Annotated in this window: 93 protein-coding genes, 2 tRNA genes and 1 riboswitch (1 of these 96 cut by a window edge); of the genes, 49 read left to right on the top strand and 46 right to left on the bottom strand. The window is 43.9% G+C overall.

The window, feature by feature from the left end:
• Positions 1 to 302: 302 nt before the first annotated feature.
• The 4 genes from R7P64_RS06380 to R7P64_RS06365 all read right to left on the bottom strand — a co-directional run bounded on the left by R7P64_RS06380 (position 303) and on the right by R7P64_RS06365 (position 4,480).
• Positions 303 to 1,067 carry a transcriptional regulator gene (locus R7P64_RS06380; RefSeq protein ID WP_318123268.1) on the bottom strand — a complete coding sequence of 255 codons (765 nt, stop codon included), beginning with the start codon at positions 1,065 to 1,067 and terminating at the stop codon, positions 303 to 305.
• A 30-nt stretch (positions 1,068 to 1,097) separates the two neighbouring features.
• A complete protein-coding gene (locus R7P64_RS06375; RefSeq protein ID WP_005377862.1) occupies positions 1,098 to 1,772 on the bottom strand; it encodes a GntR family transcriptional regulator in 675 nt (224 codons plus the stop codon).
• Positions 1,773 to 1,924: 152 nt separating this feature from the next.
• The gene (locus R7P64_RS06370) at positions 1,925 to 3,457 is read right to left on the bottom strand and encodes an aldehyde dehydrogenase (NADP(+)) (RefSeq protein ID WP_318123312.1); all 1,533 of its coding nucleotides are present in this window, start codon (positions 3,455 to 3,457) and stop codon (positions 1,925 to 1,927) included.
• 21 nt (positions 3,458 to 3,478) lie between these two features.
• Positions 3,479 to 4,480, bottom strand: a complete 1,002-nt coding sequence (locus R7P64_RS06365) for a 4-hydroxyproline epimerase (RefSeq protein WP_318123267.1) — start codon at positions 4,478 to 4,480, stop codon at positions 3,479 to 3,481.
• 109 nt (positions 4,481 to 4,589) lie between these two features.
• Here R7P64_RS06365 and R7P64_RS06360 point away from each other — a divergent pair, with 109 nt between their 5' ends.
• The 7 genes from R7P64_RS06360 to R7P64_RS06330 all read left to right on the top strand — a co-directional run bounded on the left by R7P64_RS06360 (position 4,590) and on the right by R7P64_RS06330 (position 12,400).
• Positions 4,590 to 5,846, top strand: coding sequence for an FAD-dependent oxidoreductase (locus R7P64_RS06360; protein WP_318123266.1), 1,257 nt, complete (start codon positions 4,590 to 4,592; stop codon positions 5,844 to 5,846).
• Positions 5,847 to 5,970: 124 nt separating this feature from the next.
• Positions 5,971 to 7,044: a polyamine ABC transporter substrate-binding protein gene (locus tag R7P64_RS06355; protein ID WP_017633955.1), complete on the top strand. Its 1,074-nt coding sequence runs from the start codon at positions 5,971 to 5,973 to the stop codon at positions 7,042 to 7,044.
• An 87-nt stretch (positions 7,045 to 7,131) separates the two neighbouring features.
• The gene (locus R7P64_RS06350) at positions 7,132 to 8,106 is read left to right on the top strand and encodes an ornithine cyclodeaminase family protein (RefSeq protein WP_213973378.1); all 975 of its coding nucleotides are present in this window, start codon (positions 7,132 to 7,134) and stop codon (positions 8,104 to 8,106) included.
• Positions 8,107 to 8,162: 56 nt separating this feature from the next.
• Entirely contained in the window at positions 8,163 to 9,077 is a 915-nt protein-coding gene (locus R7P64_RS06345; RefSeq protein WP_213973379.1) for a dihydrodipicolinate synthase family protein, read from the top strand.
• Positions 9,078 to 9,150: 73 nt separating this feature from the next.
• The gene (locus R7P64_RS06340; RefSeq protein ID WP_213973380.1) at positions 9,151 to 10,272 is read left to right on the top strand and encodes an ABC transporter ATP-binding protein; all 1,122 of its coding nucleotides are present in this window, start codon (positions 9,151 to 9,153) and stop codon (positions 10,270 to 10,272) included.
• Positions 10,269 to 11,549, top strand: a complete 1,281-nt coding sequence (locus R7P64_RS06335) for an ABC transporter permease (protein WP_047100695.1) — start codon at positions 10,269 to 10,271, stop codon at positions 11,547 to 11,549. Before R7P64_RS06340 ends, R7P64_RS06335 begins: the two co-directional genes overlap by 4 nt.
• Before the next feature lie 2 nt (positions 11,550 to 11,551).
• Positions 11,552 to 12,400: an ABC transporter permease gene (locus R7P64_RS06330; protein WP_054576453.1), complete on the top strand. Its 849-nt coding sequence runs from the start codon at positions 11,552 to 11,554 to the stop codon at positions 12,398 to 12,400.
• A gap of 120 nt (positions 12,401 to 12,520) precedes the next feature.
• Here the strand turns inward: R7P64_RS06330 and R7P64_RS06325 are convergent, their stop codons facing one another.
• Positions 12,521 to 12,955, bottom strand: coding sequence for a hypothetical protein (locus tag R7P64_RS06325; protein WP_005389745.1), 435 nt, complete (start codon positions 12,953 to 12,955; stop codon positions 12,521 to 12,523).
• A gap of 302 nt (positions 12,956 to 13,257) precedes the next feature.
• Between R7P64_RS06325 and R7P64_RS06320 the strand changes: the two genes are divergently transcribed.
• Positions 13,258 to 15,702, top strand: a complete 2,445-nt coding sequence (locus tag R7P64_RS06320) for a collagenase (RefSeq protein ID WP_213973381.1) — start codon at positions 13,258 to 13,260, stop codon at positions 15,700 to 15,702.
• Positions 15,703 to 15,864: 162 nt separating this feature from the next.
• Here the strand turns inward: R7P64_RS06320 and R7P64_RS06315 are convergent, their stop codons facing one another.
• From R7P64_RS06315 to R7P64_RS06285, 7 genes are all read right to left on the bottom strand, one after another.
• The gene (locus R7P64_RS06315; protein ID WP_318123265.1) at positions 15,865 to 17,661 is read right to left on the bottom strand and encodes an aminopeptidase P family protein; all 1,797 of its coding nucleotides are present in this window, start codon (positions 17,659 to 17,661) and stop codon (positions 15,865 to 15,867) included.
• Complete coding sequence (locus R7P64_RS06310) at positions 17,661 to 18,653, bottom strand: ABC transporter ATP-binding protein (RefSeq protein ID WP_005388959.1); 993 nt, start codon at positions 18,651 to 18,653, stop codon at positions 17,661 to 17,663. Before R7P64_RS06310 ends, R7P64_RS06315 begins: the two co-directional genes overlap by 1 nt.
• A gap of 9 nt (positions 18,654 to 18,662) precedes the next feature.
• Entirely contained in the window at positions 18,663 to 19,646 is a 984-nt protein-coding gene (locus R7P64_RS06305) for an oligopeptide/dipeptide ABC transporter ATP-binding protein (protein WP_318123264.1), read from the bottom strand.
• Between the two features lie 10 nt (positions 19,647 to 19,656).
• A complete protein-coding gene (locus R7P64_RS06300) occupies positions 19,657 to 20,589 on the bottom strand; it encodes an ABC transporter permease subunit (protein WP_005377839.1) in 933 nt (310 codons plus the stop codon).
• 9 nt (positions 20,590 to 20,598) lie between these two features.
• Positions 20,599 to 21,519, bottom strand: coding sequence for an oligopeptide ABC transporter permease OppB (gene oppB / locus R7P64_RS06295; RefSeq protein ID WP_005377838.1), 921 nt, complete (start codon positions 21,517 to 21,519; stop codon positions 20,599 to 20,601).
• A 145-nt stretch (positions 21,520 to 21,664) separates the two neighbouring features.
• A complete protein-coding gene (locus tag R7P64_RS06290; protein WP_318123263.1) occupies positions 21,665 to 23,275 on the bottom strand; it encodes a peptide ABC transporter substrate-binding protein in 1,611 nt (536 codons plus the stop codon).
• 264 nt (positions 23,276 to 23,539) lie between these two features.
• A complete protein-coding gene (locus R7P64_RS06285) occupies positions 23,540 to 24,646 on the bottom strand; it encodes a M20/M25/M40 family metallo-hydrolase (protein WP_017820903.1) in 1,107 nt (368 codons plus the stop codon).
• A gap of 538 nt (positions 24,647 to 25,184) precedes the next feature.
• Here R7P64_RS06285 and hppD point away from each other — a divergent pair.
• From hppD to R7P64_RS06245, 8 genes are all read left to right on the top strand, one after another.
• Positions 25,185 to 26,258: a 4-hydroxyphenylpyruvate dioxygenase gene (gene hppD, locus R7P64_RS06280; protein WP_005377835.1), complete on the top strand. Its 1,074-nt coding sequence runs from the start codon at positions 25,185 to 25,187 to the stop codon at positions 26,256 to 26,258.
• The gene (locus R7P64_RS06275; protein ID WP_017633969.1) at positions 26,251 to 27,381 is read left to right on the top strand and encodes a homogentisate 1,2-dioxygenase; all 1,131 of its coding nucleotides are present in this window, start codon (positions 26,251 to 26,253) and stop codon (positions 27,379 to 27,381) included. Before hppD ends, R7P64_RS06275 begins: the two co-directional genes overlap by 8 nt.
• A gap of 9 nt (positions 27,382 to 27,390) precedes the next feature.
• A complete protein-coding gene (locus tag R7P64_RS06270) occupies positions 27,391 to 28,428 on the top strand; it encodes a fumarylacetoacetate hydrolase family protein (protein ID WP_047100685.1) in 1,038 nt (345 codons plus the stop codon).
• Between the two features lie 21 nt (positions 28,429 to 28,449).
• Positions 28,450 to 29,118: a maleylacetoacetate isomerase gene (maiA, locus tag R7P64_RS06265; RefSeq protein ID WP_005377832.1), complete on the top strand. Its 669-nt coding sequence runs from the start codon at positions 28,450 to 28,452 to the stop codon at positions 29,116 to 29,118.
• A gap of 195 nt (positions 29,119 to 29,313) precedes the next feature.
• A complete protein-coding gene (locus tag R7P64_RS06260) occupies positions 29,314 to 29,973 on the top strand; it encodes a DUF2726 domain-containing protein (protein WP_005377831.1) in 660 nt (219 codons plus the stop codon).
• Between the two features lie 119 nt (positions 29,974 to 30,092).
• Positions 30,093 to 30,431 (top strand): hypothetical protein, encoded by a 339-nt coding sequence (locus R7P64_RS06255; RefSeq protein WP_005377830.1) that lies wholly within the window; start codon positions 30,093 to 30,095, stop codon positions 30,429 to 30,431.
• 179 nt (positions 30,432 to 30,610) lie between these two features.
• Positions 30,611 to 30,687, top strand: a tRNA-Val gene (locus tag R7P64_RS06250).
• Between the two features lie 32 nt (positions 30,688 to 30,719).
• Positions 30,720 to 30,796, top strand: a tRNA-Val gene (locus R7P64_RS06245).
• A 259-nt stretch (positions 30,797 to 31,055) separates the two neighbouring features.
• Here R7P64_RS06245 and R7P64_RS06240 read toward each other — a convergent pair.
• The 15 genes from R7P64_RS06240 to R7P64_RS06170 form a co-directional block, all read right to left on the bottom strand.
• Positions 31,056 to 31,286, bottom strand: coding sequence for a hypothetical protein (locus R7P64_RS06240; protein WP_017820907.1), 231 nt, complete (start codon positions 31,284 to 31,286; stop codon positions 31,056 to 31,058).
• A gap of 129 nt (positions 31,287 to 31,415) precedes the next feature.
• Positions 31,416 to 32,054: a DJ-1/PfpI family protein gene (locus tag R7P64_RS06235; protein WP_054574092.1), complete on the bottom strand. Its 639-nt coding sequence runs from the start codon at positions 32,052 to 32,054 to the stop codon at positions 31,416 to 31,418.
• A 165-nt stretch (positions 32,055 to 32,219) separates the two neighbouring features.
• A complete protein-coding gene (locus R7P64_RS06230) occupies positions 32,220 to 32,618 on the bottom strand; it encodes a VOC family protein (protein ID WP_017820909.1) in 399 nt (132 codons plus the stop codon).
• 205 nt (positions 32,619 to 32,823) lie between these two features.
• Positions 32,824 to 33,396, bottom strand: coding sequence for a hypothetical protein (locus R7P64_RS06225; protein WP_250155507.1), 573 nt, complete (start codon positions 33,394 to 33,396; stop codon positions 32,824 to 32,826).
• Positions 33,397 to 33,588: 192 nt separating this feature from the next.
• The gene (locus R7P64_RS06220; protein ID WP_005377826.1) at positions 33,589 to 34,038 is read right to left on the bottom strand and encodes a nuclear transport factor 2 family protein; all 450 of its coding nucleotides are present in this window, start codon (positions 34,036 to 34,038) and stop codon (positions 33,589 to 33,591) included.
• Positions 34,039 to 34,201: 163 nt separating this feature from the next.
• On the bottom strand, positions 34,202 to 34,591 hold the full coding sequence (locus tag R7P64_RS06215; RefSeq protein WP_065274430.1) for a lysozyme inhibitor LprI family protein: 390 nt from the start codon (positions 34,589 to 34,591) through the stop codon (positions 34,202 to 34,204).
• Positions 34,592 to 34,995: 404 nt separating this feature from the next.
• Entirely contained in the window at positions 34,996 to 35,247 is a 252-nt protein-coding gene (locus R7P64_RS06210; protein WP_005377824.1) for a TIGR03643 family protein, read from the bottom strand.
• 98 nt (positions 35,248 to 35,345) lie between these two features.
• A complete protein-coding gene (locus R7P64_RS06205) occupies positions 35,346 to 35,846 on the bottom strand; it encodes a GNAT family N-acetyltransferase (protein ID WP_213973385.1) in 501 nt (166 codons plus the stop codon).
• Positions 35,847 to 35,996: 150 nt separating this feature from the next.
• The gene (locus tag R7P64_RS06200) at positions 35,997 to 36,377 is read right to left on the bottom strand and encodes a hypothetical protein (RefSeq protein WP_213973386.1); all 381 of its coding nucleotides are present in this window, start codon (positions 36,375 to 36,377) and stop codon (positions 35,997 to 35,999) included.
• 153 nt (positions 36,378 to 36,530) lie between these two features.
• Positions 36,531 to 36,935 carry a DUF1801 domain-containing protein gene (locus R7P64_RS06195; RefSeq protein ID WP_017633973.1) on the bottom strand — a complete coding sequence of 135 codons (405 nt, stop codon included), beginning with the start codon at positions 36,933 to 36,935 and terminating at the stop codon, positions 36,531 to 36,533.
• A 141-nt stretch (positions 36,936 to 37,076) separates the two neighbouring features.
• The gene (locus R7P64_RS06190; RefSeq protein WP_005377819.1) at positions 37,077 to 37,409 is read right to left on the bottom strand and encodes a YnfA family protein; all 333 of its coding nucleotides are present in this window, start codon (positions 37,407 to 37,409) and stop codon (positions 37,077 to 37,079) included.
• A gap of 64 nt (positions 37,410 to 37,473) precedes the next feature.
• Positions 37,474 to 37,941, bottom strand: a complete 468-nt coding sequence (locus R7P64_RS06185; protein WP_005385757.1) for an Sbal_3080 family lipoprotein — start codon at positions 37,939 to 37,941, stop codon at positions 37,474 to 37,476.
• A gap of 416 nt (positions 37,942 to 38,357) precedes the next feature.
• Positions 38,358 to 39,041: a DUF4336 domain-containing protein gene (locus R7P64_RS06180; protein ID WP_064368205.1), complete on the bottom strand. Its 684-nt coding sequence runs from the start codon at positions 39,039 to 39,041 to the stop codon at positions 38,358 to 38,360.
• 249 nt (positions 39,042 to 39,290) lie between these two features.
• Positions 39,291 to 40,766: a Na+/H+ antiporter NhaC family protein gene (locus tag R7P64_RS06175; RefSeq protein WP_005377816.1), complete on the bottom strand. Its 1,476-nt coding sequence runs from the start codon at positions 40,764 to 40,766 to the stop codon at positions 39,291 to 39,293.
• 18 nt (positions 40,767 to 40,784) lie between these two features.
• Entirely contained in the window at positions 40,785 to 42,128 is a 1,344-nt protein-coding gene (locus R7P64_RS06170) for a glutamine synthetase family protein (protein ID WP_213885344.1), read from the bottom strand.
• A 340-nt stretch (positions 42,129 to 42,468) separates the two neighbouring features.
• Here R7P64_RS06170 and R7P64_RS06165 point away from each other — a divergent pair, with 340 nt between their 5' ends.
• The 9 genes from R7P64_RS06165 to R7P64_RS06125 all read left to right on the top strand — a co-directional run bounded on the left by R7P64_RS06165 (position 42,469) and on the right by R7P64_RS06125 (position 53,215).
• Positions 42,469 to 43,215 (top strand): gamma-glutamyl-gamma-aminobutyrate hydrolase family protein, encoded by a 747-nt coding sequence (locus tag R7P64_RS06165; RefSeq protein ID WP_017633975.1) that lies wholly within the window; start codon positions 42,469 to 42,471, stop codon positions 43,213 to 43,215.
• A gap of 18 nt (positions 43,216 to 43,233) precedes the next feature.
• Entirely contained in the window at positions 43,234 to 43,791 is a 558-nt protein-coding gene (gene puuR / locus R7P64_RS06160) for an HTH-type transcriptional regulator PuuR (RefSeq protein ID WP_005377813.1), read from the top strand.
• A gap of 35 nt (positions 43,792 to 43,826) precedes the next feature.
• Positions 43,827 to 45,311 carry an aldehyde dehydrogenase gene (locus tag R7P64_RS06155; RefSeq protein WP_318118533.1) on the top strand — a complete coding sequence of 495 codons (1,485 nt, stop codon included), beginning with the start codon at positions 43,827 to 43,829 and terminating at the stop codon, positions 45,309 to 45,311.
• 37 nt (positions 45,312 to 45,348) lie between these two features.
• Positions 45,349 to 46,626 carry an NAD(P)/FAD-dependent oxidoreductase gene (locus R7P64_RS06150; protein ID WP_005385750.1) on the top strand — a complete coding sequence of 426 codons (1,278 nt, stop codon included), beginning with the start codon at positions 45,349 to 45,351 and terminating at the stop codon, positions 46,624 to 46,626.
• Between the two features lie 17 nt (positions 46,627 to 46,643).
• Positions 46,644 to 47,510 carry an N-carbamoylputrescine amidase gene (gene aguB, locus R7P64_RS06145; RefSeq protein ID WP_213973388.1) on the top strand — a complete coding sequence of 289 codons (867 nt, stop codon included), beginning with the start codon at positions 46,644 to 46,646 and terminating at the stop codon, positions 47,508 to 47,510.
• Positions 47,511 to 47,522: 12 nt separating this feature from the next.
• A complete protein-coding gene (aguA, locus tag R7P64_RS06140) occupies positions 47,523 to 48,605 on the top strand; it encodes an agmatine deiminase (protein WP_213905923.1) in 1,083 nt (360 codons plus the stop codon).
• A 54-nt stretch (positions 48,606 to 48,659) separates the two neighbouring features.
• Positions 48,660 to 50,087, top strand: coding sequence for an NAD-dependent succinate-semialdehyde dehydrogenase (locus R7P64_RS06135; RefSeq protein ID WP_213973389.1), 1,428 nt, complete (start codon positions 48,660 to 48,662; stop codon positions 50,085 to 50,087).
• A 14-nt stretch (positions 50,088 to 50,101) separates the two neighbouring features.
• On the top strand, positions 50,102 to 51,373 hold the full coding sequence (gabT, locus tag R7P64_RS06130; RefSeq protein ID WP_054730169.1) for a 4-aminobutyrate--2-oxoglutarate transaminase: 1,272 nt from the start codon (positions 50,102 to 50,104) through the stop codon (positions 51,371 to 51,373).
• 345 nt (positions 51,374 to 51,718) lie between these two features.
• Positions 51,719 to 53,215: an EAL domain-containing protein gene (locus R7P64_RS06125; RefSeq protein ID WP_318123262.1), complete on the top strand. Its 1,497-nt coding sequence runs from the start codon at positions 51,719 to 51,721 to the stop codon at positions 53,213 to 53,215.
• 132 nt (positions 53,216 to 53,347) lie between these two features.
• Here R7P64_RS06125 and R7P64_RS06120 read toward each other — a convergent pair whose 3' ends face one another.
• The gene (locus R7P64_RS06120; RefSeq protein ID WP_318123260.1) at positions 53,348 to 54,235 is read right to left on the bottom strand and encodes a DMT family transporter; all 888 of its coding nucleotides are present in this window, start codon (positions 54,233 to 54,235) and stop codon (positions 53,348 to 53,350) included.
• Between the two features lie 110 nt (positions 54,236 to 54,345).
• On the opposite strand from R7P64_RS06120, the gene R7P64_RS06115 reads away from it, so the two are divergent.
• From R7P64_RS06115 to R7P64_RS06100, 4 genes are all read left to right on the top strand, one after another.
• Positions 54,346 to 54,828, top strand: coding sequence for a MarR family winged helix-turn-helix transcriptional regulator (locus R7P64_RS06115; protein WP_017633984.1), 483 nt, complete (start codon positions 54,346 to 54,348; stop codon positions 54,826 to 54,828).
• A gap of 23 nt (positions 54,829 to 54,851) precedes the next feature.
• Positions 54,852 to 55,205 carry an MmcQ/YjbR family DNA-binding protein gene (locus tag R7P64_RS06110; protein WP_017633985.1) on the top strand — a complete coding sequence of 118 codons (354 nt, stop codon included), beginning with the start codon at positions 54,852 to 54,854 and terminating at the stop codon, positions 55,203 to 55,205.
• Positions 55,206 to 55,324: 119 nt separating this feature from the next.
• Positions 55,325 to 55,759: a DUF962 domain-containing protein gene (locus tag R7P64_RS06105; protein ID WP_005377800.1), complete on the top strand. Its 435-nt coding sequence runs from the start codon at positions 55,325 to 55,327 to the stop codon at positions 55,757 to 55,759.
• 202 nt (positions 55,760 to 55,961) lie between these two features.
• Entirely contained in the window at positions 55,962 to 56,273 is a 312-nt protein-coding gene (locus R7P64_RS06100; RefSeq protein WP_318118531.1) for a hypothetical protein, read from the top strand.
• 146 nt (positions 56,274 to 56,419) lie between these two features.
• On the opposite strand, the gene R7P64_RS06095 is transcribed toward R7P64_RS06100, so the two are convergent.
• The 7 genes from R7P64_RS06095 to metA all read right to left on the bottom strand — a co-directional run bounded on the left by R7P64_RS06095 (position 56,420) and on the right by metA (position 66,531).
• Positions 56,420 to 57,511, bottom strand: a complete 1,092-nt coding sequence (locus R7P64_RS06095; RefSeq protein WP_213961181.1) for a sulfate ABC transporter permease — start codon at positions 57,509 to 57,511, stop codon at positions 56,420 to 56,422.
• A 1-nt stretch (position 57,512) separates the two neighbouring features.
• Positions 57,513 to 57,989, bottom strand: a complete 477-nt coding sequence (locus tag R7P64_RS06090) for a hypothetical protein (protein ID WP_017633987.1) — start codon at positions 57,987 to 57,989, stop codon at positions 57,513 to 57,515.
• A gap of 9 nt (positions 57,990 to 57,998) precedes the next feature.
• On the bottom strand, positions 57,999 to 61,175 hold the full coding sequence (locus R7P64_RS06085) for a response regulator (RefSeq protein ID WP_213961182.1): 3,177 nt from the start codon (positions 61,173 to 61,175) through the stop codon (positions 57,999 to 58,001).
• A gap of 156 nt (positions 61,176 to 61,331) precedes the next feature.
• On the bottom strand, positions 61,332 to 63,488 hold the full coding sequence (locus tag R7P64_RS06080) for a GGDEF domain-containing phosphodiesterase (protein ID WP_213973391.1): 2,157 nt from the start codon (positions 63,486 to 63,488) through the stop codon (positions 61,332 to 61,334).
• Complete coding sequence (locus R7P64_RS06075; protein ID WP_017633990.1) at positions 63,488 to 64,417, bottom strand: phosphate/phosphite/phosphonate ABC transporter substrate-binding protein; 930 nt, start codon at positions 64,415 to 64,417, stop codon at positions 63,488 to 63,490. Before R7P64_RS06075 ends, R7P64_RS06080 begins: the two co-directional genes overlap by 1 nt.
• 267 nt (positions 64,418 to 64,684) lie before the next feature.
• Positions 64,685 to 65,410 (bottom strand): type IV pilus biogenesis/stability protein PilW, encoded by a 726-nt coding sequence (gene pilW / locus R7P64_RS06070; protein WP_017820928.1) that lies wholly within the window; start codon positions 65,408 to 65,410, stop codon positions 64,685 to 64,687.
• Between the two features lie 179 nt (positions 65,411 to 65,589).
• Complete coding sequence (metA, locus tag R7P64_RS06065; protein ID WP_005377792.1) at positions 65,590 to 66,531, bottom strand: homoserine O-acetyltransferase MetA; 942 nt, start codon at positions 66,529 to 66,531, stop codon at positions 65,590 to 65,592.
• A gap of 340 nt (positions 66,532 to 66,871) precedes the next feature.
• Between metA and R7P64_RS06060 the strand changes: the two genes are divergently transcribed.
• From R7P64_RS06060 to R7P64_RS06050, 3 genes are all read left to right on the top strand, one after another.
• A complete protein-coding gene (locus R7P64_RS06060; RefSeq protein ID WP_005377791.1) occupies positions 66,872 to 67,258 on the top strand; it encodes a DUF6559 family protein in 387 nt (128 codons plus the stop codon).
• A gap of 123 nt (positions 67,259 to 67,381) precedes the next feature.
• The gene (locus tag R7P64_RS06055) at positions 67,382 to 67,717 is read left to right on the top strand and encodes a DMT family transporter (RefSeq protein ID WP_069593657.1); all 336 of its coding nucleotides are present in this window, start codon (positions 67,382 to 67,384) and stop codon (positions 67,715 to 67,717) included.
• Positions 67,718 to 68,137: 420 nt separating this feature from the next.
• Positions 68,138 to 69,088 (top strand): LpxL/LpxP family Kdo(2)-lipid IV(A) lauroyl/palmitoleoyl acyltransferase, encoded by a 951-nt coding sequence (locus tag R7P64_RS06050; RefSeq protein WP_053303308.1) that lies wholly within the window; start codon positions 68,138 to 68,140, stop codon positions 69,086 to 69,088.
• A 70-nt stretch (positions 69,089 to 69,158) separates the two neighbouring features.
• On the opposite strand, the gene R7P64_RS06045 is transcribed toward R7P64_RS06050, so the two are convergent.
• Complete coding sequence (locus R7P64_RS06045) at positions 69,159 to 70,631, bottom strand: carboxypeptidase M32 (protein ID WP_005377788.1); 1,473 nt, start codon at positions 70,629 to 70,631, stop codon at positions 69,159 to 69,161.
• A gap of 223 nt (positions 70,632 to 70,854) precedes the next feature.
• Between R7P64_RS06045 and R7P64_RS06040 the strand changes: the two genes are divergently transcribed.
• The gene (locus tag R7P64_RS06040; protein ID WP_017820932.1) at positions 70,855 to 71,490 is read left to right on the top strand and encodes a LysE family translocator; all 636 of its coding nucleotides are present in this window, start codon (positions 70,855 to 70,857) and stop codon (positions 71,488 to 71,490) included.
• Positions 71,490 to 72,056, top strand: coding sequence for a threonine transporter RhtB (locus R7P64_RS06035; RefSeq protein WP_258657691.1), 567 nt, complete (start codon positions 71,490 to 71,492; stop codon positions 72,054 to 72,056). The genes R7P64_RS06040 and R7P64_RS06035 overlap by 1 nt, the downstream gene beginning before the upstream one ends.
• Before the next feature lie 118 nt (positions 72,057 to 72,174).
• Here the strand turns inward: R7P64_RS06035 and R7P64_RS06030 are convergent, their stop codons facing one another.
• On the bottom strand, positions 72,175 to 73,551 hold the full coding sequence (locus R7P64_RS06030) for an alanine/glycine:cation symporter family protein (RefSeq protein WP_005377785.1): 1,377 nt from the start codon (positions 73,549 to 73,551) through the stop codon (positions 72,175 to 72,177).
• Positions 73,552 to 73,673: 122 nt separating this feature from the next.
• Positions 73,674 to 73,773, bottom strand: a riboswitch (glycine riboswitch).
• 527 nt (positions 73,774 to 74,300) lie between these two features.
• Between R7P64_RS06030 and R7P64_RS06025 the strand changes: the two genes are divergently transcribed.
• Together R7P64_RS06025 and R7P64_RS06020 are read left to right on the top strand one after the other, a co-directional pair.
• Entirely contained in the window at positions 74,301 to 74,459 is a 159-nt protein-coding gene (locus tag R7P64_RS06025; RefSeq protein ID WP_005377784.1) for a hypothetical protein, read from the top strand.
• 31 nt (positions 74,460 to 74,490) lie between these two features.
• On the top strand, positions 74,491 to 75,225 hold the full coding sequence (locus R7P64_RS06020) for a chromosome segregation ATPase (RefSeq protein ID WP_017820934.1): 735 nt from the start codon (positions 74,491 to 74,493) through the stop codon (positions 75,223 to 75,225).
• Between the two features lie 89 nt (positions 75,226 to 75,314).
• Here the strand turns inward: R7P64_RS06020 and R7P64_RS06015 are convergent, their stop codons facing one another.
• The 6 genes from R7P64_RS06015 to proV form a co-directional block, all read right to left on the bottom strand.
• Complete coding sequence (locus R7P64_RS06015; RefSeq protein ID WP_005377782.1) at positions 75,315 to 75,698, bottom strand: hypothetical protein; 384 nt, start codon at positions 75,696 to 75,698, stop codon at positions 75,315 to 75,317.
• A gap of 99 nt (positions 75,699 to 75,797) precedes the next feature.
• The gene (locus R7P64_RS06010; RefSeq protein ID WP_005377781.1) at positions 75,798 to 76,163 is read right to left on the bottom strand and encodes a VOC family protein; all 366 of its coding nucleotides are present in this window, start codon (positions 76,161 to 76,163) and stop codon (positions 75,798 to 75,800) included.
• Positions 76,164 to 76,309: 146 nt separating this feature from the next.
• Complete coding sequence (locus R7P64_RS06005; protein WP_318123258.1) at positions 76,310 to 78,259, bottom strand: LTA synthase family protein; 1,950 nt, start codon at positions 78,257 to 78,259, stop codon at positions 76,310 to 76,312.
• Between the two features lie 194 nt (positions 78,260 to 78,453).
• Positions 78,454 to 79,461: a glycine betaine/L-proline ABC transporter substrate-binding protein ProX gene (gene proX / locus R7P64_RS06000; protein ID WP_318123256.1), complete on the bottom strand. Its 1,008-nt coding sequence runs from the start codon at positions 79,459 to 79,461 to the stop codon at positions 78,454 to 78,456.
• Positions 79,454 to 80,539 carry a glycine betaine/L-proline ABC transporter permease ProW gene (proW, locus tag R7P64_RS05995; RefSeq protein WP_005377778.1) on the bottom strand — a complete coding sequence of 362 codons (1,086 nt, stop codon included), beginning with the start codon at positions 80,537 to 80,539 and terminating at the stop codon, positions 79,454 to 79,456. The genes proX and proW overlap by 8 nt, the downstream gene beginning before the upstream one ends.
• A gap of 4 nt (positions 80,540 to 80,543) precedes the next feature.
• On the bottom strand, positions 80,544 to 81,731 hold the full coding sequence (gene proV / locus R7P64_RS05990) for a glycine betaine/L-proline ABC transporter ATP-binding protein ProV (protein ID WP_017633996.1): 1,188 nt from the start codon (positions 81,729 to 81,731) through the stop codon (positions 80,544 to 80,546).
• Positions 81,732 to 82,169: 438 nt separating this feature from the next.
• On the opposite strand from proV, the gene R7P64_RS05985 reads away from it, so the two are divergent.
• The 7 genes from R7P64_RS05985 (at position 82,170) to R7P64_RS05955 (ending at position 90,704) form a co-directional block, all read left to right on the top strand.
• Positions 82,170 to 84,050: a DUF294 nucleotidyltransferase-like domain-containing protein gene (locus tag R7P64_RS05985; protein WP_005377775.1), complete on the top strand. Its 1,881-nt coding sequence runs from the start codon at positions 82,170 to 82,172 to the stop codon at positions 84,048 to 84,050.
• Positions 84,050 to 84,796: a 3'-5' exonuclease gene (locus R7P64_RS05980; protein WP_104975280.1), complete on the top strand. Its 747-nt coding sequence runs from the start codon at positions 84,050 to 84,052 to the stop codon at positions 84,794 to 84,796. Before R7P64_RS05985 ends, R7P64_RS05980 begins: the two co-directional genes overlap by 1 nt.
• A gap of 192 nt (positions 84,797 to 84,988) precedes the next feature.
• Positions 84,989 to 86,647: a BCCT family transporter gene (locus tag R7P64_RS05975; protein ID WP_170893819.1), complete on the top strand. Its 1,659-nt coding sequence runs from the start codon at positions 84,989 to 84,991 to the stop codon at positions 86,645 to 86,647.
• Positions 86,648 to 86,961: 314 nt separating this feature from the next.
• Positions 86,962 to 87,495, top strand: a complete 534-nt coding sequence (gene ectA, locus R7P64_RS05970; protein ID WP_005393379.1) for a diaminobutyrate acetyltransferase — start codon at positions 86,962 to 86,964, stop codon at positions 87,493 to 87,495.
• 34 nt (positions 87,496 to 87,529) lie between these two features.
• Positions 87,530 to 88,795, top strand: coding sequence for a diaminobutyrate--2-oxoglutarate transaminase (gene ectB / locus R7P64_RS05965; RefSeq protein WP_017820939.1), 1,266 nt, complete (start codon positions 87,530 to 87,532; stop codon positions 88,793 to 88,795).
• Between the two features lie 14 nt (positions 88,796 to 88,809).
• Positions 88,810 to 89,196, top strand: coding sequence for an ectoine synthase (locus tag R7P64_RS05960; protein WP_005377769.1), 387 nt, complete (start codon positions 88,810 to 88,812; stop codon positions 89,194 to 89,196).
• An 86-nt stretch (positions 89,197 to 89,282) separates the two neighbouring features.
• Positions 89,283 to 90,704 (top strand): aspartate kinase, encoded by a 1,422-nt coding sequence (locus R7P64_RS05955; protein WP_005377768.1) that lies wholly within the window; start codon positions 89,283 to 89,285, stop codon positions 90,702 to 90,704.
• A gap of 146 nt (positions 90,705 to 90,850) precedes the next feature.
• Here the strand turns inward: R7P64_RS05955 and R7P64_RS05950 are convergent, their stop codons facing one another.
• Positions 90,851 to 92,416, bottom strand: a complete 1,566-nt coding sequence (locus tag R7P64_RS05950; protein WP_005377767.1) for an arylsulfatase — start codon at positions 92,414 to 92,416, stop codon at positions 90,851 to 90,853.
• A gap of 389 nt (positions 92,417 to 92,805) precedes the next feature.
• On the opposite strand from R7P64_RS05950, the gene R7P64_RS05945 reads away from it, so the two are divergent.
• Positions 92,806 to 95,136, top strand: coding sequence for a tetratricopeptide repeat protein (locus tag R7P64_RS05945; protein WP_318123255.1), 2,331 nt, complete (start codon positions 92,806 to 92,808; stop codon positions 95,134 to 95,136).
• 45 nt (positions 95,137 to 95,181) lie between these two features.
• On the opposite strand, the gene R7P64_RS05940 is transcribed toward R7P64_RS05945, so the two are convergent.
• On the bottom strand, positions 95,182 to 95,910 hold the full coding sequence (locus tag R7P64_RS05940; RefSeq protein WP_395210269.1) for a formylglycine-generating enzyme family protein: 729 nt from the start codon (positions 95,908 to 95,910) through the stop codon (positions 95,182 to 95,184).
• Positions 95,911 to 96,148: 238 nt separating this feature from the next.
• Here R7P64_RS05940 and R7P64_RS05935 point away from each other — a divergent pair, with 238 nt between their 5' ends.
• The 3 genes from R7P64_RS05935 to R7P64_RS05925 all read left to right on the top strand — a co-directional run bounded on the left by R7P64_RS05935 (position 96,149) and on the right by R7P64_RS05925 (position 99,786).
• Positions 96,149 to 97,474 (top strand): anaerobic sulfatase maturase, encoded by a 1,326-nt coding sequence (locus tag R7P64_RS05935; protein ID WP_017821945.1) that lies wholly within the window; start codon positions 96,149 to 96,151, stop codon positions 97,472 to 97,474.
• 53 nt (positions 97,475 to 97,527) lie between these two features.
• Entirely contained in the window at positions 97,528 to 98,625 is a 1,098-nt protein-coding gene (locus R7P64_RS05930) for a hypothetical protein (protein ID WP_213973395.1), read from the top strand.
• Between the two features lie 162 nt (positions 98,626 to 98,787).
• Positions 98,788 to 99,786, top strand: a complete 999-nt coding sequence (locus R7P64_RS05925; protein WP_005385672.1) for an HAD family hydrolase — start codon at positions 98,788 to 98,790, stop codon at positions 99,784 to 99,786.
• Between the two features lie 107 nt (positions 99,787 to 99,893).
• Here R7P64_RS05925 and R7P64_RS05920 read toward each other — a convergent pair whose 3' ends face one another.
• Positions 99,894 to 101,411: an arylsulfatase gene (locus R7P64_RS05920; RefSeq protein WP_005377761.1), complete on the bottom strand. Its 1,518-nt coding sequence runs from the start codon at positions 101,409 to 101,411 to the stop codon at positions 99,894 to 99,896.
• Between the two features lie 247 nt (positions 101,412 to 101,658).
• On the opposite strand from R7P64_RS05920, the gene R7P64_RS05915 reads away from it, so the two are divergent.
• Together R7P64_RS05915 and R7P64_RS05910 are read left to right on the top strand one after the other, a co-directional pair.
• Positions 101,659 to 103,095 (top strand): arylsulfatase, encoded by a 1,437-nt coding sequence (locus R7P64_RS05915; RefSeq protein ID WP_318118526.1) that lies wholly within the window; start codon positions 101,659 to 101,661, stop codon positions 103,093 to 103,095.
• Positions 103,096 to 103,247: 152 nt separating this feature from the next.
• On the top strand, positions 103,248 to 115,343 hold the 5' portion of the coding sequence (locus tag R7P64_RS05910) for an Ig-like domain-containing protein (protein ID WP_318123254.1). It continues 45 nt past the right edge of the window; the window shows 12,096 of its 12,141 coding nt (coding positions 1–12,096); it begins with the start codon at positions 103,248 to 103,250; its stop codon lies beyond the right edge, outside the window.

The following is a 115,343-nucleotide window of genomic DNA, read 5'->3' as shown; positions in this document are numbered from 1 at the left end:
TAGGTGAATGTATTAATTTAATTTGTTCGTCTGCAAATTTATAGTTAAATAGTGTGAGGTAAATAACGTAAAAAAGTTGTCTTTTATACTTAAGCTAAATTAGTCATTACTTAAGTTTTCTGTCTATTTCAAAAGAGCTAACAAGACAATTAATAAGTGTGAAATTAAGACAAGTTCTTAGTTGACTAAGCGATGCTTGCTAAATAAAAATCAGAATTAGATTCAGGAAACGATTTGAATCAATAGTTTGGTAGGGATATATGATGTTATCTGGGGTTTGTTTGATTTATTTGTCTGATGCTTTAACTTAATTTAGTGAGTTGAGCGACGTGCTTTAATAGGCTTCCGTCAATGTTAGGTAAATCATCAGCGAAAAATATCTGAGCACCAGGAGTGCAACGCATTAATATATTTGTTAGTTCACCTTCATTGTTGGAAGTGTTAACTGCGTTAAGTTTCGCTAATTTATTACAAAGCTCGTCCTCTATTTGCACTTTCTGCTCTTCGGTGAGCCTAATGCGACCTATACATACGCCTGGGTTGATATCATGAGAAAGCGAATCTTGTTGAAATCGCTCTTTGAATAAGGTGTCTAATGCCGTACCTTCTTCCATAATAAATCGACGACCAGAACGGTAAAACAAGCCGTCTCCGAAGTTTTCGACATATCCTAGAATTTCCGCGATACGCAAATAGAATCGTAAGCTTGTATCAGAAAGTCCGTAAGTTTGGGCTATCTCTTGCGGTTTAATATCACGAGAAGTCAGCATATAAATAAAATCAAGTAAATAAGGATGCTCAACGAAAAGGGCGCTCTCTTCATCTGTTAGCATTTGCTCGTTTTGGTGCTGAAGCTCGTTGGCTAAGGTTGCGAGTTCGATGAGATCGGTATTCAGGTAGTTCAGATAAATAAGTACTTTATCCAAACCTAAAGCTGGATTATGTAGGTGGCGTTTAATACTAGATAAAGGGATGCCACTTTTCTCTGACAAGGAATTGTAGCAAAGCCCTTCTTCTTTAATCTTTTGTCGTAGCGCTGCAAGTAAAAACTTTGGTTCAACATTCATCCTTGAATATCACCTTATTCGTTATTCCGTTTACTGGCTGATATTTTGCCTTTCAAGCAGCAGGTTTCGAATCGCTGTGCCCGCTTCTAGAATGTGCTTTTTCAGTAGATACTTGGCGCCTTCGATATCGCGATTTTGGCACATTTCAAACAAGCTTAAGTGCTCTTCTTCTGCCTTTTTAATGCCTGTAGTAAACAATAGCTGCATGCGTATGTATCGGTCACACTTTGTGTTCAGGTTGTAAATGACGTCCATAGTTTCAGGCATGTTGGCTGGCGCATATAGGGCTTTGTGGAACTCGTAGTTGTAGTTGCTCCATTCTTCTACTTCGTCGCCACTGTTCACTACTGACTCGAAACGTTCGCGAACTTCGCGCGCGCGTTCAAGGTCAGCGTCTGTCATATTTTGAATCGCGCGCTCTAAAATGTGGCATTCCACGACAGCGCGCAGTTCAAATAGCTCATTGATTTTCTCTGGAGATAGCTCAGTGACCGTCGCACCTTTGTGAGGTTCAAAGCTAACGAGTCCTTGTGCTTCCAATTGAACTAACGCTTCACGCACAGGAATTCGGCTAACATTAAACTCTTTTGCTAACGCATCTTGACGTAAAGGTTGACCAGTTTTTAACTCGCCCTTCAAGATCTGAGTTCGAATTGCTTCCTCAACGAGCTGAGTGCGCGTTTTAAAAACAGGTTTCTGTGACATTGAAGTCTCCCGTGAAATTAATATTGTATCCAATCCATTTTACTTTAGTAGTTTATTATTTTTCTGGCACAAACCAACTAGGAAAGAAGGTTTTGAGAAGTAGAGTGAAATAAAAGGCATCAGTTGATGCCTTTTTGAGCCATTTGGTGGGCTTATTGGGACACACTGCCATCTATGGCGCGTTGAATACCCAGTGGGTTCGACGCTTTTAATGAATCCGGCAATAAAGATTCTGGCAAAGCTTGATAAGCGACCGGACGCAACCAACGATGAATAGCCTCCGCACCGACAGATGTTGAGGCAGAATTGGTTGAAGCCGGATATGGTCCACCATGAACCATAGCGTAACCAACCTCGACGCCAGTTGGCCAACCGTTGAATACAATTCGTCCGGCGATTTCTTCCAAACTTGGAAGCAGTTGCTTGGCTTGTTCTTCGTCTTCAGCGGTAGCGTGAAGGGTTACGGTGAGCGATCCAGTCAGTGAATCACTCAGTTTCAACATGTCATCGAAATCTTCACAGATTACGATTAACGATTGAGGACCAAATATTTCTTCCTCCCATTGCGGGTTTTCACGCCAGTTTTTACTGTCCGTCACGAACAGTGCTGGTGAGACATTGGTCGTTTCTGCTTGTTCAGAACGAGTGACGTTAATACCTGTTTCGGAAGCTCGCTTATCCACTTCGGATTCATACGTTTCTCGGATTCCTTGCGTTAGCAAAGTGGCCGTTGATTGTTGTCGAATTAACCCTTGAGCGGTTTCGATAAAGGCTTGCGTTTCTGGGCTATTCAAGACAAATACAACGCCTGGTTTTGTACAAAATTGTCCACAGCCCAAAGTCATAGAAGCCACAAACTCTTCAGCCAATGAGGCGTTTGCTCGTATGGCTGAAGGGAGAATAAATGTTGGGTTAATCGCCCCTAGTTCACCATAGAAGGGGATTGGCTCTGGTCTTTGCTGAGCTAGATTGAACAGCGCACGGCCACCACCGACGGAGCCTGTAAACCCAACCCCTTTAATTTTTGGATGGGTAACGAGTGCTTGGCCAAGTGCACGTTTGTTACCTTGCAATAGCGTGAAGATGGCTTGCGGTAAGCACTCTTTCTCAAGTGCAGCCTCAATACACTCAGCAACAAGTTGACTGGTGCCAGGGTGGGCGGTATGGCCTTTTACAATCACAGGGCAGCCAGCAGCCAGTGCCGAAGCCGTATCACCACCTGCAGTAGAAAATGCGAGCGGAAAATTAGACGCACCAAACACGGCGACAGGGCCAATTGCGATTTGCTGACGACGAATATCTGGTTTTGGCAGTGGTTGGCGGTCTGGGTTTGGCGTATCGAAGATTGCTTGATAGTGATTACCCGAGCTCACAACCTCGGCAAATAGTCGTAATTGGTTGGCGGTACGTCCTATTTCACCGCTTAAACGTGCTTCGGGAAGGGCAGTTTCTAAATGAGCACGAGCAACGATTTCTTCACTCTTCTTTTCCAATTCAGAGGCGATAGAGCAAAGTAAGCTCGCTCGCTTTGCATTACTTAGTTGGCGAAACTCACGCGCAACGTTTTGGGCGGCTGAGGCGGCTTGATTAACTTCTTGCTCTCCATGTACCGGAAACGCAATAGGTAGAGGCTCACCAGTAAAGGCGTTGACTGCGTAAAAAGTGGTTGGTTCTTGTGGGTTCATCATTCTTCCTTACTATCCTTATTACTTCACTTCAAATCCGTACGCATATGGGTCTTCATCGTCTACCCATATCGTGTTGTGACCGTATACTTGTGCCCATCCTTCAATGCTTGGCAAAATAGCGGCTTTGCCATTCACTTCGGTAATGCCTTCTATACGTCCTTGAAATAGGCTGCCGATGATACTTTCGTGAACAAAGTCTTCCCCTTGATTGAGTTTGCCTCTTGCATGCCATTGCGCCATACGTGCACTTGTTCCCGTACCACATGGCGAACGATCCAACGCTTTGTCGCCGTAAAACACAGCATTTCGGGCGGTGGCGTTTTCTTGAGTGGGCTCTCCGGTCCATAGCACGTGAGAAACACCGCACACTGTTGGATCTTCTGGATGTACGCACTCAACCGCTCGAGATACCGCTTCGCGAACTTTTGGTGAAAGCATCAAAATTTCATCTGGAGAGTAGTGTTCAAGTCCGGCGTAGTTTTCTTGAGGATCGACGATTACGTAATAGTTTCCGCCATAAGCAACATCGACAGTGAGCTCACCTAAGCCCTCTATGTTCACGGTTACGTCTTGGTGGGCAAGGTAAGCTGGTACGTTAAATATCTTCACCGACGTGACCTTGTCACCTTTTGTTTGGTAGTGCACTTCGATTTGTCCTGCTGGGACATCAAGTATCAAACGACCTTCTTTTTGGGGAGTGATAAGGCGATTTTCGATAGCGGTGGTGACGGTTCCAATGGTGCCGTGGCCACACATTGGTAAGCAGCCACTGGTTTCAATAAACAGAATTGAAGCGTCTGCGTTATCGCTGCAAGGAGGCAAGACAACGGACCCCGACATCATTGAGTGTCCGCGAGGCTCAAACATGAGTGCCTGACGAATCCAATCATAATGCTCAAGAAAGTATTGGCGCTTTTCGCTCATGGTATTGCCTTCGAGTGGAGGCACACCGCCTGCGACCAGCCTAACTGGGTTGCCGCAGGTGTGGGCATCAATACAGAAAAAAGTTCCTTGTCTCATTTTTCGCTCCTTGCTGAAAAAATGGTTGAATTAAACACTATTGATGTTAACGTAATGTAAAATATATTGTATACAATATACGTTTTCAAGTGTGACTCGGAGCATATTTATGTTGGTCAAGGATGAAACCAAAAAGGAAAGGATCGCTGTGATAGGTGCGGGGATTATTGGCTTATCAATTGGCTTGAAATTGCAGCAGCAAGGTTATCAAGTCACGATTTTTGATCCCAATGGCGTGGGGAATGGATGCTCTAAGGGAAATGCAGGCCATATCGCGACTGAGCAAATCTTCCCTCTTGCAACGCCAGCGCTGCTTCCACAATTACCTAAAATGCTGCTAGATCCCAAAAGTCCGGTTTCGATCCGTTGGCAAGATATTCCAAACACAATCGGGTGGATGATTCGTTTTCTATTACAAACCAAGCCATCAGCCGCGGAGCGGGCAAAAAACGCGATTAAGAGTCTTAACGAGCGGTCAGTGGCAAGTTGGCGTGGCGTGCTTGATTCAATCGGAAAAGCGCATCTAATAAAAATGAATGGTTCATTGCTCACTTTTGAAAACGAGAAACTGTTTCAGAATTATCAAAGTACGCTTAACTCACTGGCTAAAAACGGTGTGACGCATCAAGTTTGGACACAAGAGGCGATTCGAGAGCGGATACCTGATCTCAGCCATAAGGTTCGTATCGGAGTCTTTTTTCCCGAAACCGGTCATACGCTAGACCCTTATCAGCTCTGTGCTGAGCTAAGTGAAGCTTTTGAAGTTCTTGGCGGTAAGGTTTTACAAAAAGGTGTATCTGCGTTGGCGAAAAATGGCGATGTGCTGGTTGAGTCTCAAACACATTCATTTGACCGAATCATTGTTGCCGCTGGTGTACATTCTAAGCCTTTGATACGGCAACTAACCGGAGTCAAAGTGCCTATTCAAGCCGAGCGTGGTTATCACCTAATGGTGGATGACAAGCGTGATGTACTGCCATTTCCTATTAGCTCTGCCGATAGAAAATTCATCATGACTCCGATGTCTGGTGGGCTACGCTTGGCAGGCACTGTTGAGTATGCCGATGTAGAATCACCACCCAATATGAAACGTTCAGAAATGCTTTTTCAGTTAGGTGATGAGATGTTTGAATCGAGGTTACATCCACTCAAGCAAGGAGAAAAGTGGATGGGGAATCGGCCTTCAACAGTCGACTCGTTACCGGTTATTGATAGCATTTGGGATGGAAATGTATTACTGGCATTTGGCCACCAACACCTTGGATTAACTCAAGCGGCGATTACGGCAGAGCTCCTTTTAGAGCTTATCGAAGGAAAGCCGACATCGATTGATCTATCACCTTTTTCATTACAACGATTCGCCTGAAAAAATTTAATATTAAATATTGTATAAAATATATTAAATGCTAATGTTAACTTAATTTTAACAAAAATGGTGTCCAACAGCCGTACTCGGATGCCTCCAGAAAAACAACCAAAAGGAGTAAAACATGTCACGAATGACCAAAGCACCATTGGCGCTGTTGATTTCAGGAATGCTGTTGGGGACCTCTGCTTATGCTGAAGACAAATTGACGGTCGTATCTTGGGGTGGTGCATTCACCAAGAGCCAAGTGGAGGCATATCACAAGCCTTTCATTAAAAAAACAGGTGTCGAGATCGTATCCGAGGATTTCAGCGGCGGATTAGCCGAAATTAAAGCGCAGGTGGAAGCGAACAATGTGCGCTGGGATTTGGTTTCTCTCGACAAGCCGGACATTGTTCGTGGTTGCGCCGAAGGGTTACTAGAACCAGTGAGCCCAAGTATTTTGCCTCCGGGCGCAGATGGAACACCAGCACAAGAGGATTTCATTGATGGTGCGATTCACGAATGCGCAATCAATACCATCGTTGTGTCCACAGTATTAGCGGTGAACGAAGACGCGTTTAAAGGTAAGGCTTTGCCTAGCAAGTTGACCGATCTTTTTGACCTAAAAACTTTTCCAGGTCGACGTGCATTGCAAAAACAACCTCAGGGCAATCTTGAGTGGGCACTATTGGCTGATGGTGTAAAGCCAGAAGAGGTCTACAGCCTGCTCGAAACCGAAGCGGGGCGTGAGCGTGCTTTTGCTAAGTTGGATACGATCAAATCAGAAGTGCTGTGGTGGACAACAGGTGCCCAGCCACCTCAAATGCTTGCAGACAAAGAAGTGGTGATCGCCTCGGCGTTTAACGGCCGAATTCACAATGCCCGTAAAGATGAAGGTCAACCATTTCGGATTATATGGGACCGTCAAATGGGTTACATGAATGGATGGGCGATACCTAAAGGGAGTGAGAACACAAAGCTTGCATTGGACTTCATTGCTTTTTCTTCAGGAACAAAACCATTAGCTGATCAAGCTAAGTACGTTGCCTATGGGCCTACGCGTAAGTCGTCTTCGGCGGAGGTGAACCCAGACATTTTAGCGAACCTTCCTACCGCACCTCAAAACTTCCAAACGGCCTTCCTGATTAACGATGAATGGTGGTCAGACTACGCGGATGAACTCAATGAAGAGTTCAACACCTGGCTGCTTAACTAGGCGTTAATTTTTGTGTGGGGCCGAGTTTTCATCCATAAGCGAGGTTCCGTACTTTTCCTCAACTGTATTTATGTTTTCGGAGAAATGATGAAAGTCATCGAAGCACAGCAAGTCGCGCAATGTTTAACAATGAAGTCTCTTATTGAAACGATGCGTGAAATGTACTCGCGGCCAGCAACAATACCTCAACGCCGAGTCATGCCCTTAGAAGAGGGAGAATACGAGGCGTTTGCGCTACTTCCAGCTTGGAACCGGGAGTTGATTGCGGTGAAAGCCTTTACGTATTTCCCGCATAATCCCGAGCAAGGCAAAGATACGCTTGCATCTAAGCTGCTTGTTTTCAGACGAAACGATGGTGAGCCGCTCGCACTCGTGGACGGTAAAGTTTTAACGTTTTGGCGCACCGCCGCAGCTTCTGCGTTGGCAGCGGACTATTTGGCGCGTCCCGATGCTGATCGTCTGTTGATCTGCGGAACGGGCAATCTTGCGCCTTATTTTGCGTGGGCATACGCTGCGGTTCGCCCACTTAAGCAGGTTTATATTTGGGGGCGTAACTCAGACAAAGCCGAGGCGACGGTAGATGCCATTGTGTCATCTTCAGAGTATCAGTCGCTTCCTGATGAGCGTCGGTTCCGTGTTTCAGTCGTAGAAAATGTGGACCACGTTATCAAACACGTTGACATCATCAGCTGTATTACTGCATCAGCAGAGCCTTTGTTTAATGGCGCAGACGTGCAGCCGGGCACCCATATTGATTTGGTCGGTAATCATGACTTGGACAAGCGTGAATGCGACTCTAAAGCAGTGCAACGCGCACAGGTGTATGTTGATAGCCGTATTAATGTATTAGCCGAAGCGGGCGATCTTCTCATTCCAATTCAAGAGGGCGTATTCACGTCAGACGATATCAAAGGGGAATTACCGCAGCTTTGCGCCCAACAAATCTCAGGACGTCAAAACGATGAGGTCATTACTTTATACAAATCAGTTGGCAGTGCTTTGGCTGATTTGGCCGCTGTAAAGGCGGTGTTGTTAGAAAATGGCATAGATAGCCATGTCTGAGCATTTTCGCTCGTTCATTTAAATTGCATACAATATACATATAAGGAAAGTAGTTCATGAAAATTGATTGGAAAGGTGTTTATCCGGCGGTCAGTACGCAATTTCGTCAAGATCAGTCAATTGACTTAGACGCAACGCAAACCGTTATAGACAACCAGATTAAAGATGGTGTGAATGGCATTATCTGCTTGGGTACTGTCGGTGAGAACTGCGCGTTGTACCCGGAGGAGAAACGCCAGGTTTTGCAAGCGGCAAAAGAAGTCGTAAATGGCCGTGTGCCTTTGATTGCTGGTACAGCAGAGCCTATTACCACAGCAGCTGTTGATTACATGCAGGATGCGTACAAAATTGGTATCGATGGTTGTATGGTGATGCCTGCCATGGTTTACCGCACGTCTGAGAGCGAAACGTTCGAATATTACCGCACGCTAGCAGAAGCAACGCCAGAAATGCCAATCATGATTTACAACAACCCGGTTGCTTATGGTGTCGATGTAAACCTCGATATCATGGCGAAACTGGCTGAGTTTGAAAGTATTGTAGCTATCAAAGAGTCGACCACTGATACTCGTCGTATCACCGAGCTTTACAATAAATTTGATGACCGCTTTACCGTGTTCAGTGGTGTTGATGACATCGCTCTTGAATCATTGATGCTAGGTGCGACCGGCTGGATTTCTGGTTTAACCAACGCATTCCCAGAAGAGTCCGTTGCGATTTATAAACTGGCAAGCCAAGGTCGTTATGCTGAAGCGTTAGAGATCTACCGTTGGTTCTTACCCCTACTGCGTTTAGACACCATTCCTACGCTGGTTCAGTGCATAAAATTGGCCGAGCAAGTCTGCGGACGTGGCTCTGAACAAGTTCGTGCGCCACGCCAACTCTTACAAGGTGAAGAGCGTCAACAAGTCATTCAAATGGTTGAACATGCGTTAGAAACCCGCTTAGACCTATCCAAATACAATCTGTAATTGTGCTGTTTAGTAGAGCGTTAACTGACGCTCTACTCATTCGTAATATTCAAAAAATGAGAAGAGGGAAGTCATGAGCACGGAAAACAAGGACTATGTCAGCTTTCAACACGTTAAGAAAACCTACGATGGCACGAATTTGGTGGTGAAAGACTTCAACTTAGATATTACTCCTGGAGAGTTCGTTACTATGTTGGGGCCGTCAGGATCGGGCAAGACCACTTGCTTGATGATGCTAGCAGGCTTTGAAACTGCGACCGGTGGAGACATTTATATCGATGGCGTTCCTGTCAATCATCTCGCGCCGCACAAGCGCGATATTGGTATGGTGTTTCAAAACTATGCGTTGTTTCCACATATGACCATTGCTGAGAATCTTGCGTTTCCTTTAAAGGTGCGAAAACTCGACAGTGACACGATTCAAAGCAAAGTTCAGAGTGTATTAGAAATTGTCGAGCTTGAGCATGTTGCGACTCGATACCCGAAGCAGTTATCAGGTGGTCAACAACAGCGTGTTGCGTTAGCGCGAGCATTAGTGTTTGAGCCTAAACTCGTGTTGATGGATGAACCACTAGGCGCGTTAGATAAGCAGCTGCGCGAGCAAATGCAGATGGAAATTAAACATTTGCATGAAAAGCTTGGCATTACCATTTTGTATGTGACGCACGATCAAGACGAAGCTCTCACTATGTCCGACCGTATTGCGGTTTTTAATCACGGCGAAGTGCAACAACTCGCGACACCAACCGAGCTTTATGAATCTCCGAGTAATACGTTTGTTGCGCAGTTTATCGGAGAAAACAACCAACTCTCAGGTTTAGTCAAAGAGTGGAACGGAAAGTATTGCCAAGTGCTCGTTGGGAAAGAGTTATTTACTGCGAAACCTGTCAGAGTCTCTGAGCAAGGGCAGAGAACAACACTTTCCATTCGACCAGAAAAGATTGTTATTCAACCAGAGAAAGCGTCTTGTGAGAACCAAGTCTCGGGCGTCCTACGAGAATTGATTTATCACGGTGATCATTATCGTCTGGTCGTCGAAGTAGAGAGCGTTGGTCACTTCATCGTTAAAGTACCTAACGATAATCGTAAACACTTGCAGTTAACGCCTGGCTCAATTTGTCGTATTGGTTGGCAAAGTGACGATTGCCATGCTCTTGATGGGACACAAACTCAAAGTAGCGAGGTAGCAGCATGAGTCGAGAGCTAACCGCATTAGATTCTGTATTGGAAATCGAACGCCAAGTTCATGAGCAAGAAACCAATTTGAAAGCGCAGTTGCAAAAGGCCGAGCGCCGAAAAAAGCTTCGCTCCATTATGCTCACAACGCCATTGGTGTGTTTTATTCTGCTTACGTTTGCTTTTCCTATCCTCGACATGCTTTATCGAAGCGTGGATAACCGAGAAATATCCCTGTCACTACCACAAACTATTCAAGCCTTAGAAAGTTGGGATTATCAAGGTCAGCCTCATCAAGAAGTCATTGAGGCATTCTCTGTTGAAGTACTTGCGCTTTATCAAAGCAAAGAGCTGCCGAAAATAGCCAACCGGATGAATATTGAAGAGTCTGGTATGCGCAGTTTACTCATGAAAACCGGCAGAAAGTTGTCTCGTTTGACGTCGCTGCCGAGCTCGGTGACACAGTTGGCTAAGCTGGATAAGCGATGGACTAATCCTAAATATTGGGCGGCGTTTAAGAATCTTAGTGGCGCATTAACATTCAGTCATTATCTTGCAGCGCTAGACTTGCAAGTGAATGAGTTTGGAGACATTGAGCCCCAACCAGAAAAACGCCAAATATACGTCGACCTTTTCTTTAAAACTTTTTGGATGTCTATTTCAATCACCTTAATTTGTTTGGTGATGGCGTACCCCGTTGCTTACCTGCTTGCCAATTTACCTGATAAGCGCGCGAACTTACTTTTAATTATTGTGCTGCTGCCATTTTGGACATCATTGTTAGTCAGAACCACGTCTTGGATTGTTCTGCTGCAAAACCAAGGGGTCATTAATGATCTCCTTATTTGGTCGGGTTTTACTTCTGAGCGAATTCAGATGATTCACAATACCTTCGGAACGGTGGTGTCTATGGTGCACATTCTGTTGCCTTTTATGATCCTGCCTCTGTATAGCGTAATGAAAGGAATTAGCCCAACTTATTTCCGTGCCGCTCGTTCTCTAGGCGCGACGCCTTTCATTGCGTTCATCAAAGTTTATATGCCGCTTACGTTACCGGGGATAGGTGCGGGGGCTTTGCTTACTTTCATTCTTTCTATTGGTTTCTACATTACACCCGCTTTGGTTGGTGGAAGAAGCGGACAGATGATCTCCAATATGATTGCCTATCATATGCAGACATCACTGAACTGGGGGATGGCTGGCGCATTGGGTGGACTGCTTTTGTTCGTTGTACTGGTTCTGTTTTATATGTTCAACCGTGTGGTTGGCATTAACAACCTTAAGGTAGGGGGATAACCATGGCATTACCAAACTATGCATCAAAAGTAGAGCGAGTTGCTTACGCAGGTTACTTAGCTTTTTGTGGGGTGGTGCTGTTCTTTTTAATCGCTCCAATTCTGACCATCATCCCGTTATCGTTTAATGCAACGCCTTACTTTACTTTTACCGAGGGGATGTTAAACCTTGATTCGGAAGCGTATTCTACTCGCTGGTATCAAGAAATGTTTACTAGTGATCAGTGGCTGTTGGCGCTGAAAAATAGCACGTTCATTGCTTTTATGGCGACACTCGTTGCAACAGGGCTGGGAACTCTGGCGGCGTTGGGTTTAGCCAGTAGTAATTTGCCTTTTCGCAATACGATTATGGCGCTGTTGATCTCACCCATGATCGTACCAGTCATTATCTCTGCTGCTGCGATGTACTTTTTCTACACGCGCCTTGGCTTGTCACAAACTTATCTAGGCGTCATTTTGGCACACGCTGCTTTAGGTACGCCTTTTGTCGTCATTACCGTTACTGCGACGTTAAGCGGCTTTGACCATAGCTTGGTAAAAGCGGCGGCTAGCTTAGGAGCAAACCCTGTTTATACTTTCAGACACATTACCTTTCCGCTGATTCGTCCGGGGATGATTTCTGGCGGCTTGTTTGCTTTTGGCACTTCGTTCGACGAGGTTGTGGTGGCGTTATTCCTGACTGGGGCAGAACAAAAAACCGTTCCGAGGCAGATGTGGTCAGGAATTCGAGAGCAAATTAGTCCGACCATATTGGCGGTCGCTACGTTGTTGATTTTTATGTCGGTGTGTTTGCTCGTGACATTAGAAGTTTTACGTAGACGTAATGTACGCATTCGAGGCATTCAAGAATAACCAAACTTTTGCTTTGTTGGTCACTTTGCACTTTTGTTTAGGGGCACCTCAATTTTTGATCAAATGCGCCTCATTGTAGGCGCTTTTCTTTTGTGTTTGTCGTCAGCGATGACTGACATATCACTCTTGTAGCTTAATGCCAGCTTGCTCGAAACGTGCCAAAGACGACTTGTTTGATTGCTGATACCAACTAGCTGGCATGTTTGATTTAAGTCGCGCTTTTTCTTCCTTGCTAATCACAACATAATGCAAAAACGTATCAAGTGTGGTTCCCATCACGTCAAATGTCATTTCCCCATCTTTGCTGATGGCTTTCAATAACCCAACCACGGTTTCCTCAGGGACTAACGATTCAACCACCGCCTTTTTTCGCTCTTTTATTGATGTTGAAGCGCGCAGTTTTGCACGTGCCGTCTCCCAGCAAACTTTGTTGGTTTTACTGACAAGGTTGTGCTTGTAGCAGTAGTAACTGAATAAAAAGCGTGGCAGGTTTTGCCAGCGTTCGGCTTGGACTTCTAACCAAAGGTGTTGTAGCTCAATATCAGCGTCGGTCATAGGAGTTGTTTAGCAAAAAGAAAAGAAACCATTTTATAGCTTTTGTGAGGAGCAATAAAAGATATTTGAATGGAAAGATAAACAACTAGTTGATCAATATTACTAAAGCAAATCGATTTCTGGCAAGCTCGTGCAACGGCAACTCGAGTACCAAAAACTGATACCGCCACATCTATTTGTTAACAAAATGTTTCTTCTTGTCTTGCGAGTAGATTATATGGAGATGCTCTTGCAGTAATAAGGGCAGTGGCGATGCAAAAGACGTAATGCATCTAAGGAAAACTCAATATAGAAGAAATTAGATGGAACTGAAGATTTTGAGTGTCGCGATTGCGACAACATTAACCAGCACTGGCGTATTTGCGTTAAGCGAGCCAGTTTCTCAAGTTACAGAGCAACATGCACATTCGGCTCATACACACGGTGTTGAATCCAATCGAGTTGAATACCAACCAACCGCAACTCTCCCTATTCAGCCCTCCAAGGCAACTCGAGTACAGTCACTTGAAAGCCTTGATGAGTCGAGCACTGCTTGTGATTTGGAAGCATTGGTTACCGAAAGCAGTAACCAATTGATCAGCGAAATTTTAAGTCAGGGCGCGACGTGCGTGAACCAGTTATTCTCTGCTGAAAGTCGGGTTCAGGAGTCGGTATTTAGCTCCGATCATATGTACAACATCGCTAAGCACACTACGACCTTGGCGAAGGGTTATATGGGTGGCGGGAGCGATGAACTAGAAACGTTGTTCTTATACTTACGCGCGGGTTATTACGCCGAGTTTTACAATGACAACATCTCATTTATTGAATGGGTCACACCAGCGGTGAAAGAATCCGTGGATGCGTTTGTTAATAACGCAAACTTCTATGAGAACAGCGACCGTCACGGCAAAGTGCTTAGTGAAGTCATCATCACTATGGATAGTGCGGGCTTGCAGCACGCGTACTTACCGCAAGTGACCCAGTGGCTTACACGTTGGAATGATCAATACGCCCAGCACTGGTATATGCGCAATGCGGTTAATGGTGTTTTCACTATTTTGTTTGGTGGGCAGTGGAACGAGCAATTTGTGCAAGTAATTGGTAACCAAACAGACCTTGCCAAAGCTTTAGGCGATTTTGCTCTGAGGGCGTCATCAATCGGTGCTGAAGATGAGTTTATGGCCGCGAATGCGGGGCGAGAGCTCGGGCGTCTGACCAAGTATACGGGTAACGCGAGTTCTGTTGTGAAGAGTCAGCTGAGTCGAATCTTTGAACAGTATGAAATGTATGGTCGGGGTGACTCGGTTTGGCTTGCGGCGGCGGACACCGCTTCATATTACGCAGATTGTAGTGAGTTCGGAATTTGTAATTTCGAAACTGAGCTAAAAGGCTTAGTGCTATCGCAAACTTATACTTGTAGTCCAACAATTCGAATATTGTCCCAGAATATGACACAAGAGCAACACGCGGCCGCATGTTCTAAAATGGGTTACGAAGAGGGTTACTTTCATCAGTCATTAGAAACGGGTGAACAACCAGTAAAAGATGACCACAATACTCAGCTCCAAGTCAATATCTTCGATTCAAGCACCGATTATGGTAAGTACGCAGGGCCAATTTTCGATATTAGTACTGACAATGGCGGTATGTACTTGGAGGGCGATCCTTCCCAGCCGGGGAATATTCCCAACTTTATTGCTTATGAAGCCTCTTATGCGAACGCGGATCACTTTGTCTGGAACTTAGAGCACGAATACGTGCATTACTTAGATGGTCGATTTGATCTCTATGGAGGGTTTAGTCATCCAACTGAAAAAATAGTGTGGTGGAGTGAAGGCATTGCAGAGTATGTCGCTCAAGAAAATGACAACCAAGCAGCACTTGAGACGATTCTAGACGGCTCGACATATACCTTAAGTGAGATTTTCGAGACTACTTATGATGGGTTTGATGTCGATCGAATTTATCGTTGGGGGTACTTAGCTGTACGTTTTATGTTTGAAAATCATAAAGATGACGTAAACCAAATGCTGGTGGAAACACGTCAGGGGAATTGGAGCAATTACAAAGCAACGATCACCCAATGGGCGAATTTATATCAAAGTGAGTTTGAGCAGTGGCAGCAAGCCCTTGTCTCAAATGGTGCACCTAATGCAGTCATAACCGCAAACAGTAAGGGGAAAGTCGGTGAAAGCATTACATTTAGCAGTGAAAACAGTACAGACCCAAACGGGAAGATCGTCAGCGTCTTATGGGACTTCGGTGATGGCTCGACAAGTACACAAACCAAGCCGACGCACCAATATGGGAGTGAAGGGGAGTATTCGGTCAGCCTAAGTGTGACAGACAGTGAAGGCTTGACGGCAACCGCCACTCATACTGTTGTTATCTCAGCGTTGGGCGGTAATGACACATTGCCACAAGACTGCGCGGTGCAAAGTAAAGTAAGCGGTGGACGCCTAACAGCAGGAGAGCCCGTTTGCTTGGCAAATCAACAAACCATTTGGCTGAGCGTGCCAGCGGTGAATGAGAGCTCAAATCTGGCGATAACGACGGGAAACGGTACGGGCAACCTAAAGCTTGAATACAGTAACTCTGGTTGGCCGGATGGTACTAATCTTCACGGGTGGTCAGATAATATTGGTAATGGAGAGTGTATTACGTTGTCAAATCAGAGTAACTACTGGGGCTATGTTAAAGTATCTGGTGACTTTGAGAATGCCGCCATCGTCGTTGATTTTGATGCTCAGAAGTGTCGTCAATAGGGCATTTTAACTGCATCATTTTAATTTAATTGATCGCCTCGCTAACATTGCGGGGCGTTTTTGTTTTTCACGCCGTTATCTCTATAAAAAAAAACCAGCCCGAAGGCTGGCAAACAAGGGGTTTGAGATGAAAATGAAAACGTTATAAAGCTTGCTGATATCCTATTTCTCAATAAGTTGGGTTATGCGTTGAAGCCAGTTTTTATCTTGCGTATCAAGAAAAGGGCTAAGTGCTTGATAGACTCGTGAATGGTAATGATTGAGCCAGTCTAGCTCTGCTTGATCTAGCATTGATAAATCAAGGGCGTTGGTCGCAATTGGAGCAAGAGTGATGGTCTCAAAACCGTAAAACGTGCCGAACTCATTTTGTTCTACTTCTACAACTTTAAGAATGTTCTCTATTCTTACTCCGTACTCACCTTCGCGATAAACGCCTGGTTCATTAGTAATGACCATACCCGGTTTTAGTTCAACCTCGTGGTGGCTTTGCGAGAAATTTTGTGGGCCTTCGTGAATATTCAAGCAAATGCCCACGCCGTGTCCAGTGCCGCACTTGTAATCAATACCATGTTGCCATAAGACGCCACGCGCCATGATATCAAGATTGGCACCCGTAGAGCCTTTCATGAATCGAGTCTGAGTCAGTCGGATGACCGCTTTGAGCACCAAGGTATAATCTTTGCGCTGCTTAATGGTCGGTGACCCGAAGTGGAAAGTACGGGTGATGTCTGTTGTCCCGCCAAGGTATTGGCCACCAGAATCGACGAGAAAGAAGTTGCTTTCATTGACTGCCGCATTGCTTTCTTCATCGGCGGCATAATGCATTTTTGCCCCGTGAGCCGCGAAGCCTGCGATAGTGCGGAAACTGTCACTCACATAATGTCGGGTTTGACGGCGATAGTGGTTCAGTTGTGCCTCAGCAGACAATTCTGTAACGAATCCGCTTGGAACTTGCTCTTCTAGCCAGTTCATAAACCTTACGATTGCCACACCATCATCTGTTAATGCCTGCTCTAGGCTGGTTAGTTCGGTCTCATTTTTTATGGCCTTCATTGCCGTTACAGGGCAAGCCATTGGTTTTAGATTCACATTCCGTTCAATCGAACTCACCAATAAGCTGTCTGTGTGGGTAGGGCTAAAAGCGAGCGATAATCCCTCACATTGCTGATTCAAATACTGACTTACGTAGTTGTAATGGCGAATGTGTACACTCTGCTCGGTCAGCGCTCTTTCAACGTCTTGAGGCAGTTTGACCTTATCAATAAACAGTGTCGCAAGTGATTGCTCTACGATTAGATAGGCTTCAGAAACTGGGCAGTAATTCGTATCACCACCTCGAATATTCATTGTCCACATGACATCATCTAGCGTTGACACTAATAAGCTATCTACTTGGTTCTCGGTTAACAAAGAACGGATTCTCGCTAACTTATTTTCTGTGTCAACGCCAGCAAAAGCGGTGGGGTGCTCGAATACGGGTGCACTTGGGCGAGGTGGTCTTTCAAGCCAAATCGGTGTGAGCAAATCTAGGTCGAGAATGATCTTAATGTTTTTCGCTTCAAAGGCTTGTTTGAGGCCTTGATAAAAAGCGTAACTGATGGCGCGCCCGTCAACCGCGACAATACTGTTTTCTGGGAGCGTGGTAGCCAGCCATTTGGCAATTGTCGGCGTTTCTGGTTGTTTGGCTTTAAACAGTTCAAGTCCTGTGCCGTGTAACTGTTCTTCAGCTTGAATATAGTAACGACCATCAGTCCACAGGCCACCACCTTGTTGGGTAATGACGACATCGCCTGCTGAGCCGGTAAAACCTGAAATCCAGCTTCGCGCTAACCAATGATCCGCTGAGTATTCACTGTTATGTGGGTCATTGTTGGTCACGATATATGCAGACACGTTGTGAAAGGACATTGCCTCACGCAATAACGTAAGGCGTTGGTTTACTGAGTTAGTATTGTTCATTAAATGGTTCCTAAAGTCATATTTGAGCAATAGATATGATGCTGCTCCGAGCCTGTTTTTATTGGGTTCTGTTGCCCACATACTTCTGTTGCTTCTGGGCATCGAGTACGAAAAACGCAACCGCTCGGTGGATTAAGTGGAGAAGGAAGGTCGCCGGGCAATAGTTGTATTTCACGGTCACGTGCTAATTGCGGATTAGCTATCGGGACAGCAGATAACAGTGCTTTGGTGTAGGGGTGTTGTGCATCATCAAATACTTTATCGTAACGTCCTACTTCCATAGGTTTACCAAGATACATCACCATAACGCGGTCGCTGATGTGGCGCACCACGCTTAAGTCGTGCGCAATCATCACCAGTGTTAACCCCATTTCTTGTTTAAGATCATCTAGAAGATTGATGACCTGAGCTTGTATGGAGACGTCTAGCGCACTAACGGGTTCATCACACACGACCAAATCTGGATTGAGAATTAATGCTCTGGCAATGCCCACACGCTGGCATTGACCTCCGGAAAATTCATGTGGATAGCGGTTTCGCTGGCTCGCCAAGAGACCCACTTTATCCATCATAGCGATGACACGCTTTTCTACCTCTGCCCGTTTAAGCTTTGGCTCGTGGGTGAGCAGTGGTTCGGCGATGCATTCTGAGATGGTTAACCTCGGATTCAAACAAGCGGATGGGTCTTGAAACACCATCTGAAATTCTCTGCGTCGAGAGGAAAGCTCTTTTTTACTAAACCCGAGCATGTCTTGACCTTTCCAAGTCAACTCGCCATGTGTAGGTTCAATTAAGCGAAGTAAGGCGCGTGCAAGTGTTGATTTTCCGCAGCCTGATTCCCCCACAATGCCAAGTGTCTCACCTCGGTAAACATCTAAGTCGATACCATTGACCGCTTTCACGATTTTACGTCGACTTGGAATAAGATGACGTGAAACAGGAAAGTGGACGTTTAAATCACGAGCAGACATGAGGACTTCTTTTTTATTCATAACGCCTCCTTAAGCTTTTATTTGAATGGGAGTGATAACACTGGGTGCTTTAACGTGACAGGCAATGGACTGGCTCGTGTTTAATGGAGAAAACCGTGGGGTTTCGTATTGGCAACGCGTCTCTCGATGCTCGCACCGCTCTCTAAACGGACACCCTTGATGGTTAATCAACGCACTTGGTGGGTTACCTGGGATGGTTGGTAAACGCGGCATATCTTCAGTGATGGAAGGAATCGCCTTTAGCAGGCCTTGAGTGTAGGGGTGCGCAGGTTGAGCGAACAATGTCTCGGTATCGGATTGCTCCATTTTTTGACCACCATACATGACCAATACGCGATCACACATCTCGGCGACGACGCCCATATCGTGAGTGATCAGTAAAATGGCCGTATTGAACTCTTGTTGTAAGTCTCGTAATAGCGTCAAAATTTGAGCCTGAACGGTTACATCTAATGCGGTGGTTGGTTCGTCTGCAATTAACAACTCGGGCTTACACAACAACGCCATCGCTATCATGATTCGCTGACGCATTCCGCCAGATAATTCGTGAGGGTATTGATTCATCCGAGTTTCGGGAGAGGGAATACGCACCGCATCCAACATGTGAATCGATTCAATTTTTGCTTGTTTTCGGCTCATTCCTTTATGAATCATGAGAACTTCACAAAGCTGCTTGCCAATTTTCATGAATGGATTAAGTGACGTCATCGGATCTTGAAAGATCATTCCGATTTTCTCTGCACGGATGCGGTTGAGCTGCTTTTTCGACATCGCGAGTAAATCATCACCGTGGAACATTGCGCTTCCAGACACGGCGCCGTTATCCGCGGTTAACCCCATTAATGCGAAAACAGACTGGCTTTTTCCCGAACCTGATTCCCCAACAATCCCAAGAGTTTCGCCCGCTTTAATCGAGTAGGAGAGATTACTGACCGCTTGCACTAGCCCATCTGGCGTATCGAAGCGCACGTTCATGTTTTCAATAGATAGCATGGGTTTGTCCTTATCGGTCTTTCGGGTCAAGAGCATCACGCAAGCCATCGCCGATGAAGTTAAAACAAAAGAGGGTGGCAACTAAAAACAGAGAGGGAAAAAGCAGCATCCACAATGCAACGTCAATCGTTTTTGCGCCTTCGGAAATTAGGATTCCCCAGCTCGTGTCTGGTGGTTGAACACCAAGCCCTAAGAAGCTCAAAAACGATTCGAACATAATGAATCCTGGTACCATTAAGGAGGAATAAACCATCACGATCCCAAGCACATTAGGCAGAACATGGCGTCGGACAATTGTCAATTTAGAAACCCCAATAGAGTGTGCGGCTTCGATGAACTCTCGCTTTTTTAGACCGAAGGTGACACCACGTACAACACGGGCAATGCCCAGCCAAGATACCATTCCGATCACGATAAAAATCAGGTAGATGTTGTTGCCAAAAAGGGTAACAAACAGGATAACCATAAACATAAATGGCACCGAATCGAGCACCTCAATAATGCGCATCATTACGCTATCGACAACGCCGCCAAGATAGCCGGAAATACTTCCCCAAATCGTACCAATAACAACGGCGACTAAGGCGCCAACAAAACCTACCAAAATAGAGAGCCTGCCACCTTGCATCGTGCGAGCGAAGACATCTTGCCCGAGATCATCGGTACCAAAGTAATGGCCACTGCTCAGTGAAGGTTTCCCTAGCTCGTATGGATCGATGAGCACTTCCCAGTCAATTTCATCATGGCCAAAAGCGGCAAGAGAGGGGCCGAAAGTGATGCATAAGGTAATGAAAGCCAAAACATACACTGATGTCATCGCGGCTCTGTTTTTACGAAATCGAGTCCATGCATCCTGCCAAAGACTGCGACCTTCGACGGCTTCAATATTGTCGACGACTTGATCTTGAAGAGCTTGTGTATCCAGTTTTTTGATCGTTAACATACCGGACTCCTAAACGCGTATACGAGGGTCGATAATCGTATATAGCAAGTCGACCACAAGGTTAAAGAAGATAGTGAGTGAAGCGACAATCAGAGTAATGCCCATTACTAGGCCGTAGTCGCGGTTGAGAGCCCCAGACACAAAGTGTTGTCCCATGCCACCTGTACCAAAGAAAATGTCGATAATTACCGAGCCTGTCACGACAGACACAAACGCAGGGCCGAGCATCGCAACGACGGGAATCAGGGATGGTCGCAAAGCGTGATGGAATAAAATGTAGGTTGTGGACAAACCTTTGGCCTTTGCCGTTCGAATGTATGGTTGGTTGAGTGTTTCAATCATTGCGCCACGCATGACGCGTGCAATACTCGCAATGGAGCCAATCGCTAGGCTGAGCACGGGAAGAACAAGAAAAGCCAGCTTTCCTCCTTCCCAACCACCAGCAGGGAACCAGCCGAGCTGAATAGCGAAGATCATGACTAAAACTGGAGCAAGCACGAAAGCCGGAACTACAACTCCAGTCATCGAAAGTGTCATCAGGCCGTAATCTAGGCGGCTATTTCGGTTCAATGCCGCAATGGTGCCAAGCAACATGCCAAGTGGAACGGAAATGCAAAAGGAGAGTACGCCTAATACTGCTGAAACTGGCCATGATTGTGCGACGAGCTGTGTAACACTGAAGTCTTGATAAACGAAGCTCGGACCGAGATCTCCTTGTATGAAATTACCAATGTAAATCCAAAACTGAGTAAGGAAGGGCTGGTCCAAATGGAATTTTGCTTCGATATTCGCACGTACCACCTCTGGCATAGGCCGTTCCATATCAAATGGCCCCCCTGGTGCAATGTGCATCAGCCAAAATGATACGAGTGCGATGAATAGAAGCGTGGGGATAGCGATAGCTAATCGCTTAACAATGTACCAAATCATGATCCATCATCCTTTGGTCGTCCGAAATCACTTCGAACGGTTATGAATAAAAAAATGGCCTGAGCTCAGGTTGCCTTCTCCACCGAGAGATATGAGGAACGACAAGTAAACATTGAACTTGCCGACTCAGACCGAAAACATGCTTTTAGTGGGCTTTCACATAGACATTCTTGCGGTAGTACGACGACTCAGGGTTTGTCAGTTCGTAGCCGCCCACATAAGGCTTGATGAGGTATTGATCGTTACCCGGACGATAAATAGGAATAATGGCCATGTCTTCAATCAGCATGCTTTCTGCTTGTAAATACAGTTCTGATGGGTTGCTCATGGTCTTTGAGCGAGCCATTAACTCGTCATATTGCGGGTTGTTATAACGAGAATCGTTGTACTCGCCACTAGAAACGAAGATATCCAACCATGTAGAGGCTTCATTGTAGTCGGCCGTCCAGCCGCCGCGAGTAATGTCGGTCGGCTCTTTAAGTGCGTAGAACACTTTCGGTTCTAGCTGTTTTATCGTGACTTGCGCACCCAATCGGCTTTTCCACATGCCTGCCATGGTGGTTGCCATTTTTACGTCCATCGAGAAAGTTGGTACGGTAAACGTTAACTTAAGCGGATTGCTTTTATCGTATCCAGCTTCTGACAGTAATTGCTGCGCTTTTTCGATACGTTTATGGCGGTTCCAAGTTGCGAACTCAGGAGTGTGAGATTTAAAACCATCTGTTTGAGGTGGCACAAGGGTATACATTGGAACCCCACCGTTTCTCAAAATAGCACTCGTTAACAGTTGACGGTCAATGGCATATGAGAGGGCTTTACGAACCCGCACGTCTTTTGTTGGCCCTTGTTGAGTGTTGAGGTAATAGAATGTGGAGCCAAGAGACGCACTGGTGCTTGCCACTTCTTGTGGGCGTTGTTGAATTAACTTTTTCTTCTGAGCGGCAGGAATGGAAACCGCTTGGTCTATCTCACCAGCTAGGTAGCGGTTTAGCACTACGTTTGCATCACCAATTGGTAGCCAGGTGACTTTTTCCAGCACTACATTGCTTGCGTCCCAATAATGTGGATTTTTAACCATCACCAGTTTTTCGTTAACTTTCCATTCAGAGACAGTAAACGCACCATTTGTAACGATATGCTCAGGCTGGGTCCAACGGTTGCCATGTTTTTCAATGGTCGCTTTATGAACGGGGGCAAGCACTGGATGACTTAATAGTTTCGTAAAGAAGGGAATAGGCTCTTCGAGTGTTACCTGGAACGTTTTTTCATCCAGCGCCTTCACGTCCAAGGACTCGGGTGCGGCGTCGCCTTTCATAATGGCTTGCGAGTTTTCGATATTTGGAATGGCCGCAAACCAAGCGTAGGGTGAAGCAGTGCTTGGATTCAGTAAGCGTTGCCAGCTGTAGACAAAATCTTGTGCAGTGACCGTTTCGCCATTTGACCATTTTGCATCACGTAAGTGGAAGGTATAAACCGTATTGTTGTCATTGACTGACCAAGACTCAGCAACACCAGGAATGGTTTTACCTTGCTTATCTTGAATGACCAGACCTTCAAACAGGTCTCGACCGAGATTGAAAGCGGGCTCTGCGGCTTGCTTGGCTGGGTCAATAGAAGTAACTTCAGCCCCATTGTTTAGCGTAATTTCTTGTGTCTCATCGAGGGTCACACTTACGGGATACGGCGCGGCATAGCTTGATGTTGCCAGTATTGGACTCATCATCGACGCTAATAAAAGCAACTTAGGTAATTTCATCCTTGTCTCACTCTTTTCATCCTGAAAGATGCCAAAAATGTATATTGTATAAATTGTCTACACAATCGAGTTTTAACATTACTGTAACAGGGTGTCAGGTATTGAGCTGTCTGGTCTCAAAAAGTGAGCTAGGGGAATTTCTTTGAAGATCTGATATCAAGTTGGCATGACGGGAAGTAATTTTGCTTCGATACAAATTAAAATCCCCTTCAAGCACAGGCTAGAAGGGGAAGATAGTCAGTCTGCTCTTCAAAAGGCACGACGTTAACTGACTAGGAAATGTTTCACGAACTCAGTGATTTTGACCATATCACTTACCGCGATAAACTCTTCTGTCGTGTGTACTTTTGCCATGCCAGTTGAAAGATTGACCGTTGTGAGACCTTTCTTGTTAAAGTTGTTGGCATCGCTACCGCCGCCAGTGCCTTTTGTGAAGGCGTCAATTCCCAACTCTGAAAACGCTGCTTTTATAGCGTTTACGTGCGGGTGGTTTTCTTCAATAACAAAAGCGTCGTAGGCTCGGCTAGATTCAATGTCGACTTCTGCACCGTGTTTTTCACAGACAGACTCTAATGTTGAGATCATATGATTGACCTGAGCATCTAGTTTATCGCCATTCAGGGAGCGTGCTTCTGCCACGATTTTTAATTCAGGCATAACAATGTTTGTGGCCTGACCGCCATTCACTATACCGATGTTGGCTGTCGTTTCTTCGTCGATGCGAAGCAGCTTCATTTGGTTGATGGCATCTGCCGCCACCATGATCGCACTGATGCCTTCTTCTGGCGCAAGCCCTGCATGTGCTGGTCGACCTTTGATTGTTGCCACGATTTTTTGCTGGCCTGGGGCTGCGGTCACAATAGTGCCAATAGGGCCACCCGTATCTAACACGATTGCTTCCGTTGAAGTGACGTGTGACATATCGAAGTATTGTGAACCGAATAAACCGCCTTCTTCATACACGGTGAAAGCAAGTTCTAACGTTTTGTGCTCAAGGTTTTCCGCTTGAATACAACGAACGGCTTCCATGATGGCAGCAATACCAGATTTATCATCGCCACCAAGAATCGTATTGCCTTTTGAACGGATAACGCCGTCTTCGATGATTGGCTCAATGCCAATGCCCGGTGTGACTGTATCCATATGACAGCTCATTAGGATAGAGCCGTCTTTTTTGCCGTCTAAACGGGCGTACACGTTAAAGCCGTTAGAAATGTGCTTAGGTACTGGAAGCTTGTGCACGGTAAAGCCTAGGTCGCCTAGCTGCTCTGCCAGTGTTTCTGCAATTTGTTTTTCGTTTGTTGATTCGCTATCGATACGTACCAGTTGGCAAAAATGTTCAACTAAGCGTTCTTGATTGATGTGTGTCATTAGATGTCTCTTTTTCTGATCGAGCGTGAAGCCTTGTGGCTCGGCTCGATAGGGAACAGAGCACCACTTATGGCACAGTTACTTTTAAATAAAACTGAGGTGAATCAATAAAGGGGTATCCATGACACGATTCTGACCGATGAGCCTTTCGAACTGTATGAAGCGTCACGAAACATTACTTTTGATGTTTTGCAGGAGCAAATGAATAAATCGGATAGAGATAGGGTGCAATAGATTTTCCATACCCTTTTACTTTTTGAGTTACGTTGCCAAGATAAAATGCCAAAGTAACAACTTGTTTACATTTTATGTGTTGGCGTAAAGCCGAAAATATCAATCTAATATATTGAAAATAAGCAGTTTATTTGATGTTTACGAAAGTAGATTCGACGCGCCTCCTGTGTGTAACATATATTTTACAATTATGCGTAAAAATCGCCAAGGTAAAGATTTCTCCCCACGTATTCCAATTTCTCAAGACCTGCGCCAAGTTAGAAAAATAAGTCCAAACAAAAGCTACTGAGACAAGGAGAAAGTCATGGTTGATGCATATAACCCACTAGGAACAGACGGATTTGAGTTTGTTGAATATACCGCTGCTGACAACAAAGGCATTCAACAGCTTAAAGATCTGTTTATATCGTTAGGTTTTGCGGAAATTGCAAAGCATCGCTCAAAAGAAGCGTGGTTATATCGACAAGGTGACATTAGCTTTATTGTGAATGCGCAGCCGCATAGCCAAGCTGAGGGATTCGCCAAAGTTCACGGTCCGTCGGTTTGTGGCATGGCATTTCGTGTGAAAGACGCCACCGTTGCTCTGGCGCATGCGTTAGAGAATGGCGGTAAAGAATATAAAACGGAAATTGGGCCGATGGAGCTTAGCATTCCTGCTATTTATGGCATCGGTGAAAGCTTGCTTTATTTTGTCGACCGTTATGGAAAGCAGAGTATTTATGATGTCGATTTTCGTTTTTATGATGATGCTGATGAGCGTTTATCAAAAGCGAATGTTGGTCTTTACGAAATCGACCACTTAACGCACAACGTTAAGCAGGGCAACATGGATGTCTGGTCAGGTTTCTATGAGCGCATTGGTAACTTCCGCGAAATTCGTTATTTCGATATCGAAGGTAAGCTGACTGGTCTTGTCAGCCGTGCGATGACCGCACCTTGCGGCAAAATCCGAATTCCTATCAATGAGTCGTCAGATGATAAATCGCAGATTGAAGAGTTTATCCGTGAATACAATGGCGAAGGTATTCAACACATCGCATTGACCACAGACGACATCTACGAAACGGTCAAAACATTGCGTGAGCGCGGCATGGACTTTATGCCAACGCCAGATACTTACTACGAGAAAGTCGATCAGCGTGTTGAAGGCCATGGTGAAGATGTAAGCAAGCTTCGTGATTTGCAGATTCTTATTGATGGTGCGCCAACGAAAGATGGCATCTTGCTACAAATCTTTACTCAAACCGTTATCGGCCCTGTGTTCTTCGAAATCATCCAACGTAAAGGCAATGAAGGCTTTGGCGAGGGTAACTTTAAAGCGTTGTTTGAATCGATAGAAGAAGACCAAATTCGACGAGGAGTATTGAGCGATGCATAAATGGATCACATTCCCTCACCGGGAGGGAGTGTGCTCTAAACAAGCGCATGCTGACTTCCCGGAAGAGGCAATTTATGAACGTGAGGCAGGTCGAAGTGGCTTCTTCGGCCCCGCAACACATTTTCATCATCAACATGCCCCAACGGGGTGGTCTGAGTGGGAAGGCGAGCTACGTCCACGAGCATTTGATTTTAATCTAGTCGAGAAAGCCAGCCATATTACCCCTTGGGCAGTCCCGCATCTATTACACAACGCGAATTGTAAAGTTCGTGTTTGGCGTATGGATGAAAAAATGGACTTCTTGGTGAGAAACGCGGATGGCGACGAACTGCTATTCATCCACCAAGGTACGGCAGATCTCTACTGTGATTATGGTCATTTGAAAGTGAGTGAAGGGGATTATGTCATGATCCCGCGCTCAACGAGCTGGCGTTTAGAACCAAGCGAGCCGATGTTCATTCTGATGATTGAAAACACCGATGCGGCCTATACATTGCCCGAAAAAGGCATGGTTGGAAACCACGCGGTGTTTGATCCAGCGGTTTTAGAAACGCCGTCGATCAACGATCAGTTCCGTGCTCAATATTCTGAGAATCAAACACAGGTTCAGGTGAAACGCCACGATAAAGTCAGTGTTATCACTTACCCATTCAACCCGCTGGATGCGATTGGGTGGCATGGTGATTTGGCGGTAGTAAAAGTGAACTGGCGTGATATTCGTCCACTTATGTCACATCGTTACCATTTACCGCCTTCTGCACATACTACATTTGTAGGATCAGGATTTGTGGTGTGCACCTTCGTTCCTCGTCCAATTGAAAGTGATCCTGGAGCGCTCAAAGTACCGTTCTACCACAACAATGACGATTATGACGAAGTCTTGTTCTACCATGCAGGTGACTTCTTTAGTCGTGACAACATTGAAGCGGGTATGGTGACATTCCATCCAGCAGGTTTTACACATGGCCCTCACCCGAAAGCTTTCAAGGCAGGGCGAGAGCATAAGAAGACTTTTGCCGACGAAGTCGCGGTCATGATTGATACGCGTCACGCACTTCAGTTTTCGGATGAGCTGGAAAAAGTAGAAAACAAAGAATACGTCTATAGCTGGCAAGAGAAGTAAGAGGCAAGGATGAAATTAGCAACCAAGAAAAATGGCACTCGTGACGGTTTGTTGATGGTCGTGAGCAAAGACTTAACGCGCTGCGTACCTGCGACAGAAATTTTCCACCCTATGAACTTAGCACCGACGATGCAGGTGGCGCTTGATAACTGGGATACGCTAGCACCACAACTGGAAGAGCTATACGTTGCACTGAACAATGGCACGGTTGCAGGGTATGAAGAGTTTGAAGCGCACTACTGTGAGTCGCCGCTTCCTCGCGCTTATCAGTGGGCTGATGGCAGTGCTTACGTAAACCACGTTGAGTTGGTTCGAAAAGCTCGCGGCGCTGAAATGCCAGAGAGTTTTTGGACGGACCCGTTGATGTACCAAGGAGGCTCTGATGCCTTTATTGGACCTTGTGACAACATCGAGTTTGCGAGTGATGAATGGGGTATTGATTTCGAAGGTGAAGTTGCTGTGGTAACTGGTGACGTACCAATGGGCGCGAGTGTTGCAGAGGCTCAGGAGTCGATTCGTTTGATCATGCTGGTGAATGATGTCTCACTACGTGGCCTAATTCCGGCAGAGTTAGCTAAAGGGTTTGGTTTTTTCCAATCTAAACCTTCTTCTGCGTTTTCTCCTGTGGCAGTAACACCTGACGAACTCGGCGAAGCGTGGTACGAAAACAAAGTGCATTTACCATTGCTCTCGACCTACAACCACAAGCCGTTTGGTCGCCCAAATGCGGGTATCGATATGACGTTTGATTTCGCAGACTTAATTGTTCATGCGACTAAAACGCGCCCGCTATCTGCTGGGGCAATTATAGGTTCTGGCACGGTATCTAATAAGCAAGGCACCGAACATGGCACTTCGATTGAGGAGGGTGGTGTTGGTTATTCATGTATCGCGGAAGTTCGCATGATTGAAACCATTCGTGATGGTAAGCCGTCGACTAACTTTATGTCGTTTGGAGATTCAATCAGATTGGAAATGTTCGATGCGGATGGCAACAACATATTCGGTTCGATTGACCAACAAGTTAGCCAATATCTCAAGCACTAATAGTGCTGGTTGGGAGACGATATGAGCGATAGCATGATTTTATACGGATACTGGCGATCATCGGCGGCGTATCGTGTGCGTATTTGCTTGAATCTTAAAGAGTTATCGTATGATTCAAAATCGGTACACTTGGTGCGCAATGGTGGCGAACAACATAGTGACGAGTACCATGAGTTAAACGCTTCTGAACTGGTTCCTTTGCTGGTGGATGGGGAGGTTCAGTTAACCCAGTCACTGGCGATCATTCAATACTTAGAAGAACACTACCCGGATGTCACTGTGATCCCCGAGCAAACGCCGCTTCGATACCAAGCGCTAGCTTTGGCTCAGGATATTGCAATGGAGATTCATCCCCTGAATAACTTAAGAGTTCTACAGTATTTAGAGGGGGAGTTAGCTTGCGAGCCAGAGCGCAAAGTCGCTTGGATTCATCACTGGATCCACAAAGGTTTTACAGCATTAGAAGAGAAACTTCAGAAGCATCGTAAACTAAATGGTGATTGCAAGTTTAGCCTGACAAGCTCGCCATCTATTGTCGATATTTGTCTGGTACCACAATTTTATAACGCACAACGCTTTGGTGTAGATACCTCTCTTTATCCAACCATTAACGCTGTTGTGCAGTCATGCAATCAACTGCCAGCTTTTATTGATGCGATGCCAGAGAATCAGCCAGACGCTAATAGTTGATTCTTAGCATACATAATGTATTAACAAAATTTAAACGAGCCAATCCAAGTGTGTGATTGGCTCGTTTTTATTGGTGAGCAAAATTTTCTGTTTCTCGCTATCGTCGTGGCGCCTCAAAATTGCGAGGTTTTGTTGCTCTGCATAACATTTCCATTTACGCTTTGAGCAACGAGTTGTTTTGGATGCACTTTATTTATGACCAACATTTTTATCATTGTTGTTCTTCTGGTTTTATTCTTCTTTGTTATTCAAAAGTACGTGATTAAGCACGATGACACGCGTGATTATCCTTATCGCTCGAAAGGCCCTCTGCTCAGAGGTCAAGAGGGTGCGTTCTATAATGCGTTAAGAGCGGCGGTCGGGGAGCATGCCGTAGTATTCGCGAAAGTAAACATGTCCAGTTTGGTTACGCCAAAAGAAATCAAAAATAAGAAGCAGTTTTTTGTCGCGAACAATCGTATATCTCGAAGCTATTTTGATTACGTTATTTGTGACCCAAGGACACTAGAGCCGCGCGTTATCGTTGAATTGGATAATGGGCAGGAGCTAAACAAGGGTAAGATAGAAAGACAAAAGTTATTGATTCATGTTTGTAAGACGGCCAACCTGCCTTTAATCGGCGCTTCGATAAAGCACAGTTATCAAGTTGGGCGATTACGTCGTTTGCTTGCGGCACACATTGATTTGATTGAGCCCGATAAAGAAGTGCGCTTTTGCAAAAAATGCGGCAGTCCGATGATCATTAAAACCGCAAGCCAAGGTGAGTTCAAAGGGAGACGTTTCTTTACTTGTAGCCGTCAGCCGAATTGTACATACACCGAAAATTATAACGTTGTGTTTGAGGCGGACGACTAAACACGACAATTAACCTGCAGAAATAAGGGGCTTTGATTAGAGATGATCAAAGCCTTTTTTGTATCTGTCCTCAAGGCAAGACCTATACTTTGAAAAAGAGTGCAGAATAGGGCAGCCATATGCGATACGGATGGATTTTGTCAGCATTGTTCATCGCATCTAATGTTAGTGCGATACCTAATTTGAAACCACTAGAGTGTGAATTGACAGAGACACCCCAAGATCATTTCTTGTTTTACCGAGAGCAAATGGTTTACCACAGTGAGCAGTTTGTCATATTTCAAAACTTCAAAGGCAGGGTGAGCACTCAAGTGGATGTTAAAACAGGAGAGTTGATCCGTACAACCTATATCGGCGAACCATTTAAACCTAAATATCAGATTTTGTTTGGTACTTGCCCTAAGGTATCGCAAACCTTACAGATTTGGATGCTCAGTGAAGTGCCTTACGACAATTAAGTGAGATAATAAAAGTTATATAGATCACACTTTTAAACCCTACAGGCCCAGTTCTTGTCGATAAAATCATCTGAAAACGCGTGTTGAGTTTACATTTTCGCCAAACGGTTCAAAGTTGGCAAATTTGTGCTTGCACCGTCGTTCGCTTATAGCTAATATCCTCGTCGTTCCAGAGAAATGCGTCCGTAGCTCAGCTGGTTAGAGTATCGCCTTGACATGGCGGGGGTCGGTGGTTCGAGTCCACTCGGACGCACCATTCTGAATTGAATGGTTAGGAACACAAAATTTGGGTCCGTAGCTCAGTTGGTTAGAGTACTACCTTGACATGGTAGGGGTCGGCGATTCGAGTTCGCCCGGACCCACCAAATTTTAGAAAAAGCCCACCTTTTGGTGGGCTTTTTTGTGTCTGTAATTCATTGATACTCAAGTAAAACTACTTCTTTTCTTGTCCCTTGTTTTTGCTCTGCTTTAGCCCCTTGTTAGAGATAAAAGCGCACTACTTGATCCGCAACACTACCTCAAAACCCTAAATGCAATGCATAAGGTGTATACGCTTCAAACCCACTAGAGCCGTCTATAAATTATGTTGCGTGCCACTAGCCGTGGCATTAGAGACACTGACTATTAATCTAAATTATCTGGCGTGTGAAGATTGGTGCCGCATATTGTACATTTGTAGTCACCAGTCGCTTCGCCTTCCATTAATGAGCTAATTATTGCTGCAAATAGACCTGAGAAGAAACCTTTAGCTTTTTTCTCGGTCTTTTCCTGCGCTTTAGAGAAGCTTTCGTACCGATGTAGCGTTACTTCTTTACAATTACAGCAAAACGCTCTTGTCTCTTCAGAACCGTACATTTTTACCAATTGATTTACTCCCTGTAAGTTAATTTCCCCAAGTGGCGTTATGTTCAAGGGTAAGTCACACAAGACTGATGTGTGACTTACCCTAAACACTAAAACTAACGTAATGTAAAACACCACATGTTATGAATGATTATTTAACGCCTTGTTATCCGAGCTTGCTAACTCTGCTGATTGAATTGTTGTGGCAATAAGCTCTTCAAATAGCTCTAATTGCCCAGCAGGTATCAATTGATTTTGTATAGCTTTTCGTTTGTTTGAGTCAAATAGCCGCTCTGTTAACCAACCAATTAGATACATCAGTGAAAGACAGCCACCGGCCGTCGCTACATTACCGTCTATCACGAGAGGCAGATCCTGAACATCTCCTCCCATACTTTGTAGAACAGCCTTTGCATCTGGGTTTGTTGTTAATCGCTTGCCTTTTAGTAAACCGAGTTCATGGAGGATGAATGATCCCGCACAAATCGAACCTATTAGCTGCCTATTTGGATCAAGATTCAACGCCGACATAAATTCAGCATCTTTTAAAGCGGCTGGAATACCCCGTTTGCCGCTTGTAATAAGAACGACATCTTGATTCGTCACCTCAGAAAGGTGTCCGTCTGTTTTAACTTTCATACCGAGGTGGGAATGATGTTCAGATTTAGTTCCAAGTATACTTACTGTCCAACTGTCGGTTGTGCGCCCCAGCAAGTCATACATAAGAAAGAAATCGACATCCGTGAAATCATCAAATAAAACAACGCCGATTTTATACATAACATTTATCCTTTTGGACTTACTCGTAAGTCGCAAAATGTGTAGTAGGAGGGGAGGGGCATTCGATACACAAGCTTCTGCTAAGCACCTTAAATACCAAAGGCGGTGCAAACTAACAATGCCATGTGTACCAAATCCCTATTATAAAACTTTGTTATGTTTGTTTTATGAGCCCGCCCAGAAAAACTCAACCCTAATACCACTTGGGTCGTAACACATTAAATGTTTTGCGGGTCCTGTTTTAACAAGCTCGGGACCAAACTCAATTTCGATTCCCGACGCCATAAATTGATCACGCAACTCATCGAGTTGCTTCTCAGTCTCTACGAGTAAAGCTAAGTGATGCAAACCAATATTCGTTTTTCTGTCAAATGGAGTGGCGGCATCAGCCTTAGCCGCCCATAGTGTAAGCATGATATGCCCATCACTCACAAATATTGCCGGGTAGTCTGGATTTCTTTTCACTTCACTCCAACCTAATTGTTCAGTGAAAAACTTCGCGCTTGCTTCTAGGTTAGATACGGTTAAACCTACGTGGTGTATGCCTTTTGTTAACACAGTCACTTTGTTTCCTTACTCGTTTTAATGGCTATCAAACAAAGATAACTCGATAAAAAGTAAGCATCAATACACATATATTGATTAACTTCGTCAATCTATTCGAATACGGTAATCCAACTGGAAACATAACATTGTAAACAAGAAACCCAATCTTGAACTAAAAATTAAACTTAGAGTTCATTCTTAAGTGCTGTATTAATCAAATACATTAATAGCCATAATATTTAAGCCAGCCTATAGGGCATATCATTCCATTAAAGGTTTGAATGTTCTTATTCAAGCTAACGTCTTCCAATTTGTAACAGTGAACAACATTACTAGTCGAAGTAGATGCTGGTGTTGAATACGTCACAGGTTTAGAAGCGTTTGCTTTATGTATTTCATGTGCTCGCTGCTGGTTTATCGCCACTTGATTCTTGTGATTGTTAACTTCTCGCAATCCAGATTCTAGGGGTAGGTGCCAATCCTTACATGTTGTTCCTAAACCATCATTCTGAGACTGATATTCTGATAACGCTACACGAGCTTCATTTACAGACTGATCGATATCGGACTGATCGACTAGCCAAGTAGAAAAAGAATAGTTAATGGCCTCTCGATAGTTTACCGATTGCTCTAAGCTATAAGCATCGGAATGAAAACAGGCTTCTACTACTGCCCACTGAGTCGATAGGTTTGATAATACGTTTTCAGGTATAGGCTGTAGCTGGCTTTGCGTAGACTGGCAAGCGGTTAGAAGAAAAGGGACAGGGAGTAGTTTTAGAAAAAATTTTTGGTTCATTTTAATCTTAAAATTAATGCAATCTTTTTCATTATCATAATACAGGACGATTGAAGAAAGTAGCATTTCTATCAGTAAGGGAATGTGGCTAACGCACTGATAAGGTGTGAGCAAAGCGATATCAAAGCTCTCAACACACCTTAACTACGAATACTACCGCATAACAAAGATGCTATGCGGTAGCGGTAGTATTCAGGCTTGAACAGTTTGTCGCACGTTGCTCTCGCCTGACAGCACGGAAATTCTCTCAAAATCTCGACTCGGGAAGTCAGGATCTACGTACACAAACATACGACTTATCATTTTTCCTTCAAACTCAAATACACTACAAAAACGCCCTGTGGAAACTTTGTTGTCCGGCCAAGAGGTACCATCACTCATTACGCCGCCTTCCTGTCCTTCAACAATGACCTTGTTTCCAGCAGTCGTTATTTGAAAGCCGTCTATGTCGTGCCAAATACTAATCAACGAGCTACCAATCCTATTGCCAAACTCCACTAAGGCACTCTTTCCTTTCGCTTGCCCAAATTTAGGAAAGAAAAAATCAACATCCTCTGAGAATAGATCCAGATAGCTAGGATCACCGGCATCTATTTTCTCGAAATACTTAACTACTAGCCCAACTAAATCGTCTTTTTCCATAATTATTTCACACCCATATTAGCTTTACGCACAACGCAGGGTTAAGTAGTAAGCGGAGCGACCACTCAACCTGAACGTTTGCATCTTAAACACCGAGTACATTTAAACTGAAATTGCCAAGAGTTGCGAATCTTATTGAAGTGCTTTGTTAGATGTAATCCGTTTAGCCTACGTATACTCCATTGAAGTACTCGACGCGTTCTAACGTCATTCTTAACTTACACTCTTCAATCTGGACACCTTGCCAGGGTGAGGGTGTGGAAGACAGGCCCGTAAATTCACATTCGGCGTCTCTGTATTTTAGCCAAGCTCTTTGGGCCTTTCGAAATGGCTCTACCAGTTCGGTCTGAGACCATGTTTTCCTTAGTGCTTTTTCTTCCTCACCTATTCTAGCGATTGCTTCCTTGTAACTTTCGTTAAGCTCTTTATCTGCAGATTCCATCTTCTTTTCTACACACTGATAACCAGCCATAACGCCACCGCCTTTTACTTTGCAGGGATCTTCAACATCATCAGAAGCCAAGCAAGGTAAAGAAACCAACGCAAACATCATAAGTAATTTGTTCAAAATTGCCTCCAAGCTCCGAGTGCTTGTTAAACCGTTATCCGCTATTTTTCCTTTTTAATCATGCAGCTTTTTATCTGTGCCTTCAAAGATAAAATAGAAGGTTAGTGATTCTAGTGCCTAAACAGAAGGTAAAAGAGATTGATACACGGATTAAATGACTCCTTAATCTGAGTTACTTTTAGTGGGCGTTTTGTATCAATCTTTTCTGTGGAATCATTAGTTTGATGGCGACTGAGGACGTTAAGATGACTCCCATTGAATTTATTATCGCCCTGAAACACCTAGGTTGAATTAAGTGGTGACTATTCCCCTCCAATCATGAAGTTGGTTCAAAGGTAGGGCGATAAATGTTGCGATTCGTAATAAAAATTTATGCCAAGTGCAGTTCGCTATCGCGGCTTATATTGAGTTGGGCAATAACCTCTAATGATGTCTGAGTTTCGTAGCTTGTTGTGTTTTGTATTGCGCCCCGAAACCCTTTTACGCCACAATTTAAAGCTACTTGATTTGAGCCGGCTACGCATAAACTGAATCACGTCGGATTCATTCAAACCAAATTGAAATTCGATAGCCTCAAATGGGGTGCGGTCTTCCCATGCCATTTCTATTATTCTTGACTCAGTTTCCGAGGTCAGTTTCATTTCAAATAACCTATTTTAGAAAAGAGATTTCTACGACGGAAATTGAGTCTTGGTTCAAATGTTCTTATATGCGTGCTTAGTGTTTAGCGACTTAACACCTACAAAAACTTCTCAATGAGGACTTCGTCTACGTATTTCCCACGAACTTTTGCATGCTTCTTCGCGGTCCCTACGATTTCGAAGCCTTGTTTGAGATAGGCTGATAACGCTCGCTCATTATCGCTGCGAACGTACGCAAATAGTTTTTCGTAACCCTTTTGTTTGGCTACTTCGAATGTCGATTTGAAAAGCTGTTTAGACACACCTTGGCCACGAGCACCGTCACTAACAAACGTACCAATTATGCCAACATGGTCAAAAGCTTTTGTATATTGTGCAAAGGGCTCGATATTTTGGAAACCAACGACTTGTGAGCTATTTTCGGATAAAGCGACTGTAAACACGCCCCGTTCTGGGAAATGAGTAATGAATTCTTTTTCTTCTTCAGGTGTGAAAGGCGTATCTAATACAGTGTATAAACCTTCAATAATGATGGGATTGAGGACGTTTGTAATGCCTTCAGCATCACCTAAAGTTACCTGACGTACAATTAAATTCATGCCACTTAGCTCCTATTAAATTTAGGGCTGTTTTGTACATGAGTTGGAGACTTGCAGCAACAAGTAACGTCATTAAGTCGTAAAGAATATACCTATTACACTTAAACGGCGGTTAATAGTGCTGATTGTTACTTTAGTATTTCTGATATATCACTTTTTAAGTGACGGCTTAACTTCTACAGAATATTTCCACATCACGATCCCATTTTCTACAAGATCATAACTCGCGCTTTGACCCTCGGAGTTGAGTACAAATACCGGCATTTCCATCCTTGACGTAGCGCCATCTTGGTTGCATGACATGGTAGCTTCAAGCTGTATGCTATTTTTGCTCGGTTCTGAAAGGGTTCCTAAGTACGTGCAGCCGTCGACAAAACTGGTTTTGCTTTTTCCTTTAGAGGATATTTCAAAAGTCGGAAAAATGAGTGTTGATTGAGGCTCTGTTACTACCACATTGACTTGATAGTTCGTCGCTGAAAAAGCTTTGAAATGAGCTCCAAGCATTAGTAAGAACAATATTTTTGATTTCATAAACTCTTCTTTATTTCGATATTACTAGTTTGGTTACGGCGCTATTAACGTGACCACTTAATCTAAAACTTTACTGCGTAAGCATTAAAAAGGATACAAAGGTAGAGTAGTTGAATATGGTTAATCGGCCGTAAATAGTTTTATTAAGCGATCTTACATACCTAAAAGAGGTAAGTTCTTTCGCTTTTGATAGGTTAATGCTAATTCTAAACAGGTCTTGATTGAAGCTTCTGGCAAAGGTGCTGATAAAGATAGAATTATTGCTCGATTACCCTGAAACTCAAGTGAGTCACTATACAGTTCGCGGAATGTGTCGACGAGCTTAGTTTGGCAATTAAAGAACAGATAATAACGACTAGGCGTTTTCTGTTTCCAATCCATCCTTACCGGGCTACCTGTTTTCACACTGTAGCTTGGCTCTCCCCATTTTAGAGATTCTTCAACTTCCCCCAGTTTTAATTCAGAAGCGATAGTTAAGACGATATTTCGTAGCTCTTCTATCCGAATACGCACATGTTTTGGATACTCATCAAATCTTGCCTTCACTGCATGGTTCATTGGTATCTCCTATAAATAGCGCTGTTTTGGGGTGAAGCCCAAGCGTACTTTGGCTATGTAGCAATTACGTCATAATGTTATTAATCAATAAATCTAGCACATAGCCAAAATACTAAGCGTAAGGGTTTCCCTCGGTTACGTTTAGGATGCTCTGGGTGAAAACATGATGATTGACATGCCAAGCATAGCGACAGAAACCCCCACTATGTCCCAGAGCGTTGGTCGAACGCCGTCGATACACCACAACCATAGAATTGCGACAAAAATATAGACACCACCGTAAGCGGCATAAACTCTGCCAGTTGCGGTAGGATGTAAAGATAGAAGCCAAGCAAACATAGCAAGGCATAGCGCTGCTGGTACCAAAAGCCAAACTGACTTATCTTCCTTTAACCAGAGATAAGGTAAGTAGCAGCCTAATATTTCTGCAATGGCGGTTATAAAGAAAAGCCCAATGGTTTTGACTTCAGTCACTTAAACATTCCTATCTTTCTCTACAAATATATGATTCTTGTTAAATGGGCAATTGTTCGGCTCATTACATTTCGCCCAGCTTAATCTTGGATTGAGCCTCACTCACGGTTTGTTTACCGAATAACAAATCCATCATCGAAATGATTCGTTTGTTGTCTTTACCCCATTTATCTGGATTCGCGCTGTTTGGTGCTTTAAATTCAACTTGTCCTACTTTTTCGTTATTTTTGTAGGCTTTGATCTGAGCATCAGCGATAAATGTTCTAAAATCCCAGCTCCAGCGTGATACGTAAGTAAGTGTCAGCTCAGAGCTAACAGGAGGAGTGCCGTCGCTTACGACTGTGCATTTATGGGCGGTATCCAAACACCAGTCTTGCATCGAATCTAAGAAAACATCTCGCGTGGCGTTGTCTTTTACGATGGTGATTTCCTTGCTCTGATTTTCTTTCGAGATTGTTTCTACCGTATACTTTGGTGCCGCACATGCGGCTAATAGAATAGGCAAGCTTAGAATGATGAGTTTTTTGTGCATCTTATGTCTCTTTTTTAAATTTATATATTCAAACAACTTCAAGATACTGAGTTCAACGAGAATAACTAACAAGCATGGCAACAGTTATTAACAAAACCTTTAGAGTCGAAGGGTTTGTTTCGGGAGTATGCCAATGTCTCGAAGCAAAATAATTAATAAGAGATTGCTATAGCGTTATGTTAACTCTTGAACTTATGTCCGTATCAATGTTCAGAATTCTTCGCATTGAAGTTTTTGAAGTGCAATTCTAACGGAATTTTAAATTGCTGCATAATGCTCAATTAAGAGGAATAGGGGAGCTTATCGTTAAACATAACGTGTAGTTCTGTAAATTGCCCCCTAAGACTAAGCTAAAAGGGCCTAATGTTTTAAAATAGCTTCTTGTCTATTCTGTTGTGTGAGTTTTCAATGTTGTCTCATACTAGCCACTTAAAAGAGCGCTGTAAGAACTCGTCTGCATTATCAAGGACGATTTCGCCGTGAGCCATAACCAATATATTAGGTTTCCAAGACAGCAATTTATTTAAGTGTTTTCGAGCCTCTTGTTTGCTAAACATAAAACTTAGGCGCCAATCCAAAGGCATTTTTCCATTCGGAGCAAGAATACCGGCCCCTTTAGCCACAAACCGCTGCCAGTAGTTAAAGTTCTGGCCAGAAAAATTCTCGACGAGGTCAGTAACAATTAAGGTCTTTGAAAGTCGATGATAAAACACACACTCTTCCATTAATGGAGAGCCAGAAAATAGTTCTTGTTCAATCTCAGAGTTCCAAGCATTACCGCCTTGGTTAAGTGAAGCGTGAAAGTGTATATCACGGCACTTCTTAATGACTTCATCTGTGCCATAAACTTCTGCGCTAGGATAGGCAGATACCCATTCAGATAAGAACAAGTGGTGTAAATGATTAGGAGCGATTAAGTATTTCACTTGGCCTAGATTGTTGATTTGCTCTCTAATCGAATTTGATAACTTAATTGGACTATGAATCCAAAGGCCACCATCAGAAAGCCTAACAATAGTCATACGAGTGGTGTATGGGAGTCCTAAGAATTGGACGGGATCTCCGTCAAATATCCATATCTCATGGGCTAACTTTTTCATGTCTCTCCAACCGTTAACACTGTATTAAGGCGGCATTTAAGTTACTCAAAAGCTGCCTTGTTGCACAATAAACGCTTCGCTAAGCGTAAACCAAAAATATTAGGTTTACCAACCCCTTATTGAGTGCAGCTGTATATCTTTGAGTATTTTTATACTGAACGGGCGTAAAGTAGTTTTAAGAGGATCATTTGACTTGATAGAACAAAACCCCGCTATTTTTGAGCAGGGTTTTGCAATTAGATAAAGGGGCTAACCGATGATGAAGAAGAAAATCGCGGTTGCAACAATACCAATCAACGCATAAGGAAACTGTGTGGTTGCGTGTTGCATTGCTGTACAGCCCGAACCTTGTGCAGATAACACGGTTGAGTCACTAAAGAAACAAGAGTGGCTCCCTGCCGCTGATGCTGAAAGCAGCGCTGCAACGGTTAAGTGTAGAGGCACACCAAGCTGTTCGCCCAAAGGTAGAACAATTGGCATCGCTACTGCAAACGTTCCCCAAGACGATGCCGTTGCAAATACCAACGCGCCCGTAATCATAAAGATAATCGCCGGGAAGTAAGACGCTGACAGGTAAGGGCTGACGGTCTCAATGACATACTGCGTGACGCCCAATGAGTCGTTGACCGATTTCAACATGAAACCACCAATAACGGTCGCAAGCGGCAGTAGCATAACCTTAATGCCATCATAAACAGCTTCGAACATGTCGTTCATCGAGATCAGTTTTTGTGCGCCGTAAAAGCTAATAGTAAAGATTAGCGCGACGAAAACACCAGCAAGTAGATCGATACCAAAGTACCAACTTGCGGCAACGAGTACGATCATCGGCAACAAGAAGTTGACAAGGCCCATGGTTGGGTTGGTATGTGCAGATACATCGGGACCAAAGTCGACATCTGTTGCACCGTCTGGACGAACTTGACCATTCTTCGCACGCTTTTCTGCCTTTTTCATCGCACCTAGATCTGGGATCTTTTCCATTGCAACCAGCAAAACAATCACTAGCGTTACCCAGCCGTAAGCCATGTATGGAATAGCTTCAATGTATGCTTTGATACCATCTCCCGCTTCTGCTACTCCGTTTGCTTCTAGCAACGAACTGAAGAAAATTGCCCAAGTGGAAATCGGTACGAGGATACAGATAGGCGCGGCGGTTGAATCCACAAGATATGAGAGCTTTTCACGCGAGATTTGGTAGCCGTCCGTAACTTTTTTCATTGAGGAAGAAATTGCAATCGCATTCAAATAATCGTCGATAAAGATCAGAATACCTAAAGCAAAGGTCATCAGCATCGATTGCTTACGGCTTTTTACTTTCGTGACCAGCATGTCGGAGAAGCTTAAGATACTGCCGCCTTTCTCCAAAATAGCAATTAGGCCGCCCATCAAACCACAAACGAGGATGATCCAAGCAATAGTTTCATCCATCATTACACTCATGGAAATATCAACAATCTGTTCCACCGCTTCAGTTGGGTTAAGCAGAAGAACACCGGCAATAGCGCCGCTAAAGAGGGCTTCCACAGTTCGGTGTGTTGTCAGCGCAAAGACCAATACCAACGCCGTTGGTAAAAGACTCATCCATCCGTAGGCTTCGCCTTCCTCATGGTTCAAACCGATTGTGGTAAAAAAGACAAACGTCGCAACCGAGATTAAAGAAACAATAATGTGTTGAGAGTTGATTTTAAGAGGCGCATCCAGCGCCTTGGTCTGCGTAGTCATAAAGTTCATTTCCTTTGTTTATGCCGAGTGCAACATCCAGTCGATTTCCAATGGAGTAATCGCTCGCTCAAATTCTGCGAGTTCACTCTGTTTGCAAGCTAGATACAAATCGATAAAGTCTCTTGAGATGTATTGAGCCAGCTCACTGTGCTCCAGTCGCTCTAGAGCTTCTGACATACGCAGAGGTAACTCAATTGCATCATCACTGAGAGTCGGTGGACATTGATCTTTGGTGTAGCTTTCACTCGCTAATACTGCGGAAAGTACTACTGCAGCGAGAATGTAAGGGTTAACGTCAGCGCCTGCTATACGATGCTCTATACGGCGATTTTTGCTATCGCTGATAGGCACACGCAACGCAACACCACGGTGGTTTTCTCCCCAATCGGCTTTGGTCGGGACGTAAGCGCCAGGAACAAAGCGACGGTAAGAGTTAACGTTAGGACAGATTAGGGCCATGGAATCGGATGTTTGTGACAGCATCGCTGCCATGGTTTGATAGAAGAAGGCGCTCGCTTGACCGTCTGGCTGGCTAAAGTGGTTGTTACCATCTGTATCAACCAAGCTGAGGTGAATGTGCATGCCATTACCCGCTTGCTCACTAAAAGGTTTCGCCATAAATGTGGCGTCAAATCCGTGCTGATGAGCGACTTGGCGAATCAAGCGTTTTGCGATGATGATTTCATCACATGCTCGAAGTACATCTTTAGAATGGTTGAAGTTGATTTCGAACTGCCCTGGTGCCGATTCAGATAGGGCTCCGGAAGTGTTTAAACCTTGTTCTAATGCAATTCGATTAAGGTCGGCCAAGAAATCAGCGTAGTCATCTAGTCCATCAAGGTCGTAAACCTCGGTATCTTTTTCTCGAGTTTTTTTCGTGGGGTTAATTGCCGTTAATGGTTCGCCATTTTCGCCGCGGGTTTTGTCTATTAAATAGAACTCCAGCTCGAGCGCGATACAAGGATATTGGTCTTTAGCATGCAGTGTTTGCAATATAGAAGCGAGAATGTTTCGGATGAACAGTGGGTTAGGGTGCTGCCCGGTTTCATCCATCATACTAAGCAGTAGCTGACCAACTTGTTCTTTTGCCGTCGGCATTAAGGTGCCGCTGATTGGATAGCAGAGGTTATCTGGTTCTCCGAGATCTTCTCCCAACCCGGCCGTTTCAACGACGTTACCTTTGGTATCTAGGGTGATGGTCGAAAGGGGGAGGGCAACACCTTTATTCAGTTTTTCTAGAGCATCTATCGGGATGCGTTTTCCTCTTGGGGTGGCATTTATATCGGTAAAGATGAGATCGATAAATTCAATATCGGGCCATTTTTGTTTAAAATTTTGTACTTCCTGTAGATACGATTCCATTTTCTTCTCCAAATAGCCTGACGAGTAGAAATTAGAAATAACCAAATTAACAAATAAATTACAGCACTCTGAACGAGTTGTTTGTTTTTCAGGTTATTTTTAATTTAAACATGCACTTACACTGTGCTTTTGATGTTTAACGGCTGGTTTTTATGTCTTTCTGTTAACTATTTTGTAACAGTTGGTTTTGTTTTGTTCAATATAATGAGCATAAATATTCAGTTTTGAAGCCTAAAAAGTGCGTCAGATCACGTTGTGACGATAATAATGGTCATCTGTGTTGATAATTTTGTACATGGTTTGTAGGGTTTGTGTTAAATAAATTGAACATGGACATATCATGGCAGATACACACAAACCCATCATTGGTGTGGTTAGCTGCGCTAAAGAGTTGGGTGGCTATCAGATACAAGCGGTCAACGACTTTTACCTTCGCGCCATAAAGGATTTTGGAGGACTACCGATTATGTTGGCTCCCGACATGTCGGTCGATGACGTAACCACCATCCTAGACATATGTGATGGTTTTCTTTTTCCTGGCAGCCACTCTAACGTTGCGCCACATCGATACAATGCAACGCACGAAGAGAGCTACAAAGATGAAGCTCGTGATGAGCTCTCATTCACGTTAATTCGTCATGCGGTTGACCAAAACATTCCGTGCCTTGGTATTTGCCGCGGCTTTCAAGAGATGAATGTCGCACTCGGTGGCTCGTTAAACCCAGCCGTTCATGACTCCGGCTTCAATGACCATCGTGAAGCGCCTGTTGAAGATTTCGAACAAAAATACGCGCCAGCACACGCTGTGCTAGTTCAAAAGCAGAGCTTATTTGAACAATGGCTGGTGCAAAATCATTGGGAAAATACCACCTTCTTTGAAGTGAACACACTACACAACCAAGGCGTCGATCAGCTTGCTCCTCTATTACAAGTAGAAGCTAAAGCCCCGGATGGCTTGGTAGAAGCATTTAGTCTTCCTAATCAAAAATTTTTCGTTGGCGTGCAGTGGCACCCAGAATGGGAAGCAAAAACCAATCATTTCTCTCAAATTTTGTTCAATGAATTTATGATGGCTACCTCTCGTTAAACGTTTGGAGCTGTATGAATGGACAATCAAGAGATTGGTAAAAATATTGTTCAGTTACGAAAAAAACATGGATTGTCACAAAGGGAACTAGCCGAGCGCGCTGGTATTACCCACAGTGCAATCTCATCCATTGAAAATGGCAAAGTGAGCCCGTCGGTCAGCTCACTACAAAAAATCGTTAATGTATTTTCTTTATCGTTATCAGAGTTTTTCACTTTTGAACAACCTTCGAACGATGAAGTGAAAGTAGTCATCAAGCCGTCAGATCTTGTGGAAATCGGGAGCGAGACGGTGTCCATGAAACTGGTAACGAATGGTGACAAAGATCAAGTCATCGGATTCTTGATCGAGGAATACGCACCTTATGGAACCACTGGTGCGGCAGAAATCAAACACGAAGGCGAAGAGATTGGCACCGTATTAGAGGGTGAAATCACTCTGGAATATAAAGGGCAATCTCATGTCATAACAGCGGGCGAGTCGTACATTATTGATACGACGAAGCCCCATCGATTTACAAATCACACAGACAAGGCTTGTCGAATGATAAGTGCGCATACGCCAACCACATTTTAGTGGGGGCTTGCCTTGTGTGATCACAAGGAGAGCGTATGAAAACCCAAGAGCAATGGATTGAACTAAAAAACAATCTAAACATCGAAAACAGGGCGTACATTAACGGTGAATACAGTGCCGCTTTAACAGGGCAAACCATCCCGGTAGTTAACCCAGCAACAGATGAGATATTCACCGAAATCGCCCGTTGCCAAAATGAAGATGTTGATCTCGCGGTTTCATACGCTCGCCAAGCATTTCAATCCGGTCAGTGGAGCGAGAGCAGCCCAGCTCATCGCAAAGCAGTGCTTAAACAGTTTGCTGACTTGATTGATCAAAACCAAGAAGAATTGGCTCTGCTAGAAACGCTTGATACCGGTAAGCCTATTTCTCACAGCTTCTCTACCGATATTCCTGGTGCGGCGAGTGCATTACGCTGGTACGCAGAAGCAATCGACAAAGTATACGGCGAAGTTGCCCCAACCGAAAAAGATGTACACGCTTTTATTTCTCATCAACCAATTGGTGTGGTTGCTGCGGTTGTACCGTGGAACTTCCCACTTTGGCTTGCGTGCTGGAAGCTTGGCCCTGCTTTAGCCGCTGGTAATAGCGTGATTCTAAAACCGTCAGAAAAATCTTCTCTCACCGCGATATTCCTAGGTCAACTTGCTTCTCGAGCGGGCTTGCCAACAGGCGTTTTCCAAGTCGTTACGGGTTTTGGTCATGAAGCTGGCGACGCGCTGGCGAAACACCAAGACGTAGACTGCATCGCCTTCACAGGCTCGACGCGCATTGCAGGTCAACTGATGGTCAGATCGGGTGAGAGCAACCTAAAGCGTGTGTTTGCAGAAGCGGGCGGCAAGAACGCGAACATCGTGTTTGAAGATTGTGATGATTTAGACCGCGCAGCAGCAGACACCGCCGCAGGGTGTTTCTACAACCAAGGTGAGGTGTGCGTCGCGGCAACCCGCCTGCTTGTTCACGAAAGCATCAAAGATCAGTTTATAGAAAAAGTTATTCAAGCGTCGAAAGCGTTCACGCCAAAAGACCCAATGGACCCAAGTTCATCCATGGGTGCACTCATCGACCAAGATCATAAATCAAAAGTATTGGAATACATCTCGTTAGGTGAATCAGAAGGTGCAAACGTACGTTGTGGTGGCGATGTCGATGGGCAGGGCGCATTTGTTTCCCCAACCATTTTAGATAACGTCGACAACAAGATGCGTGTCGCCCAAGAGGAAATTTTTGGTCCGGTGCTGTGTGTCATTCCATTCAAAGACGAAGCGCAAGCAATCGAGATCGCTAACGATTCGAAGTACGGCTTAGGCGCGGCACTTTGGAGTAGCAATATCAACCGCGTTCATCGCGTAGCAAAACGACTGCAAGCCGGCTCGGTTTGGGTCAACAACTACAACGAAGGTGATATGACGGTCCCATTTGGCGGATTCAAAATGAGCGGAAATGGTCGAGACAAGTCTCTCCACGCGATTGAAAAATTCACCGAAACCAAAACCACTTGGATTCGCCTCCATCCTTAAGCCTGCTGACGATTACGATAAATAAAGGAATAGTTCTATGAACAAGCATACGGATTCGTTCTACGCGCACTCTGTGCCAAACATGCCGGAATACCCACAATTACAAGACAACATCGAGTGCGATGTGTGTGTAGTCGGTGCGGGATTCTCTGGTCTTTCTTCTGCACTGCACCTAGCGGAAAAAGGTTTTAAAGTTGTTGTGCTAGAAAGCGCAAAAGTGGGCTTTGGGGCAACTGGTCGTAACGGCGGCCAAATCGTTAATAGCTACAGCCGAGATGTTGACGTGATTGAAAGCCGTTACGACCAAAACCAAGCCAAAGCTCTGTGCGATATGATTTTTGAAGGCGGCGATATCATCCGTGGTCTGATCGACAAATACGACATCAACTGTGATTACAAGCAAGGTGGTTTGTTCACGGCACTGAATAGTAAACAACTCAAAGGGCTAGAAGAGCATAAGAAGAACTGGGAGCGTTACGGCAACGACCAACTGACTCTGCTTGACGCAGGAGAAGTAGAACAAGCGGTAGGGACCAAAGTGTACACTGGTGGCTTGTTGGATATGCGCGGTGGTCACATTCACCCGCTTAAACTCGCGTTAGGTGAAGCCGCTGCGTTTATTTCTCTGGGTGGTCAAATCTTTGAGCAGTCGGCAGTCGTTTCGATTGACAAAGGGATTAACCCAGTAGTTAAAACGGCGCAAGGCAGCGTGAAGAGCAAGTACGTGGTTTTGGCAGGTAACGCCTACCTTGGTGGGTTGGCTCCAAACATCAGCAACAAAGCGATTCCGTGTGGCACACAAGTGGTGGCGACTCAGCCTTTGAGTGATGAGCAGCTAAAACAAGTGCTGACCAGCGACTACTGCGTTGAAGACTGTAACTACTTGCTTGACTACTTCCGCTTAACTGCCGATAAGCGTTTGTTGTTCGGAGGTGGTGTGGTTTACGGCGCACGTGACCCAGAAAACATCGAAGCACTGATCCGTCCGAAGATGGAAAAAGTCTTCCCACAATTGAAAGGCATTAAGATCGATTACACCTGGACGGGTAACTTCTTGCTGACTTACTCACGCATGCCGCAATTTGGCTCGTTTGCAGACAACATTTACTACCTCCAAGGCTACAGCGGTCACGGTGTAACGTGTACTCATCTAGCAGGCAAGTTGTTGGCAGAAGCATTGACCGGACACGCTGAACGTTTCGATGCGTTTGCTGCACTGAAACATTACTCCTTCCCAGGTGGCCGCCACTTCCAAATTCCGTTTACGGCAATGGGTGCGGCTTACTACAACCTACGTGACAAACTGGCGATTTAAGAGATAAGGAATATCCAATGAGCAAAGTGGTGAAATTTGCATCCCTTCAACTGACGAAAAGCTGGGATCTGGAAGATAACTTAGCCAAAGCAAAAAAGGCGATTCGTGAAGCAGCACAAAACGGTGCGAACGTGATTCTTCCGCAAGAGCTGTTCGCTGCGCCTTACTTTTGCAAAAAACAAGAAGCAAAGTATTTCGAGCTTGCAGAAGAAACGGAGAATTGTCGTCTTATTAAAGAGATGAGTGCGCTGGCTAAAGAGCTCGGCGTCGTTATTCCAGTCAGTTACTTTGAAAAAGCGGGCAACACGTTTTTTAACTCGCTAGTAATGATTGATGCAGACGGCACGGTATTAGACAACTACCGTAAGTCACACATTCCTGACGGCCCGGGTTACAGCGAAAAATACTACTTCAGCCCTGGCGATACCGGTTTCAAAGTGTGGCAAACCAAGTTCGGTAAGTTTGGCGCTGGTATTTGTTGGGATCAATGGTTCCCAGAGCTGGCACGCAGTTTGGCTCTACACGGGGCTGAAGCGATTTTCTACCCAACTGCAATCGGTTCTGAGCCACAAGATCCAACGTTGGATTCACGTGATCACTGGCAACGCACAATGCAAGGTCACTCGGCAGCAAACCTCGTTCCAGTCATCGCGTCAAACCGAGTGGGTACTGAGGTCGATGATGGTATCGAGACCACGTTCTACGGCTCTTCTTTTATCACTGACCACACCGGTGCAAAAATTGCCGAAGCACCACGTGAAGGTGAAACCATCATTTACGCAGAAATTGACCTCGCTGCGACAGCGAAAGCGCGTCACGCGTGGGGCTTGTTCCGCGACCGTCGTCCAGACCTTTACACCAGCGTTGGTAAACTAGCTGTTTAAAGAGGCGTTAAAATGAAGTTATCGACAACACCAGCGCAAGATGGCTTCTATTTTCCGGCTGAGTTTCAGCCGGTTAGTGAAGTTTGGCTAGCGTGGCCGGAAAGGAAAGACAACTGGCGTGATGACGCGTTACCCGCGCAAGAAACCTTTGCCAGAATCGCGAACTTAATCGCGGAAGTGACCAAAGTGTGTGTGGCGGTGTGCTGGCACAACTTTGACCGAGCGCGTCAAATGCTTCACTCAGATGTACGTTTGGTGGAAATCCCATTTAACGATGCGTGGATGCGAGACATCGGGCCGACCGTGCTTGTTAACCAAGCGGGCGAGCGCCGTGGGATTAGTTGGCAATTCAACGCGTGGGGCGGCGAATACAACGGCCTTTACGACAACTGGCAGCAGGACGACCTTGTAGCTGCCTCGGTGTGCGACATCATCGGTATTGATTATTACCGTGCTCCGTTTGTACTTGAAGGTGGGGCGATTCACACCGATGGTGAAGGCACGCTTTACACCACAGAAGAGTGCTTACTCAGCCCAGGACGTAATCCGCAGTTGAGCAAAGCGCAAATCGAAGAGCAGTTAAAGGCGTACCTCGGTATCGAAAAAGTCATTTGGTTGCCAAATGGTTTATTCAATGACGAAACAGACGGCCATATCGACAACCTGATGCACGTCATCGCGCCGGGTAAAGTGGTGCTGAGTTGGACCGATGACCAAAGCGATCCGCAATACGCATTGTCTCGTCAAGCTGAGCAAGTGCTGAAATCGCAGCAAGATGCGAAAGGGCGCGATATTGAAATTGTCCGTTTGCCATTACCGGGGCCGCTGCACTACAGCGAGCGCGAAGCCAATGGTATCGACGCCAGTTCAGGAATGAGTCGACAAGCTGGCGAACGCCTAAGTGCCTCTTATGCCAACTTTCTTATCGTCAACGGGCATGTGTTCTTGCCAATGTTGGATGAAGAAACCGACGCCATTGCCATAGATATTTTGCAAAACGCGATGCCGGAGTACCAAATCATCGCGATACCGTCGAGAGAGGTTTTACTTGGCGGAGGGAACATTCACTGCATTACGCAGCAGATTCCCGCTTAAACATTAGCTCGCCGCAGAATCTGCGGCGATGATGAGTTGTCAAAAGGAATGACCATGCAACAGATACAAAACCAAAGCCTTGTTTCGTTTATGGTAGCGAATCCACAACAGGGCATTGCAGTTACAAACCCGGCGACCGGAGAACTCCTCGGGTACGCACCAGTCTCAACCGAAAACGACATTTTAAATGGCATTGAACGCGCCAATGTGGCGCAGAAAGAATGGGCGGCACTGCCAGCAAAAACGCGCGCTGGCATGCTCAATCGTTGGTTCCAACTTCTGTTAGAAAACAAAGCCGACCTTGGCCGCTTAATGACGTTAGAGCAAGGTAAGCCGCTGGTTGAAGCTCAAGGTGAAGTGCTTTACGGCGCGAGCTTTATCGAATGGTTTGCTGAAGAAGCGAAACGTACCTACGGCGAGACGATTCCAGCACCGAGTGCAGACAAGCGTTTGGTTACCATCAAACAGCCAATTGGTGTCGCCTGTGCGATTACGCCTTGGAACTTCCCAATCGCGATGATCACGCGCAAAGCAGGCCCAGCTTTAGCTGCAGGCTGTAGTTTTGTCGTAAAACCATCTGAATCCACGCCGTTGTCTGCATTTGCGGTGGCAGAACTTGCTTACCAAGCTGGTATCCCTCGCGATGTGCTGCAAGTGGTTCTGGGTGAAAACTCACGTCAGGTAGGCGCTATCTTCACTTCGCATCCGTTGATTCGTAAGTTGTCTTTCACTGGCTCTACCCAAGTTGGTAGTGTGTTGATGCAGCAAAGCGCGGCGGACATTAAACGTACCTCAATGGAGCTCGGTGGCAACGCGCCGTTTATCGTATTCGATGATGCCGACATTGATGCTGCCGTGGCGGGTGCGATGGCGTCGAAGTTCCGTAACGCAGGCCAAACGTGTGTTTGTGCGAACCGTTTCTATGTACACAGCAAAGTGTATGACGAATTCGTTGCTAAGTTTGACGCTGCGGTTCAGCAGCTCAAAGTTGGTAACGGATTGGAAGAGGGGGTCAACATTGGTCCAGTGATCAGCGAGTCAGCGAAGCAAGGCATTCAGACGCTTATTGATGGTGCTATCGAGCAAGGCGCGAAGCCGGTTTCAGAACTTAAAAAGCTCGATGGTCTATTTATGCAGCCAGTGGTTCTCAAAGACGTTACTCACGACATGAAGATTGTTTCCGAGGAAATCTTTGGCCCTGTTGCGCCAGTGATTCGTTTTGACAGCGACGCACAGCTGATCGAAATGGCGAACGACACCATTTACGGTCTTGCGTCGTACTTCTACAGCCAAAACATCCACCGTGTTTGGAAAATCGCAGAAGCGCTCGAATACGGCATGGTTGGCATTAACGAAGGCATGATTTCTACTGAAGTCGCTCCTTTCGGCGGTGTTAAGCAGTCCGGCATCGGACGCGAAGGAGCAAAACAAGGTATCGATGAATACATGGACGTGAAATATCTCTGCTTTGGCGGCAACTAATTAAGGACAAAACAATGACAAACCAACAACTACACGAAAGAAGAAGCCAAGTTATCGCTCAAGGCATGGGCGCACTGTACCCACTTTACGTCGAGAAAGCAGAAAACGCTTACGTGTGGGATATTGAAGGCAACAAATACATCGACTTTGCAGCGGGCATTGCGGTAACTAACACGGGGCATTCTCATAAACGCATTAGTGAAGCGGTAAAAGCTCAGTTGGATAACTTCTCGCACACGTGTGCAATGGTCACGCCTTACGCGTCATTCGTTGAGCTGGCAGAAAAGCTGACAGAACTTGCACCAGGTGAGACTAAGAAGAAAGCGATTTTTCTAACCACTGGCGCCGAGGCGGTCGAAAATGCCGTAAAAGTGGCACGCGCTCATACAGGCCGTAGCGGCGTGATAGCGTTTAAAGGTGGCTTTCACGGTCGCACAAACATGACTATGGGGTTAACTGGTAAAGTTGCGCCATATAAAGCAGGCTTTGGTCCTTTCCCGAATGAAATCTATCACGCGCCGTACCCAAATGCGTTCCACGGCATCAGCGTTGAGCAAAGCTTACAAGCAATCGACGATCTATTTGCTTGCGATATCGAACCTTCACGCGTTGCGGCGATCATCTTCGAGCCAGTACAAGGTGAGGGCGGCTTCTACAAAGCACCTGAAGCGTTTGCACAAGGCTTACGTCAGCTGTGTGATAAGCACGGTATCATGCTGATTGCCGATGAAATCCAAACGGGTTTTGCTCGTACCGGTAAAATGTTTGCAACAGAGTACCTAGGCATTGAACCAGACCTAATGACAATGGCGAAAGGCATTGCTGGTGGTTTCCCAATCTCAGCGGTAGTTGGGAAAGCGGATGTGATGGACTCTGCACTACCCGGTGGTTTAGGTGGTACTTATGCGGGCTCGCCACTTGGTTGTGTTGCTGGTCTTGAAGTGCTGAAAATCATCGAAGAAGAAAACTTGTGCACTAAAGCGATGGGCATTGGTGAAGTGGTCAATGCACGAATGACTAAGCTGCAACAGTCAGTACCTGCTATCGGTCAAATCCGCACTACTGGTGCAATGATGGCGATTGAGTTTACTGACCCAGAATCAGGCAAACCACTGCAAGAGATGACCAAAGCGGTGATTTCTAAAGCGCAAGAAAACGGCCTTATCCTGCTTTCTTGTGGAGTAAAAGCGAACGTGATTCGTCTGTTACCTCCACTGACCATCGAATCTGACGTGCTAAATGAAGGCCTAGATAAGTTGGAAAAAGTGATTCTTGAAGTGGCGTAATTCACGCACTTTTAAATAGCAATAACAAATAAAGGAAGCGGTTGGCATCAATCGTTTCCTTTTTGTTTTTTAGCGTATCTGCTGCCTATCTAAAAAGTATTGCTCAAGATCCAAGTTGTCACTTTTATTACGGATGACTTAACAGTTGGGCTCGTTCTTACTTTTCACTTAGTCGCTACTTTGTTCTCCTCGAATGTGGTTTGGTGCTCACATTCTAAATCCCGACATCTGAAAGCCACTTGAGTCTATAATTTTATTGAGCGTCATTCCTCACTTTTTGGACTATAAAAATGAGATAGTATTCATATCCCACTTAGGTTGCTTGACAGATTAGCAGGACGAACTTTGATAACAAAGAATACAAGGTATGCCATTTTACTCGGCTTAGTTCCCATCGCCATATTTGTAGTGGCCTTTCATTCGATAACCAACTTTTACGTCAACTCGGTAAAAGCGTCGAAAATAGATGCTTACGTAGATTATTTAAATCAAAGGTCTGCCTATTTGGACGGAGCAATAGTGAAGCAGATTGCTCAGTTAGATTTTACTTGTAGTGATAGTGATGTAAGAACTTTACGCGACCCACGTTTTTATAACCGTTACATTCGTTTTATTGCGATGACCACAGAAGGCGGAAAAACGTGTTCCACGGTTGGTAGTGAAGTGTCTCGCCCATCTAGTAGTGAACGATTTCAGATGGATGAAAACTTTTTCGCATCACTTATTTTGCCGCAACAGAATGACCAAATAGAGTGGATGGTCATTTATGATAATGAACACGTTGAAGTCTTCTGGGTACTTGATAACAGTTGGGTTAACGAGGTAATAAAAACGCCTTGCAAAGACTGCCTATTTGTAGAGTTTAAGTATGATGAACCAATATTTGGTGATTTAACGATAAGCCGTGGCAAAGCGAATATTACAGGAGAAGAAAACGCACTCTCAAAAGAGTTTTTCTTTTCAGGAGAGTCTCAAGCCAACATGCTCATCAAGATATACAGCGGTGAAAAACTTAAAAATTATGCTCAGGAAAGAGTACTTTTGTGGGGCGGTCTTGTAAGTGTGCTTGCAGGTCTTGTGACTGCCTTTGCATACATATCTGGTAAAAGCTTGAGAAAATCCATTACAGGTCTAATTGAAAATGGGATTAGTAATGCAGAATTTATTCCTTACTACCAGGCGATTGTCGATAGTCGCGATGGTAAGACAGTAGGATATGAAGCTCTGATTCGATGGTCGCGACGTGATGGAATGGTGCCACCAAATATGTTTATTGGTGCTGCAGAAGAAAGTGGCCTGATTATTCCGATGACGAATCAGCTTATTCGTAAAATCATACAAGACTTAAGTGACTTACCCGAGCATACGTGGGTCAGTATCAATATTGTTTCCTCCCATTTAGAGTCAGGTGTATTAACGAAGTTACTGTCGGAGTTAAATTGGCCAATCTCTAATAGAATTCATTTTGAATTGACCGAGAGAATACCAGTAAAAGACACTGAGGCCGCGAAAAAAGAGATTTTGTATTTAACGAATAAAGGCTACAAGTTCAAAATTGACGATTTTGGTACCGGATATGGTGGCTTTTCTTACCTACAAGATTTGGGCATCCGGTGTGTAAAAGTGGATAAGATGTTCATTGATCCAATAGGATCTGACGACCAAAAATTGAAAGTGCTGGACTCAATTGTGTCTGCAGCGAACAAAGCGGAATGTGAGATGATTGCAGAAGGTGTAGAGAGCCAGGCTCAAGTCGAATACCTGGCTCAGCATGCGATTTACCTTATTCAAGGTTATGTTTACGCTAAACCTGAGCCCCTGACTAACCTTGCAAGCGCTTAACAGCCATAATGTCAAAACGTATCGTTTTAAAGGTGTCAGTTGCCTAGGTTAGCGCTGATTTCTGCTGATGGGGTTACACTTGAGGATTCCTAACACTCTCATTACTTCTAGAGTGTTAGGAATTAACGTTACTTAGGAGGAGAGTGCGGCTCTTTTCGCTTTGATCGACGTAATGAGCTGAGGTAGTAATGACATTACGATCATTCCTAGCATTAAGCTGTATTGCAGAGGAGTGAACGTTTCCCCCAATAGCAGTAGGCCCGAAACAATGCCTGCGACTGGGTTTGCAATACCACCAAAGGTAAAATCTACGACCGACATCCGCTGTAATAACCATACATACATGCCATACCCTAATGCAGTGTTCAGAATAATTACCCACAGTAACCCTAGAATATTCGTCATGGATACGCCCTGAACGACCGTAACATATGGCTCTGGATTGTTTATCGCCAGCACACTTGTTGCGATAGACATAATCACGCCACCCAAAATGAGCTGCCATGTTAGCACTGTCCACCAGTGCATTTTTGTACCTAGTGACTTTGTTACGCTACTTCCTATCACGATGCACATAATGGCGGAGATCATCGCAAGTAAGCCCACGGGTTCGAGAGAAATAGAGCTAGGATCAAATAAGAACCAAGCTAAAGTAATCAAAGTTGCGCCGCTTATCGCTTGAATGCCACTAGGCTGACGTTTGTAGACCGCCCAACCAAACAGCATCGCAAAAACGGGGACCGAAACCATACCAACACCAGAGATGGCAGAAGGAAGCGTCAACGCCATGACAAAAATGAGACCAAAGAAGCAAGCGATGTTGATGGTTCCTAAAACAAGCAGCACCTTCCACTCACTTCTTTTCGGAAACGAGGGCTTTATTGCCAGCAACAAAAGACCCGCAGGCAGTGCCCTTAGAGCGCCAAGTAAAACGGGAGGCCAGTCCGGTAGAGTAAACTGAGTAACAGCGTAAGTCGTCCCCCAAAAAAAGGCAGGAATCATCGCAAGTAAAATGTTCATGTTAAATATCTTTATGTAGAGATAATTAAATGTAACGATATCGGCAAGGTGGCTTTTTGTAAAGTATCTTTATGTTAAAATAAAAAATATATGATGTTTGGAGAGAAATAATGGATGCAATTGATAGAGTGGTAGAGCAGTGGGCTAGGGAGAAGCCAGACCTCGACACTGAACCGATGGCAATAATGGGTCGACTAATGCGAATTGCAAAACACATGGAATCTAGGGTCGCCGAGCTACATAAGAAGTACGACCTGAAAATGGGTGAATTTGATGTGTTAGCGACACTGCGTCGAGCTGGTTCACCATATTGTCTTACTCCCTCAGCGTTAATAGAGTCGATGATGCTCACTTCGGGTGCGATGACTAATCGCTTAGATAAACTTGAGAAGAAAGGGTTTATTACCAGAACCCATAGTAAAGAAGACCGACGTAGCGTCACCGTTGAACTAACAGAGCAAGGCTTAACCTTAATTGACAAGCTAATTTTGGAGCATGTAGACGTTCAGCAATCGTTATTGCATGGTTTAGAAGGCAATGAAAAAGAGCAGGTTAACCAGGCGTTAAAATTGCTATTGCCACAATTTGAGTGAGAACGCAGAAGGAGGTAGGGGATATGAAAAGCAAAGAACTAGAACAATACTTAAGTACCTTCATGTGTGCAGAAAGCGATTTCCCATTTGGGCCTGAAGCGCTTGTTTACAAAATCAAAGGCAAGATGTTTGCCATCATTGCAGAGAGAAACGGTCGGGAGTATGTCAGCGTAAAAGTAAAACCAGAAGATGGAGAAGTCTTAACGTCGCAGTTTACGGACATTATCCCGGGTTATCACTTAAATAAGCGTCATTGGATAACGGTTTATTTTAACGGTGATGTCGAGGATGGGTTGATTCAAGACTTGTGTGAACGCTCTTATGCTCTTGTCGTTGCCAAGCTGCCGAAAGCACAACGAGCGTTGCTTGGTGAGTAATCGGCAACGCACTGGCCTCTGTTGTTTTGTCGCTCGTTGCTCGTAGCCTTTACGGAAAAATTCGCACCTTTTTCATCCTCGGGCTATATAAGAATAAGAAGGTGGAAAAGGGGAATGATATGCGAGCATTATCTGAATGGCTAAAAGAATACGGGGAGAGTCACCAAAACCCTATCAACCAAAAGATTCACACAATCGCAGTTCCAGGTATTTACCTTTCTGTGGTTGGACTTATTTGGTCGATTCCCCAGATTTCATTATTAGGCTTCGAACTTAATTGGGTTTGGGTAGCGGTGATCCCCACTTGGGTTTTCTATTTTCGTTTGTCTCTGAGCGTATTCATGATGATGATCGGCTACACATTAGCGTGCATTGGCCTTATTTGGTCTCTAGAGGTATTGATGTTGCCCGTTCTGCATATTTCTATGCTCTTGTTTGGTGTATTGTGGATATTGCAATTTATCGGTCACAAGATTGAAGGTAAAAAACCGTCGTTTTTTGAGGATTTACAGTTTCTACTCATCGGCCCGATTTGGGTGTTCAGAAAACACTAGCGATAAGCAAAATCAGGCATCATCCGAATTACACAAGACATATAACGTTCAGAGATTATGTAGCTCTTACTACAGAATACCTCTCCTTCTTATTGCCACGACAAGCATTCACTTTAGATACGCACTATGATTAAAGAGGTGCCAACGCACTTTACGCTATCGAGATGCTTAAACTTACGGCAAGTTTACTTTAGGGGGATGAATGTACGATCGACAATATAAGTATGCCTATTGGAGAGAAGAGCGTAAAAAAGGCAAATGGCACTATATATTAAAGTCCTTCTTTATGATTTGTTGTGCATTACTGCTCGGTAAAGTCATCGGTTTGTTCATTTTTGGAGAGCTGCATTCTTTAAGCGACATTTGGGAACAACTCCCTGCGGATGTTTTTATTATGATGATCGTGGGCTTTCCAATTAGTGTCCTTGGTTGGTACCACGAAGAGTCAAAGTTTTTCCGGGCACTGCGACGCAAAGAAAAGCGGTTGAAAGGCAATCAAAACAAACCGAAATAGAGTAACCTTTGTCTGTGTTTGGATTGCCACTTACCTATCTGAACGATTCTATCCCTTCCAGTCGTTTAGCGTTTAGTTACGTGTTGCAAAAAGCCTTCTTAATACAACAGCCCCCAATGTTGTGGAAATTGGTACTGTAAGAAACATTAAAAAACGAAGTTGAGCATTAGCGTATAAAGGCTCGCACTGTCATCCTTTGGGGCTGATGAAAACGCGCCAGAGCTATTATTGTAGGCGTTGAACCTTTGCCATTCTGCATTCAGGGAAACGTTGTAATCTAGGTCGTATCTCAACCCGAGTAAGAAACTGTCTCCACTTTTTTTATCCCGACTATTAAACTGCTGACCGTAAACAATATAAGGAGTCAGCTCGTTTACATTATAACTTGTTGTCGCGTACCAAGATGAGGAAAGATTGCTGGTCTGTCCTTCTGCCATAATCACAATGTTATCGAGCTCGTATCTTAACCCTAGAGAGAACAGATCGATCGTGTTGTTTTTTTCTGTTTCAACTAGACGGTCAATGATTGTGGTTCCGCCACCGGGAGTGGACTGCTCAATGTTAGAGAGCGTCGTTGTTTGATCATAATCGCCGTGGAGGTAGGAAAAATTCCAACGATAGCTCTCTCCGCTTAGCGTTAAGTTCATCCCTGCAGTATTGTTTGACTCAATTTCCAATTCAGTACGTTCATTGATGGTTACGTCACTATTGTCTTTAAACCCGACAAACGGCATGGCGGTAAGTACGACTTGCTCATTGAGGTCATGAATCCAGCGTGCAGATAGGCCGTTATAAGCCGTGATACCTAGAATGCTGTCATATACCTCATTCGGTGGGCGGGCTTGGGTAAAAGCGTGGCCGACATAGTTGTACTCAGACATCAAAAACAGTGGCAGTCTTAAGCGTCCTCCTCGTATTTCTATGTTTTGATAGGTATAAGCCAAATACGCCCACTCGAGCTGAGGCGAGCTCCAATGGTCTTGCGGGCGCTTTACGACTTGTGCGGATGCCCGAAATGCCTTGTGAAAATAATCGAGCTGCATGCCGAAAGTGGTATCGCAATCGAAACAAGATTCATCGCCAATAAAGCGGTTAACTAGTAACGTAGTTGGGTTATCGGATTTTGCCCACGAAGTAGAGCCAAAACCACTTAAAGAAAGTTGTTCTGTTAGTTCAATCGTGGCTGAGCTCGGAAAGGTCGCGATACTCAGCGATAACATGGTTAAATATTTTTTCATATCAATTCTCCGAGCTAACCACACATAAAACATGAGCATTACTAGGGACGCTCGATGTTGGGGCATAACCAATTCTATTCGGCTTCTCTTGCATCCATGCTATGAGGTCATCAATGCTGGAGCGTGCAATCACTTTTGGCGGTCTAGCTTTACCTGAAAAAGACAAGCTTGCCCAATGCGCGTTCATTTGCGCTAAATTTTTGTTGAGAAGATAACGATAGAACTCAGCTCTTTCTGTTGATGTCGCAGGCCAGTCAGAGAGTTCAATTCGCTGGCCTTGTAAAAGTTGCGTCTTCCCTCTGTACAACTTTCGCGCTTTATTGACAGTGAGCGGAGAGAATTCGTCATTAAATGAGAAAACGGCGTAGCTCTCTGCAGCGAGAGCTTGGCAATTTAATGAAAGAAGGGCAATCAGAATAAACAGATAGCGTTTTATGTAACGCAAAGGAAAAGCAACGCGAGAATGATTTCTACTCATAGAATCCACCTACATTGCTTGTTCAATTTGATACAACAGTTTTTCTTTGCGCACAGGCTTTGGTACGTAGGCATCCATTCCTGAATCAAAGCAGCGTTGAATGTCATCATCTACGACGCTTGCTGTTAATGCGATAATGGGCGTCTTAGCTAATCCTTTACTCGCTTCATAAGCTCTAATTTGCCTAGAAGCTTCAAACCCATCCATTATGGGCATCATGCAATCCATCAAAATAACATCAAACTTTCCATCTTTTTGGAACATTTCGACTGCAATTTGTCCGTTTTCTGCGACTTCGAATTGATAGCCTGCTTTAGATAGCAATAGAGAAGCCACTTTCTGGTTCACTCTATTATCTTCGACAAGCAAGATGCGTTCGGAGCGAATAGGCGTTACCGTTGCTTCTGGTTGCTCAGAACTTGCAGGTAGTTCATGAGTTTTATCGGGGGTGGTGTTCTCTTGGTGTGGTTCAGCAGGCGTCGTGTTGGAAACACGTAACCCAATTGCCTTATCTAACTTCTCTTTAAGCAACCCTGCTTTAAACGGTTTGGGCACATAGTCATCCATTCCAACGTCAAAGCATTTTTGTATATCGTCATCGACCACACTTGCCGTTAGAGCAATAATCGGAATTCTGAAAGCGCGTTTTTCTTTTACTTCTATTTGACGAATTATTTGGGTGGCTTCAAATCCATCCATTACGGGCATCATACAGTCCATTAAAATTAGGCTGTATTGATTCTGTTGAAATTTCTCAACCGCTTCTTGTCCGTTTACTGCGACATCAAAGTCGAAGCCAGCTTTTGTGACGTGTAGCCCCGCGATTTTTTGATTGACCGTATTGTCATCAACGACCAAAATTTTCGGCAAAGATTTAACATGTTGCGCTGAAGTGCTCTCTTGTTGTGCGTGCGAGAAATTTGCCGCACAACTTTCAAGTGCTTTAATTAAGCGCTGCCCTAGTAGTGGCTGAGTGACCAAGGCGCTGATACTGTTTCTAAAGTCGAATTGTGGGCTATGAAGGTGCTTGATGAGGCAGACACGAATGTTTCGTTTACAAAGGCTTTCTATCTCATCGATATGCATCGCCGCTGCATTTGGTGATGCTTCTACATGAATAACGATAACGCGCTCGTTATCAATCCACGTTGGCAACGCACTTAAGGTATCTACTGACTGCGTTATATTGATGTTGAAAAAACTTAACTCGTTACGCAGTTTTTGTTCTAGTTGAGTACTGCTGCATACAATCCATATGTCGTTGTGATTCAGAGCGTGATAAGCGTTAAACTCTTGCGTCACAACAGGAGCAGTTAGTTCAAAGAAGAAGCGACTGCCTTTACCTTTCTCGGATTCAAGTTGAATTTCTCCACCCATTAGCTCAACTAATTGCGTGCTAATGGCAAGCCCAAGTCCAGTTCCCCCAAATTGTCGGGTAGTAGAGTTATCCTCTTGGGCAAATGGAGCAAATATTTTCTTTTGCTGCTGGGCATCAATACCAATCCCAGAATCTTTAACGGAAAACTCGATGACCGCTTCACCATTTTTTATTTCGCGGGTGATGACCGATAGCTCTACACTGCCTTGTTCGGTAAATTTTACCGCGTTAGACATGAAGTTCATGACAACTTGGCGTATACGATGGTCATCCAACATTACGTGGTAAGGCGTGTTACGGCTAATGTTGACTTGCACATCGATGCCTTTTTCCTTTGCTTTCGGTGAAATGATAGAAGCAATGTCATAGATAGACTCTCGAACACAAGTTGAATGTGGGCTAATGAGCAACATCCCAGATTCAATTTTTGAGAAGTCTAGAACGTCATTAATTAAACTCAAAAGCAGTTGGGAGGAGGTTTCAATCGTGTCGACGTAATCGCGTTGTGTGGCAGTCAGGGAAGTATCGGATAAGACTTCAGAGATGCCAATAACGCCATTTAGCGGCGTGCGGATCTCGTGGGACATGTTGGCCAAAAAGCTACTTTTGGCTTTACTCGCCTTAATTGCATCATCTTTTGCTTGTTCTGCATCTTCTTTAGCTTGTGTGAGCTTTAGTCTGGACAACATCCGCTCATCACTAAGCTTTTTTACCTCCCGAGCAAACTTACTCAGCTCGTCTTTACCCTTTATTAGTTGAGCAAGAGGTGAATTTTCAGTGTTACTTTGTTCATTGCTTTCGTTACTGAGAAATTTGAGGACTAGATTCAAGTTTCCAGTAACTTTTCGCACCAATCTTAGCGTTAAACTTACGACCAACAGCGTTAAAAGGCTCATCATTGCGATAAAGGTAAAGCGGTGCTGTGTCGTCGTGTTGATTGTCTTTGATATATCATCACTCAACTGTTGTTCCATTTTGTCGTCAACACTTTGTAATAACGATAAGCGTTTGTTGAGTGCAGATAACCCCGCATCAATCTCATCCGGGGTTAATGATTTGAGTTGAGCTGGTTGCAATAAATAAGCACGAAACTCTTGGCTTTTGATAAAGACTTCACCCGTAAACGTCTCAATGAGCAGATCTACTTGTTGTTGATTGGCATTTAGCGTCACAAAACGCTCTAGAAATAGTTGTTGGTTCTGGATTAAAGATTGGATAGAAGCCTGTGTTGTGAGGTCATACTCGTTATTTTCCTCTGAAGATCGAATCAAATATTCGCTTAATCTATGTTCTTCAGTGGACCAGAACATCAACCATTCAAGTTGCATCAAAGAAGAAAGGTGAGTGTTTGTTTCATAACTCACATTTCTAAAATAGACTTTGTCTAAGCTCATGAGGATTTCTTTGAACGTATCAGCGCGCCACTCTGCCGCATCTAACTTTTCTTCTTGATTTTGCGAAGAGAGCATCGAGAGGGTTGCCTCCTCAAAGCTTATCAACTGGTTTAGTATCTCAGCGTTTTCACCGAATACTGGTGCAGCGGTGTCGCGTAACAATTGAGATATCTGCTGAGTTTTTAGTTGCTTATCTATTACATCAGGGTTATTCGGTAGGTGATAAAGCGAAGATACGCGGTCGATGTAGACAGAGAATAACTGTGCTTTTTGTAGTTCCTGAGCTTGGATAGAAAGGCTTTGTACATGTTTACCCGCGAGGACAAGCAACAATAAAATTGGCAGCAAAACCAACCCAAATAGCTTTTGTTTTACCGACAGGTTGTTCCAAGAAAAGATTCCTACCACGCGCATTTCCATATCCAAGAAGTTGATATGAAAAGTGTAGTTTATTTATCTCAGATGTTAGATTTTAAGAGGAAATTCATATTAATGAGGTGGGGGAAGTGTGACCGATATTGCATTACGAGTACTAACGCGCTAAGCGGCAATAGTTAACAAAACGGCGTTCTAAGCAAAGTGATTGACGCTTTGAACGTCACTCCCTCGTTGGTATTCAAATGCAATCAATTCCTCGGCAGGTACAGGTCTACCTAAGAAAAAACCTTGTACGACGTCACAGTGGAGAGACTCCATTCGTGTGAGTTGAGTTTGAGTTTCTACGCCTTCGGCTACTACTTTCATTCTTAGGTTGTGAGCCATGGATACAATCGCGCGAACTAATGAATCGTCTTGATCGCTTTTTCGGATTTGAGCGATAAATGAACGATCAATCTTGAGCCCGTCAAAAGCCATATGTTGTAGGTAGGCAAGGGCTGAATACCCCGTACCAAAGTCATCTAGCCAAACTTCCACTCCGATACTTTGTAGTTTTTTAAGTACATATTGAGCTTTCTCTGTATCATCAATAAAAAGTGACTCTGTCACTTCAACATGAATGGTTTGAGGGGCGACATCATGTCGTCGTAAATACTTAGAAAATAATTGACTTAAATCTTGGCGATAGATTTGTCTTGGGGACAAGTTTAGTGCAATGTGAAAATCAGTACCGAAATGTTCTGCCCACATTGCCCGCTGAGCAACTGCCGTCTTAATGATATGTTCTCCAAGCTCCAATATTAAATCACTTTGTTCTGCGATCGGGATAAACGATTCTGGACTGATATAACCTTTCTCGGGATGATTCCACCTAACCAATGCTTCGACCCCAATTAGGCGATAGGTTTTTAGATCAAATTGTGGTTGATACCACAGCTCGAATTGAGACAAGTCACGTACTGAACGACGCAGTTCTCGTTCTATGTATAAACGTTGTTTAATCGTTTCATCAAACGTGGAATCGTATATCGTCATAATGTCTTTACCGCGTCTTTTAGATTCCTGCGCCGCAAGAGAGGAAAGCTGTAAAAGAGACTCAGCGTTTGAACCAAATTCTGGATACACAGCAATTCCGAGGCTTGCCGTAATTTGAATATCGTTCTCTTCCAAACTAAAGGGAGAGAGTAGTTGGCGATGAATATCGTTCGCTTTTTCTCTAGCTTCATGACTGCCCGAGCACGGAAAGGCCAGTACAAATTCATCCGCACCTACTCGACTTACGATGGTCGAAAGGCGGTAAAGCGGCTTAAAATAACTCGGCAAACGGCCTTGAAGCTCTGAGGCAAGATGGCCTAGCAATTTATCCCCAATGTTATGTCCGTAGTTATCGTTAATGTGCTTAAAGTCATCCAAGTCAATAAACACAACCGCGAGTGAGGGGGATTTGTGGTCAGTTATTTGCGTTTGAATATCAATGAGTAACTTTTCTCGGTTTGGCAGGGAAGTCAGAATATCGTGGTACGCCATGAACTCAACTCGGCTGGTGTATCGGTTCACTTTGTTTGACATTTTGTTGTACGCCGAAATAAGTTCTCCCACTTCATCTTTGCTTTGTATGTCGGTGACTGGCAGCGCTTGGGTATTTGACTCTGAAAATTGATCTTTTAGTTGCTTGAGTGGCTTAGTTAACGACCGCCCCAAAGCATAAGCGATGATGCTACCGAATAGAACGGATATCCCACTGATCGTTAGCAGCAAGTTAAACATCTTCTGTTTATCGTTTGAGGTAATCGCTTGGACTTGTTCAATGTTCTGTTCTTTCTCTTCCAGTAGATGTATCAAGTTAAGCTCAAGATACACCGCCCCAAGAGTAATATTTGATTGCTGAATCGGCGCTGCGATCTCCAACTGATGCTTGGAAAAGGAAACGAGAGTTCTGGATTCTTCTATTGCTTTCAAAATAAAAGGAGAGCGGTGATGAGGTTGGGCAAACATCCTTAGCTGAGTAGTGCCGTCGTGAAAGATTAGCCCTTCATTGTCAACAACATGTATTTTCGAGACATCTGGCTGGCTCAATGTTGCCTTAATTTGCTCATACGCTTGACTGATATTGTCTGTATAGAGTGGATCAAAAAGCTGTTTTGATAATAGCTCTGCATAAACCAACCCTTTTTGCTTAACGTAAGATTCTGTTTTTTCTTGAGAGTTGTTCGTGATTTGTTGAGTTAAGCTATTTGAATATGCATCGTAACCGTGCATGTATAACGCAAGATTTATCACCACAACAAACAAGACAACGAACATTGTCGAGCAAATGTATTTGGTTTCGAGTGAGAGCTTTTGAAACATCAATCCACCTTCGGTAACAAGTGAACTGACTTGCGCACTGTACTTAAGGAGGCTCGCATTTCTGGAGTAAGTGCGCTGAATTTTTTGGTGTTCTGAAACTTTTTAAGTGCGAGAGAGCCTTCGTGAGTTGTATCCATATCAAGCAGTATGGACGTGATTTTACGCTGTTGCTCTAGGCTCATGCTTGGAGAAGCGAGAATCAAATCCCTGGGTATTTCAACAGAACGAGAAAAAATCGCTAGTTTGTCTTTCATGTTCTCTGGCAAATCTTTGGGATTGTTCCAGTTGAAGTTACTGAATGCTCCTGCCGCAACTCTCTGTTTATATACCCATACAGATAGGTTGATTTCATTTGACTGAGCGAGTTGCTCATCAAGGAATAAATAACCAATACTGTCTTTGGCCGGTTTGTCATCAGGAGAGGGAAGGTATTGCAGTTTTTCTCCGTGATTCAGCAATGTAATCGCAGGTAGGTAATAGCTGCTGGTAGACGTGCGCTTTTCAAAAACAAGCGTTTTTCCGCGCAGGTCAGAAAGTGACTCAATCCCACTCTCTTTATTAGTAAAGAACACCGTATGATATTTTTGCAGGCCTTTTTTCCATCGTATAGCAAGAACTTGGCTATTAGACTCCTTTTCTAAGGTCATCGCATTAAAGGGGGTCGCCGTTGCAATTTGAACGGTGCCATTTTCAAGCGCAACCGCGAGCTGACGATAATTTTTAAATACCTTTACTGCCCCTTTTGCGTAACCATATTCAGACATATTTTCAGTTACATACTGAGTAAGGGGCGTCGCTTTTTTGATTTTGCTTTGGGCTTTATTGGACACAATGCCAAACGTGAATGTTTTCTCAATATTTTCTTGTGCACTGACAACAAAAGGTGAACTCAGCAAAGTGAGTAATAACAGAGTGCAGGCAGGTTTCATCCGGCTTCAACTTCCTTCTGGTGCATGTCAGTAATATTTAGTATTTATCAATGTGCCGAAATCAATCTTAAAAACAGTATGATGTACAAATTTCGTTGTGTGCGCACTTTTTATAATGTGACTTGGTCACTTATTCCGTTCAAATAGTACCGAATTTGACGTTTATGTACAGGATGAATGTATCACCGTGAGTCTGAATTCACTGGATTCTTGGTCAAGCGCTGTATTGGCTGTGAGCTAATGCGCCTTATGTATCGCTATTTTGTACTAAGAAAATTTTTCCAATTGTTTTTGATACTTTTTCTCGAGAGCTTCATTGCCTGCTGCACGTTCAAGTTGAATCATGAGTTGCAAAGAGGGCTTCTTCACGCCATACATTTGATTGAATCTCATTAATCGAATTCTAGCTTCAGTATAATCACCGCTATCAATTTCTATTTTAGCGAGTTGCAAAATCGATTTTGGTCTATGGGGATCATGATCGATAGCTCTAGTAAAGTAGTATCTCGCTTTGTCTTTATCTTGTGATTTTAGAGCACAAAAAGCTGCATTCTCATAGCTCGCTGGAATAAGGTAGTAATAAGGCTGCTCAATGGCTCGATTAAACATCTGATCGGCTTTTTCGAAGTCACCTCGCTTGCAAAGAAAAGTACCGTAGTTATTGAGCACATTTCCGTTTTTAGTGTGTTGGCGTAGAGAGCGTTTATACATCTGTTCGGCTTTAATATCTTCACCAACCGTTTCGTAGTAGTGAGCCATAGATAATTGCGCGCGATAGTATTGAGGTGCGTGGTTTAAGGCTTGTTGTAAGTTATCATGCGCGCGAATCATGTTACCGCCGTCTAAATAACCTAAGCCAAGTGCGATACGTGATTCTGCCATTGCCACAGGATCGGCTTTAACGACAGGGCTTCCATCTTCTTTCACCGTCACGCAACCCACGAGTGCAAACTGAGACAATAATATTAGTGCACCGAGCTTTGCTGTTTTCATTCTTTATCCCTACATCCCTGAATCTTTCTGCATGATATGAATTACTTAGCAAAAGCCTATTGAGGAAAAAACACTATGCGATCAGGTTTGCAAACTGTTATGAAAAAGCCGCCATATGGCGGCTTGGTTCACATATTACATTTCGGTAATGATGAGTGCTTTGTTTGCTTATTTTGAAGCTAATCGTCTTTAGTGAAAGCATCTTCACTGAAGTGATCGAGGTCGTACGGTGTTTGCTGATAAACACAGTAGTTCAGCCAGTTTAAAAAGAGGAGGTGTCCATGGCTTCTCCAGCTTGCAATTGGTGGGTTATCTGGGTTGTTGTTTGGGTAATAGTTGACAGGAATAGCGGGCTCCATACCTTCGCTTAAATCTCGGATATATTCATTATGTAAGGTGTGAGAATCATACTCAGGGTGTCCTGTGACAAAGACATTGCGTTTGTCTTTTGTGGTGGCCAAGTACACACCTGCGACATCCGATGTCGCTAAAATGTCTAAGTCAGTATGCTCTTCTAGAAAGTGAGGCGAAAAATCTGCGTAACGCGAGTGAGGAGCCAAAAACGTGTCATCAAATCCACGTAAGATAGGGTGAAATTGATGATGGATTTGGTGATGATACACGCCTGAAAGTTTTTCTTTACGCGTTTTTTTAGGTAGATCGTAGAGTAGCTTTAGTCCCGCTTGCGCAGCCCAGCAAACATAAAGAGTGGATGTCACATGATCTTTTGCCCACTCCATGATGGTTTTGAGATGATCCCAATAAATGACATCTTCAAATTGTACCAAACCTAATGGAGCCCCAGTAATGATCATGCCATCGAAGTTTTTATCTCGCACCATTTCAAATTGGCGATAAAACGTGTCTAAATGTTCAGTTGGCGTATTTTTACTCGGGCGGTTATCAATGCGCAGTAATTCGACGTTAACCTGTAGTGGGCTGTTTGAGAGTAGACGCAGAAACTGAGTTTCAGTCTCTATTTTTTTTGGCATCAGATTAAGGATCAGCACTCTTAAAGGACGTATTTCCTGACTCGCTGCACGCGTTTCACTCATCACGAAGATGTTTTCTGTCCTTAATACATCGGTAGCTGGTAATTGATCTGGAATTCTAATTGGCACGACTTTCTCTCCCTAAGTATAGTCAATCTAGACGTCTACACTTCTAAAGCTAACTTAATTAAGTTTAGATGTCGATACGAAATCCGACTTTTCAATCTACTCTTTACATTATGGTAAACCGTACTCGGGGTTGTCACACAATTGTGACTAAAGCAGAGTTTCTGATGAGATAGGTTTGAAACGCAGTGTGTACTATTTGCTGGTAATTATGCGATCACGTTAATATGTGAAGGTGACTTCGTAGTAAGGAAGTCTCAAATTAATGAGCCATACTAAAAACAATCAGCTCACCATTTTGCATTAATGTGCATATTTGGAAACATCGTCAGTGGAGGACATTATGTTCGGTATTTTCAAGAGAAAGACAAAGATTCAGAGCATCGCTCAAGAAGTTCCTTGCGTGCTACTGCATTCGTTTGGTGATAAAGACATTTATACGCCGGAAGAGATTGATCAAGCTCTTCAAAAGCTGGGTTATGATAAGAGCAAGGATATCAGTCATTATCAGTATGCGTATGGAATGTTTGCCGATGAAGCCTCTTACGAGCTCCTAGAACTAACGGATGAGCTAGGTAATTATGGTCATTTCCAACGTGAAGTAGGTAAGATGCTACTCAATACACCTGAGCCGATTGATATGCATATCTACTTTGAAATTTCTCGTCAGCACCAAAACGTCAGCCTTTCACCTGGTCATCAAAAAGTAAGCGAAAGTGATGGTGTGTAAACATCGTTAGTGGTATTCCATCGTGAGATGAGTTGGGTATAATGCGCGGCCTAATTATCCGGACATGTTGTCGGTTACATTTCTGTTGAGCGTTAATGCCTTATGTTCAAAATGCTTGTCTCTATGCCACCAATGTTGGCGCTGTCGATCGCGATTGTATGTGAAGTGATTGCCACTTCTTATATTCCCAAAACAGAGCAATTTACGAAAGTAATGCCGAGCACAGTCGTTTTGATTGGTTACGGCATCGCTTTCTTCTTGCTTTCCGTCACAGTGCAAACAATGCCTGTTGGGGTTGTTTATGCCATATGGAGTGGTGCTGGGATCGTTTTGGTTGCGACGGTTGGTTACTTTGTTTACGGACAGCGTCTAGACTTACCAGCCCTAGTTGGTATTGGGTTTATCATCGCTGGTGTGTTGATCGTAAATTTATTATCCAAAACAGTAGGGCACGAATAACTCCACTCTACTTGTTAAGTGAATAAGAAGCCGCAGCGAGAAATTGCTGCGGCTTTTTAGTGCAAATTCAATCGCTAATGGCGAGTATTGATATGACGTCTTATTGTTGTATTCATAACGGTCGCATTATGTGATTGAAAAATAGACATTATTTAGCGCATTGAAAATACAAAGTTATGTTTCTTCAAACTTTAGGAAAGGGCAGTAGATAAATCACTCCGATAGATGTTAACGTGGCGACTCATCTTTACTGCTTTTTCATTCCCTACATATTTCTGCAAAGTTCTTATTGTGTAGTGTGTCGAAGAACCATAGAATCCGCGCGCTTTAATTTATGTTATTAGCGTTATCAATGATAAAAGTGCAGTCCATTATCATTGTTTTTATCACTTATAGATGGGCACATCTGACAATACTTACATGAACAAATACAAAAAGCCTGCATTCAAGGCCGAATTTCTTTTGCCTCGTTACTGGGGAACGTTAATTATCATTAGCGTGATGTACTTACTTAGCCTCCTTCCTTTTAAAGTTCAACTAGCTTTGGGACGCAACATTGGTCGTTTAGCTATGCGATTCATGAGAAAACGTCAAGTTACGATCAGACGCAATCTTGAGCTTTGCTTCCCTCATATGGAAAAATGCCAACGCGAAGCAATTCTAAAAGACAACATCGACAATACTGGCATCGCACTTTTTGAGACCGCAATGGCATGGTTTTGGTCAGATAAACGGGTAAACAAACACGTCACGATAAAAGGCATGGAGCATCTAGAGGCTTTAGAGAAGTCAGGCAAAGGTGCATTAATGTTGGCCGTACACTCAATGAATCTAGAGTTAGGTGCTCGAGCTTTTGGCATTAAAAAGTCTGGAACCGGTGTTTATCGCCCAAACAATAATCCGTGCTTTGATTATTTTCAGTATAAGGGACGCTCTCGCTCTAATCGTACACTGATTGATCGTAAAAACGTCAAAGCCATGCTTGAATCACTTAAAACGGGTGAGCGGGTTTGGTATGCACCGGACCACGATTATGGTAACCGACGCTCGACATTTGCACCGTTATTTGCCGTTAAAAATGCTTGTACTACGACAGGTACAAGTTTGTTGGTTGATTCTACAGATTGCGCCATTGTGCCTTTTACGATGGTAAGAGGAAAAGACGGACACTATACCCTAACCATTAGTGCGCCCGTCGAAGGTTTCCCGAAAGAGGATCATCAACGTGCCGCCGCATTCGTGAATCAAATAGTTGAAACATCAATCATGGCAAGTCCGAGCCAGTATATGTGGCTTCATCGTCGGTTTAAAACTAGACCAGAGGGTGAGGACTGTTTGTACAAGCCTAGGCTCATCCCTAGCTTGGCATAACACATAGAGAGCCTACAAAAAGCCCAAGGAACATACGAACCTTGGGCTTTTACTTTCTATTCTTTTCGCTTTATAAGTAGCGATCTTTTAGGTGAGCTTGAAAGTGTTTAGCATTCAGTGTTTCACCCGTGGCTTGTTTTACCAACTCATCAGTGGTGAATAAGCTACCTTTACTCCAGATGTTTTCCGAGAGCCAATTGAATATCGGAGCTAAGTCGCCAGAACGAATAACCGCATCTACATCGACGGTTTGTTTCATTGCTGCCATAAATTGTGCAGCGTACATCGCACCGAGCGTGTAGGACGGGAAATAGCCAAAACTTCCGTCTGTCCAATGGATATCTTGCATACAGCCATTTTTGAAGTTTCCTTCGGTTGATAGCCCCAAGTACGCTTTCATCTTTTCGTTCCAGAGTTCTGGTACATCTGTATGTTTGATGACGCCGTTCATGAGATCTCGCTCAATTTCATATCGAAGAATAACGTGAGCAGGATATGTAAGTTCGTCAGCATCTACGCGAATAAAGCCTTTTTCTACGCGAGTGTAAATTTTGGCTAAATTGTCTTTTTCGAATTCACTACCAGAAAAATGGTTAGAAGCCAGTCGAGCGAGGTGATCGATAAACGCGCTGCTTCGTCCTATTTGCATTTCAAAGAAGAGTGATTGTGATTCATGAATACCCATAGAGCGAGCTTCTCCCGCGGGTGTTCCTGATAAATCTTTTGGTAGCCCTTGCTCGTATCGAGCATGGCCAGTTTCGTGGACAATCCCCATCAATGATTGGACAAACTCGTTTTCATTATAACGTGTCGTAATACGCACATCTGTCGGTACACCGCCACAAAATGGGTGGGTACTCTCATCAAGTCGACCGTGTTCAAAATCGAATTGAAGTAGCTTCATGACTTCCAAACCGAGCGCTTTTTGCTTTTCCGCAGGGTAGTGTGCAGTTGGCAATAAGATGTTGTCTGATTGTTGTTTTTCAAGCGCTTCATCGATCAAAGTAGGAAGCCAGGTTTTCACGTCAGCAAAAAGAATGTCTAACGACGCAGACGTTGTGCCAGGTTCATAAACATCGAGCATGGCATCATAAGGAGTCGTGCCATTTGCTTCGGCTCTAATTTGCGCTTCTTCCTGCGATAGCTTTACGACTTCAGCCCAGTTCTTTTCAAAACCAGCCCAGTCATTTTCTCCACGTTGCGTACGCCATGCATGTTCACATTTGGAGCCAGCAAGAGATTGAGCTTGAACTAATGATTCTGGTAGTAAGTTAGCTTGCTGCCACCCACGCTTCATTTCTCTTAGGATAGATTTTTCTTTTGTAGACAGCGTCTCTTCTTCTGCCTGAGCGAAAAGCTCTCCCAAGTGCGGTTGAGTCATTAAAGAATGGATATGTACATCGAGCTCTGCCGTGGCATTCGATCGTGCTTCAGCGCCACCAGGTGGCATGACCGCTGCTTGATCCCAATCTATGATGGCAGATAGATGCTCAAAATTTGCCACTTTTTTGGAATGTTCAACGAGTTTTGTAAATGCGTTCATGTGACTACTCTTATTCTTTTGTTCTTTCCCTAAACACCCGATAACGGGTCCTTCATATGGTGTTGCACTAAGCAACCTGCGTTAATTTACTAATAATTAACAATTAACTCCAACCCATTGTCCATAAACTCACCCAGTTGTATAGCTCTCTTAAAAAAGAAGCTTGCGAATCTTGTGGATTGGCGGTATTGATGAAGGATTGACAATTAATTATCACGATAATATGGATATTTTGAATTTCGAGGCATTTATTATTGCCATTACGATTTTAACGTTAACGCCAGGTTTAGATACTGCACTTGTTATCCGTAACACTAGCCGATCGGGCCTAAAAGATGGATGTACAACCAGTCTAGGGATTTGCTTTGGCTTATTCGTACATGCTTTTTTTTCTGCGGTTGGTATCTCGGCGATTCTTGCGCAATCTGCAGAGTTGTTCCAAATCGTAAAAATGATTGGCGCAGCTTATCTTATCTGGCTTGGTTTGAGCAGTTTAAAAGCGCTAATGTCGTCGAAAGATGGATTGACCGTGACCGAGCAGATTCACGAAGTGTTTAATGGTAAGCGCTCTTTTAGAGAGGGCTTTCTTTCTAACGTCTTGAACCCGAAAACGGCGGTCTTCTATTTGGCTTTCTTGCCACAGTTTGTGAATCCAGAAGGTTCACCCTTGCTTCAATCAATGATGATGGCATCTGTACACTTTGCTATTGCGATGGTTTGGCAGTGTGGTTTAGCTGGCGCGCTTAACTCGGCTAAAAATCTACTAAAGAATGCAAGCTTTATGAAGTGGATGGAAGGCGCGACGGGCGCAGTATTAGTCGCACTTGGTGTGAAGTTATTAATTGAAAAACCCGTTTAATGCTTAATATTTATCGATTGTTGATACTACTCGCTGTATTTATTGTGGGGGTAGGTGCCGCTGTTGCTTGGCATACGTGGCCACAAGTACAGTTTGCGCAACGCGGCATGATCTGGTCTTGGCACTGGGGCTACTTCGAGCCTTTTGCTAATGGAATACAACAAACGCGAACTCAAGATACTAAACAGTTATTGCTCAGGCGTGTGTATTTGCATGACGCTATTGTCGTTTTTGTTTCGACAACTATGGACAATAAATTTGAGGTTGACGTTGTAAAAGAGCAAACCTGTGAACCTAAAACGACGACTTGGGCTTCGGTCTCTGTCAATCATCAACGTGTTAGGCATGTACCTATGGTGTGCGATGCGTTTGGGCAAGGCTACTTTTATCGCTACATCGGGAAACATCTGGAATCGATTGAAGTGGGTGTCGGCGACTCTTTTGTAACAGAAGCATTTTTAGACTGGCCGCTATCAGAGTTGAAAGCGGATCAATTCAAGCAAAAAAATGCGAAGTTTTTTGAAGAACGTGGAGAAAACGTTGAGCATCAATGGTTGAGAGATTAACCATTTAACCGAAGATAAATAAAGCCCGCTAAATAATAGCGGGCTTTATGTTTTTACCATTTCTAATGAGCTTTGCTCTCCGTGACTGGTAGTTTGTGACCGAACAGCTGTCGTTTCACTAAGCTTTCACTGCTTCAACTTCACCTGATTGCGATGTTGAGCTAAAGAACAGTTTGGTTTCTGCCAGTACGACGTGACGCAGTGCGATCAAACCAATCAGGTTAGGAATTGCCATCAGGCCGTTTACGATATCAGCCAGTAGCCAAATCATATCGAGGTGAAGGAATGCACCAGATGCCACCAAGCCAACGAAAATCAGTTTGTATGGAAGCACAGCTTTAGTTCCGAACAGGAACACAACGCAACGCTCACCGTAGTAGTTCCAACCAAGAATGGTGGTAAAAGCGAAGAACATCAAACCGATTGAAACGAGCATAGGGCCAAATGTATCTGCATTTAAACCCACCGCAAAAGCATGAGTCGTCATCGCGGCGCCTGCTAGGTCACTTTGCCATGCACCGGTCAGGATTAGAGCAAGGCCTGTCATGGTACAAATAATGATGGTATCGAAAAAGGTACCCGTCATTGAAATTAGGCCTTGTTTAACACAAGAGTCTGTCTTCGCTGCTGCTGCTGCCATAGGCGCGCTACCCAAACCTGATTCATTTGAGAACACACCGCGAGCGATACCTGATTGGATTGCCAACATGATGCTTGCACCTAGAAAACCACCAGTCGCTGCTGTTGATGTAAAGGCTGAAACCAGCACTAATTCAACGGCATTGAACAATTGGTCTGCATTCATGATGATCACGCTTAAACACGCCAACACATAAAATACAGCCATGGTAGGAACCACTTTTCCTGCAACGTTAGCAATGGATTTGATGCCACCCAAAGTTACGAAAGCAACCAAAAGAGTTAGTACAAAGGCAGATAGCTCACGGTTAACACCAAGAGATATCTCACTTGCATCCAGAATCGCGTTTACTTGTGGAAACGTACCGATACCAAAACAAGCAACACCCAAAGCAAACACTGCAAACATGATCGCGAGAGCTTTTGAGCCAACACCGTATTGCAAGTAATACATTGGGCCACCAATCATTTGGCCTTTATCATCGACTCTTCGGTACTTAACCGCCAACAAACATTCGGCGTATTTAGTCGCCATTCCGAAAAGGGCAGCGAGCCACATCCAGAATAGAGCGCCTGGTCCACCGAGTTTGATTGCTGTGGCAACACCAACAATGTTACCAGTACCAATTGTTGCTGAGAGCGCAGTACAAAGAGCTGCAAAGCTAGAAACGTCACCTTGAGTATTAGATGACTTATCTTTACTGAATACCATCGCTAGCGCTGTTGGGAGGTGTTTAAACTGGATCAAGCCAAGGCTAAAAGTGAAGTAAACCCCTGTACCTACTAGCAAAATAAGCAGCGGTGGACCCCAGACAAAATTATCGATGGTTTGTAGTAAAGATTGTAGGTTGTTCATGATTTCCCCTTAATAAAACAACTAATAAGGAGAAGAGGGAAAGGACGAGATCAACGATCTCTAAAAGAACTAAGCTATTGGCTGTAGGCGGGAAGGCCAAGCAAAATAGTTAGGTTGTAACTTTCCACTCCTCTGTCCTTTTGCCTGAGAGTTTCACCTTGCGTGAGTGCAAGACTTGCTCCTTCGGCGACCGATTTAACGGTTCTCTCCAGAGGTTCCTCCAACTACAGTCCCCGCTACCTAGGTAGCACCTGAAATAGTTAATTCTTCGGCGAGTTATGCTAATCAAATGTTAAAATTTGATTAATAACCACTCTCCTGCAGTCTTCATCGGAACAATTACTCAATTAAATGAGTAAAGGTTAGTTAATGATGCTGGTCATCATTAACGTGTGAACTCTATCATGTTTTTGGTCCATTTCAACACCCTATGTCAATTTATTTTCAATGAAATAACCTCATCAATTTTCATGAAGGTATGTTTGCCAATCTTTTTGTGCGAGTCACGGCATAAATAAAATTTATTGGGTTAGGGAATGGAACCCAAAAACACTTCAGAACGATAAATGTGTTTCGATCGTTACGACATAAGTTATTCAATTAAGGACACAAAATTGATTAAAATCGGAGCACTTATTTTAAAATCTACGCTAAGTTGACCTTATGGTACGTATAAATGGGTTACAATGAATCTTTGTGAAACAGTCTACGGACCTAGGCAGTTTTTCATGAGTGGACAAGGAGGCGGTATGACCAGATTATTAGCCATTGCGGTGTTGATTGCAGTAGCATTTGTGCTGTTTCGTTATCGAACCAATGAAAAAGTCCAAAAAGCGACCGTTATAACATTAATTGGCGCATTTCTGATTTATACAGCATCAATTATGTTTGCGGAATTGATCCGCTAGCAAAGTAAAAGAGTCCTTGGAGTAGTATACGGTGAGTTCTCAGAACAAAATGGAAGAGCAAGACGACGTAGTTGTCATTGAAGAGCGTGACAAACGTACGCATATCTATATCGCAATCGCTGCGGTGTTAGGCTTGGCATTTGGTGGCCTTGTTGGATCGGTTGTCACTGCGAACAAGTGGGAATCGACTTACCACGTATTAGAAGAAAAGTATCAAGCACTAACGCAAGATAAAACCCAGTTGGCATCTCAAGTAAAAGTGCGTGAAGAGGCGCTTGACCAAGAAATACAAAACCAAGTTAGTGAGTTACTTGCCGCGAAAGACGAAGCGCACCAGAAAGCACTTAAGAAGTTGCAAAAGCAATTGACTGAGGTCGAGAAGGTTAACTTGTCACTAGAGTCTCAATTGAAGCAGCAGGCAGATAAGATCAACACGACGAAGTCAGAAAATGAGAAGTTGAGTCGTCAAGCGGATATGCAAGCGACTATGTTTGAGCGGTCCCGCGAAGTATTCCAGAAAGAGCTAAAAATTTCGCAAGAATTAGAGTCTCTCGAGAAAGAACGGTCGAAATTATTACCTAAGATTGAGAAACTCAAGAAAGAGTGTGACGTATTTTTAGAAGGCAAATCTTGGGACGTGAAGTCGGACGCGTGTGATAAACATGATGAAGCTAATTCACGACTAAGTCAGGTCGATCAAATGATTGAAGTCTATAAAATGGACCTCAAACAAATCAAAGCAATAACGGAAGATATCGGCCTTTAAGTCTTTTGTATCCGGTTTTGAAAAGCAAAAGGAGCTCTTTAAGAGCTCCTTTTTCGTTGTTAGCTATGACTTTTAGCCTGTCGCGTATATTAGATTCGTGAGGCGTCATAGCCTGAGGCGAGCAGGAGCTCTCGTTCGTGTTTAATCAGCTGAGCTCGATCTTCAATTAGTTCATTGAGTGCTTGAGATGGCTTACCTGCTAATGCTTTGAACGAAGCAAAAGATTCCGCGGTGTCGATTTTATCAATCATCTGACTGATGACATTACGAGCCTCACACGGGTTACTCGTCGTTGTAAAGTATTCTACTTGCTTTGCTGCCGATTTCATCTCAGTTAATAGCTCAAGCGGGCTACTTTCTTTGGCTACTGCCATGTAGTTATCCAGCACGCGCTTTGCATAAAGCAGTTCTTTGAGGGGGATATCTCTTCCGCTCTCGATTAGGGATTCGCTAAGGATCATACTTGAGCTCATGGGCATTCCTTCTTATTACTACGCCGCTTTTGATGTTTCCTTGAGTCTAATTTATTGAAGTCACATTGGGAATGGGTAAAAAGCATTTTTAACGCATTTTTATTCATTTATGAAAACACGAATGCGATGCTTATCTGGATCGATAGCCATAAAATTTAACCCATACACTGATGTCGCTGGTGGTTGAACAAACTCAACACCTAGGTCTTTCCAGCGCTTGTAAATGCGCTCTAGCATATGACTATTGGGCACCGATAAAGACAACTCGGTGCCACCACCTCTAATTCCGCTGTAGGGTGAAAGATTATCTCTTTGCTTGAGTGTCAACGTTAAGCCTTCGGTCAGTGGAATAGCGGCGAAGGTTGGAGACAACTGCGTGACTTTGCGTTCGAACAGTTTCGAATAAAAAACTTGGCTTATGTGGATGTCCTCAACGTAGAGAACGAATGAATTGATAGTCAGCATGGTTTGTTCCTTAATCAATTAGAAATAGTAGGGGCAATCTAACGGAAAGGAACGACAGGAGTTGTCAGTAGAACATTCTCGAAGGTAAGTGACAGAATAAGAAAAAGGAGCCGTTTAGCTCCTTTTTATCAGCGGAATCATTGGTATTAATGAGTGTGTTTGGAAGAATACCAGTTGTTTTGATACGCTTTAGATGCAAATAATGCGTTTGCTTTTGCACGCTCGATAATAGATTCGTCCACCTCTAGCGGCTTCATGGTTTGGTCTTTAAAGTCGTACGCCAGGGTCGATATCTTTTCACCAGGGGAAAGCACAACGAGATTGTCGCGCGTTAAATAACCAAAGTTTTTGTCGTATTGCATCATTGCGCGTTCATCTTCGCGAGCCAGTGGCTTCGTTAAATCACGACCAATCATCGGTGTTTTAGCATCTACCCCAATCAGAGATAACAGTGTAGGCGGCATGTCTATGTTGTTTGCTATGCGGTCATCTTTACGTGGTTGAATGCCTTTACCAAGGATCAATGCTGGAATGTGAAAGTGCTTAACTGGAACAAGGTTAGCGCCAGAAATACGTGCATCATGATCTGCAATTACAATGAAAATGGTATCATCCCAATAAGATGACTTTTTCGCCTTTTCAAAGAAAGTGCCCAAAGCGTAATCGGAATATTTAACGGCGTTGTTACGCGTCATATATTCTGAATCGTATGGCTCAATTTTGCCTTTTGGATACTCATAAGGGCTATGATTACTTGACGTAAAAACTAAGCTAAAAAAAGGTTTGTCGCTTTTTGAAAGGCGTTCAAACTCTTCGTTTGCTTTGTTATATAGATCTTCATCGCTAACACCCCAAGAGCCAACAAAGCTTGGGTTGTTATAATCGTCTTCTTCTACTATTTGATCAAAACCGTTACCAAAGAAGAAAGTTTTCATGTTGTCAAAGTTGGCTTCACCGCCGTAAATAAATTGCGTGTGATAGCCTTGAGCTTTCAGTAAGTCCGCGATGGTAAAGAAACCCGTTTGGCTTTTACTCAGCTTCACTACCGCGCGAGACGGAGATGGAGGAAAGCCCGTGGTTACGGCTTCAATTCCACGAACAGAACGAGTACCAGTGGCGTACATTTGTGTGAACTGCCAACCTTCCTTCATGAGTTCATCAAGGTTTGGTGTTAGAGGCAAACCACCCAAAGCACCGACAAATTGGGCGCCTAAGCTTTCTTGTAGCAAAATCACTAAGTTTTTATGTTTACCCTGGTAAGTCGCGGGGTTACTGTTCATGGTTGGGAGTAATGAAGGGGTGAAGTCGGACTTTGTTGATGAAGTGCGAACTAATTCCAACATCTTTTGAGTGTCCATTTTTCCGTAGAACTGCTCCGCGCTCTTTTCTGACTTCATGCTATTAACCGCAAACAACAATGAGTAAGATGAGTTCAGTGCTAAGTCGTTAAGCAGTGGATCGTTAGAAAAGGCGACCATAGCAGGATTTAGCGGGCGGTGCCCTAAAGATGAGCGAGCACCTGCAACCCCAAAAAGAACAACGAAAATTGCCAATAGTGGTCGCCATTTCCAGTTGACCTGCTGCGCCTTATCGGTCAGTTTCTTGCTCCACTTCCAACCTAAAGTGATGGTTAAAACTGTACCTAACGCACCAATAAACAGTTCTAATTTGTAGCCAGTCCAGAGCATACTCAAGACTTCTTTTGGGTAGATTAAGTATTCCACAAACAGGCGGTTTGGACGTAGGTCGTATTCCTGAATGAATGGCGCTGTTGCTAGCTCCATGTATACAAGCACCCAAAGCCCTAAAACCATCCATATGCGTAATATTCGCTTCCAACACTCTCCCATCTTACCGGTTAATGGCATGAAGGTTGAAAACAGTGCTGGAAGAATAAATAACCAGCAAAGCGTTGCAATATCTACGCGCAAACCTTGACTTAGGATGTAAATTAAGTCGTTTAGAGAGTCAATACGGTCAATCTGCCAAAAAGCTAGCAAAACTCTTGAGATAGACAGAAATAGAAGCGAAAACAAAGAAAAGGCAGCAATTGGCTGCAAAGGCCCCCACACAGAGCTCTTTGATAAGTTTTTCATATTTATTCGAATAGTTTAATTGTTATGTTGTGTTGTTTTTAGCAAAGCAAGCGTGAAATAAACGTGAATTATAATGTGGGTTTATGGTCGAGTAGTGTAAGTGTTGGTATGTCTATGTAAGGGGGAGGGGCGTTTGTGTAAAAAAAGAGCCAGTTGATAACACCAACTGGCTCTAGAGGTTGATAAAGGCATGATTACATTGCGGCTTTCTTCGCTTCTTCGACCCATGCGTCGAACTTTTTCTGGTTCGCTTTGATCCAGCCATTTACATGAGACTCGATGTCCGCTGAGCTGTTCTTACCTTGGCTCATCATCATATTCTGCGCACTAACATCATTGATATTTAGTTTGATGATTTCAAACAGCTTTGCAGCAGCAGGGTTGTTTTCTGTAAACTCTTTATTGGCAACGATGCGCATAGAGTTCATCTCGAAGCCGTAGTTCTTACCGTTCTCTAGTGTCGTATCAATGTCTTTACGCTCACCAGGAAGTGAAGAGAATGGCACTTCTAACCACACAACATCTTTCCCTGGAACTAAAACGCCACTTACCCAGTAGGGTGTCCAAGTGTAGTAAAGAATCGGATCGCCTTTTTTGTAACGTGAGATCGTATCAGCGATAATCGCCGCGTAGTTACCTTGGTTGTGTGTTACTGTGTCACGAAGTTTGAAAGCATCCAACTGATGCTCAACAACCATTTCACACCCCCAACCTGGGTTACAACCAGTTAAGTCCGCTTTGCCATCGCCGTTTGCATCGAATAGCTTCGCCAATTTTGGATCTTTTAACTGACCAATGTTAGTGATGTTATATTTTTCCGCGGTTTTCTTATCGATCAAATAACCTTGCGCAGCACCACTTACATATTGGCCTTTACGGAAGAACTTATCATCACCGCCCGACATCGTGTACTTATCGGCGTGAAGAGGGAACCAACCAACCGCTAAGAAAGTAGCATCACCTTTAGCAATAGAGGTGTAGCCTACGTTGTAGTCCACTTCTTTGGTCGGTTTAACATCGTAACCAAGCTCTTCAAGTGCGCGGTTTACGATCAACGTTTGAAATGTTTCTTCTGCAACGGTTGATTGAACAGGCTGAACAGTGACACCTTCACCCGGTAGTTCACTTGCCACACCATAAGTTGAAAATGCGATAGTACATAGAGCTCCAACAGAGAGCGCTTTCTTCCATGAATTATTCATTGATGTTTCTCCTAAGTTTTAGATCGTCTTGGTTCGTCTTTGTTTTCAGTTTTAATAGGTATGAAACAGGACCTGTGTGATACCAGCGAAGTTTAGTGTTGCCCGCATTAACCCCTAACACCTGGGTGATACGGTCTAACAAAATCGCAAGAATAACGATGCCTAAGCCACCAACGGCAGCAAGACCCATATCAAGTCGGCCAATACCACGAAGTACCATTTGGCCTAAGCCGCCAACAGCAATCATTGAAGCAATCACTACCATAGAAAGTGACAGCATTAAGGTTTGGTTTACACCTGCCATGATGGTTGGTAACGCCAACGGTAACTGGATGCGATAAAGCATCTGTTTTTTGTTTGCCCCGAAAGAGTGGCCAGCTTCGATAAGCTCTTCAGGTACTTGCTGAATACCCAAAATAGTCAGGCGCACAACGGGAGGCAGGGCGAAAATGATCGTTACTACTACGCCAGGAACGTTACCAATACCAAACAACATAACAATTGGCACAAGGTAAACGAACGCGGGAGTCGTTTGCATTGCATCTAATATTGGCCTAACAAATTTGGCAGCGGTTTGGCTCCTTGCCAACCATATCCCCATTGGTAGCCCTATAAGCAAACAGAAGAAAACGGCGGTTAACACCAGTGCTAGCGTTGTCATCGCTTGTGACCACGCACCAATTAGGCCGATGAAAACAAGGGATACAAGAGTAGAAAAACCAAGTTTTACATTGGAAAACTGCCACGCTAGCAAAAATAAAATGAGTACCATTATAGGCGCAGGTGTAGACACCAAAGCAGTTTCAAACGACGTTAGAATAAAGTCGATTGGAACTCGTATTGCTTGGAAAACAGGTCGACCATGTTCCACCAGCCAGTTCAAACCGGACTCTACCCAGCTATCGAGGGGTAAAACCGCATCTTGGAATGGGTTCATAATATCGAATGGTGCTTGCTCTACAGTTTCTGAGTTGAGCCAATCATTACTTGGCGCGGCCTCTGTACCTTGCGACCAAGGATCATCTTGCGCAGGAGCAGTATTTGACCAGGGATCATTGTTAGTTTGCTCTGAAGACATCGTGTTAATCCTTATCTAGTGTTTGTAGAAGACGTGATTTAGTCACGACACCAAAGTAAGTTCCTTGCTCATCTACGACAGGCACGGCATAAGGAACACCAGCAACCAGACCCAAAATGTCATTAATTGACTGATCAGGCTGAAGAGTAACTTCATCCGGTAATTGAGCACTGGCTAACGAACGGTTTTCTTTATGAGCCAAACGTAGTGAATCAAGAGATACGATGCCGGAATATCGGCTAGATTTATCGACGACAATACCGTAATCACGGTCGTGATCCATCAGAATCTGCATCGCAGAGCCTGGACCGTCATTTTCCGATTTCTTAAAAACAGCCGCTGGCTTCTTGCGCGCGATATCTTTTGCTGTCAAGACACTTGCGATGTTTACGCCGCGGAAAAAGGCTTCGACATAATCATTTGCTGGACTGTGTAATATTTCATCAGGTGTACCAACCTGAACAACCTCACCGTTTTGCATGATGGCGATACGGTCGCCAATGCGCATTGCTTCATCCAAATCATGAGAAATGAAGACAATTGTGCGTTTGTCATCGTTCTGTAGACGAATAAGCTCATCTTGCATCTCAGAACGGATCAATGGGTCTAAAGCGGAAAACGCCTCGTCCATTAATAGGATGTCTGGATCACAAGCTAACGCTCTCGCTAAACCAACGCGCTGTTTCATACCACCGGATAATTCGTCAGGGAAAGATTCTGCATAAGGGTCTAAACCTACTCTTTCTAAGGCGGAAAGGGCACTTTTCTGACGCTCATTAACGTCGATGCCGGCAAGTTCTAAACCAAAGGCGGCATTTTCAATCACCGTCATGTGTGGCATGAGTGCGAAACTTTGAAACACCATTGAGATATTGTTACGACGAACTTCTCGAAGTTCATTTTCGGAGATGTGGGCGATATCTCTTCCTTTGAGATAAACACTACCTTTAGTCGGCTCAATGAGCCGGTTAAGAAGTCGAACAAGGGTGGATTTCCCGGAGCCAGAAAGGCCCATGATTACGAAAATTTCCCCTTCATTTATGGTGAGAGATACATCGTTTACGCCGACTGTTAAACCTGTCTGTTCAAAAATACCGTCTTTATCGACGCCTTTGTCGATAAGCGAGAAGGCTCTCTCTGGGTCTTCTCCAAACACTTTATACAGTCCCTTAACTTCCAGTATGGGATCCATGTTATCTGTCCTTTTTCGTGTGTTTATAACTGTTTAACGATTTGTACTCTAATTAATTTTAGTTCAACTTTCAACGAAAGGGGGTTGGTTAACTAGTTCTGCCGTGCATAGAGAGTTCGTTGAGCAAGGTGTGTTCAATTCTTATTTTTTATATTTAAAACAATTGCTTGTGATGTGTTTTTATCCGCCATAACGTTGCCCTGACGTAGGGTTGAATTTATTTTGAATTTTTTTGTACATTTCAACTCAACTCGCTTGCATAGATATAAGCTGTGATAGCTTAGAACTCTACATATAAAAAGGTTAGAGCTCTAATTTTTGATTAAGACTTGGTCCTGTGAAATCGGTTAGGTACTGTTATCCTTAGATTTATTTATTGCTTGATTTCACTCAGGGTGATATTTATCGCTGTAGTTTAGGCAACGTATGGAATAAAAAATGGAAGCCGAACAGTTAGAAGTGCTCAATTTCATTAGCCAGTACCCACCTTTTGATGACCTACCTGAAGAGCAGCTTAGAAAAATTGCTCTCAATGCCGAGGTTGCATACTTTCGGCAAGGAACAAAAATCCTTAACTTCGGAGATACGATCCGCGACTTGTATATGGTGAGAAGTGGGGCGGTAGAGATTTATCGACGTAAAGGTGAACTCTATAACAGGATTGATGCTGGTGGACTGTTTGGTCAGATGGGGTTGTTGATGAACAACCGCGTACGGATGCCAGCCAAAGCGATAGAAGACACTCTCGTTTACTGTATTCCGGAAAACATCTTCAATGAACTTTGTGATGAGTTTGAAAACTTTGCGGACTACATGGAACTGGAAGATAGCGCGCGTTTGCGAAGCGCAATATCTAGCCGATCCGAAAGCAATGACTTTACCACCGCTAAGGCACGTAAAATCTTAGCAAGAGATCCAGTAACCCTGGAGGCAACGGCTTCAATTCAGGAAGCTGCGATACTAATGGCAGAGGAAAATGTCACCTCTCTGCTCATTATTCGCCCGACAGAGGAGCTCACAGAAGAAGATGACGAACAGCTGCTTGGAATTTTGACTGATCGCGATCTTTGCATTCGCGTACTAGCTCAAGGTATTGATACCAATATTCCAGTGAGTGAGGTCATGAGTTATGACGTGGTTTCATTGGATTATAACGCCTATGTGTTTGAGGCCATGTTAACCATGTTGCGTTACAACGTGCATCATTTACCAATTTTAAAAGATAAAAAGCCGATAGGAATTATTGGCATGACGGACATCGTTCGTTACGAATCTCAGAACAGCCTATTGCTAGTGAGCTCTATTTTTCAGCAAACCAGTGTCGAGGATCTCAAGCAGGTTTCTGAACAAGTAAAAGACTGTTTCGTAAGAATGGTCAATGAAGATGCCAACGCGCACATGATTGGTCGAGCCATGTCGGTTATAGGCAGTAGTTTCAAACAACGCCTCGCTGAATTAGCTGAGCAAGAGTTCGGCCCAGCGCCCATTCCTTATTGTCTAGTCGCAATGGGTTCAATGGCGAGGGATGAGCAGCTAATTGTAACGGATCAAGATAACGCGCTTATTCTCGATAACAGTTATGACGTTGAGATTCACGGAGAGTACTTTGAAAAGTTTGCTAAATTTGTTTGTGATGGTTTAGCGGCATGCGGCTATGCTTATTGTACTGGAGACATTATGGCTACCAACCCAGAATGGCGAAAAACTCGTGCAGAATGGGAAGAATGCTTTGGAAACTGGATAGACAATCCAACCCCTGAGAGATTGTTAAATAGTAATATCTTTTTTGATCTCCTCGGTGTGCATGGGCGAGTGAAATGGGCGGAGCAATTAAGCAGCTTTATTGTGAGACGAGCGAAAAGAAATAACCGCTTTCTTGCTTGTATGGCGTATAACGCAATACGTAGGACGCCTCCACTGGGCTTTTTCAAAGACTTTGTGATGGAGAAAGATGGTCGTCATCGCAACTCGATTAACTTGAAGCGAAGGGGGACGGCTCCGTTGGCCGATTTAATACGGGTGCATTCTCTGGCAATCGGTTCGCGATCACAAAACTCTTTCGACCGTTTAGATGACATTAATGATGCTGGCATTTTACCGAAAGGTCGAGGTTTGGATTTAAGGGATGCGATGGAGCTAATCTACATGGTTCGAATTCGTCACCAAGCCCTTGATATAGAAAATGGAGAAGAGCCAGACAACAATATTGAGCCGGAGAACATGTCTGAATTTGAACGTCGAAACTTAAAAGCAGCATTTCAAATTCTAAGTAACGCTCAGAACTTCATTAAGTTTCGATATCAGAGAAGTAGCAAATAATGTGGTTCTCAAAAAAAGTAGAAAAAGAACATCCGTTGTTGGATACATCCCAGACGCCAGAGTGGTCAATGTTGTTCAAGCAACTCGCTAAAGAAGCGAAAGACGAGAGGCTCAAACGCTATTATTCGACACCGATGGTTAATGGGGAAACACCAATTGAACAAGTGCCATTTGTCTCGGTAGACTTTGAGACAACAGGATTGAACTCGGAAGAGGATGTCATTCTCACGATCGGACTTGTCCCGTTTACTATTGATCGTGTTCAATGTAATGGCTCTGCTCATTGGGTCGTTAACCCAAACAGAGAGTTAAACCACGAGTCTGTCATTATTCACGGTATCACTGACTCTGAGGTTAAAAACGCGCCGCAGCTGTCTCAGATCTTGGGTGAAATATTGGATGCGTTGTCAGGCAAAGTGGTACTTGTTCACTACAAGAACATTGAAAGGCAGTTCTTTAATAACGCCTTGCTAAATAGCATCGGAGAGGGGATACAGTTTCCTGTTGTTGATACGTTAGATATTGAGTATGCGATACAGCGCCGTGAATGCAGAGGTTTTATCAATAAGTTGAAAGGCAAGAAACCCGGTTCTGTACGATTAGGGCACGCTCGTGAAAGATATGGCCTCCCTGCTTATCAACCTCACCATGCCCTGACGGATGCGTTAGCAACTGCGGAGCTGTTTCAAGCACAACTGCAGTATCACTTTAATCGAAACATGCCAATATCTTCGGTTTGGCAATAGGCGTTATTTATGGTGAAAACAATAAAATGCAATGAGAGATAGGGGGCTTTAAGATTATGATGGCGGATTGAGTAACCGCTTATAAGAACAATGTTTTATGAACATGTGCTTGGTAGTGATGAAGACGTTTCATTACTCGAACTCCGACGAAAGTAATTTAAACTTGGTCACGTATTTTTAAGGAGATTATCCGTGAGCACCGATAATAACGGTGGCATTCAACGCCCCGATGGAAAAGTAAACGCAATAGATACTGACTATCAAATTGGTCAGGATAACGTTGCGCTAAAGGTAGGCCCATTTGGCCTTGATATTCACAACCGTGTTTTTGCAATTTCTGGCTTAGCAATCGTCATGTTTGTTGTGATAACACTATTATTCCGAGAACAGGTAGAGCCGTTTTTTTCAGACCTACGAGCGGGTTTGTTACACAATTTAGACTGGTTTTTTCTCGCTTCAGGTAATATTTTTGTCATTGTCTGTGTCGGATTGATCTTCACACCATTAGGCCGTGTACGAATCGGTGGTACTGAAGCAACACCGGATTACTCCTATGCTGGATGGTTGGCAATGCTATTTGCTGCGGGTATGGGCATTGGTCTCGTATTCTTCGGTGTATCAGAACCGATGTCCCATTTTAGTTCTGCGATTGGTGGCGTGAACGTTGAGAATGGTGTACGTACTGACTGGGCACCGCTAGGTGGTGCAGAGGGCGATGCAACTGCAGCTTCGGCATTAGGGATGGCTGCGACGATTTACCACTGGGCACTTCATCCGTGGTCAATATACGCGCTCTTGGCTCTTGGGCTGGCTATCTTTTCATTTAACAAAGGTTTGCCACTCACCATGCGCTCAATTTTTTACCCTTTGTTTGGTGAGCGTGTATGGGGTTGGACTGGTCATATTATCGATATTCTTGCAGTGGTAGCGACGGTTTTTGGTTTAGCAACATCGCTAGGCTACGGTGCATCTCAAGCCGCAACGGGTTTGAACTTCCTGTTTGATGTCCCAATGACCAATACGACGCAGGTTATATTGATTATTGGTATTACTGCGCTCGCTTTAATCTCTGTTGTGGCTGGACTCGATAAGGGCGTGAAGATCTTATCTGAAATCAATATGGGCCTTGCAGCACTGCTATTGCTATTTGTTATTGTTGTTGGCCCGACGATTGCGATTTTAACTGGTTTCTTCGAGAACATCGTTTCCTATGTGGCTAATATCCCTGCCTTATCTATGCCATTTGGACGAGAGGATGTGAATTACTCTCAAGGCTGGACGGCGTTTTACTGGGCGTGGTGGATTTCTTGGTCACCATTTGTGGGTATGTTCATCGCACGTGTGTCTCGTGGTCGTTCAGTTCGTGAGTTTATTATTTGCGTTATTCTTATCCCATCTTCAGTTTGTGTGTTATGGATGACGGCTTTTGGCGGTAACGCAATTAGCCAATACGTTAATGATGGCTACGAGGCGGTGTTTAACGCAGAACTACCTTTAAAACTTTTTGCCATGTTAGATGTTATGCCATTGGCTGAGATAACATCTTTTGTCGGCATTATCTTAGTCGTGGTGTTCTTCATTACCTCTTCTGACTCAGGATCACTGGTTATTGATACTATTGCTGCGGGCGGTAAGGTCGATGCACCAACGCCACAACGCGTGTTCTGGTGTACGTTTGAAGGTTTGGTTGCGATTGCATTGATGTTGGGTGGTGGTCTAGCTGCTGCTCAAGCAATGGCGGTGACGACTGGTTTACCATTTACTATTGTTTTGCTTGTTGCAACGGTATCTTTGATAAAAGGTTTGATGGATGAACCTCGTCCAAAGGCGGTTTCTAAGAAATCAAAATAACTAGTATCAGCAGTTAAATTATTGATAAAAGCGGTATGCGAAAGCATGCCGCTTTTTTTTGGATTTCTATTTTTCTCTGAGAAATGAACAGCATGGAAAATGGTCTTATTCTGGTTGTTTTTTGTACTGTGCATTTGGGTGACTATTTAATAAATTAGACCTCGAACTATTTTAACTTTTGGTTAATAGGTTTGTTTTTGTGATATATGTCATAAAAACACCGATAAAAAGGCGGATTATTTGATTTTTAGTCGCGAGGGATGCCCATAATAAAAAGGAAATTTAATTAGACCTCAAAGGATATGTATTTTCACATGATCACATCAGCACCTTGGGTCCTTTATCCAGAGATTGGAGAAGACTCAAGTAAAAAATGGATTTTTCGTGAGCCTAAAATCTCTGATGGTGACGACATTTACAGCTTGATTGCAGACTGTCCTCCATTGGACATGAACTCATCTTATTGCAATTTCCTACAGTCTACGCATTTCAGCAAAACCAGTATTTTGGTTGAGCAAAAAGGCGAAATCGCAGGTTTCATTTCCGGTTATCAGAAACCAGACGAGCAAGACGTTTTATTTGTCTGGCAAGTTGCAGTCTCACCTCGCTTTAGAGGTCATGGTTTAGCATTCCGCATGTTGAAAGAACTTCTCACCCGAGAGGAATTAGGCGGTGTTAAATCGGTAGAAACTACCATCACGGAAGATAATAAAGCCTCTTGGGCACTGTTCAAAAAGTTAGATGCGATGAACGGCAATTCTGGCCAAGTAAGCACATTTTTGGATGAAGAAGCCCACTTTAAAGGCAAACACGATACAGAATATTTGTATCGCATTCCTCTCAAATAATCCTCAAACAATAGGAATTAAAAACGGTCTCATCATGGATATTTTCAAAAAGCAGGAATCCAACGTACGCTCATATTCAAACAATTTCCCGGTCGTTTTTCGTAAAGCGAAAGGCTGCTGGCTAGAAACAGAACAAGGTGAACGATACTTAGACTTCCTTGCTGGAGCGGGATCTCTAAATTATGGCCATAACAATCCAGTACTAAAACAAGCGTTGCTTGAGTACATTGAAATGGACGGTATTACTCACGGTTTGGATATGCACTCAGAAGCGAAAGCATCGTTTCTGGAAGCGTTGGATACTTACATCCTTAAACCAAGAAACTTGGATTACAAGGTTCAGTTTACGGGCCCAACAGGCACTAATGCTGTTGAGGCGGCATTGAAGCTGGCTAAAAAAGTAAAAGGCCGCGACAGCGTCGTTGCGTTTACTAACGGTTTCCATGGTTGTACTGCTGGCGCACTGGCTGCAACGGGTAACCAGCATCACAGACAAGGTAACGGTTCTAGCCTAAGTAACGTCACTCGTATTCCATTTGAAGGTTACGCTGGCGTAGATGGTCTCGCGCTGTTCGAAACCATGCTAAATGATAACTCTGCAGGTATGGATAAACCAGCCGCTGTACTTCTTGAAACTGTGCAGGGTGAAGGTGGTTTAAATGCTGCTTCAAACGAGTGGTTACAACGTTTGAGCAAAATCTGTAAAGCCAATGACATTCTTGTGATTGTCGATGACATTCAAGCAGGTTGTGGACGTACCGGTACTTTCTTTAGTTTCGAGCCGTCTGGTATCCAACCGGATATCGTGACGCTATCGAAGTCGATCGGTGGTTACGGTTTGCCGATGGCTGTCGTATTACTTAAGCCTGAGCTTGACCAGTGGAAGCCAGGCGAGCATAACGGTACGTTCCGTGGCAATAATCACGCCTTTATTACTGCTGCAAAAGCACTAGAAATTTACTGGGCAAACGATGATTTTGAAACACACATCAAGCAGTGTTCAGACAAGGTAAGTGCTGTTATTGACCGTTGTGTTCGTCGCTTTCCACAAATGTTTGTGCAGAAAAAAGGCCGCGGCATGATGGTTGGTATTGAATGTATCAATGGTGACATGGCATCTGAAATTGCGAAAAACTGTTTCGAGAATGGAATGGTGATAGAGACAGCGGGTCCAGACGATGAAGTTGTGAAGTTCTTCTGTCCACTAACTATCAGCGAATCAGAGCTAGATCAAGGACTAAGCATCTTTGAAAATGCAGTAGAGACTATCGCTGCGAAACATTTCAAACAAGCATCTTAATAAGGATTTTAATTATGATCGTCAGAACTCTAGATGAATGCCGCAACAGCGAACGACGTGTTGTTTCAGATAACTGGGAAAGTGTCCGCATGTTGTTGAAAGACGACAACATGGGTTTCTCTTTCCACATCACAACGATTTATGAAGATACAGAAACTCATATTCACTATCAAAACCACCTTGAATCGGTGTTTTGTATGAGTGGTGAAGGTGAGATTGAAGTTGTAGGTGGAGAAACGTACCCAATTAAACCAGGTACATTATACATCCTTGATAAACACGATGAGCACTACTTGAGAGCTTATAAGAATAAAGAAATGGTAATGGCGTGTGTGTTTAACCCACCGATTACTGGCGCTGAAGTGCACGATGAAAACGGTGTTTATCCTCTCGTTGACTAAAAGATGATGGTGGGGTGCTTTGCCACCCCACACTTTACTATCTCTTCTTTTTTCTTTTTAAAGTTACCAATCAAAAAAGGCTTATCATGACATTTACCGTAGAAAAAATCGGCGGTACATCAATGACAGCATTTGATGCTGTTCTCGACAATATTATTCTTCGTCCCAAAACACCATACAATCGTATTTTTGTCGTATCTGCATACGGTGGTATGACCGATGCGCTGCTCGAGTGTAAAAAAACCAGTAAACCAGGCGTTTATCAGCTTATCGCGAAACGCGACGACAAATGGGAAGAAGCGTTAGCGTACGTTGAAAGCCGTATGTTGCTGACCAATGAAAATATTTTTGCGGACCCAATGAATCGTATCCGTGCGGATAAATTCATTCGCTCCCGCATTGCTGAAGCGAAAAACTGTATCGCGAATATTTTAGAAACCTGTCAGTACGGTCAATTTTCGTTGCGCCAGTACTTGCCTCAAATTCGAGAGTTTCTCTCGTCTATCGGTGAGGCACATAGTGCTTACAACACAGCACTAAAACTAAAAAATATGGGTATTAACGCTAAGTTCGTTGACCTGTCTGGTTGGGATAATCAAGCGCCAAGAAGCCTTGATGAGTCGATCAGTGACGCGTTTGCTGATATCGATGTATCAAAAGAACTGCCAATCGTGACAGGTTATGCTTACTGTAAAGAGGGCCTAATGCACACTTATGACCGAGGTTATAGTGAGATGACATTTAGCCGAATTGCAGCAATAACAAAAGCGGATTTAGCAGTAATTCACAAAGAGTACCACTTGAGCTCAGCAGACCCACGCGTTGTTGGCCCTGAAAAAGTATTACCAATTGGTAGTACAAACTATGACGTAGCAGACCAACTTGCCAACCTTGGCATGGAAGCTATTCACCCAAATGCCGCTGCGGGTTTACGTGAAAGTGGTATTGAGCTACAGATTAAAAATACATTCGAACCTGAACACGAAGGTACTTTGATCTCTTCAAGCTATCGTCCGGAAGAAGACAAAGTCGAGATCATCGCAGGTAAAGAAAAAGTATTTGCACTGCATTTGTTTGACCAAGCAATGGTAGGAAAAGCCGATAACGTTAGTTACGAATTGATGGAAATCATCTCCGATGCTCGTGTAAGTTTGGTTGGTAAAGAGATGAACGCGAACTCTATTACTTACTATCTAGGTGGCAGTACTGATAGCTTAAACAAAGTATTGTACAAAGCAGAGAAACGTTATCCGAATGCCTCGATTAAAGGCCGTATGGTCGCGCTTATCTCAGCCATCGGTTCTCAAATTGATACCAATAAGACGTTGGCGAAAGGTGTGCTTGCATTGATGAATAATGGCGTTACGCCAGTTGCACTGCACTCATCATTGAGAAATGTAAATGTTCAATTTGTTGTCGGTGATAAGGAATACCAGCACGCGATTTGCGCATTGCATGATGAGTTTTTCCAAAGTAGCAGTTTAGCTAAATCGGTTAATGTGGCTTAGTTTATCCACGGTTAAAATACAAAGGAGAGCAGGTTAGCTCTCCTTTTTTTGTTTTTCAGTTTGTACTCACAATGCCCACTTTGTATAGGCTAAACAGGCGATTTAAGTAAGTTCCTATGTTACTGATTAATTGACGTTAACTTAGTTTACTTAAACTTGCTGATTTCTTGTTCAACTTTGTCTAGTTGTTGCAGCTTCTCTTGCATTTTTAGAGAGTCGTAGTTTAGTGAAGCAGGGTTCATCGCTGTGCCACGTTGCATTGGGTATTCTGGAAGTGTTTTAAAGAACTCTCCCACAACGTCTTGTACAGGTACAAATAGCCACATGTTGTCAGCCATCCAACGCAAGTACATTTGTGATTCGCTTGGGCCTTTTTCGAATGGGTCAGCGCGTAGGTGGATGATTTTAGGCCAGTTCGGAGCAAAACGAACTGCGTTACTTAGGTTCCCTTCAAGCGTTGCAAAGTGAAGTTTCCAGTCATTCCAGCGGACAGCGTTTAATTCACCATTAGACGTAAAGTAAAGCAGCGACTCACGAGGGCCTTTTTCTTCCTTACCTTCAAAGTATGGCATGAAGTTATAACCATCTAAATGTACACGCCACTCTTTGCCATTTGCTTTGTAGCCTTCTGCCAGTTTTTCTTTTACATCAGGTACGCCAGCAGCTGCCAATAATGTAGGCAACCAGTCTTGGTGTGCCATCATTTCATTGATCTTGGTTCCTGGCTTAATTACGCCTGGCCAACGAACCAGTTGAGGAACACGCATACCGCCTTCCCAAGTTGTACCTTTTTCACCATGGAATGGTGTTGCGCCACCATCTGGCCAAGTCATGGTTTCTGCGCCGTTGTCCGTTGAGTAGATAACGATAGTGTTGTCTGCAACACCTAGCTCATCCAGCTTGTCGAGTAAAACACCTACATGATCATCGTGTTCCAGCATACCATCGGCATAAATGCTTACGCCTGATTTACCTTGGTATTTTTCCTGCAAGCGAGTCCAAACGTGCATACGAGTGGCGTTATGCCAAATAAAGAAGGGTTTATCCGCCTTAACTGCTTTTTCCATAAATGCCAAAGAGCTCTCTAGGAACTCTTCATCTGCGTGCTCCATACGTTTTCGTGTCATCGGGCCAGTGTCTTCAATCTTACCGTCAGCATAAGACTTAATGACACCACGAGGGCCATAGTTTTTACGAAACTCTGGGTCTTTAGGGTAGTAATAAGTTTCAGGTTCTTCTTCTGCGTTTAGGTGATATAAGTTACCGAAGAATTCGTCAAAGCCGTGTTTTGTCGGTAAGTGCTTATCTTGGTCACCTAAGTGGTTTTTACCAAATTGACCCGTCATGTAACCTTGTTCTTTTAACAGGTCTGCAATGGTTGGCGCCCAATCAGGTATGCCGTGGTCAGAGCCTGGCATACCAATTGTTAACAAACCCGTACGAAATGGCTCTTCACCCGTAATAAAGGCAGCGCGACCAGCAGTACAAGACTGTTGTCCGTAGTGATCTGTGAACAACGCACCTTCATTCGCGATACGGTCGATGTTTGGCGTTTTGTAACTCATCATACCTTGGTTGTATGCGCTGATATTCCAGTAGCCGATATCGTCACCAAAAATTGCCAGAATATTCGGTTTGTCGGCTGCCATAGCAGCACTGGACGCCGCTAACAGTCCTGCGCCTACAGCGATTTTGCTCAATTGATTTGCCATAAAAACTCCAGATTGTTGAGAGTAAAGATAAGCACAAGTGAGCCTTATGCTTAGTTGCTGCATAAGTTAATGATGTATATAGAAAAATCCTCTTATACTCGATATAACCATAAGTTATTGCTAGGTTGTAACCATTTGTTAATTAAGAAGAAATAGGATTGTTCTGTTAGTTTGTAGAGATTCGTAAAGTAGATTTAGATCACTGAAGAGCCTTATTTTTATTGCGTAGTAGAAGAGGGGGATGGAAATGAAAAACAATAGGATGCTCGCTTGTTTTACGGCCCTAAAGCAATACTAAAGTCGTTATGTATTGCTTGTAATTATTTGTATAACCAGTGATTTAGTGTCTATATTGATTTAGGTTGTACATTATAAATATAAGGATATCTATGAGTCAGTGGGCAGGCCGGTTTCGCATTTTATTGCTGGTCAACGTTGTTGTCAGTTTTATGGCTTTTTCTCAAGAGTTATTAACAGAGAAACCAAATATTCCTTCAGGCTTAAATCCAGAATATGCTGGCACACAAGCTTGTATAGATTGCCACCAAAACGAAGTGGAGGCCTGGAAAGGGTCACATCACGATATGGCCATGAAGCATGCAAGTACAACCTCTGTGCGTGGTAATTTTGATAACCATGTTGTAACACACAAAGGAATGCCTAATCGTTTTTTTAAAAAAGGCGACGAATTTTGGGTCAATATTCAAGGTGCTGACGGGCAATGGCATGACTATAAGATCAGTTATACATTTGGCTGGGAGCCATTACAGCAGTACATGGTCGAGTTTGAAGATGGCCGCGTGCAGCTTATTCCTTTTGCTTGGGACACAAGAGCTAAAGTTGAAGGGGGACAGCGTTGGTTTCATCTTTATCCAGAAACGACAACAACGGATGAATTCTATTGGACCAATACCGGGCAAAATTGGAACTTTATGTGTGCTGATTGCCATTCAACGAACCTAAAGAAGAATTACGACGCTGACAAAAACACTTACAACAGCTCATGGTCAGAGATTAATGTGGGATGCGAAGCATGCCATGGTCCCGCTAGTCAGCACATAGAACTGGCCAAGAAATACAAAAATGCTGGCACTTCTTTTGAGCATGACAGCCATTATGGCTTTGATCGAAATTTGTCTAAAGCAGTGTTGGATTGGGTGTTTGAGGAAGGCCATAGTACGTTACAGCCGAAATCAATTGAAGCAACCAATCAAGTGCAAACATGCGCTCAATGCCATAGTCGCCGAACCCAGTTAAATGAAGCAGGTGATCATGTTAAAGGTTCCTTTTTTGATAAATATCGCTTAAGCCTTATAACACCTGAACTCTACTATCATGATGGACAGATTTACGACGAAGATTATGTTTATGGTTCGTTTCTTCAATCTGAAATGGCGGAGAAAGGGGTCACGTGCACTAATTGCCATGATCCACACACGGCAGAGTTAACGATCCCAGAAGAGGCAGTATGTTCGCAATGCCATATTGCATCGGAATATACACCTGAAAAGCATACCTTTCATAAGGCTGAATCTGAAGCATCGCAATGTACGACTTGTCACATGCCAGAAACGACTTACATGCAAGTCGATCCTCGTAGAGACCACAGTTGGCATATTCCACGACCGGATTTGAGCAAACACATTGGAACGCCCAATGTTTGCATGTCATGCCATGAAGATAAAAGCAATCAATGGGCCGATGAACAGATAGCAGAATGGTACCCGAATTCGAAGTATCGTAATCAACAACATTTTGCTGTCGCATTTTATGCGGATTCAATTGGTCATCAAGGAGCAGCAAATGCGTTGGCATACTCTGCTCAGGATTCGTCGTTAAAAGACATTATTCGTGCTTCAGCCCTGGAGAGAATGGGGGGCAACACTGACCAAAATACAACAGTATCTTTGGCTAGGGCCGTTAAGAATGAGAATGAAATGGTTCGATTAGGGGCAATTTCAGGCTCGTCTGGTTATGAATTTCATGACCGGTGGCGGATTCTAGAGCCATTACTTGGTGACCCGGTGCTTTCAGTGAGAGCGGAAGCTGCCTCGGCGCTGGTAGCGAACTACGCACAAATGACCCCTTTACAAAAAGATATCATTAAATCGCCTTTAGAAGAGTACATGGAAATTCAAGAGTTTAATGCCGATCGTGGTTTCGGAAGAACCAATTTGGCGAATGTGTACCGCAGCTTAGGTGAAATCGACAAAGCGGCCGAGCTGTATAAACAAGCGATCAGCATCGAACCCTACTTCGAAAATAGCTACGTTAACCTAGCAGATTTGTATCGCCACCTAGGTAAAGAAGAAGCTGCGATCACGGTGCTACAACAAGGGATGAAAGCTCAACCTAAATCCAGCACATTACCATACAGCGCAGGTCTTTCTTTGTTACGTCAAGGCAAAGCCGATGATGCGAAAAAGCTACTTAGACGCGCCGCAGAAATTGGTGAAACTAATGCGCATTATTGGTACGTGTACGGTCTAGCTTTAGAAAAAAGCGATGTTCTAGAAGCCAGTAAAGCGTTGCATACAGCATTTGAAGTCGGTGGCAATCCACAACACTTGTTTGCTCAATGCGAGGTTCTAGCGAGAAATCATAAAAAAGGTGCTGTCGCTTTTGCTTTCGATAGGTGCATACAAGAGCTTAGTCACTATGCACCTAAACAAGCTATTGATCAGCTTAAAGCCTCTATTGTTGGGGTCAATAGGAGCTAATTACCAAAAGTGGAGCTTTTATCGCTCCACTTTTTCTTACTTGGTTTAATCAGCGTCTTTCGCTAATCTCAGCCCCATGTCGGACATGATGACTGACTGGCTAGCAAAATCGCGACGATAGTTTTCGGATTCGTCAGCATCATAGGCAAAGCTACCACCTCGTACAGACTTGTGTGCCAGGCTTTCTTTTTCATCTTTTGCGTTTACCGGATTATCACTTGGTGCCGATTTGTAATAGCCTTCATCAAAGGCATCAATAACAAACTCACCAACATTACCCGTCATATCGTATAAGCCAAGCTCATTCGGTTTTTTCTGACCTACCTTGTGTGCTTTATTGTTTGAGTTATTGGCATACCAGGCAACGTCGTTAATATCATCAGACCCCGCGTAAGTGAATCCTTGACTTAGATTCCCCCCTTTCGCTGCAAACTCCCATTCTGCTTCTGTGGGTAAACGATAGTGCTCTCCCGTTTTTTCATTCAATTTCTTTATAAAATAATTGGCTTGTTGCCAGCTAATGTTATTCACGGGCGTATTTGGGTTTCTAAAATAACTCAGAGAAGAGCCTGTAACCGATTCGAATAACTCTTGGGTTACCTCAAATTTTGCCAAATAGAAATCTTCCACGCGAACGGTGCGGGCCGGGCGCTCGGATTTATTTGCTGATGGATTATCCGAGCCCATCGTAAATTGTCCACCTTCAATAAGAACCATATCTTGATCGATTTTTTGAGCAAGAGGGCTAGGTTGTGTTGTTGCACATCCAGTCATAATTAGCGAAATCGAAATAGCGGCACCAAGGTAAAGAGTATTACTTTTGGAATGCTTCATAGGGGAGCTCCATCAACATTTATGATCAAAGAATTTTATCAGGCAAGTCTATGAAAAACAGTTATACACACTATAACAAGCGCCACGAATAATTGAACATTATCATCACACTAGGCGATTAACTTAATGATTAGTCTTAACGCCGTTGGGCGCAGGCTAGCAACTAAGAAGGTGATGAATGCACATAACTCAAGGTCCGCAGTTCAATGGGAAAGCATCCAAGCGATTACATGTCATGGCGAAACCTATCGGTGCAGTGTGCAATATCGATTGCACCTATTGTTATTACCTAAGCAAACAAGATTTACTTGAGTACAAGCCAGGCTGCTCACCAGTCATGGATGAGGAAACGCTAGAGACCTATATCCGTCAATATATAGCGGGACAGAATACACCTGAAATCATTTTCTCTTGGCAGGGTGGTGAGCCGACAATGCTAGGTTTGGATTATTTCAAGACAATTGTTGAGCTACAGAATAAATACCGTCCCGATGGCATTACGATCTCCAATGATCTCCAGACTAATGGCACACTGCTTAACGATGAATGGTGTGAGTTTTTAAAGGCGAACAACTTTCTCGTCGGTTTAAGCATTGATGGCCCAGAAATGATGCACAACGCTTACCGAACAAACCGAGCTGGTAGAGGCACATTCCGGCAAGTTATGAATGCGGTTGAATTATTACATAAGCACGAAGTAAAGTTTGCTACGCTCACTTGTGTTAACAACTTGACCGGCCGTAACCCACTTGAAGTGTACCGATTCTTGCGAGATGAAGTACGCTCCCCTCAAATGCAGTTTATTCCAATAGTTGAGCAGAAAACATTCAGAACAACCGCCCCTCAAACTTGGGAGCCAAACGAGCAACTAAAGCAAGGAGATAAGCGGTTGATCCCAGGTCATAAAGATGCCGTTGTTGAGCCTTTTTGCGTTGCGGATGAAGCATGGGGAAATTTTCTGATCGCGATTTTCAATGAATGGGTTTTACACGATATCGGCAACGTGTTTGTGCAGTACTTTGAAGCCAGTATCGAAACCTGGATGGGCAGAAAAAACCCACTGTGTACGTTAGGTGAAATCTGCGGGAAGGGCTTAGCAATGGAGCCTAATGGTGATGTGTTTGCGTGTGATCATTACGTGTACCCAGAATATAAGGTTGGAAACATTCATCACGAAAAGCTCGATACGCTCGCTTATAGCTCTGAGCAGCAGAAATTTGGGTTTGCTAAAAGTCGTACGCTGCCCCAACAGTGCCTTCAATGTGATTATCAATTTGCATGTTTTGGAGAATGTCCCAAAAACCGTTTTATCCGTACTAGGCAAGGTGAGCCTGGTCTTAATTATCTCTGCGCGGGTTGGAAGAAGTTTTTTACCCATGTTGATCAGTCGATGGCGTACATCTTACGAGCGACAGGTAACCCAGTGGTTCACGGTAAATACAGTGACCAGATTCTACACCAGCAAGCTACTCAAACACAGACTGTGTTTGAAACGAAGTTTTAAGATAGTCACTACGCCTGCTACAGGCCCGGAAATGAAAGAATATAGGTTATTGAATGCAAAAAATTAAGCTGCTCTCTAAATCATTACTCGTGATCTCGATCGGCATTGCTGCGAGTCAAACAGCAGTGGCACAAGAAACAACATTGCTAGACCCAGACCAGATATCGCCGACAACGGTTGTCACTCCACAAGAAGCTCAAATGACACCGGCGCAACGAGTCGAAAAGCTGTCTTATGATGCGCAAAATAAAAAGTTGTCTTCAGAAAAACGTATTGATGCTTTACGTGAGTTAGCCAACTATCCAAGCCAAAATGCATTGGTTGCAGTTGCGCGTGGGTTGCAGGATGAAGATGCAGGTATTCGCGAAGCTGCGATCGTGGGAGCACAGCCATATATGATTGAGCACCGTTGGCGTTTGATTTCACCATTATTGAGTGATGACGCCGCCATGGTGCGAATTACAGCAGCGATTAACCTCGTTCGAGATTACGCCAATTTGAGTTCGGAGCAACAGCAGTCACTTGAGGGGCCTGTTTCAGAGCTGACAGCACACTTGTCCAGTAAGAACGATAATGTTTCCAAGTTATTACTTGCAGACGTTTACCGTTGGCATCGTGATTGGGATAAAGCGGCGCTGATATACCCAGAGTTAACTAAGCTTGAGCCAAACAACCCTCAAGTTTGGTTAAGCTACGCAGACAACTTCCGAGCGCAACAGCTAGACCAAAAAGCTATCAACGTGCTTGACGAGGGTATCAAGCTAAATTCAGAAGATGCCTCGCTGCATTATTCTAAATCTCTCGCTTTGGTTAGATTAGACAAAAAGAAAGAAGCGGCGTTTGAAATAGACAAAGCTGCGACGATGGCAAAGACGAACAGTTACTTTTGGTATTTAAGTGGTGTTCTGCAAGAAGAGTTAGACTTGAAGAAGTCTGTCAACGCTTTTGAGCAAGCGTATTTGATATCCGGTGCTCCAGAACAATTGTATGCCGTGTGTGACATCTATGTCAGATACGGCAACCCTAAAACGGATGACTGTTTAACAGAGCTAATGAAGGTCGCTCCCGACTATGTTATTGAAGAGCTCAATCAGAAAAAGGGACGTAAAAGTGCCTCTACATCAGTTGAAGCCAATGAATTTAAACTCTAATCGGTAAATTCCATGTTCCTATTTCAATAAAATAGTGAACCAATTTTGTGACGGTGTCACTCTTTGGTGACCGTTGGATATGTCAGTTCAATATGCGCCTGTTTCAATTGAACTATACTTTTGATTGGATTCGCACCTAGCACCTCAATATAAGGAATTAAGATGGCTATAAAGTTAAAGACGATTGTCTTAGCAACAGGTTTTGCTCTGTCTAGTTACGCTGTTGCTGCTGATATGCAAGATCCACTTCCGTCATGGAACAACACTGACGCTAAGCAAGCTATTATGGCGTTTGTTACGAAAACAACGACCCAAGGTTCGGATTCCTATGTTCCTGAAAGCCAACGAATCGCGACGTTTGATAATGATGGAACACTTTGGGCAGAAAAGCCTGTTTATCTACAGTTGTTTTTTGCGATCGATAGAGTAAAAGAAATGGCCTCTGAGCATCCTGATTGGAAGACAACCGAACCCTTTGCTTCCGCATTAAAAGGTGACATGGAGGGGATTGGTAAACAAGGACTCGAAGGTGTAATGAAGCTTGTTATGGCAACCCATTCTGGAATGTCTACTGAACAGTTTCATCAAGAAGTTAAGGAATGGTTGAAAACGGCTGTCCATCCAACAACGGGTAGACCATACACTGAAATGGTCTATCAACCTATGCTCGAACTGCTCGACTATTTAAGAGCGAACGATTATCAGACATACATCGTTTCTGGAGGCGGAATTGAATTTATGCGCGTTTGGGCGCCGGAAGTATACGGCATTCCAACGCAAAACATCGTGGGAACGACGTTAAAGGCGGAATATCAAAGTGTTGATGGAAAACCTACCATCCAACGCATGCCGGAAATAGACTTTGTCAATGACAAAGCAGTAAAGCCTGTGACGATTCAAAACTTCATTGGCAAACGTCCGGTCATGGCGTTTGGTAATTCTGATGGTGATTTACAGATGTTAGAGTGGACGAAAGCAGGTTCAGGTCCAAGATTTTCTGCGATTATCCATCACACGGATGACAAGCGCGAATGGGCGTATGATAAAGATTCTCATGTTGGTAAGTTAGATAAATCGTTTAAAGTAGGTGAAGAGCAAGGTTGGCTATTTGTCGATATGAAACAAGATTGGAATCAAGTGTTTAAAGAGAGCACTAAATGATAATCTTTGTTTGACCATAACTTGCTGCAACCAAACAATTGCAACGAAATAAAAGGCCTCACAATTGAGGCCTTAGTTAACTCCACAGTAGCTTCGATACCTAGGGTCTAGTTTCTAGGTTGCTGTGTCATTGTTTCTACCACTTTTTCAATACTTAACGAGCTACCTTTTGTTGCAGGGAACTCCTTAAATGTCTCTAGGAACTTACGCACGATAGCTTGAGCAGGAACGAACATCCACATTTGATCAGCGTAAAAATGTCTGACGTAAAGTGCTGCATCTGGACCGACCTCGAATGGGTCCATACGAAGGTTTACAATCAAAGGCCAACTCGGTGTTTTGCGGTATGCCTCATTAATGGCACCCTCCATAATACTGAAGTGGATCTTCCAGTCTTTATAACGAACGGCGTTTAAATTACCACCAGCATCGAAGTAAAAGATTTCTTTGCGTGCGCCTTCATCAGCTTTACCAGTCAGCAGATCAAGTTGGTTGTAGCCATCTAAATGTGCTTTAAAGGTTTTGCCCGCTGCTTTATGACCCTTCAATAGTTTTTCTTTCACATCTGGTTCGCCCACAGCTGCGAGTAGAGTTGGCATCCAGTCTTCTTGTGAAAAGATATCGTTGATAACCGTTCCTGGTTTAATGTTTCCAGGCCAGCGTACCATCATCGGAACGCGGAATCCGCCTTCCCAAGTCGTACCTTTTTCGCCCTTGAACGGTGTAGTACCACCATCTGGCCAGGTAAATTTCTCAGCGCCATTATCGGTACTAAAAACAACAATGGTGTTATCTGCTACGCCTAGCTCTTCAAGTTTATCAAGCATCACACCTACTTGATCATCTAGGTCCATCATGCCATCGGCGTATAAGCCGTAACCTGATTTCCCTTGATATTCTTCACTCAAATGTGTCCAAACGTGCATACGGGTTGAGTTATGCCAAATAAAGAATGGTTTGTCTTCTTTTACTGCTTTTTCCATAAAGGCCAAGCTAGCATCCATGAACTCTCGGTCTACGTTTTCCATACGCTTACGAGTAAGGGGACCTGTGTCCTCGATTTTGCCATCCGCAGTCGCCTTCAACACGCCTCGAGGTCCGAATTTTTTACGAAACTCTGGATCTTTTGGATAAAACTCAGACTCAGGCTCTTCTTCCGCGTTTAAATGGTATAGGTTACCAAAGAACTCATCAAACCCATGGTTAGTTGGTAGGTGCTCATCTTGATCACCAAGGTGGTTTTTACCAAACTGACCAGACACATAGCCGTGATTTTTAAGTAACTCTGCGATAGTAGGATCTTTCGATTGAATACCCTCTTTTGCGCCGGGCATACCAATAGTCAATAGACCGGTACGAAACGGATGTTGACCCAGAATAAATGAGGCTCGTCCGGCAGTACAACTCTGTTGTGCGTAAGCGTCTGTGAAAATGGCACCTTCATTGGCGATTTTATCAATGTTAGGAGTCTTCCCTCCCATCATACCATTGTGATACGCACTAATGTTGTATACACCTACATCGTCACCCCAGAACACAAGGATGTTGGGCTTATCGGCAGCAAAGGCTGTGGACGCAGCTAATGTACCGACCAATGCCATTACCTTTTTAATCGAGTTTCGCATGAAAATCCTCCGCGATAAATGAATCCATTATCGTTATATAACGTTACTAATTGTGTTCATCATGGCGAAGTCGAGTGAAATGACACCAAATGAGACAATGTAGTCAGTTGAATATAGTAGAGGTTTTTTGTTGCTTCCAAGTAATCCCTGCTTTTCAAAAATGTTAACTAACATGGACTAGACTTTAGTGTGTTTTAAGTGTGATAAGACGCACTTACAGGATTGAATTTCAATGAAAGGCGACACTATGAAAAATAAACTAGCAACTATCCTGTTTCTATGTATCCCGTTAGAAGTGGTTGCGGAAGAGACACCAAATGTCGTAGTTATGTTGGTTGATAACCTTGGGTGGGGGGAATTAAGTTCCTATGGGAGTACCAGAGGTGTTGAAACCAAAAACTTAGATCAACTTGCTAGAGAAGGTGTACGCCTTACTAATTTTAATGTGGAACCGCAATGCACACCAACTCGCTCCTCATTCATGACGGGGAGGCGAGCGCTTAGATCTGGGACAGATAAGGTTGTTTGGGGAGTGCCTTACGGTATGGTGAACTGGGAGATAACCATTGCAGAGAAGTTTAAGGAACAAGGATATAACACGAGCCTTTACGGGAAATGGCATTTGGGAGACCAAAAAGGGCGCTTTCCAACGGATCAAGGCTTTGATGAATGGTATGGCATTGCAAATACGACGGATGAGTCAGAATATAGCTCTCAACCCGGTTATAAAGCTATATTACCTAAACCTCAAATCCTTTCAGCTAGAGCAGGGCAGGATCCTAAAGAGGTCAAAGAATATAATTTGGACTCACGTAGAACGATTGACAGTGAGCTAGTTGAACATGCCACAGATTTTATAAATCGAAATGTGAAAGAGAATAAGCCATTTTTCTCTGTAATTACTTTTACTCAACCACATTTACCGACGCTACCTCATCCTGATTTTATTGGTAAAACAGGCAAAGGAAATTACTCAGATGTGTTAGCTGAGATAGATTTTCGAGCTGGGCAAGTTATTGGTGCAATAGAAAAAGCAGGAATTAAAGACAATACACTAGTGATTTGGTTTTCTGACAACGGTCCAGAGTGGCATATGCCATACCAAGGCTCTAGCGGACCATGGCGTGGTGCGTACTTTACGGCTCTTGAAGGCTCTCTCCGAACACCATTTATTGCCTCTTGGCCTAACCACATCAAACCGGGCAGAGTGAGTGATGAAATTATCCATGTTGTGGATCTATTTGCCTCACTTTCTCATGTCGGTGGATACAAATTACCAAGCGATAGAACAATAGATAGTATTGATCAGTGGGCCTTTTTAAAGGGAGATAGTGAAAAGTCTAATCGAGATGGTTTCATCGTTAACAATGGATCTGAAACCTACGCTTATAAGTGGGAAAATTACAAGATGCACTTTATTGATCAAGATATCATGCCGGAGAAAGGGCGCCCATTACAGATCCCTGAAATATACAATTTGATTGATGACCCTAAAGAGGAGTTTGATTTAAGAAATAATGCCACATGGTTATTTCCTATCATGATAGGAAAGAGAGTAAAGTTTGAATCTTCCGTTTCAACAAGCTGTGATACGATTCCTTTCCCTGCTCCATTTGGATATGAGCCCGATTGTAGCAAGGGGAATTTCAATCAATTTCCAGTGGATGGGTTACGCCAGAAGTAGTTTACCCCAATGGCTCTTTCTCGCATACATGAGGTATGTTTTTGGTTCAATATCTCATTAGAGCCATTTAGGGCCATGTTTTTTCTAGTTTCATTTGAACAGTCATATTCGTCGACCATACTTAAAGTTCGTTGTTTCATATGGGGCGAATTATGCAGCCAATACTCTACATTCAAATCGGTAATGTTCTTTGGGCGGTTTTAAGTGACGGTTCTTGGATCCAAATGTTGCCCAACGAACAATTAGTTCCAGAAGTAGAGGTGGTTGTTCTTAATACTGACATTCTCGATATTGCATTTAATGAAGATACAACAAGTGAGGATGAATCGAGTTCGAATGATCTTTTAATTGCATCTCAAAACGGTATTGAATCCACTTTTAATCAGAGCGTTCGAGATTTTAGTGAGTCTTCTGGTGGGTTAAGTTTTGTTGCCTATATTCGCGCTGTTTTACCTGAGCAACTCGTTTCTAATGGCTATGTTACTAGGCCAGCAGTGCAAGAAAGAGAGAACCCAACTCCTGAGACTCAGGCTCCTGAGCGGTTGAATCCCGATGCTATATTAACGGTGGATATTCTTGATGGCGGCGATGGATACGAAAACCAGTTTGAAGTTCCTAGTGTCACGATTCAAGGTGACGCACTCAAGATAAGCGATGAGTGGCTTGTTACTATCACCATTACCGACAGCCTCAATAATTCCATTACTGTTACAACGACCGTAGAGAATGAGGCGTATACCCTATCAGGCGTTGATCTGTCTTCTCTTGCTGAAGGGCCGCTTACGGTGACTTCTGTGGTTTCTGACATTTATGGCAATAACTTGAACGCCGTCGATACGACCATTAAAGATACGCTTGCAACGGTGAACGTCAATTTTGATGGTGGAGGGGATGAGTATTTAAATCAGTACGAAATCGCGACTACTCGCCTCGAAGGGACGATTGAAAACATTGAAGATGGCCAGCGTATCCAAGTTACGGTAACCGACTCGTTAGGAGCGGTCATAAACTTAGAAACGGTGGTGACTGGTGGAAGTTGGTCTCTGGACGACGTTGACCTTTCTGGATTGTCTGAAGGTACGCTAACCGTTGTTGCTGAGAGTATAGATATAGCGGGCAACCCTGCAACCAGTGAAAACACCATCATCAAAGATACGCTCGCAAGTGTGACGGCGGACGTTGACGATGGCGGAGACGGCTATTTAAACATTGAAGAGCGCCAATCTGTCACTTTGTCAGGGCAAGTCAGTGATGTTGAAAATGGTCAGACGGTTTCTGTCACGGTTCAAGACAGCTTGGGGGTGATGCTCTCGTTCAATACCGTTGTCGTTGATGGTATGTGGCAAGTCGAAGGGGCGAACTTATCCACGTTAGCCGATGGGGCGTTAACCGTATCTGCCTCCGTGAATGATGTGGCGGGCAACCAAGCGAAAGCGATGGATGAGGCTACGACCATAGATGCCACTGCTCCCACCATTGATATCGATACGGATTTTTATATTAGCGGTGGTCTTGCCATTGATGATTTCCGTGAGGGTATAGTCACGGAAATGAGAGGGACAACCAGTGGTGTAGAGCAAGGTCTGGCGGTGACGATTCGGGTAAGTGACGGAGACAGCACGCTGAATTTTACTGGCCTTGTTGATGCATCAGGTTCGTGGACAGTAACCGGAATTGACGTAAACACTCTCAATCTAAACAACACGTGGACCATTGAAGCAGAAGTGTTGGATGCCGCCGGCAACCACGTGGTCGATACCATGCCGACAATAGTGCTACCCGGTTCAACGGTATTTTCTGAAAACATCGTTGGATTTTTTGGTGAGCAAAGCAGCTCGGCAGCCATCAACATAGAAAATGGTGTGCCAGCACTGCATGCAGAGCAACCAAGTTTGAGCGCGCTTACATCGGTTGGTCAATCTATTAATGTTGTTGTTGCAGAAGATGGGTTGAGCTTACAAGGAACATCGACTGACGACCGATTAGTTTTCTCTGCAGAAGTCAATGATGATGGTACGGTTCAAATTACTTTTTATGAAGCGATTGATCATGGTGTAGGTCAAGATGAGCTGGTGACTAACGTATTGGTTGAAAGCATTCAAAGTGATGCTGATGGTACACAAGAAACGGTTGTGGCCCCCCTAGAAATCGCCATCCTTGATGCCGATCCAGCGATCGCAAATGAGTCATATAGTGTAACCGAAGGCCAAGTCATTTCTGGCAATGTACTGGAGAATGACATTGATATTGATGGTGACTTGTACATTCGATATGTCAGAGCCGGAGGAGAGATCCAGTCTGTCCCTGATGGTGGCTCAGTAAGTTTTAGTCTAGAGAAGGGTGAATTAACCGTATTTTCAGATGGCTCTTGGCAGTTGAATGCCAGTCGCAACTTAGATCACACGGTCGAGCAAAGTCTCGTTTTTGATTATCTCGCAGCCGATGATTCAAAAGATTACGGTGTAGCCACCGCGACCATCGACATTATAGATGGCCAAGCGGGTTATGTAGGCAGCGCTACTATAAAAACAGCAGAAGTACCTCTGGGAGCGGCATTATTAACCACCGAAGGCAGTGTTAATGTGATTGCTGGCTCTGATAACCCTGATCCGACTAGTTTGTATTTTGGTGGGGCATCCATTACTAAGTTAGAGGCATTAGGGCTTACAAGCTCAGTCTCTGATACTGAGCTTAGCTACACGTTAAGTTCCAGTGGGAAGCAAATCACAGCATTTGCCAATGGTGTCACTGTATTTACGTTAACATTGAGTGGCATTGAGTCGGGTAACGATGTACTAGCTTCAATTTCGCTTACTCTTGATCATCCTATCGATCAATTCAATAGTAGTGATACGGTCACTTTCCCGTTGACCATTGGAGGGACAGATCTAGACTCCACACCGCTTGTAGAGAATGAAATTGATTTCGTGTTGAAAGATGGTGTTGATCCTACGTTGAGCAACTTGACTGTTGTTGCAATGGAGGAGATTAATCTAGAAAGTGGGGCAATCTTTAAGACTGGGAGCCTTCAACTCGATATCGGGAGTGATTATGTTGACTCTCTTCGATTTAGCGAATTAAACCAGCCCACATTAGAGAGTAGTGAAAGTGAGTTGCTTTACCGTCTGTCTGATGACGGTACGACAATTACTGGCTATATCTTAGAAGGTGGGGTGGAAGTAAATATTTTTCAATCGAAACTATTATCCACATTACCTTTAGAGTCGAGTAGTGAAATAGAGTATTCCTTTGAATTATATCGCTCTTTCGATCTGTCAAAAGATCAAATCCTGGATATACCATTGTTAGTTAATGCAACAGATTCAGACGGTGACACCACCTCTGTAACATTGGATATTACCTTAGAGGCAATTGAAGGTTTGAACGATGATGCCTCTTTAACGGTGGATATTCTTGATGGCGGCGATGGATACGAAAACCAGTTTGAAGTTCCTAGTGTCACGATTCAAGGTGACGCACTCAAGATAAGCGATGAGTGGCTTGTTACTATCACCATTACCGACAGCCTCAATAATTCCATTACTGTTACAACGACCGTAGAGAATGAGGCGTATACCCTATCAGGCGTTGATCTGTCTTCTCTTGCTGAAGGGCCGCTTACGGTGACTTCTGTGGTTTCTGACATTTATGGCAATAACTTGAACGCCGTCGATACGACCATTAAAGATACGCTTGCAACGGTGAACGTCAATTTTGATGGTGGAGGGGATGAGTATTTAAATCAGTACGAAATCGCGACTACTCGCCTCGAAGGGACGATTGAAAACATTGAAGATGGCCAGCGTATCCAAGTTACGGTAACCGACTCGTTAGGAGCGGTCATAAACTTAGAAACGGTGGTGACTGGTGGAAGTTGGTCTCTGGACGACGTTGACCTTTCTGGATTGTCTGAAGGTACGCTAACCGTTGTTGCTGAGAGTATAGATATAGCGGGCAACCCTGCAACCAGTGAAAACACCATCATCAAAGATACGCTCGCAAGTGTGACGGCGGACGTTGACGATGGCGGAGACGGCTATTTAAACATTGAAGAGCGCCAATCTGTCACTTTGTCAGGGCAAGTCAGTGATGTTGAAAATGGTCAGACGGTTTCTGTCACGGTTCAAGACAGCTTGGGGGTGATGCTCTCGTTCAATACCGTTGTCGTTGATGGTATGTGGCAAGTCGAAGGGGCGAACTTATCCACGTTAGCCGATGGGGCGTTAACCGTATCTGCCTCCGTGAATGATGTGGCGGGCAACCAAGCGAAAGCGATGGATGAGGCTACGACCATAGATGCCACTGCTCCCACCATTGATATCGATACGGATTTTTATATTAGCGGTGGTCTTGCCATTGATGATTTCCGTGAGGGTATAGTCACGGAAATGAGAGGGACAACCAGTGGTGTAGAGCAAGGTCTGGCGGTGACGATTCGGGTAAGTGACGGAGACAGCACGCTGAATTTTACTGGCCTTGTTGATGCATCAGGTTCGTGGACAGTAACCGGAATTGACGTAAACACTCTCAATCTAAACAACACGTGGACCATTGAAGCAGAAGTGTTGGATGCCGCCGGCAACCACGTGGTCGATACCATGCCGACAATAGTGCTACCCGGTTCAACGGTATTTTCTGAAAACATCGTTGGATTTTTTGGTGAGCAAAGCAGCTCGGCAGCCATCAACATAGAAAATGGTGTGCCAGCACTGCATGCAGAGCAACCAAGTTTGAGCGCGCTTACATCGGTTGGTCAATCTATTAATGTTGTTGTTGCAGAAGATGGGTTGAGCTTACAAGGAACATCGACTGACGACCGATTAGTTTTCTCTGCAGAAGTCAATGATGATGGTACGGTTCAAATTACTTTTTATGAAGCGATTGATCATGGTGTAGGTCAAGATGAGCTGGTGACTAACGTATTGGTTGAAAGCATTCAAAGTGATGCTGACGGTACACAAGAGACGGTTGTGGCACCGTTAACGATTACTATTTATGACTCTGATCCGGTGATTAGAGATGACACATACTCAGTCTTAGAAGATCAAACAATTACGGGCAATCTACTTGAAAATGATATTGATCTTGATGGAACACTTTATGTGAAATTTGTAGAGGCTGGCGGGGAGCAGAAGTCAATTCTAGAGGGGGGATCCGTAAGTTTTAGTTTAGAAAAAGGCGAATTAACCGTATTCTCTGATGGCTTTTGGCAGTTTGATGCAGGTCGAAACCTAGATCATTCGGTCGAGCAAAGTGTTTCTTTCAGCTATTTAGCTGCAGATGACTCCCAAGACTATGGCTTGGCTAACGCGACCATTGACATTACTGATGGACAAGCAGGTTACGTAGGCAATGCGACTATAGACGTAACAGAAGTCCCTTTGGATGGCCCGATATTGAACTTTGAAGGAACTGTCAATATTGTCGCGGGATCTGACAACCCTGATCCGAGTAGTTTGTATTTCGGTGGGTCATCTATTACTAAGTTAGAAGCATTAGGGCTTACAAGCTCAGTCTCTGATAATGAGCTTAGCTACACGTTAAGCTCCAGTGGAAAGCAAATTACAGCATTTGCGAATGGTGTCACTGTATTTACGTTAACATTGAGTGGCGTTGAATCGGGTAACGATGTATTAGCTTCAATTTCGCTTACTCTTGAGCACCCTATTGATCAATTCAATAGCAGTGATACGGTCACTTTCCCGTTGACCATTGGTGGCGTAGATTTAGATGCCACACCGCTTGTAGAGAATGAAATTGACTATGTTCTAAAGGATGGCGCAGACCCAACTTTAAATAATTTGAATGGGGTAGAAGTAAAAGAATCTGATCTCGCAAATGGAGGTGTGTTGAGCTCAGGGAATTTTCAAGTTGAGGTTGGCAGTGATTACCTCGAATCTTTGTCGTTCATCGTCTCTGAACAACCCTTGTTGACGAGTGGTGAACAAGTTGTGCTTTATCAAGTCTCTGCGGATGGCAAAACACTTGATGGTTATATTCTTGACGAAGATGGGCAAACTCAGATTCCCATCTTTCAAGCTATCCTCAATGCTTCATTACCTATTGATGCAAATGGCGACATTACCTACTCCTTTGAGCTTTTTCAGGCTCTCGACCAACAAGAAAATACTGATCCAAACGTACCTCTCGTTGTTACTGCAATGGACTCAGACCAAGATAACACGTCGGTCGTTTTAGACATTAATGTGATAGATAACGACAATGGACAAGCGCTAATCAATAGTGGCAATGTCGAGTTAACCGAAACACCTGTCGATACAAACATTGCTCCTGATGGGGTTTCAGCCATAGCGAATACGGATGTGATAGTTACGTCATCATTCGATCCGATTGTGTATCTGGGTGTTGACATAAATGATGGAGATACTGTCAAAACTACACTTGGTGATGCTGTTACTTACAACGGAGAGGCTGTCACTTGGTACGATAACAATGATGGAAGCTTTGACGCAATTTCAGACAATGGAGACGTTATATTTAGGGTCACGTTACCTAGTGACTTCTCTTTGCCATCAAATGATACGTCTACGGTTAATGTAACTGTAGAGCTTTATCACTCGCTTGACCATGTTTTAGGTGATGGGACGCAATTGTCGATCTCTATGCCCATCGTGGCGAGAGATTCTGATGGAAGCGAGATCTCTACGGAGTCCAACATACTGGTCTATGATGGCTTGTTTCCGGAACTAGTAATTACAGAGGGAATCACAGTCAATGAAAGCGGGCTGAATGATGATTCGCTTGATTCTGGCATCGAGGGCTCGTCACCATCCATTACGCTTGTACAAGGTTCAGACTCTATCGCCAGTGTGAGCGTGAATATCGATATGTTCAATGCGCTCGGCTATAAAACAAGTAGTGGTAGCCTGGTTTCGCTTGATTCACCGGACTCGAATGGTTGGTTATATGCAAGAGATGAAAGCGAGCAAGACGTCTTTAGAATTAGATTTAATACCGATGGGACTGTCGAGTTTGATCTATACCGTGCACTTGAACACGATGAACCTGACGGTGTTCCAGCGGACGAGAACACATTAGAACTCAGTTTTTCAATTTATGCCGTTGATAAGGATGGCGACCAGTCTGAAGCTGAGACATATACCGTTAGTGTAGTAGATGATATCCCTGAAGACACAAGCTCACCAATAGAAATTGAACTTACCGAGGGGGATGAGTTTTCGGGAAACTGGTTTAGCAATAATGCCGACTTAATCAGTTCAGATGGCACGTTGATTTCAAGTTTGACCTATGCAGGTGAAACATACGATACGGCGAGTTCGGTATTTAGCAATGATGCTTGGACCATCGATTTAATCAATAGTAGTGATGGTAACTTAAAATATGGAACGCTGACTATTGCTCAAGATGGGACATTTACGCTAACTACCGAGCTTATTGTTAATACGCCTGTAGGTGGTTTGCTTGATGATCTAACGATAACTGTGACGGATGCAGACGGTGACCAAGCAAGCAGTGAAGCTCAATTAATTCTTGATGATGCCAGGGGCTTTATTCGAACCGTTAATGTAGATACGTTAGAAGATAATGGCGCGAATAACAGTGGAGACCCCACGCCAGTCGCGTTACCGATTAGAGTTTCTCCTGGGGATACGGAGAATAATGAGCGTGTTGAAGCGATAAGGATCTCTGTTGAATCTCTACAAGGAGGGGCTCTGTTTTTAGACGGAGTGCGCCTTGAAGATGATGATAATGACGGATTTATTAGTCTTTCTGGTACAGAGCTAATGGGGGTGGGTATATTCACCGTTCCAAATGGTGATCTCACTTATCAACCAGCGCTAAACCTGTCGGGCAACACTATCAAAGTTTCGTTAGCAGTGTCTGCATTAATCGTATCTGATGTCGAACCAGATGGTTTTGTATTACAAGGCAATAACACGTTAAATGTTAACGTTTTACCGGTTGCAGATTTGCCAGAGTGGTCTAGTGATTCGGACTTTTCTTATCAAAGTGTTGAAGATTCCGCTGAATCACTTTCACTCAATATTGTTGCTGAAAAGTTTGACCAAGACGGTTCTGAAACGCTCCACTACCAAATTTCGAATATTCCAGATGGACTTATATTAACACTTAATGGAAGTGCTATTGAGGAAGGTAAAGCGTATAGCCAATCCGAGTTAGATCAAATTGAAATCACATCTAACGAAAACTTAGCCGGAAGATTTACTTTTGATGTGACGGCAGTAACGACTGAGTCGGGTAGTGTGTTTGCCGATGAGCAAGATAAAACAGCGGAGATCACTGAGCAAGTTGTTATCGATATATCTCCAGATGCCGATGTGCCTACGCTGACCGTTAAAAACATTCAGGGGCTTGAAGACCAAGCGATTGACTTAAAAGAGTACATCCTAGGGCGGCTCACTGACACAGATGGCTCGGAGTCTCTGTCTTATCGCATAGAAGTTCAAGATGGTTGGACATTGCCTGTCGGAGCTGGGATTACGCTTATCGGTATTAATACCTACCTAGTGACCTCCAATGCTCTAGCCAATTCGGAAGCGTTACTTCAACCAAAATCGGATATCAGCTCATTTACTGAATCTCTATCCCTTCAAGTAACCGCCATTTCAACAGAGTCGACTATTGATGGCTTAGCACCTCTTAATGAAACCGCCGAGAGCCAATCTGCAACCATTGACATTAAGCTAAAAGGCGTGGTCGATGAACCAATTGTCCTAGATGGTGGACAGGGGAATTGGCAATATGATCAAGCGACTAAAGTAATTAGTAATCTCTCTACGTTAGACGAAGATAACCTGATACAACTGGATTTTATCATCCAGACATCAGACGACGATCTATCAGAAGAAATTAATATCTTGCTTCAGAACATCCCTTTGGGAACACAACTGACAGATGTAAATGGTGACCCTATTGTTCTTCCAGTTGCTTACGTGGACCCAATAACGGGGCCAGTTTATCAGGTCTCAAACGCTGTTCTTGAAAACACTTACCTCAAAACAGAGCAAGATTTTAGTGGAACACTGAGCATGGATGTTATCGTCGTTTCAACAGAGCCGGATGGTGATTCTGCTGAAACCCCTCTTAAAGTGGAAATGGAAATCTTACCTATTGTTGATCAAACTGACGGCCAAGAATTACAAAGCAATGGTATTGAGGACAATTTCATCACACTAAATCTTGAGCCTGTCGTTAATCAAGATATAGATTCTAGTGAGTCCTTGACAGGATACACCATTGTATTCATTCCAGATGGCTTAACACTTTACTTTGATGGTAATGCAGTAGAGGAAAGTAATTTACCGTTAGAACTCAATGAACTACTCGATGGTAGCTCGGCAACATTATCTGAGTTGTTAAACAGTGGACGAATCACTGTAAAAGCTAATGAAGACCTAAGTGGGACATTTAGCCTGGAAGTTCAGTACGAAGTGACAGACACGTCTCCGACGATGGAGACTGATGTAAAGGCAATCAATGGCTCTTTGAGCGTCGTGGTTTCTGGCAAAGTGGATATTGGTAATGAAGATATTGACAAAACACGTTTAGAAGGCGCGACTGAAGTATTCACAAGTACGGATGGGTCTGCTGTTGACGTGAGTGGAGGCATTACATTTACAGAAGCGGATATTGATGGTTCAGAGTATCTCGATTACATCGTTTTACAGATACCGCAGGGTCAAGACCTCATTGTTACTCATCCGAATGGTGCTTCTCAAGATGCCGATGGGAACTGGCTGATTCCAATGGAAGGAATCACAAGTGATAGCGTGTTGGAAACCGCTCAAGATTTGCTTGCTAGCGCATCGATTTATAGCCCATCTAATACAGAGATACTTGATGTGAATGTGTTAGCGTATGTTCGAGATGGAACGGATGCTCAATACATCACAGGTCAGTTCCAAATTCAAATTACTGGCCATGAAGGAGATGGAGACCAGTGTGCTGATCCTGGTGAACCAGGAAGCGTTCAAAGTGGGGATATTGTAGGTAAAGAAGGTGAAGATGTCTCAATTGGGGCGTTTTTAAACCCTGATGTAGCGAGTAGTGATGGTAACTTAGTTTCCTTCTTTGTCGCCGCAGATTCTTTACCTGAAGGAGTCGAGCTTACTGGCGAAGGTGTGATACCTGCTTATGATAATGCGGGCAATCTGTTGGGTTATTCAATTTCTAGCGCTGGATTGTCTTCCTTGACGCTTACTGGCGTGGATGAGGACTTTGCTGGTTGCATTACTTTCAATTTAGAAGTGACAGAAACGGCCCCATGCGATGGTGACTCGAAAACAACCGCTCAGACCATTACGGTACAAATCTCTCCTGTTGTCGATGATATTGCGATAGCACCAAGCCAAGTTACGGTTCAAGAAGATACTATAACCAACCTGAATCTTGCTCTTGTATTGGGCGATAGTGAAGGACCAATGCAGTCCATTACTGGAGAAGGTGACGCAGCGACTGGCCTTGAAAGTGTCAATTGGGTTTCTTTATCGGTGTCTGACGAGAATGCGCGGTTTACTGCCGTGGACCCGAGCCTACTCATTGACAACGGTGATGGAACATGGGTAGTGACAGATGTTACGCGTCTAAACGAAATTCAGTTAATCCCACCTGAAAACTACAGTGGAGAGCTTGTTATTTCCGTTGACGCAAACATTACTGATGAAGTCACGGGAAGTTGTTTAAGTACTGACAGTGCGAAAGATACTCAAACTAAATCAACAGAAGTTACCGTTACCATTGCCCCAGTGGTTGATAAAGCGGTTCTGGAAACAGAAGACGTAGTTGGTAATGAAGATAATTATATTTATTTAGGAAACTTATCTGCATCATTAATCGATCAAGATGGTTCTGAGTCGATGTCTTTGGTCATGACAGGAGTGCCAGACGGAGCCGTGTTGGTTTGGGACAATAATGGGACGTTCGAATTACTCCCTGATAACGGTTCAACGGATGGTGAGAGCAAGGAGTGGCAGCTAACTCAAGCACAACTTGATAAGGTTTACTTTCTACCGCCACTAGATTTTAGTGGGGATATTTCATTAACACTGCAAGCTATTACCCAAGAGTCTGGATCAAACGACTATAACTATACCACTTCTCAGTTCAACGTCGGCGTAAAACCGATTGGCGATGATGTATCGTTGAATACAACCTCTAACACGTTCACTGGAGATGAAGGTGATTCCATTTCGATTGACTTTTTAGCGAGCGGTTTTGAAACAAATAGCAACGAATATATAGAAGTGTCGATGTTGATCAAAGCAAGCTCTGAACCCTCTGCATTGGAAGGCTTAGGTAGGATTCGTATTGGAACTCAATTCTCATCCTTTACCTTCGATGACGCGGGCAATGCCGTGGCGACGGTATTAGTGCGAGCAAATGAAGTGTCAGGTTTGGAGTTCATTCCGAAGGATGCATTTGGAACGATGGATGTTGCTCTCAATGTTAGAACGTTTGATCAAGCGATAGTGTCAGGGACACTCGAAACCGATTTTGGAGATGTGCAAACTACCGATCTAACCATTGTTGTTACCCCTGAAGCTGATGAGCCAACACTAACGGCCGATTATCAGTCTATTGTGTCTGAAGCGTCTGGGAGTATTCCTTTGGGGTTGAGCATGAATTTAGTCAATCCTGCACCCGAAGAGTTTGGAAGTGTGGAGATTCGCGGATTACCAACAGATCTAGAGTTGAGTCATGGTGAAAGATTGAACGGCATTTATACTGTTGATCAAGAGGATGTCGCTGATCTTTCCATCGTTGGCGGGTTTAGCGGTGCAAGTGATTTTACGTTGTCGATAAAACCGATTGCAACACTGGGTGCTACAGTCGCAGAAGGTGCTGCTCAGACAGTCAATGTTACCTTAGTGGAAGAAGGGGGCCAAACATTACTTGCGACAGATGCTAATGATTTGCTTATTGGAGGAAGTGGCAGCGATGTATTCCAGTTTGACAGTTCAGGGCTCGGTAACGAGTTAAAGCCCTCGTACGATGTGATCAACGATTTCCAAATATCCGTTATTGGTGATGATAATGACACAATTGACATCGCCTCGATAATCACCGCTACCTCGATAACAGAAGTCGATAATAAGCTCGATTTAACAGAGAATGATGATGGCGTAACGCTTCACATAAAACCAGAAGAGACGGGGACAAAACAACAGATTCTTATGCAGGGCGTCACTCTCGATCAGCTTTACAAAGGTGACTCGACTGGCGTAGCCGAAGAAAATGTCTTACAG

The sequence above is a fragment of the Vibrio sp. 2304 genome (assembly GCF_033339475.1).
Lineage (GTDB): Bacteria > Pseudomonadota > Gammaproteobacteria > Enterobacterales > Vibrionaceae > Vibrio > Vibrio alginolyticus.
The sequence above is the reverse complement of the archived record's forward strand: the minus strand, read 5'-3'. Positions and strand labels throughout refer to the sequence as shown.

Excerpts from the sequence above, each read along its gene's own strand:
- R7P64_RS06220 (WP_005377826.1), bottom strand. The coding sequence starts at position 34,038 with ATGGAAAAAGACGATTTAGTTGGGCTAGTAGTTAAGTATTTCGAGAAA.
- R7P64_RS06110 (WP_017633985.1), top strand. The coding sequence starts at position 54,852 with ATGAAAAGCAAAGAACTAGAACAATACTTAAGTACCTTCATGTGTGCA.
- aguA (WP_213905923.1), top strand. The coding sequence starts at position 47,523 with ATGAAGTTATCGACAACACCAGCGCAAGATGGCTTCTATTTTCCGGCT.
- R7P64_RS06200 (WP_213973386.1), bottom strand. The coding sequence starts at position 36,377 with ATGAAATCAAAAATATTGTTCTTACTAATGCTTGGAGCTCATTTCAAA.
- R7P64_RS06170 (WP_213885344.1), bottom strand. The coding sequence starts at position 42,128 with ATGGAATCGTATCTACAGGAAGTACAAAATTTTAAACAAAAATGGCCC.
- proV (WP_017633996.1), bottom strand. The coding sequence starts at position 81,731 with ATGGATCCCATACTGGAAGTTAAGGGACTGTATAAAGTGTTTGGAGAA.
- pilW (WP_017820928.1), bottom strand. The coding sequence starts at position 65,410 with ATGAAAACAGCAAAGCTCGGTGCACTAATATTATTGTCTCAGTTTGCA.
- R7P64_RS06075 (WP_017633990.1), bottom strand. The coding sequence starts at position 64,417 with ATGAAACCTGCCTGCACTCTGTTATTACTCACTTTGCTGAGTTCACCT.
- hppD (WP_005377835.1), top strand. The coding sequence starts at position 25,185 with ATGGTTGATGCATATAACCCACTAGGAACAGACGGATTTGAGTTTGTT.
- R7P64_RS05950 (WP_005377767.1), bottom strand. The coding sequence starts at position 92,416 with ATGGCAAATCAATTGAGCAAAATCGCTGTAGGCGCAGGACTGTTAGCG.
- R7P64_RS06135 (WP_213973389.1), top strand. The coding sequence starts at position 48,660 with ATGCAACAGATACAAAACCAAAGCCTTGTTTCGTTTATGGTAGCGAAT.
- R7P64_RS06115 (WP_017633984.1), top strand. The coding sequence starts at position 54,346 with ATGGATGCAATTGATAGAGTGGTAGAGCAGTGGGCTAGGGAGAAGCCA.
- R7P64_RS06260 (WP_005377831.1), top strand. The coding sequence starts at position 29,314 with ATGACCAACATTTTTATCATTGTTGTTCTTCTGGTTTTATTCTTCTTT.
- R7P64_RS06330 (WP_054576453.1), top strand. The coding sequence starts at position 11,552 with ATGGCATTACCAAACTATGCATCAAAAGTAGAGCGAGTTGCTTACGCA.
- R7P64_RS05925 (WP_005385672.1), top strand. The coding sequence starts at position 98,788 with ATGGCTATAAAGTTAAAGACGATTGTCTTAGCAACAGGTTTTGCTCTG.
- R7P64_RS05935 (WP_017821945.1), top strand. The coding sequence starts at position 96,149 with ATGCACATAACTCAAGGTCCGCAGTTCAATGGGAAAGCATCCAAGCGA.
- R7P64_RS06240 (WP_017820907.1), bottom strand. The coding sequence starts at position 31,286 with ATGTACGGTTCTGAAGAGACAAGAGCGTTTTGCTGTAATTGTAAAGAA.
- R7P64_RS05915 (WP_318118526.1), top strand. The coding sequence starts at position 101,659 with ATGAAAAATAAACTAGCAACTATCCTGTTTCTATGTATCCCGTTAGAA.
- ectA (WP_005393379.1), top strand. The coding sequence starts at position 86,962 with ATGATCACATCAGCACCTTGGGTCCTTTATCCAGAGATTGGAGAAGAC.
- R7P64_RS06150 (WP_005385750.1), top strand. The coding sequence starts at position 45,349 with ATGAACAAGCATACGGATTCGTTCTACGCGCACTCTGTGCCAAACATG.
- R7P64_RS06015 (WP_005377782.1), bottom strand. The coding sequence starts at position 75,698 with ATGAGCTCAAGTATGATCCTTAGCGAATCCCTAATCGAGAGCGGAAGA.
- R7P64_RS06185 (WP_005385757.1), bottom strand. The coding sequence starts at position 37,941 with ATGCACAAAAAACTCATCATTCTAAGCTTGCCTATTCTATTAGCCGCA.
- R7P64_RS06300 (WP_005377839.1), bottom strand. The coding sequence starts at position 20,589 with ATGTTAACGATCAAAAAACTGGATACACAAGCTCTTCAAGATCAAGTC.
- gabT (WP_054730169.1), top strand. The coding sequence starts at position 50,102 with ATGACAAACCAACAACTACACGAAAGAAGAAGCCAAGTTATCGCTCAA.
- R7P64_RS06165 (WP_017633975.1), top strand. The coding sequence starts at position 42,469 with ATGGCAGATACACACAAACCCATCATTGGTGTGGTTAGCTGCGCTAAA.
- R7P64_RS06325 (WP_005389745.1), bottom strand. The coding sequence starts at position 12,955 with ATGACCGACGCTGATATTGAGCTACAACACCTTTGGTTAGAAGTCCAA.
- aguB (WP_213973388.1), top strand. The coding sequence starts at position 46,644 with ATGAGCAAAGTGGTGAAATTTGCATCCCTTCAACTGACGAAAAGCTGG.
- R7P64_RS06210 (WP_005377824.1), bottom strand. The coding sequence starts at position 35,247 with ATGAAACTGACCTCGGAAACTGAGTCAAGAATAATAGAAATGGCATGG.
- R7P64_RS05985 (WP_005377775.1), top strand. The coding sequence starts at position 82,170 with ATGGAAGCCGAACAGTTAGAAGTGCTCAATTTCATTAGCCAGTACCCA.
- R7P64_RS06340 (WP_213973380.1), top strand. The coding sequence starts at position 9,151 with ATGAGCACGGAAAACAAGGACTATGTCAGCTTTCAACACGTTAAGAAA.
- R7P64_RS06040 (WP_017820932.1), top strand. The coding sequence starts at position 70,855 with ATGGATATTTTGAATTTCGAGGCATTTATTATTGCCATTACGATTTTA.
- ectB (WP_017820939.1), top strand. The coding sequence starts at position 87,530 with ATGGATATTTTCAAAAAGCAGGAATCCAACGTACGCTCATATTCAAAC.
- R7P64_RS06120 (WP_318123260.1), bottom strand. The coding sequence starts at position 54,235 with ATGAACATTTTACTTGCGATGATTCCTGCCTTTTTTTGGGGGACGACT.
- R7P64_RS05960 (WP_005377769.1), top strand. The coding sequence starts at position 88,810 with ATGATCGTCAGAACTCTAGATGAATGCCGCAACAGCGAACGACGTGTT.
- R7P64_RS06205 (WP_213973385.1), bottom strand. The coding sequence starts at position 35,846 with ATGAATTTAATTGTACGTCAGGTAACTTTAGGTGATGCTGAAGGCATT.
- R7P64_RS06195 (WP_017633973.1), bottom strand. The coding sequence starts at position 36,935 with ATGAACCATGCAGTGAAGGCAAGATTTGATGAGTATCCAAAACATGTG.
- R7P64_RS06045 (WP_005377788.1), bottom strand. The coding sequence starts at position 70,631 with ATGAACGCATTTACAAAACTCGTTGAACATTCCAAAAAAGTGGCAAAT.
- R7P64_RS06180 (WP_064368205.1), bottom strand. The coding sequence starts at position 39,041 with ATGAAAAAGTTAGCCCATGAGATATGGATATTTGACGGAGATCCCGTC.
- R7P64_RS06105 (WP_005377800.1), top strand. The coding sequence starts at position 55,325 with ATGCGAGCATTATCTGAATGGCTAAAAGAATACGGGGAGAGTCACCAA.
- maiA (WP_005377832.1), top strand. The coding sequence starts at position 28,450 with ATGAGCGATAGCATGATTTTATACGGATACTGGCGATCATCGGCGGCG.
- R7P64_RS06360 (WP_318123266.1), top strand. The coding sequence starts at position 4,590 with ATGTTGGTCAAGGATGAAACCAAAAAGGAAAGGATCGCTGTGATAGGT.
- R7P64_RS06155 (WP_318118533.1), top strand. The coding sequence starts at position 43,827 with ATGAAAACCCAAGAGCAATGGATTGAACTAAAAAACAATCTAAACATC.
- R7P64_RS06060 (WP_005377791.1), top strand. The coding sequence starts at position 66,872 with ATGTTCGGTATTTTCAAGAGAAAGACAAAGATTCAGAGCATCGCTCAA.
- R7P64_RS06285 (WP_017820903.1), bottom strand. The coding sequence starts at position 24,646 with ATGACACACATCAATCAAGAACGCTTAGTTGAACATTTTTGCCAACTG.
- R7P64_RS06055 (WP_069593657.1), top strand. The coding sequence starts at position 67,382 with ATGCCACCAATGTTGGCGCTGTCGATCGCGATTGTATGTGAAGTGATT.
- oppB (WP_005377838.1), bottom strand. The coding sequence starts at position 21,519 with ATGATTTGGTACATTGTTAAGCGATTAGCTATCGCTATCCCCACGCTT.
- R7P64_RS06035 (WP_258657691.1), top strand. The coding sequence starts at position 71,490 with ATGCTTAATATTTATCGATTGTTGATACTACTCGCTGTATTTATTGTG.
- R7P64_RS05920 (WP_005377761.1), bottom strand. The coding sequence starts at position 101,411 with ATGCGAAACTCGATTAAAAAGGTAATGGCATTGGTCGGTACATTAGCT.
- R7P64_RS06090 (WP_017633987.1), bottom strand. The coding sequence starts at position 57,989 with ATGAGTAGAAATCATTCTCGCGTTGCTTTTCCTTTGCGTTACATAAAA.
- R7P64_RS06255 (WP_005377830.1), top strand. The coding sequence starts at position 30,093 with ATGCGATACGGATGGATTTTGTCAGCATTGTTCATCGCATCTAATGTT.
- R7P64_RS06270 (WP_047100685.1), top strand. The coding sequence starts at position 27,391 with ATGAAATTAGCAACCAAGAAAAATGGCACTCGTGACGGTTTGTTGATG.
- R7P64_RS06380 (WP_318123268.1), bottom strand. The coding sequence starts at position 1,067 with ATGAATGTTGAACCAAAGTTTTTACTTGCAGCGCTACGACAAAAGATT.
- proW (WP_005377778.1), bottom strand. The coding sequence starts at position 80,539 with ATGTCTTCAGAGCAAACTAACAATGATCCCTGGTCAAATACTGCTCCT.
- R7P64_RS06305 (WP_318123264.1), bottom strand. The coding sequence starts at position 19,646 with ATGCTATCTATTGAAAACATGAACGTGCGCTTCGATACGCCAGATGGG.
- R7P64_RS06350 (WP_213973378.1), top strand. The coding sequence starts at position 7,132 with ATGAAAGTCATCGAAGCACAGCAAGTCGCGCAATGTTTAACAATGAAG.
- R7P64_RS06370 (WP_318123312.1), bottom strand. The coding sequence starts at position 3,457 with ATGAACCCACAAGAACCAACCACTTTTTACGCAGTCAACGCCTTTACT.
- R7P64_RS06215 (WP_065274430.1), bottom strand. The coding sequence starts at position 34,591 with ATGATGTTTGCGTTGGTTTCTTTACCTTGCTTGGCTTCTGATGATGTT.
- puuR (WP_005377813.1), top strand. The coding sequence starts at position 43,234 with ATGGACAATCAAGAGATTGGTAAAAATATTGTTCAGTTACGAAAAAAA.
- R7P64_RS06315 (WP_318123265.1), bottom strand. The coding sequence starts at position 17,661 with ATGAACAATACTAACTCAGTAAACCAACGCCTTACGTTATTGCGTGAG.
- R7P64_RS06345 (WP_213973379.1), top strand. The coding sequence starts at position 8,163 with ATGAAAATTGATTGGAAAGGTGTTTATCCGGCGGTCAGTACGCAATTT.
- R7P64_RS05980 (WP_104975280.1), top strand. The coding sequence starts at position 84,050 with ATGTGGTTCTCAAAAAAAGTAGAAAAAGAACATCCGTTGTTGGATACA.
- R7P64_RS06355 (WP_017633955.1), top strand. The coding sequence starts at position 5,971 with ATGTCACGAATGACCAAAGCACCATTGGCGCTGTTGATTTCAGGAATG.
- R7P64_RS06025 (WP_005377784.1), top strand. The coding sequence starts at position 74,301 with ATGACCAGATTATTAGCCATTGCGGTGTTGATTGCAGTAGCATTTGTG.
- R7P64_RS06100 (WP_318118531.1), top strand. The coding sequence starts at position 55,962 with ATGTACGATCGACAATATAAGTATGCCTATTGGAGAGAAGAGCGTAAA.
- R7P64_RS06095 (WP_213961181.1), bottom strand. The coding sequence starts at position 57,511 with ATGAAAAAATATTTAACCATGTTATCGCTGAGTATCGCGACCTTTCCG.
- proX (WP_318123256.1), bottom strand. The coding sequence starts at position 79,461 with ATGAATAATTCATGGAAGAAAGCGCTCTCTGTTGGAGCTCTATGTACT.
- R7P64_RS05945 (WP_318123255.1), top strand. The coding sequence starts at position 92,806 with ATGAGTCAGTGGGCAGGCCGGTTTCGCATTTTATTGCTGGTCAACGTT.
- R7P64_RS06010 (WP_005377781.1), bottom strand. The coding sequence starts at position 76,163 with ATGCTGACTATCAATTCATTCGTTCTCTACGTTGAGGACATCCACATA.
- R7P64_RS06225 (WP_250155507.1), bottom strand. The coding sequence starts at position 33,396 with ATGAACCAAAAATTTTTTCTAAAACTACTCCCTGTCCCTTTTCTTCTA.
- R7P64_RS06365 (WP_318123267.1), bottom strand. The coding sequence starts at position 4,480 with ATGAGACAAGGAACTTTTTTCTGTATTGATGCCCACACCTGCGGCAAC.
- R7P64_RS05955 (WP_005377768.1), top strand. The coding sequence starts at position 89,283 with ATGACATTTACCGTAGAAAAAATCGGCGGTACATCAATGACAGCATTT.
- R7P64_RS06375 (WP_005377862.1), bottom strand. The coding sequence starts at position 1,772 with ATGTCACAGAAACCTGTTTTTAAAACGCGCACTCAGCTCGTTGAGGAA.
- R7P64_RS06175 (WP_005377816.1), bottom strand. The coding sequence starts at position 40,766 with ATGACTACGCAGACCAAGGCGCTGGATGCGCCTCTTAAAATCAACTCT.
- R7P64_RS06050 (WP_053303308.1), top strand. The coding sequence starts at position 68,138 with ATGAACAAATACAAAAAGCCTGCATTCAAGGCCGAATTTCTTTTGCCT.
- R7P64_RS06005 (WP_318123258.1), bottom strand. The coding sequence starts at position 78,259 with ATGAAAAACTTATCAAAGAGCTCTGTGTGGGGGCCTTTGCAGCCAATT.
- R7P64_RS05940 (WP_395210269.1), bottom strand. The coding sequence starts at position 95,910 with ATGACTGGATGTGCAACAACACAACCTAGCCCTCTTGCTCAAAAAATC.
- R7P64_RS06335 (WP_047100695.1), top strand. The coding sequence starts at position 10,269 with ATGAGTCGAGAGCTAACCGCATTAGATTCTGTATTGGAAATCGAACGC.
- R7P64_RS06310 (WP_005388959.1), bottom strand. The coding sequence starts at position 18,653 with ATGAATAAAAAAGAAGTCCTCATGTCTGCTCGTGATTTAAACGTCCAC.
- R7P64_RS06275 (WP_017633969.1), top strand. The coding sequence starts at position 26,251 with ATGCATAAATGGATCACATTCCCTCACCGGGAGGGAGTGTGCTCTAAA.
- R7P64_RS06080 (WP_213973391.1), bottom strand. The coding sequence starts at position 63,488 with ATGTTTCAAAAGCTCTCACTCGAAACCAAATACATTTGCTCGACAATG.
- R7P64_RS06290 (WP_318123263.1), bottom strand. The coding sequence starts at position 23,275 with ATGAAATTACCTAAGTTGCTTTTATTAGCGTCGATGATGAGTCCAATA.
- R7P64_RS06085 (WP_213961182.1), bottom strand. The coding sequence starts at position 61,175 with ATGCGCGTGGTAGGAATCTTTTCTTGGAACAACCTGTCGGTAAAACAA.
- R7P64_RS06235 (WP_054574092.1), bottom strand. The coding sequence starts at position 32,054 with ATGTATAAAATCGGCGTTGTTTTATTTGATGATTTCACGGATGTCGAT.
- R7P64_RS05930 (WP_213973395.1), top strand. The coding sequence starts at position 97,528 with ATGCAAAAAATTAAGCTGCTCTCTAAATCATTACTCGTGATCTCGATC.
- R7P64_RS06320 (WP_213973381.1), top strand. The coding sequence starts at position 13,258 with ATGGAACTGAAGATTTTGAGTGTCGCGATTGCGACAACATTAACCAGC.
- R7P64_RS06030 (WP_005377785.1), bottom strand. The coding sequence starts at position 73,551 with ATGAACAACCTACAATCTTTACTACAAACCATCGATAATTTTGTCTGG.